Annotated in this window: 63 protein-coding genes and 1 tRNA gene (1 of these 64 cut by a window edge); 61 read left to right on the forward strand and 3 right to left on the reverse strand. The window is 44.5% G+C overall.

Features of this window, described 5'->3' with window-relative positions; all coding sequences use genetic code 11:
* From G5B00_RS07610 to G5B00_RS07695, 18 genes are all read left to right on the forward strand, one after another.
* Window positions 1–1318, forward strand: partial view of an endo-1,4-beta-xylanase gene (locus G5B00_RS07610; protein ID WP_163872959.1) — the 3' portion only. The gene continues 764 nt to the left of window position 1, outside the view; the window shows 1318 of its 2082 coding nt (coding positions 765–2082); its start codon lies beyond the left edge, outside the window; its stop codon occupies window positions 1316–1318.
* Window positions 1319–1344: 26 nt separating this feature from the next.
* Entirely contained in the window at window positions 1345–2469 is a 1125-nt protein-coding gene (locus tag G5B00_RS07615; RefSeq protein ID WP_163872962.1) for a glycosyl hydrolase family 18 protein, read from the forward strand.
* 149 nt (window positions 2470–2618) lie between these two features.
* Window positions 2619–2765: a hypothetical protein gene (locus G5B00_RS07620; protein ID WP_163872965.1), complete on the forward strand. Its 147-nt coding sequence runs from the start codon at window positions 2619–2621 to the stop codon at window positions 2763–2765.
* 108 nt (window positions 2766–2873) lie between these two features.
* Complete coding sequence (locus tag G5B00_RS07625) at window positions 2874–3449, forward strand: RNA polymerase sigma factor (RefSeq protein ID WP_163872967.1); 576 nt, start codon at window positions 2874–2876, stop codon at window positions 3447–3449.
* Between the two features lie 68 nt (window positions 3450–3517).
* Window positions 3518–4651 (forward strand): FecR family protein, encoded by a 1134-nt coding sequence (locus G5B00_RS07630; protein WP_205966344.1) that lies wholly within the window; start codon window positions 3518–3520, stop codon window positions 4649–4651.
* 280 nt (window positions 4652–4931) lie between these two features.
* Entirely contained in the window at window positions 4932–8354 is a 3423-nt protein-coding gene (locus tag G5B00_RS07635; RefSeq protein WP_205966345.1) for a TonB-dependent receptor, read from the forward strand.
* A gap of 18 nt (window positions 8355–8372) precedes the next feature.
* On the forward strand, window positions 8373–9980 hold the full coding sequence (locus G5B00_RS07640; RefSeq protein WP_163872977.1) for a RagB/SusD family nutrient uptake outer membrane protein: 1608 nt from the start codon (window positions 8373–8375) through the stop codon (window positions 9978–9980).
* A 24-nt stretch (window positions 9981–10004) separates the two neighbouring features.
* Window positions 10005–10985, forward strand: coding sequence for a DUF5017 domain-containing protein (locus tag G5B00_RS07645; protein WP_163872980.1), 981 nt, complete (start codon window positions 10005–10007; stop codon window positions 10983–10985).
* A gap of 41 nt (window positions 10986–11026) precedes the next feature.
* On the forward strand, window positions 11027–12040 hold the full coding sequence (locus tag G5B00_RS07650; RefSeq protein WP_163872985.1) for a DUF5017 domain-containing protein: 1014 nt from the start codon (window positions 11027–11029) through the stop codon (window positions 12038–12040).
* Window positions 12041–12074: 34 nt separating this feature from the next.
* Window positions 12075–12764 carry a DUF5017 domain-containing protein gene (locus G5B00_RS07655; RefSeq protein ID WP_205966346.1) on the forward strand — a complete coding sequence of 230 codons (690 nt, stop codon included), beginning with the start codon at window positions 12075–12077 and terminating at the stop codon, window positions 12762–12764.
* 21 nt (window positions 12765–12785) lie between these two features.
* The gene (locus G5B00_RS07660; protein WP_163872991.1) at window positions 12786–13964 is read left to right on the forward strand and encodes a hypothetical protein; all 1179 of its coding nucleotides are present in this window, start codon (window positions 12786–12788) and stop codon (window positions 13962–13964) included.
* A gap of 9 nt (window positions 13965–13973) precedes the next feature.
* Window positions 13974–15260: a hypothetical protein gene (locus G5B00_RS07665; protein WP_163872994.1), complete on the forward strand. Its 1287-nt coding sequence runs from the start codon at window positions 13974–13976 to the stop codon at window positions 15258–15260.
* Window positions 15261–15285: 25 nt separating this feature from the next.
* Window positions 15286–17541, forward strand: a complete 2256-nt coding sequence (locus tag G5B00_RS18330) for a heparinase II/III family protein (RefSeq protein WP_163872997.1) — start codon at window positions 15286–15288, stop codon at window positions 17539–17541.
* A 12-nt stretch (window positions 17542–17553) separates the two neighbouring features.
* On the forward strand, window positions 17554–18960 hold the full coding sequence (locus G5B00_RS07675) for an amidohydrolase (protein WP_163873000.1): 1407 nt from the start codon (window positions 17554–17556) through the stop codon (window positions 18958–18960).
* Between the two features lie 30 nt (window positions 18961–18990).
* Complete coding sequence (locus G5B00_RS07680) at window positions 18991–19893, forward strand: Gfo/Idh/MocA family protein (RefSeq protein WP_163873003.1); 903 nt, start codon at window positions 18991–18993, stop codon at window positions 19891–19893.
* Window positions 19894–19898: 5 nt separating this feature from the next.
* Window positions 19899–21425 (forward strand): PQQ-dependent sugar dehydrogenase, encoded by a 1527-nt coding sequence (locus G5B00_RS07685; protein WP_163873006.1) that lies wholly within the window; start codon window positions 19899–19901, stop codon window positions 21423–21425.
* Window positions 21426–21952: 527 nt separating this feature from the next.
* A complete protein-coding gene (locus G5B00_RS07690; RefSeq protein WP_163873009.1) occupies window positions 21953–23617 on the forward strand; it encodes a S9 family peptidase in 1665 nt (554 codons plus the stop codon).
* 89 nt (window positions 23618–23706) lie between these two features.
* Window positions 23707–24456: a hypothetical protein gene (locus G5B00_RS07695; RefSeq protein ID WP_163873012.1), complete on the forward strand. Its 750-nt coding sequence runs from the start codon at window positions 23707–23709 to the stop codon at window positions 24454–24456.
* Window positions 24457–24618: 162 nt separating this feature from the next.
* On the opposite strand, the gene G5B00_RS07700 is transcribed toward G5B00_RS07695, so the two are convergent.
* Window positions 24619–25779: an alpha-hydroxy acid oxidase gene (locus G5B00_RS07700; RefSeq protein ID WP_163873015.1), complete on the reverse strand. Its 1161-nt coding sequence runs from the start codon at window positions 25777–25779 to the stop codon at window positions 24619–24621.
* Between the two features lie 39 nt (window positions 25780–25818).
* Complete coding sequence (locus G5B00_RS07705; protein ID WP_163873018.1) at window positions 25819–26778, reverse strand: 2-dehydro-3-deoxygalactonokinase; 960 nt, start codon at window positions 26776–26778, stop codon at window positions 25819–25821.
* 117 nt (window positions 26779–26895) lie between these two features.
* Here G5B00_RS07705 and G5B00_RS07710 point away from each other — a divergent pair, with 117 nt between their 5' ends.
* The 37 genes from G5B00_RS07710 (at window position 26896) to G5B00_RS07890 (ending at window position 85285) form a co-directional block, all read left to right on the forward strand.
* Entirely contained in the window at window positions 26896–27597 is a 702-nt protein-coding gene (locus tag G5B00_RS07710; protein ID WP_163873020.1) for a GntR family transcriptional regulator, read from the forward strand.
* A gap of 155 nt (window positions 27598–27752) precedes the next feature.
* On the forward strand, window positions 27753–29003 hold the full coding sequence (locus tag G5B00_RS07715) for an MFS transporter (RefSeq protein ID WP_163873025.1): 1251 nt from the start codon (window positions 27753–27755) through the stop codon (window positions 29001–29003).
* Entirely contained in the window at window positions 28987–29736 is a 750-nt protein-coding gene (locus tag G5B00_RS07720) for an SDR family NAD(P)-dependent oxidoreductase (RefSeq protein WP_163873028.1), read from the forward strand. Before G5B00_RS07715 ends, G5B00_RS07720 begins: the two co-directional genes overlap by 17 nt.
* A 43-nt stretch (window positions 29737–29779) precedes the next feature.
* Window positions 29780–30970 (forward strand): galactonate dehydratase, encoded by a 1191-nt coding sequence (gene dgoD, locus G5B00_RS07725; RefSeq protein ID WP_163873031.1) that lies wholly within the window; start codon window positions 29780–29782, stop codon window positions 30968–30970.
* Window positions 30957–31604, forward strand: coding sequence for a bifunctional 4-hydroxy-2-oxoglutarate aldolase/2-dehydro-3-deoxy-phosphogluconate aldolase (locus tag G5B00_RS07730; RefSeq protein ID WP_205966347.1), 648 nt, complete (start codon window positions 30957–30959; stop codon window positions 31602–31604). The genes dgoD and G5B00_RS07730 overlap by 14 nt, the downstream gene beginning before the upstream one ends.
* Before the next feature lie 38 nt (window positions 31605–31642).
* A complete protein-coding gene (locus tag G5B00_RS07735; protein ID WP_163873034.1) occupies window positions 31643–33202 on the forward strand; it encodes a fimbrillin family protein in 1560 nt (519 codons plus the stop codon).
* A gap of 79 nt (window positions 33203–33281) precedes the next feature.
* Window positions 33282–36539 (forward strand): SusC/RagA family TonB-linked outer membrane protein, encoded by a 3258-nt coding sequence (locus G5B00_RS07740; RefSeq protein ID WP_205966348.1) that lies wholly within the window; start codon window positions 33282–33284, stop codon window positions 36537–36539.
* Between the two features lie 11 nt (window positions 36540–36550).
* A complete protein-coding gene (locus G5B00_RS07745; RefSeq protein WP_163873036.1) occupies window positions 36551–38317 on the forward strand; it encodes a RagB/SusD family nutrient uptake outer membrane protein in 1767 nt (588 codons plus the stop codon).
* Window positions 38318–38371: 54 nt separating this feature from the next.
* Window positions 38372–40195: a sugar-binding protein gene (locus G5B00_RS07750; RefSeq protein WP_163873038.1), complete on the forward strand. Its 1824-nt coding sequence runs from the start codon at window positions 38372–38374 to the stop codon at window positions 40193–40195.
* A 33-nt stretch (window positions 40196–40228) separates the two neighbouring features.
* A complete protein-coding gene (locus G5B00_RS07755) occupies window positions 40229–41620 on the forward strand; it encodes a sulfatase (protein WP_163873041.1) in 1392 nt (463 codons plus the stop codon).
* A gap of 5 nt (window positions 41621–41625) precedes the next feature.
* Window positions 41626–43707, forward strand: a complete 2082-nt coding sequence (locus G5B00_RS07760; protein WP_163873044.1) for a hypothetical protein — start codon at window positions 41626–41628, stop codon at window positions 43705–43707.
* A gap of 50 nt (window positions 43708–43757) precedes the next feature.
* On the forward strand, window positions 43758–44912 hold the full coding sequence (locus tag G5B00_RS07765; protein ID WP_163873047.1) for an SGNH/GDSL hydrolase family protein: 1155 nt from the start codon (window positions 43758–43760) through the stop codon (window positions 44910–44912).
* A gap of 30 nt (window positions 44913–44942) precedes the next feature.
* Window positions 44943–46088, forward strand: coding sequence for a cellulase family glycosylhydrolase (locus tag G5B00_RS07770; RefSeq protein ID WP_205966349.1), 1146 nt, complete (start codon window positions 44943–44945; stop codon window positions 46086–46088).
* Between the two features lies 1 nt (window position 46089).
* Window positions 46090–46986 (forward strand): SMP-30/gluconolactonase/LRE family protein, encoded by an 897-nt coding sequence (locus G5B00_RS07775; RefSeq protein ID WP_163873050.1) that lies wholly within the window; start codon window positions 46090–46092, stop codon window positions 46984–46986.
* Between the two features lie 64 nt (window positions 46987–47050).
* A complete protein-coding gene (locus tag G5B00_RS07780; RefSeq protein WP_205966350.1) occupies window positions 47051–48877 on the forward strand; it encodes a sialidase family protein in 1827 nt (608 codons plus the stop codon).
* Between the two features lie 412 nt (window positions 48878–49289).
* Window positions 49290–49871: an RNA polymerase sigma factor gene (locus tag G5B00_RS07785; protein WP_163873053.1), complete on the forward strand. Its 582-nt coding sequence runs from the start codon at window positions 49290–49292 to the stop codon at window positions 49869–49871.
* 136 nt (window positions 49872–50007) lie between these two features.
* Complete coding sequence (locus G5B00_RS07790; RefSeq protein WP_205966351.1) at window positions 50008–51213, forward strand: FecR family protein; 1206 nt, start codon at window positions 50008–50010, stop codon at window positions 51211–51213.
* Between the two features lie 234 nt (window positions 51214–51447).
* Window positions 51448–53196, forward strand: coding sequence for a PL29 family lyase N-terminal domain-containing protein (locus G5B00_RS07795; RefSeq protein WP_163873059.1), 1749 nt, complete (start codon window positions 51448–51450; stop codon window positions 53194–53196).
* A 170-nt stretch (window positions 53197–53366) separates the two neighbouring features.
* Window positions 53367–56777, forward strand: a complete 3411-nt coding sequence (locus tag G5B00_RS07800; protein ID WP_163873062.1) for a TonB-dependent receptor — start codon at window positions 53367–53369, stop codon at window positions 56775–56777.
* 11 nt (window positions 56778–56788) lie between these two features.
* Window positions 56789–58420: a RagB/SusD family nutrient uptake outer membrane protein gene (locus tag G5B00_RS07805; protein WP_163873065.1), complete on the forward strand. Its 1632-nt coding sequence runs from the start codon at window positions 56789–56791 to the stop codon at window positions 58418–58420.
* Window positions 58421–58422: 2 nt separating this feature from the next.
* Window positions 58423–58812, forward strand: coding sequence for a DUF5018 domain-containing protein (locus tag G5B00_RS07810; protein ID WP_163873068.1), 390 nt, complete (start codon window positions 58423–58425; stop codon window positions 58810–58812).
* A 192-nt stretch (window positions 58813–59004) separates the two neighbouring features.
* Window positions 59005–60675 carry a DUF5018 domain-containing protein gene (locus G5B00_RS07815; RefSeq protein ID WP_163873070.1) on the forward strand — a complete coding sequence of 557 codons (1671 nt, stop codon included), beginning with the start codon at window positions 59005–59007 and terminating at the stop codon, window positions 60673–60675.
* 277 nt (window positions 60676–60952) lie between these two features.
* On the forward strand, window positions 60953–61501 hold the full coding sequence (locus tag G5B00_RS07820; RefSeq protein ID WP_163873073.1) for a sigma-70 family RNA polymerase sigma factor: 549 nt from the start codon (window positions 60953–60955) through the stop codon (window positions 61499–61501).
* Window positions 61502–61653: 152 nt separating this feature from the next.
* Window positions 61654–62814, forward strand: a complete 1161-nt coding sequence (locus G5B00_RS07825) for a FecR domain-containing protein (protein ID WP_163873076.1) — start codon at window positions 61654–61656, stop codon at window positions 62812–62814.
* A gap of 325 nt (window positions 62815–63139) precedes the next feature.
* A complete protein-coding gene (locus G5B00_RS07830) occupies window positions 63140–66532 on the forward strand; it encodes a TonB-dependent receptor (RefSeq protein ID WP_240894421.1) in 3393 nt (1130 codons plus the stop codon).
* Window positions 66533–66561: 29 nt separating this feature from the next.
* Window positions 66562–68394: a RagB/SusD family nutrient uptake outer membrane protein gene (locus tag G5B00_RS07835; protein ID WP_163873083.1), complete on the forward strand. Its 1833-nt coding sequence runs from the start codon at window positions 66562–66564 to the stop codon at window positions 68392–68394.
* Between the two features lie 32 nt (window positions 68395–68426).
* Window positions 68427–69374, forward strand: a complete 948-nt coding sequence (locus G5B00_RS07840) for a DUF5017 domain-containing protein (protein WP_163873087.1) — start codon at window positions 68427–68429, stop codon at window positions 69372–69374.
* Window positions 69375–69386: 12 nt separating this feature from the next.
* On the forward strand, window positions 69387–70763 hold the full coding sequence (locus G5B00_RS07845) for a polysaccharide lyase 6 family protein (protein ID WP_163873090.1): 1377 nt from the start codon (window positions 69387–69389) through the stop codon (window positions 70761–70763).
* 127 nt (window positions 70764–70890) lie between these two features.
* On the forward strand, window positions 70891–72051 hold the full coding sequence (locus G5B00_RS07850; RefSeq protein ID WP_163873093.1) for a hypothetical protein: 1161 nt from the start codon (window positions 70891–70893) through the stop codon (window positions 72049–72051).
* A 27-nt stretch (window positions 72052–72078) separates the two neighbouring features.
* Entirely contained in the window at window positions 72079–73983 is a 1905-nt protein-coding gene (locus G5B00_RS07855) for a PQQ-like beta-propeller repeat protein (RefSeq protein WP_163873096.1), read from the forward strand.
* Between the two features lie 25 nt (window positions 73984–74008).
* Window positions 74009–75727, forward strand: coding sequence for an FAD-dependent oxidoreductase (locus G5B00_RS07860; RefSeq protein WP_163873099.1), 1719 nt, complete (start codon window positions 74009–74011; stop codon window positions 75725–75727).
* A gap of 36 nt (window positions 75728–75763) precedes the next feature.
* Window positions 75764–77650: a hypothetical protein gene (locus tag G5B00_RS07865; RefSeq protein WP_163873102.1), complete on the forward strand. Its 1887-nt coding sequence runs from the start codon at window positions 75764–75766 to the stop codon at window positions 77648–77650.
* Between the two features lie 37 nt (window positions 77651–77687).
* Window positions 77688–79352 (forward strand): FAD-dependent oxidoreductase, encoded by a 1665-nt coding sequence (locus G5B00_RS07870; protein WP_163873104.1) that lies wholly within the window; start codon window positions 77688–77690, stop codon window positions 79350–79352.
* An 83-nt stretch (window positions 79353–79435) separates the two neighbouring features.
* Window positions 79436–79996: a gluconate 2-dehydrogenase subunit 3 family protein gene (locus G5B00_RS07875; RefSeq protein WP_163873107.1), complete on the forward strand. Its 561-nt coding sequence runs from the start codon at window positions 79436–79438 to the stop codon at window positions 79994–79996.
* 8 nt (window positions 79997–80004) lie between these two features.
* Window positions 80005–81720, forward strand: a complete 1716-nt coding sequence (locus G5B00_RS07880; RefSeq protein WP_163873109.1) for a GMC oxidoreductase — start codon at window positions 80005–80007, stop codon at window positions 81718–81720.
* A 104-nt stretch (window positions 81721–81824) separates the two neighbouring features.
* Window positions 81825–83666 carry a carbon starvation protein A gene (locus G5B00_RS07885; RefSeq protein WP_205966352.1) on the forward strand — a complete coding sequence of 614 codons (1842 nt, stop codon included), beginning with the start codon at window positions 81825–81827 and terminating at the stop codon, window positions 83664–83666.
* Between the two features lie 107 nt (window positions 83667–83773).
* Window positions 83774–85285, forward strand: a complete 1512-nt coding sequence (locus tag G5B00_RS07890) for a PQQ-dependent sugar dehydrogenase (RefSeq protein ID WP_163873112.1) — start codon at window positions 83774–83776, stop codon at window positions 85283–85285.
* Between the two features lie 22 nt (window positions 85286–85307).
* Here G5B00_RS07890 and G5B00_RS07895 read toward each other — a convergent pair whose 3' ends face one another.
* Window positions 85308–85892: an RNA polymerase sigma-70 factor gene (locus tag G5B00_RS07895; RefSeq protein ID WP_163873115.1), complete on the reverse strand. Its 585-nt coding sequence runs from the start codon at window positions 85890–85892 to the stop codon at window positions 85308–85310.
* 330 nt (window positions 85893–86222) lie between these two features.
* Here G5B00_RS07895 and G5B00_RS07900 point away from each other — a divergent pair, with 330 nt between their 5' ends.
* From G5B00_RS07900 to G5B00_RS07925, 6 genes are all read left to right on the forward strand, one after another.
* On the forward strand, window positions 86223–87389 hold the full coding sequence (locus G5B00_RS07900) for a FecR family protein (RefSeq protein ID WP_163873117.1): 1167 nt from the start codon (window positions 86223–86225) through the stop codon (window positions 87387–87389).
* Window positions 87390–87545: 156 nt separating this feature from the next.
* The gene (locus G5B00_RS07905; protein WP_163873120.1) at window positions 87546–91142 is read left to right on the forward strand and encodes a TonB-dependent receptor; all 3597 of its coding nucleotides are present in this window, start codon (window positions 87546–87548) and stop codon (window positions 91140–91142) included.
* A 9-nt stretch (window positions 91143–91151) separates the two neighbouring features.
* On the forward strand, window positions 91152–92846 hold the full coding sequence (locus G5B00_RS07910) for a RagB/SusD family nutrient uptake outer membrane protein (RefSeq protein ID WP_163873122.1): 1695 nt from the start codon (window positions 91152–91154) through the stop codon (window positions 92844–92846).
* Window positions 92847–92861: 15 nt separating this feature from the next.
* The gene (locus G5B00_RS07915; protein WP_163873124.1) at window positions 92862–94556 is read left to right on the forward strand and encodes a DUF5018 domain-containing protein; all 1695 of its coding nucleotides are present in this window, start codon (window positions 92862–92864) and stop codon (window positions 94554–94556) included.
* A 28-nt stretch (window positions 94557–94584) separates the two neighbouring features.
* Window positions 94585–95979, forward strand: coding sequence for an alpha amylase family protein (locus G5B00_RS07920; protein WP_163873127.1), 1395 nt, complete (start codon window positions 94585–94587; stop codon window positions 95977–95979).
* 116 nt (window positions 95980–96095) lie between these two features.
* Window positions 96096–96169, forward strand: a tRNA-Pro gene (locus G5B00_RS07925).
* Window positions 96170–96276: the final 107 nt, after the last annotated feature.

Raw genomic sequence — 96276 nt, forward strand, 5'->3', positions numbered from 1 at the left:
CAAAGAAGGGTACCCGAAGCTCTCGGTACGGCTGGGATATTATATCCAACATGTTGAGATCGGCGGATACGAGGTAATCAATTTTAGGCAACAAGTAGCTTTAAAAGATCTGCCGTCAAGCAGAATGCCCGAGGGATTTTCTAAGCATGCAAAATGGAGAAAAGAAGCACTGGAGCGGATAGAACAGGTCCGAAAAGGAAATTTTTCTGTCAACGTACAAGATAGGAATGGCAAACCGATACCCTATGCCAAAGTACGATTGGATATGATCGAGCATGATTTTGAATTCGGCTCTGCCATTGCTCAACACCGTGGAATATTGGATGATGGAGACCCAAGGTATAAAGCGACTGTACGACGCTTGTTCAATGCAGCCGTTTTAGAAAACAATCACAAATGGGGCGTGTATGATGCTCAACCAGAGCATGCAAGGGCAATGGTGGATACGATTAAAAAAATTGGCCTGAAATATATGCGGGGGCATGTCTTGATGTGGGATCGCCCCTATAAACCAGGCATTAGCTCTGCCCCAATAGATATATTGGCAACATTCAACAATAAACAGGATATCGATGCCTATGTCAAAAATCATATTTTTGGGATAACACAAGATTTTAACAATAACATCAACGATTGGGAGGTGCTCAATGAGTTTGTGACAAATACAGCGATTGCTGATGTGTATGGAAAACAGGTTGTGATCGATTGGTTCAAGTGGGCTAGAGAAGCTACGCAAAATGAAAACGTAACATTGTATTACAATGATTATATCACCGATAATCGATTATTCCAACTACTTGACTGGATGCAGGATAGCAAGGTTGATTTCGACGGAATAGGAATCCAATCACACTTTATTACAGCACAGGATCCGGTCGAAATACAGGATTTTTTCCAAAAGTTTGAAAAATACGGAAAGCAGTTGAAGATTACGGAATACGACTTTACGACAGATGACGATATGCTGCAAGCCCAATTGACGAGAGATCTGCTTATCCTCGCGTTTAGTACCCAAGCCATGGAGGGATTTTATTTTTGGGGATTCTTTAATAATAGCGGTGGAACCCGATATCCATTTTATGACCAGAATTGGAAAGAAAAACCGGCTTTAGATCAATATATAGATCTTGTATATAATAAATGGTGGACGAAGGAAGAAGGGAATACCGATAATGAGGGGATATTTAAACTGAGAGGCTTTTATGGTGACTATGATATTACAGTCGAAGCCAATGGAAAGTCAGAAACCATGAGTACCTCTCTGTCGAATTCGACAAATAACGATATCATCATCACGCTGGATACGGTGGTAGATTAAACCCTTGATATTAAAGAATATTACAAATGAAAAATAAAAAAGAAGCAGTTGGCGTACAAGCAGTACGCAGTACTGTGAAAAACCGCAAGGGCGGGCCTATTGAGGAGTTAAGGCACTATATCGCCATCTTATGTTTGAAGAAAAATAGTGTACGATGGAATTTCAATCTCTTACTGCTTGTATTGTTCTTTGGAACAGCCAACTGCCTCGGGCACGAAACGCTTGTTGAAAAGTCCGGAAAGGATAAGAACGATCAATTTAGAGTAGTCGGATATTTTCAGGGAGATTTGGTCAAGGAGATATCAATGGTCAACTTCTCAGTGCTCACACATGTCAACATCGCATTTACTAATCCGGATTCAACGGGTGCTTTACCAGAGATTTCCGGATTGAAAAACTTTGTGACCCAGGCACATCGCCACAAGGTGAAAGTTCTGATTTCAATTGGTGGTGGTCGTGCGCCTAAATACTACAAGACACTGATCAACGAAGAAAACAGGTCGAGGTTCACGCAAGAGATCAATAGGTTTTTGGACATGTACCAATTGGATGGTGTAGATGTGGATTTGGAGGGGGAACTCATCACATCAGACTATGAAGGCTTCATAGCCGATCTGTCTGCCTCCTTGAAAAAAGGAATTTTGTTGACCGCTGCTGTGGCTACAGAATACGGAAAGAATGTACCCGTGGGTGCATTGGAAAAGATGGACTTTGTGAATATCATGAGCTATGATAAAACAGGGCCTTGGCGTCCGCACAAACCAGGACAGCATGCACCATACGAGATGGCTGTGGATGACATCGCTTTTTGGCACGGAGTAAAAGGCGTGCCGAAACATAAGCTTAATCTGGGATTGCCATTCTATGGACATAGCTTTTATGAAGATGGAAAACAGGGAACAAGTTATACCTACAACAGACTAGTGACCGATTATCCCGGTGCCGAGTCAAAGGACGAACTACAAATGAAAGATGGTGCTACTGTATATTATAACGGTGAGTCGACTATTCGCAGGAAAACGGCATTTGCCCTGAGCGAATTGGGAGGGATCATGGTCTGGCAGCTGAAACAGGATGCGACAGGTGATAAATCACTGCTGTCCTTTGTCAAGGAGATACTTGATACAGCGGCAAAGTACACTAAAAAATGATGGAAGATAAGGCATAAATATGTGGAGGATGATAAAAAAAATCCTCTTAAAGATTCCGAATTTTACTACGTTTAGTTTCTGTGATCTGCCGACAACCGTTACAAATCCAACACGGGAAAAACGATGGAATCGCCTATTGACCCGATGTGGTGAAAGGGTTTGAAAAGGCAAAAATCCATTACGACAAATTTGGAATGGGCGACTGGTTTGAGTTTATCCTACATGAGAGCAGGCACGAAGCCAAGATAGAAGAGGCTGTACGATTCTTGAAAAAATTTTTGATGATGATACATTAACAGTGCCACATAGGGCACAACGTGTGCCAATCCCTCTTATTGCAGATAAAAGCTAATTTATCTATGTTTGTATACTTGGATAGAAAAGAAACTAGGGGTAGGGGCAACATGAAAGCTATAGAAAACCAAGAGTATAGAAACCTACTGGAACAGATTGCCAAGGGGGATACCACTTCCTTTGCAAAGCTCTACGATATTTTTTGGCCCGGTTTATTACAGCATATATCCACGAAGATCACCAATGTTCAGGTAGCGGAAGATATCGTCCATGACCTGTTCATATCCCTGTGGAACAGAAGGACGACTATCCTGGATATTGAATCTATTCCAGCCTATCTGTATTCGGCCTGTCGTTATATGATATTAAGCTATTATCGCAAAAATGCCCTCACCAATCATTCCGGTTACGAACTGGAGGAAGAGATCGCGGACAGGGAGCAACCTTTGGAGGAACGGTTGTACTATCGTTACCTCCTGGATATGCTGGACATAGAAATTGAAAAGCTTCCGGAAAAATGCCGGCAGATTTTTAAGCTGAGCCGTTATTCTTACCTGACCAACAGGGAGATTTCGGAGAAACTGTCAATTTCTGAATCGACGGTAGAAAACCATATCAATAAGGCCATCAGGAGATTACGTGCTGTTTCCAAAAAACATTACATTTTTTTCCAACTTTTTTACTAAACCGAGTAGGTGCTGGTATCGTTTTCGGACACCTATCTATACGAAGGGGTAATTCCCGGTACAATTATATGCACAAATTGAACAATTTTATTGAACGTATTAAGCGGTATCTGCTGGGAGAAGAAACGGCTTCAGAGCGTAGGGATCTGTACGAAATGTATGATCGCATCGACGAGTCGGACACCTTGAATGAAGAGCAGCGGGCAAAGGTGGCTATGCGAGTCAGGCGGCGCATTCTCCAGACTATTCGCGTGGAACAGCATGTCAGCAAACCGTTTCCATTTTTGCGGTGGATCAGTGCAGCTGCAGTTATTCTTGCCATAGTTGGGGGGGGCTATTGGTTAACACGACAGCAGCAACGTCCCGCAACGGTAGAGGAGCTGGCAAATTTTGAACCCGATAAAGGATATGCTGTCATCATCTTACCAACCGGAGAAGAGGTCAACCTGGATAGTATCCCTGTGGCGCAAAGTATACAGGTCGGCAATACCATCATCGCCAGGGACGCCTCTGGCGAAATCACATATAAAAGTATCCAAGCCGGAGACAATCCAATATATGCTTTACAGACACCCCACTCATCGATATCGGAAATCAGGTTGTCGGACGGGACTAAAGTACTTTTGAATGCGGCGTCTAAACTGTACTATCCCGCGCAATTTGGAGAAGGTGATCGGATTGTAAGACTCGAAGGAGAAGCGTATTTTCAGGTTACCAAAACGTCTAGCCGCAGTCGCTTTATCGTGGAATCAAAGGATCAGCGTACGATTGTTTTAGGTACAAAATTTAACGTTAAAGCTTATGATCACGACTGGGCGATATGGACGACATTGGAAGAAGGGTCTGTTCGGGTTGTGACAAATCAAAATAACGATCGGAATGTCGTATTGTCCTCAGGTCAACAAGCTGTATATGAATCGGCCGAACTTCGTAAACAGACTGTAGATCTGGAAAGTGCATTGGGATGGACGAAGGGGCTATTTTATTTTGACGGAACCAATACAGCCGATGTGCTTCGGCAGATAGAACGTTGGTATGATATCGATATCACGTACAAAGAAGACAAAACGGACGCGCAATATAGCGGCAAGATACCTCGTAATCTTCCGTTGAACAAATTGATAGATCTGCTTATATATGCAGATTTTAAAGTGGACCCCCGTATCAATGCGGAAAATAGGATTAACTTAATTATAAACTAAATTTAAGATCAGACTTATGAATAGAAAAATTTATCCGACTTAAATAGAAAAAGCAGATATAAAAAAAATCCGGAAAATGTTCGCGCATAATCCGGACTAAAGGTATCTGGCTATCAGCAAATTACTTTTTCGTGTAGAATTTACAACGTAATAACCAAAACTAAACAAAAGTATGAAAATAAATTTAAATCTGCTCTTGCAGAAGGAGAGATGTTGTCGTGTCAGTCATCATTTTTTTAAGCCCTTAGCTCCTTCCGCAAGAACACTATCTCAAGTATGGATGAGAATTCAAGTTATTGTACTATTATCGGTGCTCTGCCTGACACAGGTGAATGCATTTACCTTTGGCCAAAAGATAACCCTAAAAACAGATAAAGGAAGCCTTGAAAGTATTCTCAAAGAACTGGAAAGACAGAGCGGTTATACTTTTTTCTACAAAAAGAATGAGGTAATACCCGTTAAAAATATGTCTGTCGATATGCAGAATGTTCCTTTTGAGGAGGCCCTGAATATTGTATTGAAAAAGACAGATTTTAATTTTGATTTTTTTGGAAAAACAGTCGTTCTAAAAAAGACGCCGATATCTACCGGGCAGCTAAAGACGGAGACGGAAACTTTGAAAGAAGTACAGCCCGCTATAACCATAAAAGGAATGGTAACCGACACTGATGGAAATCCCTTATCCGGGACTTCCGTTAACGTTAAAGGTGGCCAACTGAGGAAGACAACAAATGCGAATGGGGAATACGATATTAGCGTTCCAAGCCCAGAAGCTATACTTGTTTTTTCTTACGTAGGCTTTGAAAGCAGGGAAATCAAGGTCGGTAATCAGCGAAATATAAACGTCAGGCTGTCCATGACCAATCAGGACCTGGAACAGATTGTTGTTTTGGGTTATGGGCAGGAAGTCCGTAAGATCGATCTGACAGGATCGGTGTCCCAGGTCAATATGGATGACGTGGGGAAGGCTCCTGTGGGCAATCTGGATGAAGCTATACAGGGACGGATAGCCGGCGTTAACATATCGGCGATTGATGGTCAGCCCGGCGAAGAGATGAATATTGTCATCCGGGGAGGAAATTCCATCACGCAGGACAACTCGCCCTTATATGTTGTCGATGGCTTTCCCATGGAAGAATTCGAGAGCTCAAGCATCAACCCGGAAGATATTGAATCGATAACGGTCCTAAAAGATGCGTCATCGACGAGTATATACGGGGCACGCGGCGCCAACGGTGTCATTCTGATCGAAACGAAACAAGGAAAGGTGGGCGCACCTGTTATCACATTCAATAATATGGTCGGGATCCAGCAGGTTCAGAAGATGATGGAGCTGATGAGTCCTTATGAATTTGTGAAATATCAGCAGGAACTGAATGCTTCGCTGACTAATAACAGATACTTAAGTGGTTATGGCCGGGAGCTTGAAGATTATAAAAGTGTAAAAGGCATTAGCTGGCAAGATCAGATTTTCAGGAAATCGATAAACAGAAGGCATAACCTTTCAGTAAGAGGGGGGAATGCCAACACCAGGTATGCAATATCCGGATCGGTATTCGATCAGAGTGGTGTTATTCTGAATACGGGATACAAGCGATACTCGGGAAGGCTCACGCTCAACCAGAAAATAAGTGAAAAGATTGACGCTAACCTGAACGTCGCTGTTACCGGACGGGAAAAATATGGAGGAACCGTACGGGAAGAAGACGGAGCTACGATTACAGCTGGGTTGCTAACCCGGGTTTGGGGGTACAGGCCCATAACCGGTACGTTGATTGAAGAGGATTTACTGGAAGCCGATATGGATGAAGAAGAAGTCGATCAATACGATAATCGGCTTAATCCGCTTGTTACTCAGTCCAATCTGTATAATCCGAGGTATAATACCGATGTGTCGGCAAATGGTTATGTCCAATACAAAATAGCACCCTCCTGGACACTAAAAAGTACGGGAAGTTTATTCACCGGCATGACGCGAAACGAAGCCTTTTACAATTCAAAAACCGGACGGGGTTCTTTGAACAGTATATTTAATACGAAAGGTATAAATGCGAGTGTCAGCCATGGCCAGCGTATTACCTGGTCGAATAATACGACATTGCGTTTTAACAAAACATACAACAGAAGACATCGGTTAACCGGACTCGGGGGATTGGAAGTGCAATCTTCATCCTACAAATATTACCGCTTTGAGACCCAGCAGATACCCAACGAATCGTTGGGTATGGCCGGGATGGGACAAGGGATACCATTGGGCAAGGAGTCGGAATGGCGTGAGTATGGGTTGCTCTCCTTTTTCGGACGTGTGGATTATAGTTACCGGTCCAAGTATATTTTGACCGGAACGCTACGGGCGGACGCTTCGTCCAAATTCTCGAAAAGCAACAGATGGGGCCATTTTCCGGCTGTCGCGGCAGCATGGAATATGCATCGGGAAAATTGGTTCAAAAAGCAAAATGTAGTTACTTCGTCAAAACTCAGGCTGAGCTATGGACTGAATGGTAATAACCGGATCGGTGAATATGTGCGGTTTCCGACTGTTTCGTTTTCGGAAGACGTGGCATACTCTTGGGGAAATGGTACGCCACTGTTGGCTGCAGTGCCTGATTTGCCTACCCCGAATATAAAGTGGGAAACCACGGAGAATATTGACTTGGGGTGGGAACTCAGTTTTCTCAAAGGCAAATTGGATCTGGAGATCGATCTGTATCGGAAAAATACGAGAGACCTGCTGCTGAATTCGCTGATTCCGACAAGCCAGGGGTTCACCCACGCCATGAAAAATGTGGGATCGGTGCGGAATGAAGGCTTGGAATTCACATTGAATACGGTTAATATCGATAAAAAAACGTTCTCTTGGAATTCAAGCTTTAACATCAGTTTCAACAGAGGTAAGATATTGGAGCTAAACGGAGCGCAGGATAAAATGTACGCTACTCCAAGATTTATCAGCCAGTACGCCACTAATCCGCTTTATATCGCAGAAGTAGGCAGTCCTGTCGGTATGTTTTATGGATACATCTGGGACGGGACATACAAATACGAAGATTTCACCAGTCAGGGAGAAGGAAATTATATATTGAGTCCCGATGTCACGAGCAACGGAGATGAGTTAGTCGTGCCCGGTGATATCAAATACAGGGATTTAAACGGCGACTTGACGATTGATAACAATGATCTGACCGTAATAGGCAGAGGTGTGCCGATACACACCGGCGGTTTTAACAACAACCTGGTGTATAAGAATTTCTCGCTCAATATATTCCTCCAGTGGAATTATGGCAACGACATCTATAATGCGAACAGATTGCTTTTTGACGGGAATGGGAATGTCAGGAATAATCTGAATCAATTCGCATCGTATGCAGATCGGTGGACACCGGAGAATCCCAATTCGGATATTTTTAGGACACAAGGGCAAGGTGTCATCGGCTGGCATTCGTCCCGGGTGTTGGAAGATGGTTCTTATTTGCGCTTAAAAACGGTGTCGTTGGATTATTCGCTTCCTCAGAAGCTGATTAAACAGGCGTATGTGAAAAAACTGACTCTTGGAGTAGCGGGACAGAACCTGCTGACCTGGACCAATTATTCCGGAATGGATCCGGAGGTTTCGACCAGGGCGGGGAACCTGACACCGGGATTCGATTATATCGCTTATCCTTTGCCAAGGACAGTGGTATTTACGTTAAATGCGACATTTTAATATTTGATGTTTAATGCTATGGAAAAAATTCTAAAATATATAATAGTAAGCTGTGGTGTCCTCCTGATGACATCCTGTGAGAAATTTTTGGAGCGATATCCCCATGATATCATGCCGTCAGATTATTACGAAAACGAAGCGGAATTAACGTCGGCGATTATAGGGGTTTATGATAAGCTTGGGGGTGTTTACGGAACAATCTGGCTTTACCGGATGGGACATGAAGCGGATGAAGGCTTTCATTCGAGTTCTAGCCTGGTAATAGGCCCCCAGAATTTTAATTTTTCGGCGTCACATAATTATATTGCTACGGCATGGCGGAATTTGTACGAGGGGATATACCGGGCGAATTTTGTCTTGAAATATGTGGATAAGAATACACAGATTCCCCGAATAGTCAGAAACAGGATAAGGGGCGAGGCACTATGTCTCCGGGGGCATTTCTACTCGGTACTGGTGCATCTCTATGGGGGTGTCCCATTGATCCTGGAACCGACGACAGATGGAGCGGCAAACATGAACATACCGCGGAACTCGGTGAAGGAGGTGTACGAACAAGTGCTGGAAGATCTTGAAGCTGCCGAAAAATTAGTGCCCGCTATTACCGAGATCGGTCACGGTGGCCGGGTCAGTAAATCTGCTGTGAGAGGGATGTTGGCTCGGGTTTGTTTGTATATGGCAGGCTATCCACTGCGGGATGTGTCTAAATATGAAGACGCCCGGCACTGGGCTAAAAAAGTTATCGATGATCCAGAAGCCGGACATGAACTGAACCCTGATTTTTCGGATATTTTTATCAAGTATGCCCGGGATGAGTATGATATTAAGGAGAGTATATGGGAGGTGGAATTTTGGGGAAACAGGCGGGATAGCTATACCGAAACCGGTTATGTAGGTTTTGCAAATGGTCCCAATACCTCCAATCCGGAGACCGGTAATGGGTATGGGGGACTCAAGGTTACTGCAAAATTGTACCTGAAGTACAACGATAGCGATCTCCGAAGAGATTGGACGATTGCCAATTTTACCTACAACAGTACAGGTCCAAGTGGTTCGAAAACTATGATTACAAACACGGATGAAGGATCACTTTACGATAGGAGAGTGGCCAAGTGGAGACGGGAATACGAGACGCTTCTTCCAAAAGCAACTGGACAGACGCCGCAGAACTTTCCTTTGTTGCGGTTTTCGGATGTTCTTCTCATGTATGCTGAAGCTGATTTTTATGCTTCCGGTGAACAGATAAACCCTTTAGCGTTGGAATATATCAACCTTGTGCGGAGACGTGGGTTTGGAAAGCTACTCCCCGGAGCCACAGATATCGATGCGTATGATCTGCCCGCTTCCATAGATCCGGCAACTTTTGAAAGAGAGATAAGAGATGAAAGAATGCGGGAGCTGGCTTTTGAACAGATGCGGAAGTTTGATCTGATCCGGTGGGGTGTTTTTATGACCGAAATGAGAGAGGTCGTAGACATGGTCAATGTCATGTCCCCTTCTTCATCCACAAGTCAACATGTACGTGAGCGATTTGAGAATGCATTGTACAGCAGGCATTTGATCTGGCCTATTCCGGCCGTAGAGATCATGATGAACAGGGCTATGAAGCAGAATCCAAATTGGTAATGATGAAAATTAAACGAAATAAATATGAAAAAGATTGTAAATCTGATCTTGGGAATTGTTTTTCTCGTGTCGGCTTGTGATACGACGCTGGACGTTGGAGAAGCACCTCAACTGGAAGTGACCACCGCGAAAACAACGTATAAAGTGGGGGAAGAAGTGATTTTTAATATAGCGGGTGATCCCAGAATATTGAACTTTTATTCGGGCGAGTATGGTAATGATTATGATTACCATGAAGGGCGTTTGCTCTCGGGACCCGACAAAATCCAAGTGGAGTTTAGGTTGCGGGAGCAATATCAAGGGGATCGGACAGGTTCGATCCTCAGTATACTGGTTTCTTCAGATTTTGTTGGCGACAGATCCTCTTTTGAGGAGGTAGACGCGGCCAACTGGACGGATATCACAGATAGATTTGTGATTATCGGACACGCTCAGGGAAGTACAGGTAAGGTCGATGTAACCGAATTTCGGGAACCGGGTAAGCCTTTGTCCTTTGCTATTAAGTATGTTTTTGATCCCGATCTTGGGAATGGTCAAGGTACATGGCCACAGATTTCCTCGATAACGGTAGAAGCGCTAACACAAACGGATAATTTTCTTTTGAGCGGACCTTTAACCAGTGATTTTCCAAAATATGGTGCGTGTAGTAGCCTCAAGAATCCGATACAAAGCCTGAACAGATACTATGAATCAACGCTATCATCAAACCTCTTGGTTATAGCGCGAAATCAAAATGTAACCGTAGATGATGTGACATACAGTAGTAGCGACTACACAGAGGAGTACTTTGTGACGGTTCCCTATAATGTATCTGCAGTTATAAATGCAGGTCCCGATAAACCCAAAACCATAAAGGGCTACTCGGACTCTAAGGTGAACTCCTATGTGCACGTATTCTCCGAGCCGGGTGTATATAAGGTAAGGTTCGTCGGAATAAATCACTCGATCAAAGAGACAAAAGAAACCGTTAAGGAACTGGAGATTACGGTGGTAGCGGACGAATAAATCGTAACAAAGAAATATCAGTTAAATAATGCATAATGATTATGAGACTTTTCAAAAATAAATGGAATACTAGACGCGCACTATGTGCTGTCGCAGGAATGTTGTTTTTCTTATCCTGCAATAAGGAAGATGCAGTGGAAGAGGTTCAGAAAGTTGACCAGGGGCCACCTCAATTTGAGGTGACTACGGCAAAAACGACCTATAAAGTGGGCGAACAAGTAACGTTTAATATCAGTGGAGATGCAGGGATATTGGACTTTTGGTCAGGGAAGTATGGTAATGATTATGATTACCGTGACGGACGTTTGCTCCCAGGTCCGGCCGAAATCATGTTGGAGTTTAGAATGCGTGAGCAATATCAGGGCGAAAGGACAGGCTCGATCTTTAGTATATTGGTTTCTTCGGATTTCGATGGCGACAGAACGGTGTTCGAGGATGTGGACGCAGCAACCTGGACGGATATCACCGACAGATTTTTGATTGCCGGAAGCGCGCAGACAAACACGGGTAAAGTTAATATAGGCGAATTTCGGGATGGGAGCAAACCTTTGTACGTTGCCCTTAGGTATATTGTTGATCCTGACCTCGGAAATGGTGAGGGTACTTGGCCACAGATCACCTGGATGACGGTAGAGAGCATAGAAGGAGGGGAGACCGTTCTTTTGAGCGGACCTTTAACCAGCGATTTTCCAAAGTATAGTGCAGCCAGTAGCAATAAAGATCCAATGGCAAGTCTGAACAGGTACCATGATTCAGATCTGGCGTCAAACCTCTTGGTTATACAGCGGAATACGTCTACATCGGCAAGTTGCACGTATTGCAAAAGTGCTTACACGAAAGAATATTTCGTGTCTACACCCTATCAGGTAGGAGAAACCGAATTGGGACCCGATAAGCCGGTGACCTTGACTAACATTTCGGAGCCTATCGTCCGATCACATAGCGTAACGTATACCCAACCTGGTGTGTATAAGGTTAAATTCATAGGGACAGATCCTGCGCTTGCGGAAGGCGGCCAGGTAATAAAAGAACTCGAAATCACCGTGGTCGAATAGATAATTGGAAACGAGAAATAATAGGATGATAAAAATGATGAAAATGACGAAAATGACGAGTTTTTTATGTTTGTTGGCCGTGTTCGGTTTATGGATAACAGGAAAAGGGGTGGAAATCCCACATAAACCGCATGCGGGCGCAGCGATTACGACACCGACGAAGGTGCAACTCTCTTTTAATCTACGCTATAACTATCCGACGCGGACGAGCGCGAAGATCAGTGTACTGGTCTCTACGGATTTTAACGGTAAGAGAGAATCGTTTGAAGACATACAGGCGGCGACCTGGACGGATATTACAGATCGATGCCATATCGACTATGAATCGAACAAATTTACCCCGTCGGGGAAGGTGGATATAACGGACCTGCATAGGGAAGGTAAGCCCATATATCTCGCTTTCAAATATGTTTTTGACCCGGCGGAGGGCAACCGTCAAGGGGCGACCATATGGATTGGTAAAGTCTTGGTCGAGGCGATAACGGACGGGAAGACGACAGTCTTAAGTTCTGATCTAGCGACCGATTTTTTAAAACATGCAACGGGAGATGCCCATAAAAATCCGACACGGAGTGAAAACAGGGATGCGTTAGGAACGGGGAAAAGCCTTATTATGCAGGCGAATTTCCATCGCAGCGCGACCGTAGAGGGGGTGACGTATACGAATAGAACCCGTACCGAGGAATATTTTGTGAGCGTTCCTTATTATGTGAATAAGAAATAATAGCAGGTAGAGAAGAAGAAGATGAGAAAAAGTTTTTTACTATTAGCGGTATTCGTTTTTGTAAACGTAGCCGGTATCGCACAGGTTTCCCGTTTTGTGGCTCCTCATGGAGTGGGAAAAGCCGATGGAAGTACACCGAAGGATGCGGCGGATTTTTTGGATGACAAGTTTTGGGCCGGCGTGCAGCAGGCCTTGCAAAAGCAACCTGTCACGGTGAATTTTGCCGATGGTGATTATCAGCGGGCATACACGGAGAGAACCTTCGTCTTACAAGATATCGGACATCCCACACACCGGCTCATATTGGAGGGAACACCAAAGACCATTTTTGCCGTGCCGGCGGGACACCCGTATAAACCGCTGATGGTGTCGATCAAAGATGCGGTGAATATGACGATCCGGAATTTTCATTTCACCGGCGAAGGCGCTGTCCGGTATGTACTGCGGGTCAGCTCGACTAAAAAGAAAGGGACAAAGAATATTTTGCTCGAGAATTGTTCCTGGACAGATATGCCGGGGGTGATCGCCGGCGCTGCAGGTACGTTGCACGAGACGACATCGCACATTACGTTCAAGAACTGTACGTTCAAGCGGATTGGTTCAAAGTCGGGCTTAATGATATATAACGCGCATCACTCACATCACCTTAGCGTCATCGACTCCTATTTTGAAGATTGCCCCGGAGATTTTGTACGGTTTAGGGATAAGGTGGATTATGTACTGGTCAGCGGATCGACATTTGTACGTACTAAATTACCACGCCGGCTAAGAGCCTTTATCTCCATGCCTACTTTCACCAATGTGAAGGGTCGTGTCGAAACTTTTGGGACAAACTATGCTTTTGTCAACAATACATTTGTGGACCATAACACAATAAGAAGCGCGATCGCCTTTCACCATTATGGCCACAACAGAAACCCGGGATTCAATTATTTACTGACCGAAGAAGAAGGAAAGGTTTTGACGGGTGGAACGGCGGCGGAAAAGAAAGCGCTGTTATTGAAAAATTTCGGTATAAATATGGATTCCGTCCGGATACGGGGCAACAATTTCCCGTCACACCTTGACAACAAGGTAGTCGTCGGGAGTTTTGCTCGCCTTGGGGCGGAGTCTAAAGGATGGGAAGGGTTTGCGGATATTTTGGATACTGTCAATGACAGCAGCGAACCTTTCGATTGGGAAGTACAGGCCACAAATTAATTTTTTCTTATGAAAGCTGTTCAAATCTTACTGCTTATCCTATGTATATCGATCTGCTCGTCTTGTAGTAAGACGAACGGCGATATTGATATTAATACTGGTAGCGAAGGAGAGGACAAGGGTACGGTGGATGAGGATGTCGATGCTGACGGAAGCCGCATCTATTATGTTTCCTCACTAGCCCGGGGAAGAGGAGACGGAGAAGAGGCCTTGCACGCCGCCGATTTTTTAGATGATAAATTTTGGGTGAAAGTGCAACAGGAGCTACAAACCCGATCTGTCACGGTGAAATTTGCTGTAGGGAATTATCAAAGGGCATACACGGAGAAGACCTTTACGCTAAAGGGTATGGGGCATGATACGCATCACCTTATATTGGAAGGTTCGGATACACAGCAGACCATTTTTACAGCACCTAAGATAGGTGATAGCGAAACCGTGGTGCCGTTGATGGTGTCGATTATGGATTGTCAAAATATAACGATCCGTGATTTTCACTTTAGGGGAGAAGGGAGTGTTCGATATGTGCTCCGAGTGAGCTCCACGCCTGAGGGGGGAACCAAGAATATTTCGATCGAGGATTGTTCGTGGGTAGATATGCCGGGCGTTGTCGCTGGGCCGACAGGGACGATAAACCCTACGACGTCCCATATTACGTTTAAAAACTGTACGTTTAAACGAATTGGTACAGAGTCTGGTCATATGATCTATAATGCGCACGGTGTGCAGCATGTACACGTTATAGATTCCCATTTCGAAGATATGTATGGGTATGGAGATTACGTGCGGTTTAGGGATAATTGTGATTATGCGCTGGTCAGTGGATGTACCTTTGTACATAACGCTAATGCCGGTAGAGCCAGGCTTTTTATTTCGGTACCGAATTTTAACAGTTCGGTTGACGGGCGTATCGAAACTTTTGGTACCCACTATGTTTTTGTTAATAATACATTCGTGGACCACAGCAATACACTAGAGCGTGCTATCGCTTTTCATCATTATGGTTATAACCGGCCTGGATTCAGCTATTTGTTAACGTCAGAAGAAGGAGCGATTTTGGAGTCAGGAACCGTTGCTGAAAAGAAACAGCTTTTACTAGAAAATTTTGCGGTAAATATGGATTTGATTCGGATATACAACAATCATTATCCTTCACATATCGACAGTGAAGTGGCGTTCGGTAGTTTTGCTAGTTCTGGAGCAGAATCTAAAGGCTGGGAAGGATTTGTCGGGGTTTTCGAAACGGTGAATAGCAGTAGTGAGCCTTTTGATTGGGAAATGGAAGATCCGCAATAAATCAGGATGAATTAAAATGAGAAATGTGTTAAAAAAAATTATTTATTGTACAGCCCTGATGCTGTATGCTCTACTGGTCAGTTCCTTTGGGAGTGCTGCGGACAAAAACAGGAGCCAGGAAGTCATTCCATGGGCTGATATTCGAAAGGATCATCCCCGGATTTTCCTCAACAGGGATATGCTTCCCGAGATCCGTTCACGGGCTCAGGGCGTTCTCGCGCAGGATTTTGCCCGGCTAAAAAAGGAAGTGGACGCATTGCCTTTAGATGCGCCGGTCATCCTGGATCATAGCTTGTTTTCGGAAACTAAAGATGGAAAGATAAAATTCAAAAAGCAGAGTGTCCACGGGAATAAGTTATTCAAGTATAATGGCGGAGAAGAAGCTGTTAAAGCAGCTCTCGTCTACTTGATTACGGGGGAGCGCGTGTATTTAGAGAAGGCAGTTAATTACATCAGGTTGGCGAATTATGTCTTTCAATGGACGGCACAAAGGGGGCTCTGGGTGGATTCGATCGGTCAGGTGAGGATCAACGCGCTGACGGCTTATGATTGGGTGTGTTCAGAGCTGGATACGGCCCAGCGCAAAGAATTGTTAATGCCGATGTTAGATTACATTGCCAAATCACAACCCGATGGTGAATATACGTTCCGGAGAAGTAAAGGCGGGCCCCAAAGTGGAGGATATGGGGAGCGGCCGCTAGAATGGTTTGCCGGATTGGCCGGTTATGGTGATGGCGTGGATGATGCACGTGCGGAGGGCATGTTGAAAAGAGGGGGTAAGCTGTATACCGATATGATGAATTACAGAGAAAATATATCAGCCGGATCCGGACTGCTTGCAGCCTCTACGGTAACTTATTCATTCTCGACCTATCCATACGGTACGTTCCATTTTCTCCATACACTGCATTCTGCCTTCAACCAGGATGTCACCGGCCGGTGGAAACAGATGTTGGATTATCCGAACTGGTTCGATTGGGCGGCGCTGAAATTATATCCCGACGGGGATATGTTGTTCCATGGGATTGGCGATATATTCCATACCGATAACCGGGCCCGGACCACATATATGTACACGCACATGGCCCAGGTCATTCACTTTTACAGTGATAAGTATCCAAAGCGGATGGATGCGGTTTATGCCCTGCAGAACAGATTGCCGGACAATCAGAAGAAGATCCAGGTGAGCCTCTATCCCTTTCTCCCTTATATATTGACCAAATTCAATCTAGACAAGGTAGTAAATACCACAGCTCATATAGACTATGGCAGGTATTTTTATAATTCCAGTTTTGGGCTGTTGCTGATGAGGTCGGGCAAAGGGGACGATGATACTTATGCAAGTTTTCGGTTTGGAGCCAGGCAGATCAATCACCAGCAATACGATGACCTGAGCTTCATTATTTATAAGAAAAACTTTTTGGCGTTGGATGGAGGAAGCCGGACAGAGACCTATCACCACCACAACTTTGCGCCACAGAGTGTCGCACATAATACGATCCTGATTCACGAACCTCAGGAAGCGATGCCACATTTTTGGAAAGCCTGGGGGTATAAGCCGGATGGGAAGACTTATTATAATCACGGGGGGCAATATAAAAAAGATCGGGGCGTGGCCCTGGCGTTACACAGTACGGATGATTTCATCTATGCGGCAGGAGATGGCACGAAGAATTATTCCGAAGTAAAGAGTAAAGAAGTCGTTCGGCAGTTCGTCTATCTCAAACCCAACCTCTTCGTGATCTATGATCGGGTAACCTCGGTTCGGAAAGACCAAAAGAAAGAATTTTTGATCCGTTTTCAGGAAGAACCGGTATTGCTTGGAAACAACCAATGGAAGGCGACTCATGACGGAACTCTTCTGGTCTCTACGCTACTTCCGCGATCTCCGAGCTATAATCTTGTAGGTGGACCGGGTCGGGAATTTGAGGCGTCCGGTCAGAACTGGGAACTACCCGGCGGAGCGAATTGGGCGGATCAATTTAAAACTACCGGAAAGTGGCGACTGGAAATCAGCGATTCGGAAGAACAGGTCAACAGCACATTTTTAAATGTATTGCAGGCCGCGGCTTCCTCTACTGCCACTCCGGTTAACAAGGAGTTGCGGCAAACCGCACAACATGATATCGTGACGATTGTCGATGAGGCAGGTAACAAATGGGAACTGTCCTTCAACAAAAAAGAGGAGATAGGCCTTCACATCAGAATAGAAGATAAGAATGGGCGGATAAAGCATGATAAATACCTGGATAATACGATTGAAACAAACGGCAGAAAATGATAACTTAGTGATATGAAAACTACCCTTAATTTTATCTTATCGCTGCAGCTTATATTTGTGCTCAGCCTGGTTCCCTTTATATCACCTGCTCAGCAGCACGCGACAGACGGAGAAGTAACCGGAATAATAGAAAAAGAATCGCCGGATTTACTCAAGCTATATCAGCATCTGCACGCTAATCCGGAGCTGTCGTTCCAGGAGAAGGAAACCGCGAAGCTGATGGCCGGTGAGCTGCGAAAGGCCGGGTTTGAAGTTAGCGAGAATATCGGTGGCTATGGTGTCGTTGGCCTGCTCAGAAACGGCGAGGGCCCCACTGTGATGATACGGACGGATATGGACGCGCTTCCCATTAAGGAAGACACGGGTCTTCCGTACGCCAGTCAGGTGACGGCTACGGATGCTAGTGGCAAGGTCGTACCGGTCATGCACGCCTGTGGGCATGATCTGCACATGACGACCTGGGTCGGCGTCGCCCGGGTATTCAGTCAGATGAGATCAAACTGGAAAGGTACGCTGGTCTTCATCGCACAGCCTGCGGAAGAAAAACTGACCGGTGCAAGGGCGATGATCGCAGATGGGTTATTTACGAAATTTCCCCGACCGGATTATGGACTTGCCCTGCATGTCAACCCGGCGTTAGAAGTCGGTAAAGTAGGTTATAAATCGGGATATGCCCTGGCTAATTCGGAGAGCCTGACGATCACGGTTAAGGGAAAAGGTGGTCATGGGGCTACGCCACATACGAGTATTGACCCTATTGTCATGGCGTCCAAAATAGTTCTCGGACTGCAGACGATCGTCAGCCGGGAGCTTTCTCCGCTTGAATCGCCCTCGGTAATCTCCGTGGGTTCTATACACGGCGGAACGACGGGAAATATTATACCGAACGAAGTAGAAATGAAACTTACCGTACGTTCTTTCAGCGACGAAAGCCGGGAGGCTATCATCGGTAAGATCGGGCGTATATGCCGGGGTGTTGCATTAGCGGCTGGATTAGAAGAAAAGGATTACCCGGTAATCGAGTCTACCACATTATATACACCGGCACAGGTTCGGGAACTCACAAAAAATAAGCCTTCGGGGGCAACGGCGGACAATTATAACCCTTCGGTCTATAACGACCCGGTACTCACCGGCAAGGTGGCCACTGCTTTCAGAGCGACATTCGGCGAAGGGAATGTGGTCGAACTTCCGCCGGAAATGTTCGGTGAGGATTTCAGCAACTACACCCGGGTATCGCCCCGGATCCCCACATTGATCTATTCATTAGGTACTTCTGCTCCTTTTACGGATAATGTACGGAGCTACCATCCGACGCATTCTAGCAAGTTCAGTCCGGTGATCGGGCTTGGCCTTACTACGGGTATACGGAGCATGAGTGCGGCCATCTTCAGCTTGCTGAACAGTTCGCCGGATTAACAGAAACACTTTATTATTTGAGAAATTACAATGAATTTTTTTGACGGTAAAAGAATCGGAGTTATAGGGCTTGATGCCATGCACGCTGTTGCACTTACAAAATTCATCAATACCAATACATTGCCCCGGTATGCCGGTTACCGTGTCGTGGCGGCATACCCGCACGCCGGCACTATCCCGGAGGACCGAAAGGAGCGTGTGGCCGGATATATCCAAACGGTGCAGGGATTGGGGGTGAAGATGGTGGATTCGATTGGGGAGCTGCTTCGACAGGTCGACTTTGTCATCCTCACCAGCAATAATGGGTACGTACACTTAGAGCAGGCAGCCCCTGTTCTGGAGGCACGGAAATTACTGTTTATAGACAAGCCTATCGCGGCAACGCTGGAAGATACAAGAGCTATATTCCGCCTGTCGGAACAGTATAACACGCCTGTTTTTTCTTCCTCGGCGCTACGTTTTATAGATAGCCTGCGCGATTTAAAAAATGAAAATATCGGAGACATACTGGGCGCACAGACTTTTAGCCCGGCAAGTACAAAACCGGACCTGCCCGATCTCCTCTGGTACGGTATACACGGTATAGAGATGTTGTATGCCGTTATGGGCACGGGCTGTGCTACGGTTACGAGAACCGCGACACCGGATTTCGACTATGTGGTCGGCGTCTGGGAGGATGGACGTATCGGATCGTACCGGGGCATGCGCAAGGGACGTACCGGATTTGGCGGAACCGTATATGGCAGCCGGAAAAACAGTGTATTGGGTGGATTTGGTGGGTACGAACCTTTGGCAGCAGCGGTCCTAGACTTTTTTCAGACGGGCCGGCCACCGGTATCGCCCCGGGAGACCATAGAAATGATAACATTTATTATGGCTGCCGAGGAAAGTAAACAGCATAACGGACGGACAATCCATATAAAAAATATATGATCACGATGGCTTATAGAAAACATATAACGGTAGGCGTACTATGCTGTACTTTATTGATATCCTTGCTGTTTGCAGGCTGTAACCCGCGTGTTCCGCACCATTTCGATCAGGAAACTGAAGAGAACATCAAGCTGGATTCGACCGTTCTCGGGGTGAGTGTCGTGGCAGACAGCCTGATTGTTCCCTGGGAACTTGTATGGGGGCCGGATGACCGGATCTGGGTGGTCGAAGAAAGAGGCCATATCATGCGTATCAATCCTTCGACCGGAGAAAAACGTATTATTTTAAAATTGCCGATCGGCGCACGCCCCGAGGGAGCACAGGCGCTCCTGGTCCATCCGGACCAAAAACGATATCCCTATGTGTATGTCCATTATAAAAAGATCAAGGAAGACGGAAAAAGATACCATATTCTGGAGCGGTATGAATACCGGAGAGATACCCTTCTTCGTCCGAAGGTAATTATGGAACAGCTGGCCGGTAAGTCACATAGCGGCTCCAGGTTGGCCTTTCATACCCCGCGGCGTATTTTATGGGCTACCGGCGACCAGGCGATCAAGGGTGCTACCCAGGATCCAAACAGTTTCCACGGAAAAGTGTTACGCATGGATCTGGACGGGAATATCCCTGACGATAATCCTACTCCGGGCTCCTATGTCTATGCCCTGGGATTCAGGAATATGCAGGGCCTGGTGGTCACACCGAAGGGACAGATCTATACTTCTGAACACGGGGATGCGAGTGACGATGAGATCAATCGTATTGTCGGCAACGGAAACTACGGTTTCCCTGCAATCGAGGGAACGGTAGACAATGACATCGAACGTGAATTTGCCCTGGAGCACAACACAATCGCTCCTCTTATCGCATGGACTCCCACAATCGCTCCGGCGGGACTGGATTATTATTCATCGATGAAAATCCCGGAGTGGAATAATGCCCTGCTCCTGGTTATGCTGAAGGGACAGGGGCTCCGGGTGCTGAACCTGAACGAGGAGGGAGACAGAATAGAGAAGGAGGAAGTCTTTCTGGAGAAGATGTATGGAAGGATCAGGGCGATCTGTGTTTCGCCTGATGGTGATGTGTATATCTCGACTTCCAATCACGACTGGAATCCCATGACTTCCCCGGACCGGCGGGATGACCGTATTCTGCGTATTGCGAAGGTCAAAGAGGCGGTTAAAGCTCCGATATACGGGAAGAATGCTGCTGATATTTCCGCACAACCGAAAACCGGCGAGGTGCTTTATCAACAGTATTGTATGTCCTGTCATAAGAATAAGGGAAAGGGACTGAAGGGTATTTATCCCGCACTGGCCTCATCAGAAGTGGTGAAAGACAGTGAAGAGCTGATAAGAACGTTGGTAAACGGCAAAAAAAGCGGGGATTATGCGATGCCTTCCTTTACCTTCCTGGCAGACGAAGACATGGTGCGGGTTGTCAATTATGTCCGTACAAATTTCGGCAATGATTATAAAGAGATAGACAGGACAGCGGTGCAGGAGATACGTGAGAAAGTGCAGAAGAAATAGGATACGCTAAGCAGTTAGGGAATAAATTTTACATAAAATCACTAAATAATATAATAATGGACCATATTCATATCTCGTTTCATCATTTTATTCATCGGAGTTTTCAATCCCGGTTATCTGTGGCAGAGTTTTTCGGTCGATCGGGAGTGGTGATCCGGTTTATATGTGCTGTCTACTGTACTGTTTTCAGTGTGATTGTGACGGGGCAGGAAAAGTATTCGCTGGACGATATTTTCGCCACGCCGTACCTCTCGCAGCTGAACGCCGCGGGAAATACCGGAGACCTGGTCTTTTCGGTGAACGAGCGTGGGCACCGGAATGTATATATCGCCCGTTCTCCCGGTTACCGGCCTGAGAACCTGACGAAATGGAATGCGGACCTGGGGCAGGAGATTACCAGCCTGTGCGTCAGCGCTGACGGGCAGTGGGCCGTTTTCGTACGCGGGGGCGACCATGCGGGCAATTTTGCATTACGGGCCGTCAACCCGGCCTCTCTGGTCGAGCCGCAGCAGATCCTGCTTTACAGTGTGCACCTGCCCTCGGGCAAGGTCACGCGGATCGGTGCGGGTGATTTTCCCGAGATCCATCCCGACTCTAAACGCGTTTCGTTCCGGAAAGATGACCAGGTATGGATCGCATCGCTGGACGGCAGTAACGACCCGGAGCCGCTTTTCCATGTTTCGGGCCAGGTCACGGCTATGCAGTGGTCCCCCGACGGAGACCGGTTGCTTTTCGAGTCGAAGTACGGTTCGTATTCCTTCATCGGGATATTCCGGCAGGACGGGGAAAGGATCCGTTGGATCGATCCGTCCTATCGCCGGGACCGGTTTCCGGTATGGTCGCCCGATGGACAGTCGGTGACGTTTGTCCGTGCCTTAGCCACCGTAGGCGGCCTGATCAAACCACCTGTGCCCTGGTCCATTATGACCGTCAACCTGGATACCGATAAGGTGGAAGAGATCTGGACCTCGCCGGCAACGGAGCGGGGGGCTTCACCGCGGTGGCCGGGTACTTTCAATCTGAGATGGCTTCAGGAGGATGTGATCACCTTTCTGTCCTATCAGGACGGATGGCCACATCTTTACAAGATCAACCCCCGTACCCGCCGGGTAGAGCAGCTGACCACAGGTGATTTTACGGTGGAGCAGATGAGCTATAGCCGTGATGGGAGCAGGATTCTGGTCGCCGCCAATACGGGTGACCGGCCGGATGACATTGACCGGAAGCATATCGGCATGGTGGACGTCGCTACGGGAGGATTTGAGCTGTTGACCAAAGGCGAGGGCATAGAAACATCCCCGGTCTTCGTGCGCGGGACGGACAGGATTGCTTTTTTCAGCAGTGTGCCCCATCGTCCCACCCTGCCGGCGCTGATGGATGTAAATAAGCCCGGTTCGCAGAGAACCGTTGCTTCGTCGCTGCTTCCGGATTTTGATTATCAGCAGCTGGTTACCCCCGAACATGTCGCTTTCAAGGCCGAGGACGGCCATCCGGTATACGGTCAGGTGTTCCGGCCCAAAGGGCAGGTGAAAGATGCCCCTGCGATCGTCTATATCCACGGTGGTCCGCCAAGGCAGATGCTGTTGGGCTGGCATCACAGTGATTATTATTTCAACGATTACATGCTTAACCAATATCTGGTAAGCCAGGGTTATGTTGTCCTGTCGGTGAATTATCGGTTGGGTACGGGATATGGGTTTGACTTTCAATATGCGAAGAGGACAGGTGGGAAAAATGGGGTTGAGGAATATCGGGACATTCTTGCCGCGGGCAAATGGCTTGCAGCGCAACCTTTTGTGGACGCTGGGCGGATAGGTGTGTGGGGTGGTTCTTACGGGGGCTTCCTGACGGCAATGGCTTTATCAAAAAACTCGGATATCTTCAAGGTTGGGGTGAATATCCATGGTGCGAATTATCGGATGCTTGGCGGGGCGGGCCCGACTTCCGCCAGAGCGGACAGCATTACCGCAGCCTGGACATCGCCGGTGCTGATTATTCATGGAAGCGATGACTTCAATGTCCGGTTTACGGAGAGTATAGATCTGGCCAACCGGCTTTTGGGTAAAGGTGTAGAGGTAGAGTATCTGGTATTCCCCGATGACAACCATCATTGGATGCTGTTTGATAACCTTATGAAGAGGAGTAAGGCTACGGCACGGTTTATTATGGAGAAAATGCCCGTTAAACATTAAATAATAACAGATCGGAGGCTACTGCGATCCATGTATATGGCGACGATGTATATACGACCGGATACCAACACAATGGAGACACAAGAAGAGTGGTATATTGGAAAAACAACGAGATCAGGCGACTAGGGGATGCATCTCCCTACAATGGCGGAACGGCTATCTTTGCTGATGGCAGTGGTGTCTATGTAGCGGGTACGGTGTACGAGATGGTTGAAGGCAGAACTCTTCCTTACCAGCATGTGTGGGTAAATGATGCATTCTTGCAGAAATCGGGTGCTTTGGCGCTTTCGGGTATTCAAGCCTTATTTCCGTATCAAGACACGTTGTACATGGCAGGAGACTTTGGACAACAGGCTCAGCTATGGACGGGTCGTAGCATGCGGGGACTGGCCGGTAGTGGTTCGGGAGCGCGTGCGCTGAATGTGGTCAATGGAGAGGTATATGTCTTGGGCTTTGAGGTTGTGAATTCGAATACCGATGCGATATCCGTATGGAAGTATCGGCGGAATGGTGTCCGGCCGGAGAAAGTATTTAGCCATGAATTGGGCAAACGGATTACTAAGATGGATGCTGCGATGTATGGCAATGACTATTATTTCGTAGTCAATTCGAGCAATGGCAATAGTTCGGTGCATAAGAATAATCAATTGCTATATAGTCTATCCGAAACAGGGAATGTAGAGGCACAAGCTATACAGGTGTATCAAGGAAAAGTATATGTCCTGGGACAGCAGATCGATGGTACGGCTGCTACCCCAACCCTCTGGATAGATGGTGAGCCACAAACCTTGTTTGATGCCGATCAGAAAATCTATCTACACGACTTCTTTATTAAATAGTTTTTGCAGGGATTTTCGGAGTTTTTAATATAAAGGTGTCTAAAAGGTATGAATGTCGGCCACAGTCATCCTTCAGGATGACTGTGAGCCTGTAGAATTGTGAAGTAATTTGCTATAAAACTGCTTAGAAATCCCTTCTTTTTATAATTAAAGAAATTCTTTTTAGTCAGTAATCAATGTCGTACAAAAGTCGTTTGTTTTTTCGCAACACAGTTGTTCCATAGTCTGATGCAGTTGTGCTTTAAACATGGCTATTGTATGTTCGCCACCTTGCCTTCCTAAGGCAGCTACGCCGTACATGAAAGGTCTACCCATGAAGGTAAAATCGGCACCACAGGCAAGCGCACGCCCAATATCAGGTCCTGACCGGAGGCCGCTATCTATCATGATTTTATATTTGCTTTTGAAATTGTCCGATAACCTTTGCAATGACTTTATCGTGGATTCACCGGCATCAATTTGGCGACCTCCATGATTGGAAATAATGATTCCGTCCACACCTATATTAGCACAAAGCTCTGCATCTTGTTCGCTCACCACACCTTTTACAACAAGTTTACCTTTCCATTTATGTCTTATTGCCCTCAATTTTTCGACATCTACCCGCCCCGTAAACGTGGCATCCATAAATTTGCCTAGCTGTTTCATGTTCATGTTTTTTTGCATATACGGTTTCAGTGTGGCAAAGGAAGGGATACCTGCTTTCAATGTTTCGATACTCCAAGTAGGGTGTTGTGCGGCTTGGACAAAATTGAGGATCGTGTTTTTAGGTGGCATGGATAGCCCGGCCTTGATTTCCCGATAACGCAACCCAAAGGAAGGTACGTCTATCAGAACTACCAGCACCTGACATCGAATCGCTTCCAGTCTGTATAGGATATCGTTAAGCATCTTTTCCTGTGTAGGGTGATACAGTTGAAACCAGAATTTACTCTCGGTTATCTCAGCGATACGTTCGATACTGCTCGTCGATACCGTGCTTAGGACAAATGGAATGTTGTGGTTTAAAGCGGCTTTTGCTAATATTTCCGGTGAATTTGGCCACATTAAACCTTGTAGGCCGATTGGTGAGATACCGAATGGTGCGTCATATATGTGGCCAAACAGCTCTGTACGCATATCGACACCGTTGTGTTTTCTCAAGTATTGCGGCATCAGAAGCACTTGTTTCAAATCTTCTTTATTCCTCCAGACATTCAGCTCATCGTTGCATCCGCCTTCTAGGTAGTCGAAGGCAAATTTGGGAATACGCTTTTTTGCTTTCCTTTTCAGGTCCGCAACTGATGGATACTTGGTGTTGTATTTTAATAGATTTGTGTTCATATCTTTTTTATGTCATAGAAGTTTTTGTTCCTTCCCACACTACGCTAGATCGTTCCATATTCGTTCGGCCATTGTTTTTTGACCGTAAATGACAGATTCATCCACGTGTTGTGAAGGAATAATGGTGCATCGGTTCTTTATGGACAGCTCTTGGAAAGCTAATGCATAGCTGTCGCTTAGGTTTCCGTGTGCACATAAGTAAATAGGGATATCCAAATGCGTGAGATCCCGTAGCTCGGTACCGATAAGTAGGCCACTTAATAAACTATAGTTTGCGCTGTTTTCTGTATTTTGCAAGAGTTTGGACGCCCGTATGGTGAAGACATCGTGTAAAATATTTCCGCCACTGAGTTTTAAGCCTGTTCGGAATGCTTCCTGATCTATGGAAGAGGGTTTTGTTATACTGTTTTTTAGTAAACTATGTGTGGATAGTACCTGAAACATTTCTCCGGTGATATAAGTCTTGAAGGCAATGGCGTTATTGTCTTTTACCCAGATATGTTTGGAGTGTGTGCCGGGCAAAATATAGAGTGCTTCGGAACTGTGGCCATGCTGTTGTAGTCCTAGTAGTTGTACCTCTTCGCCTCTCATGACATCGTTGGTACTGCATACACCTGAAAGCAACAGCACATCGTGATCGAAGGCAGGTGTGGAGGGTATCCTTTCATAGCGGAGGTTGTTGCCGTCCAAGGCAAAAGGCAAGGTGGAATAGGAGATTTCCCGCATTCCGATGGAGGAGGAGGCCATACCCGAAATGACCACGGGGATGGATTCTTCCATCGAAATAGAAGGAGGAAGGATTAAATAAGGGCGTAGGTGCTGCAAAAAATATTCTTCCCGGGAACAAGCCTCTTTTTCGTTTTTAAAGGCTTCGTATACATAGCCGCAACCCTGTTGGTTAGTGGTTTCATGCAGTATAACAATGGAATTGTCCTGTACGCCTACAAAGCGAACCCGTAGGGAAGATGTGCCCCAATCTACGCTAAAAAAATACTTCATGGTAAGTGAATCTGGAAAACAAAGATATGGATTGTATATAATATACAAAATGAATTTTGTAAAATTGCCTATATAATTGTAATTTACCGAAGAAATAACACGATATAAATTGAGCACATGAAATACTCAAAGCAAGAAAATATATCTTCGCTTTCGAATACGACGTATTCGAAGGTGAGGGAACGTTTGCGAAATGATATACTGTCCAATTATTTTGCGCCTGGCACGCGGCTCAAGATCATGGATCTTGTCAAATTGTATAACGTCAGCCAAATGCCTATCCGGGAGGCTTTGCAGCAATTGCAAGGAGAGGGGTTGGTCGTCATCGAGCAGCACAAAGGGGCCTATGTGCGCCACATAGACAAAAAATTCGTTTCGAATATATATGATGTACGGCGTGTGATCGAAGTGTTTATGACACTCGAAAGTATGCGTTCGACCACGGATGATATCTTAAAAAAGCTGTGGAAGATACAGGCGGGTTGTGAAAAGGCGGCCAGAAAAGGAAACCTTGAACAATTATTGAAATACAACACGGATTTTCACGGGACACTGTATAAGTTGGCTGACAATGAGGAAGCATTTCATCTAGTGGAGGGACATTGGCAATTGATCAATAGCTTGCGGACGTCTTTTGGCTATGGTGTGAGGCGGGCAGATGAAATTATACACGAACACGAACAGATACTAAAAGCTCTTGAAAAGCGGGATGAAAAGGCACTCGAAGAGGCGGCTAGTATCCACTGTATCAATGCGAAGAAAGATGTGTTGTTGCAGATGGATATGATGGAGCAAAAGAAATTGTCTGTGACTAAGTAGGTGAGAAAGAGGGACGCAGGCTAACACCGATTAGGTCGTTAGGGGGGGTAATCATACACTTAGGGAACTAGAGATTGTAAAAAAGTGAATTTTATTTTGTATATTGTATATAATATATTATTTTTGACTCGTAAACGATTGTAAACTATCACTTCATGTCTAGCTTAGGGAAGAAATTTAATTGGGAATTTATTGTTTTATTATGGTTTGCTTTTTTCTTCAATCAAGCTGATCGGCAGGTATTTAATATCGCCTTGCCCGCTGTGCGTGAAGATCTGGGATTGAATGATGTACAATTGGGATTGATTGCCTCGGCTTTTATATTGGCTATTGGTATCTTTGTTCCAATAGCTGGGTATGTAGGCGATCGTTTCAGTAAGAAAACGGTTATCTTGTTGAGTTTGTTGATATGGACCTGTGCGACTTTTTTTACCGGCTTTTCGGCTGGCTTTCTGTTGCTTATTATCTTACGTTCCATAGTTGGAGGGGCAGAGGCTTTTTATGCGCCCGCTGCAAATGCACTGATAGGAGAGAAGTTTAAGTCAAATCTGGGACAGGCAATGGCTATCCACCAGACGGCTCTGTATGTGGGAATTATAGGCAGTGGTGTCATAGGTGGCTACCTTACAGAGCATTACGGCTGGCGAATGGTGTTTTATATTTTTGGGGGGATAGGTATTGTGCTTTTCATCCTGATGTTTTTGAGGCTTGAAGATGGTGTGGCACGGAGTAAGGAGCAAAAAGTTACGATGTTGGACGGGATTAAAAATTTGGTTGCCAATAGGACAGCTGTTTTATTGACGTCAGCGTTTACCTGTATGGTGTTTGTAAATGTAGGGTATCTCACCTGGACTTCGACTTTTCTGCACGAGAAGTTTGGTCTTAGCCTGACAGAGGCAGGGTTTTCTTCTATGTTTTACCATCATGCTTTTGCATTCGTAGGGGTCATGTTAGCCGGTAAATTGTCGGATAAGCTTGCTATTAAGAATGCCGGAGGACGTTTGAAAATACAGGCTTTTGCCTTATTGTTGGGCGCGCCGTTTATCTTTTTAATGGGCTTGGGGACATCCTTGCCTATTGTGTATGTGGCTTTGAGTATATTTGGTTTATTTAGGGGGATGTACGATTCGAATATTTATGCTTCGCTTTTTTCTGTGGTCGACGAAAGGATACGAGCCTCGGTATCTTCAGCTATGATCATGTGTTCGTATATCATAGCTTCATTGGCACCGGTTGCATTGGGCTATTTTAAGACTGTATTTGGTTTGACTAACGGGTTGGCATCTCTTGCCCTGTTTTATATATTAGGAGGTGTACTGCTATTTATTGCTTTGAAATTTACTTTCGCAAAGGATAGAGCTATCGTTTTAGAAATAACGGAGGAACGTCATGAACTTGAAAAATAGAGTTGCACTTGTCACGGGCGCAGGTAAAGGCCTTGGAAAGGGTATTGCTATCGAATTGGCAACCCAAGGGGCAGATATTGTGATCAACGATCTGCAATATGGTGAGGATGTCGAAACTGTAGAGCATCAGATTCGAGCGCTGGGTCGCCAATCTTGGTTTGTGGCTGCCGATATTACGCAAGAAGATGCTGTAAAAGAGATGTTTAGCTTTGTACGGAATGAGATAGGGAAGCTTGATATTCTGGTCAATAATGCAGGGGTCGATAGGCCAGCTGATATTTTTTCGACTTCGTTGGAGGATTGGAACTTTGTCATACAGACCAATTTGACAGGTGGTTTTCTGTGCGCAAAATATGCCTTGGAATTGATGAGGAATCAGCAACAGGGTAAGATCGTGAATGTGAGTTCTGTCGTCGGCCATCAGGGCGCTTTAAAAGGGCATGTGCATTATGCATCTTCAAAAAGCGGCCTATTCGGATTGACCAAGACACTGGCCCGTACTGCGGCGGCTTTTGGTGTCAATGTGAATGCCGTAGCGCCTGGAGTGATAGAGACGGAGCTTTCCTTGAAGACACATGGTGAGGCGGGTATGGAGACATTGCGGAAAGGCATCCCGTTGGGATTAGGTAATGTAAAAGACGTGGGTATGGCCGTGGCATTCCTGTGTAGCGATGCCGCCAGATATATCACAGGGGTGACATTGGATGTCAATGGAGGACTGTACTTCCGGTAGGTTTTTTTGAATAATTAAAAATTATATACAATATATTATATATATGAAAGTTACAAAGATAGAGACATTTATTAGTGATGTGTATAGGACCAATTGGGTTTTTGTCAAAGTGCATACCGATTCAGGGTTATACGGTGTAGGGGAGGCTACGTTGGAGCATCAGGAGTTGACCGTAGAGGCTGCTGTGAAGGAACTGAACCGTCATTTGGTCGGGAAAGACCCGCATGATATTGAGGCCTTTTTTCACGATACGTTGCGAAACTCATATTGGCGGGGCGGTCCGGTACTGATGAGTGCTATGGCGGGTGTGGAGATGGCTCTGTGGGATATTAAGGGGAAAGACCTAGGGGTACCCGTTTACCAATTGTTGGGAGGTAAGGTGCGTGATAAAGTTCCTTGTTATGCCAACGGTTGGTTTGCACCGGCCAAAACACCGGAAGAATTTGCTGCCAAAGCCAAAGAGACCGTAAAAAAAGGATACAAGGGACTAAAATGGGATCCTTTTGGTTCCGCCTATCTGACATTGACAAAAGAAGAGTTTAACCTGGCTATCGATTGTATCGCGGCAGTCAAAGATGCTGTGGGCAATGAAATGGAAATTCTGATCGAAGGACACGGAAGGTTCAATTTGCCTACAGCACTGAAAGTTGCTCATGCCATTGAAGATTTCGGTGTGCTGTGGTTTGAAGAACCGCTTCCACCTGAAAACCTGGAAGGATTGGCCCAACTAAAGAAAAGAACAAAGGTGTCTATTGCGGCAGGTGAGCGGTTGTACGGTCGTATGGACTACAAGACATTTTTCAATCTGCAATGTGCCGACTTTGCCCAGCCGGATGTAAGTCACTCGGGCGGTATCATGGAGACACGCAAGATCGCTGCTATGGCAGAGTGCCACCATATCCCGGTCTGCCCGCACAATCCGATCGGGCCGATAGCTAATGCGGCTACATTGCAGCTGGCTGCCTGTACGCCAAATTTCTACCTATTGGAAACTATGAGTGCCGATGTGCCGTATCGTCATGAGTTGACAACAGAGCAAGTCAATTTCAAAGACGGTTTTATGGAAATCGGCAATGCGCCCGGGCTCGGTATAGACATCAAAACAGAAAATTGCAAGAAGTATCCTTATCAGCCACATGACTTACGCCATTACAATGGCAAACTTACAGAAATCAGACCGGCAGATGCGAAGGACTCCTTTCAACAAAATACATACGCAAATGAGCATCAATAAGAATAGTTTCAATGCGGAGTTGTTCGATCAACTTCCGGTAGTAGGAATCTTGAGGGATGTCAGTATGGAAGATGCAGCCAGGATATTGCCCTTGTACGTTGAGGCCGGGTTTACGACCATTGAGGTGCCTATCAATTGTGACAATGCCGAACAGCTGATACAGTACATCGTGTCGAACTGCGGGGATAGGCTGAATGTCGGAGCCGGATCGGTGATAGATGTGTCGGATCTGGACAAGGCTTTGGGAGCCGGTGCATGCTTTATCGTCACTCCTGTAGTCGACGAAGAGGTGATAAGCAGTTGTGTAGGTCAGGGCATTCCGGTTTTTCCCGGGGCATTCAGCCCTACCGAGATCGCTAAGGCCTGGAAGCTAGGGGCGACGATGGTCAAGGTCTTTCCGGCCGATGAACTTGGTATTGGCTATATCAAGGCATTGAAAGCTCCGCTGAAAGGTATAAAACTACTTCCTACAGGAGGCATCTCTATCGATAATGCCCGATCTTACTTTAAGGCAGGAGCACAGGGTGTGGGGGTGTCGACAGGATTATTTAAATCCGAACTGATCCGAAACAAGGATTGGGATAGATTGCGCGCACATTTTGTAGCGTTTTATCAAGCGGTTCAAAACAGATAAATAAAACACAATTATAAACATATATTAAATTATTTATTATGAGGGGGGAAATAATTACTACATTGTTTATTGTTGCTTTGTCAATGATAGGTTGCCAAAAGAATCTGGACAATAACAGTGGTCTCGAATTTGATGCGCTCCAAGTCAATTTTGGAGCTACATCGGTAGGCAGAACATGGGCGGAGGGCAATGAAATCGGTATTTATGGTTTCTGTACACGCAATGGTGAGCAGGATGTACGTATGAGTACCAACACAAATGCAAGGTATGTGGCAAAGTCTGATGGAGGGGCCTTTCATTTTGCCAAGGTGTCTGATGGTGATCAGATCATCGCGAACAAAGACGACCACAATTTTAGGTTTCACGCATACTTTCCATATTCTGCGTCCAATAGTGATATGTCCGCTCTAAGTGTACAGGTACCAGCTAGGCAGCTCCACGCTACCGGTGTCGACAATTATGGGTTGTATGTTGCCAGCACGCAGGTGAGTACTGTTGTACCTACGATCAACCTGGATTTCAAAAGTGTGTTTAGTACAGTAGAGCTTTATTTGCCAAATGACATTATCGATGAGGACGGCAATTCTGTTGTCCGTTCATTGACATTGAAACCAGCTGTCCCGGATAATTTCAGTGGTGTATTGGCCGATGGAGGTACATACAATCTGGAGACAGGGACCTTTTCAAGTAACCCAAGTCTACAGTCTGACGAGATAGAGCTGGATTTTGGAACGGCGGGTATTGTCCTGACCAGTGCATTTACAAAAGTTTCATTGGCTGTGGCTCCCTTTACTATTCCGGAAGGAGGAATGGACGTTGTGCTGAGTGATCTATCCGGAAATGAAACGATTATAACTATTCTTGACGGAGAGGAGGGTACTGTACTAGCTGCTGGACAAGTGCTTACGGAGTATCTGAGCAGAGACAATGATGGGATTATTCCTGTGAATTTCCCTGTAGTTTTTTCGCTTGGTTTGACCAATGGTGACCGCAATTTTACGGCTGTCACACAACCTAGATGGGTGTCCGATGGAATATGGACCTGTCCTTCCCAAACACAGGCTTATGCGCAGTGGTATAAGGTTTCCGATCCTGCACCATCACCGCTTCAGTTCAAACAATTTGTTAATACCGGAGCGATCAGCAGCCCTGAGATCAGAGGTATCTGGACAGGAGATTATTTGGAATTTACCTTACCAGTGAAGAGGTTTGCAGCCGGAACTGCAGTGACAATCAAGTTTCCTATGTACACACGGCAGGGACCTGTGTTTTGGAATATTGAGTACTTTGATGAGGGTGTGTGGAAGTCTAATAAGACCAATGTGACGAGCTATGATCCGGCTTATACCCGGCAGGCTACGTTTTCTTTGATCCGGGGAGGAAAAATCATTGAGCATACGATGATCTTTGCCGAAGCGATCCAAAGTGGGCATGTCAAGATCCGGATCACGTGTGCTGATGGTTCGATTCAGGCCGATACAGATACAAAAGTTGCAGTCCGTACCACACCATGGGTAAGTTCAGGAACCTACGGAGCACCATTTTATCTTTATTTGGCCGATTCGGATGTCACGAGTATCACATTCTCGACCAATTGATAAGGATTTAATAAGGACAAAAACATGTTGACAGGTGTCCGGTCGCAGGGCACGATTAAACAATATAAACTAAGTTTTTATGAATAGATATAATTATCCATTATTGTTGTTGCTATGTCTGCTGTCGTGGCAGATGGTATGGGGGCAGCAAACTAATAGGGTCAGTGGAAAAGTCCTCGGTGAAGACAGGGCTCCTCTTAGCGGGGCTTCGGTCAAGATTTTGGACAAGGTACAAAGTGTGAATACAGGCTCTTCCGGCGAATTTGAGATCGTATGTGGTCCAGAAGATGTCCTTGTATTTACCTACTTAGGGTACGAACCACAGCAAGTTGCTGTCAGGGGACGTAACTATTTGGAAGTCGTGTTGGCTATGCAATCCAGTGTATTGGAAGATGTGGTCGTAGTGGGATACGGCATACAAAAACGAGTCAACGTGACCGGTGCTGTGACATCGGTCAACTATAGCGAACAAGCACAATCCAGACCGGCAACAACTACAGCTGGTATCTTGGCTGGGCTTAGTCCGGGTTTAGCGATACAGCAACCTTCGGGCAGACCGGGGCAAGAGGGAGTCATGATCAGGGTAAGGGGAGTAGGGACACTCAATAATGCTGCTCCGCTCGTGATCGTGGATGGGTTTGAGACCACGATAGGGAATGTCAATCCAGATGACATAGCGAGTATGTCTATACTAAAAGATGCGGCTTCCAGTGCCATTTATGGAAATAGGGCTGCAAACGGTGTCATATTGATCACCACAAAGACCGGCACTTCAAAGCCTACGGTTTCTTTCAACAGTATTGTTTCTTTGAATAAACCTCAGAATTATGTGGATATAATCTCTAATTATGCCGACTACATGTCGATAATAAACGAGTCGGCAGAGAATATTGACGTTGCTTTGCCGTTTTCGCAAGCGATGATCGATCTCTGGCGAGAAAAGGAAAATGATCCAAACGGTATCGCAGACTCGGGATACCCAAATTACGTGGCTTATCCAAATACAGATTGGATGGATGCCTTTTTTAATGATGAGATTTATCAAAGACATGCTCTTTCCATATCCGGAGCGTCCAATAGTACGAATTACCTCATGTCTATGTCCTATATGGACAACCCCGGAATCATGATAAATTCGGGAATGAAGAAAGTTATGTTGCGTGCCAATGTCGCCTCCAAGGTCAACAGTTGGCTGGAAGTAGGCACCAAACTGTGGGGGTATGAAAACTCTTTGCAGATGAATGGCCTGGACAATGCTTTTAGTTTTATGACACGGGCTGTTCCGGGTATTTATCCCTACCATGATGGAAAGTATGGTTGGAGAGAAAACCCCGAACAGAGTTCTAATTCGCGTAATAATCTTTATTTTGCGGATCGGGTAAATGGAATGGATAGAACATTCTATACCAATTCTACTCTATTTGCTGACGTAACACTGCCTTATTCATTGAAGTATAATATATCATTAAACTATATTAGGCAGAACGGTGGTTATAAATTTAATGAACGTACCCTAAATGCTTTCTCATTCCGAACAGGAAATTGGGACTATTATTATGAGGATCTGGAGAAATTATTTCTTCGGGTGCGAAACGATAATTCCCGTCGTTGGACGGCGCAGAGTACACTATCCTGGAATCGTACCTTTGCACATAAGCATGATATCGCAGCTTTACTGGGTTTTGAGGCCCTGTACAACAATAGCGATAATTCTTTTGTAGAAAAAAATGGTTTTCTGAGTGATAAACTTGTTGAACTCAATACTGTCAGTAACATGGTGGCTATCACAGGAACACAGACGGATTTTGCCACACAATCGGTTTTTGGACGGATGCAATATGCTTACGACAATCGCTATCTCTTGGAGATGAATCTTCGCTACGATGGATCCTCACGTTTTGCCCGTCAGTCTCGTTGGGGAGTATTCCCATCGGTATCTGCCGGATGGCGTATAGATCAGGAAGCATTTATGGCTAATACAAAAATCGACAACCTCAAACTTCGTGGATCATGGGGGAAATTGGGAAATCATAGTATTGGAAACTATGACTATCAGGCTACTTATGCCTCGGGATCTACCTATTCTTTTGGGGGGAGTTTGGCTCCGGGAATGGTTGCTTCTTTGTCAAACAATTTGTTGGAATGGGAAACCACAACGATGTCCAATATCGGTGTCGAACTCGGGATCCTGAAGAATAGGTTGACCTTTGAAACAGATCTATATAATAAGGTGACGGACGGGATCCTATTTAGGGCGCCGGTGTATGCTACTGTAGGGGTCAAATCGCCTCCTTATCAAAATATTGCAGAAGTCACAAACAAAGGGATGGAGTTTACCCTCGGATGGCGTGACAAGGTAAAAGATTTCAGCTATGGAGTGTCAGCCAATTTTACCAGAAATTGGAATCAGGTCACTAAATACAGAGGACGCTTGAATGCGGGTTGGGTAACTGACGAGAATGGCCTACGAAAATACGAAACCAATATAGGTGATGTGGCTACGGTAGTGGGCAACGAACGCCGTACGATGGAAGGTAAGCTTATTAATGAATATTTTCTATTAAATACATACTCAGGGGATGGAAACTACTTCTTCAATGATGGCTCTGTCAATCCAAAAGGAGGGCCGCAGGACGGTATGATCCGCACCGAGGACGATATGCAGTGGTTGCAAGCGATGGTGGATGCTGGAAATGAATTTTTGCCAAACAAGACCATTGGTAAGAAAGGAATTTGGTATGGTGATTATATTTATGATGATACCAATGGTGATGGTGTCTATGGAGATCCGAATGACTATACATTCCAGAATGTGGCCATGACACCTAAATATACCTACGGTTTCCAGCTAAACCTCGGGTGGAAGGATATCAGCCTTTCGACGCTGTGGGCTGGTGCGGGTGGACATTCGGTTTATTATAGATTTCCCGGTATTAATGCCTATTCGACCAGAGCAGATTTGACCATACCCAAAGAGATTGCCTATGATCACTATTTTTACGATCCGATCAATCCTGACGACCCCCGTACGAATGTGACATCAAAACATGGTCGTCTGACCATGAACTATGGCTCGGAGCAAAATGGCGGTTCAAATTATTCCAATCTATGGCTTTACAAGGCAGACTATCTCAAGCTGAAGAATCTGACGCTTGGATACACCGTGCCAAGAAAATGGATTGGAAAGATCGGTTTCCAAGATGTGCGCTTGTATGTTAGTGGTGAGAATTTGTTCACATTTACCAAGTTTCCTGGAATGGATCCTGAGTTTACGGAAACATTACAGTTCTATTCTAACTTGAGTCAATACTCCATAGGCCTTAATATCAAACTATAAAATATTTTGTTATGAAAAAAATCGTTAAAATATATTGGCTTTATCCTCTATTTTGCCTAATGATAGGATGTAGTGGTTTTTTGGATAGAAGTCCTTATGATGAGGTTTCCTCTGAAAATGTGTTTACCTCAGCAGCTTTGGCAGAATCGGTGGTCAATGGAACATATAGCAACCTTAGATATGATTACAGCAACTTTGGAACGGAAATCATCAATTGGGATGCGCTATCCTCGGTGTTGGATCCTGCGGACGCTAATGTTTCGCTCAATTATTCCTACCTCCTTGGAACGATCCAACCTAATAACCCCATGTTTTTAAGGTACTGGCAGCGTTTGTATGAGGGGGTAAACCGTGCGAATGATGTGATCAATAATATTAGTCGCGTACCCGACATGAGTGACGAGGTCAAGGCGCGTCGTATTGCAGAATGTAAGTTTCTTAGAGCTTACCATTATTATCGGCTTAACAGCCTTTGGCGAGGGGTTCCGATCTATTTGGAAAACCTAGCCAATGCAGAATATACACGTTCACGGGCATCAGAAGAGGATGTTTGGAATCAGATCATTCAAGATTTGACAGATTGTATCAATACAGCTGAATTGCCTGGAAAATATGCATCCAACAGCAGTGACTATGGGCGTGTCAGTAAGGGAGCAGCATACACGCTTCGTGGCAAAACCTATATGTGGCTCAAGAAATGGGATCTGGCAGAGGCAGATTTTAGGGAAGTCGGCAATCAAGGCTATACGCTTTACACCGGAAGTTACGCCAATCTATTCAAGCTGCCACAAGAGCGGAGTGATGAAATGATCTTCAGTGTGCAGATGGAAGAACAGGCAAATATGGGCAATGTTTTCAGCCGTACCTACGGTAATCGCTTGACAACGGGAAGTGGTAATTCATCCTTTTTTATGAATACCCAATTTGTGGACTCTTATGAATGGGCTAATGGCAAGCCTTTCGATTGGGAAGATGTTATTCCCGGTTATCATGCGAAAGCTCCCAAAGCTAGAAGTGTTTATTTTCTTCGGGACAACATCAATTCGTCCGAACAGACGAATATGCAGACCTATGGTGCCGATATGAGCGAATATCTGGCGACAGGCAACGAAGCCCGTATCAGACAGGCCTATATAGGACGTGATGCACGGTTGGAAGCTACGGTGATTACACCCTATTCCGTCTATTTGGGTGGTTTTTCTGGTGCAGAGATCAATTATTCATCTAGATGGCCATTTCGTAGCAGTGCTTCCGCACCGTACGATCTACAGACCAACACCAATAGTTATATGCTATATTCGATTCGCAAATTTGTGACTGAGGGACGACAATTCCTCAATGTGAGCTTCAATCCTATCGATGTTCCGATATTCCGCTACGCGGATGTGCTCCTCGGTCTCGCAGAAGCACTGAATGAGCAGGGAAGGTATCAAGATGCCATCGTATATGTCAATCAGGTGCGCAACCGAGCAAATGTAGCTCCACTGAATGAACCGGGAAACCCTTACGTAGCCGTAAGCAGCTCGAATGACCTGCGTCCTCGTATCCGAAATGAACGCAAATGGGAATTTGCCGGCGAAATGCAGCTTTACTACGATGAACTCCGCTGGGGTACGTGGCAGGAAAGTAAATTTGCGACAGGCAACGGTTTGTTGGAAGTGTGGGGTGCTCCGGTATATACCTATAATTGGGGAGGATCGGCCTATCTCAAGTGGGCTATACCGCAGGCCGAAAGAGAGCGGAACACAAGTCTCGTCCAGAATGAAGGTTGGCGGTAAAAGAAAGAGGGAATTAGTTATTTTGTGGGAGTAGATAATATAGTTTTAGAGAAAATGAGAAGAAGAATCACGAATTTAATTTTATTGATTTCATGCTGCGTGGTCGGGTCATGTGGCAAGTCGGATAATAGTCCTGGCGATCGCTTAAATCCAGGAGGTACGGGACAACAGAAATCATTGAGCCTGACACCGATCGGAAACTTGAATCAGGGAGCGGCTACGATCAATTCCCATGCGGCGATTACTTCGCATTCCTCGCTCATGATGGACTTTCGTAGCTATGTTGACATTGGACAGTCCATCACAGGAGTCCAGTGGCCTAACTATACACGCATCAAGAAGTTGGCCGACGGAACATATATCCTGTTCTGTCAACAGTCCACCTCATCAAACCCCAATGGCAATGACACCTACTATGCTACATCACCGGATCTGATCAATTGGACCGGAAAGGGGTATCTCTTCCAGAGCAAAAGTGGGTATACGAACGCCCGAGGCCAGGCTGCGACACGCCTGTTTACGAATGCCAATGGTTTCGTTTTGTCGAATGGCGATTTATTGGCTTTTGCCTCTTATCGTGTACAACCGGGTTATTCGGATGCGGCGTGTCACAATGACAATGGTATCATGATGATGCGCAGCACAGATCATGGAAAGACATGGAGTGAACCACAGGAGATCTACCATGGTCCGAACTGGGAAGCGATGATGCTGCAACTCCCCTCTGGAGAACTCCATTGCTACTTTTCAGAAAGCCGACCTTCCATATCGGGAGGTCACTCCGGAACATCTATGGTCGTATCTAACGATAACGGAAGTACTTGGTCTCCTGCCCTTGATCAGGCACCTTACCGTGTCATCCGTCAGCAATGGTACAATCAGGATAAGAATGCTACTTATTTTACCGACCAAATGACCAGTGTCATCAAGCTGAACAATAGCAACAAATTGGCTGCTATTATGGAGTCTTCGCTCTCCATTTCCAATGGAAACACCACGTACGGCATTACGTTTGCCTATTCGGACAATACCGGTGTATGGAAGCATCTGCAAGATGATGAAGTAGGGCCTGTAGATCGTCAGAATAATTTGTTCAGTGGTGCTGCTCCCTCGTTAATTCAATTTCCGTCCGGTGAAAGTATCGTGTCTTATGGGGCTTCTAGTCGGCTGAACATACGTATGGGTGATGCCGAGGCACGCGTATTTGGAGATCCATTTATAGCACTGGGTCGCGGATCCTGGGGGACGGTAGAATCGGACGGTACCCACTCTTTTATTGCGGCAATGCGAAACAGCGAGGATGCGAACAATGTTGTCATATCACTGGCAAAATATTTCTTGAATCACCGTATCAAGGCGACAAACAGAACAGCGAATGTCGACGGAGATAACGCAGAATGGGCCAATACAGATGAAGCACTTTTTGTAGGGCAAAAATCCCAAGCTCAGGCTACCTTACGCTGCTCGGCAGACGATCAGAACGTTTATTTTCTGGTCGAAGTATTGGATAAGGATATCTCCAAGGACGATTACGTCAGTATTTTCCTTACACCAGCCGGAGGCAATGGTCAGATCAATGCGAGTTCTCGTCGGATCAGGGTCTCACATAGTGGCTTGAAGAGTACGGATAACTATGGTGGAGGTTGGAGAGTGTTGGACATGAACGTGTCTGTTAGCAGTTCTTATGACGGTACACTATCCAACAATAGCGATGTAGACAATGGCTATTTGGTAGAGATTGCAGTTCCGAAATCACAGCTTAATCTTTCGGGAGATCTACTTGTCAACTTTGCCCTCTTTGATGCGCAGGGAGGCGAAGATGCTATAGCCAATACAGCAGACAGGAATACGGTAAATTGGATGCCAATATCCTTTTGATAAAAAAAGGAAAGAAGTCCTTGTTAAGTAAAGATGATAAATTTTAGAGATATGTTGAGGTCTGTTTTTACCATATTGGTCTTATGCTTTTTTACCCGATGCGGTTATGCACAAAAAAAGCCGAACATCATCGTGATCTTTGCCGATGATATGGGCTATATGGATGCAGGTTACACGGGCAGTCAGATCTTTGAGACCCCGGTCATCGATGGTTTGGCAAAAAAGGGAATGGTTTTTACACATGCCTATTCGGGCGGTGCCAACTGTGCCCCTTCACGTGCTGCACTGATGAGTGGTCAGTACAGTCCACGGCATGGTGTATTTGCCGTAGGCAGTATGACCCGCGGACCCGCAGAACACAGACGCTTGACGGCGGTGGAAAATAATACCAGTCTTCCGGGGAGGATTGTCACTGTGGCCGAGGCACTCAAGGGACAAGGTTATGCAACGGGACTTTTTGGAAAATGGCATTTGGGCTATGACAACGAATCACATCCTATGGCACAGGGTTTTGATGTTTGGGAAGATCCCCGTCACCCCAACCCCAATACGAAACGCGATGATCCTACGGATCCAAAAGCTATTTTCACCATCACGAACTCGGCCATTGACTTTATGAAGTCAAATCGGGATAAGCCGTTTTTTACATTTATTTCACATCATGCCGTGCATACCGCTCTTGAAGCCCGTCCCGAAACGATCGAGAAGTTTAAGACAAAAAAACTGAACAGGGTACAGACAGAATACGGTGCAATGATCTATGATTTGGACGAAAGTGTTGGACTGGTGACCACATTTTTGGAGAAGGCTGGCCTTGCTGACAATACATTGGTGATTTTTACCAGTGACAATGGAGGGGCGAGCTTCACTTCGCAGGAACCACTGCGGGGAAATAAGGGAGCTTTCTATGAGGGAGGGGTTCGTGTACCGTTTATCGCCTGTTGGCCGAAGAAGATCAAACCATCGATACAGCGGGAGCCTACGATCAATCTTGACTTGTACCCTACTTTCCTGGCGTTGGCGGGAGGACAAGTGCGACCGGATCTGGATGGGGAGAACCTTTTACCAATCTTACAGGACAAACAGAAAACCACGAAAAGGGACAAGATTTTCTGGCATTTTCCGGGCTATTTGCACAATCCCGTGATCCGTGGACGAGATACCATCTTTCGTACACGTCCGGTCAGCGTCATCCGCAAAGGTGATTGGAAATTGCTCCTGTATCACGAAGAGTGGATCCTGGATGGTGGGCAGCGCAAAATCGATGAAAATAATGCAGTTGAACTCTACAACCTAAAGAATGACGAAGGAGAACGGATCAATTTGGCAACGAGCAATAAAGAGAAACGGGATGAATTGCTGAATGACTTACTTGAATGGCTTAGAGAGACCAAAGCACCGATGCCGCGTCCTTTGACTGAATGAAAAAAATGAAAAAGATTATAACCGCTATACTTTCTCTGTTGATGTTTTCAGCCTGTTCTACAGGAGTGAAAGACCGTCTATACATCTTTGATGCCGGAGCTGATAGTACATTTACGGTCATCGGTCATCAGGAGACAGGTGATGGTATCATCTGGATCACGGATACCAGCGATGTACATACACCACCTGTATTTCAGTTGATGGGTCATTGGGATCTGTCTGGCTACAGTCATATCAAAGTTGTATTAGTGAGTGGAAATGCGACAGAAAACATCAATGCTACTTTTCGGATGGAAGGCAGTGGTGCCAAGACAGAAGAAGGAAGCTTGAATACTAAAATAAGTGTCAGGGCCGGGGATACGCTCGAATGGCTCATTCCTATTGCCCCTTCACCCGAACAGCCAGAGATCTTGGGCAGTCTAAAGGGGCTGCGGGCTACACCATTCAGCATAGATGGGGTGACCTCTACAATAGACCCTACACAGGTGACCAAAATCCTGATCTCATTTGATAAATGGTTGAAAGGGACAAAATTAGGCCTCAGGGAGGTATTGGCCGTACAGGGGAAAGCGGTGCCCACACCTTCGTGGTTTGCGCTATCACAACGAGACTTTTTCCCATTTATCGATCAATATGGACAGTTTATCCATAAAGATTGGCCCGGCAAAACCAAAAGTGATGAAGACCTTCGTGCAGACCTTCAAAAGGAACTGGACGAAATGGCAAGTATACCTGCTTCAGATGACAGGAGTCGATACGGAGGTTGGCTAAAAGGAAAAAAACAGGAGGCCACCGGAAACTTTCAGGTACAAAAAGTCGATGGAAAATGGTGGATGGTCGATCCTGACGGACATTTATTCTGGTCGAATGGTGTGGTGCGGGTGACGCCATCGTCGGCGGTGACGATTATAGATGACCGGGAAAATTATTTTTCTTCTCTTCCGGAAGCGGGGTCGCCTTATACAGCGTTCTATACAACACGGGACGAATTTCTGTATACCTACTACCGATCTTGGGGGGTAAAAACGTTTGACTTTTCGGCAGCAAACATACGGAAAAAATACGGTGAAGGCTGGCGTACAGCATATCGTAATATGACGTTCAAAAGGTTGAAACATTGGGGGATGAATACCATATCTGCCGGATCAGCAAAGGAAATCTACCGGGAGGATAGGGTTCCCTATTGTGATCGGATCGAGCTTAAAACGGCGAGGATTGATGGCGCACCGGACCGGTTGAACGTCATCCGTGACCCTTTTCATCTGGATTTCAGCAAGCAGTTTGCCGAGCAGCTCAGGGACAGAAAAGAAGAGCTGGCAAGTACCTGGTGTTACGGATATTTTGTGGACAATAAATTGGTATGGGGTGCAGATCATGATTTAGGACGTTGGGTATTGAAGTCCTCGGCCGATCAGCCTGCCAAAAAAGTTTTTGTAAGTGATCTACAGCATAAGTACGGTGTTATCACCGCATTGAATGTCGCTTGGAAGTCAACTTATGACAGTTGGGAAGAGCTATTGACTTCACGAGCAGAACCTTCTGAGGCCTCATTAAACGACTGTGCGGATTTTTCAGCCAGCTTGATAGACCAATATTTTAAAAGTGTAGCCGAGGTGATGCAACAGGTAGCACCAGGCAAGCTGTATTTGGGCTGTCGCTATGTGACGGTCAATGCTAGGGTACTAGAGATTGCAGCAAGATATTGTGATGTGTTGACGTTTGATCTCTTTTGGGATTCGCTGTCCGATTTTAAGTTGCCGCAGGGTGTAGACAAGCCTGTTTTGATCGGAGAGTTTCATTTCGGGGCATTGGACAGAGGACTGTTTCATCCCGGTTTGAATCAAAAAGGCAATCAAGATGAGCGGGCTTTGGCTTATGAAAAATACATGTATTCGGCTTTGCTCAATCCTTTTGTGGTAGGGACAGCTTGGCATCAGTTTTCCGATCAGGCCACAACGGGAAGATTTGACGGGGAAAACTTTCAGGATGGTCTCACGGATGTCTGCGATAGGGTATATCCGGAGACTATTGCCAAGGTGAGAGAGATAGGAAGTAAACTTTATCAGATCAGAACAGGTCACCTATAAAGGACAAAAATGATGAAAAAGCAAAAAATGTAGACAAGAACTTGATGTATATGGAAAAAATAAAAACAAGAAACCGAGGTGTCTTTTATAGAAATACGATAATGTTTCTCATGGCTGTAGCATTGGTGCTTCCTTTGATCTCCGGATGCAAAGAGGACAGCACTGTAGCTCCGCGACCCAGGGTTGAACCGAAAGAGGAGACAGGTAAGATTGCCTTGAATAATGCCAATATCCACGTTATGGGTGTACAATATGTTTACCGTACGCCCGAAAAGCTGTCTTTCAAACGATTTTCTGACGCGACTCTCGGCCTGCCAAGTGATACCCGAAGGTTCAGTACAACGTATGCGCTGGCTACAACGGGTATTTCCATACAGTTCAAGACGCGAAGTTCGTCTATCCACATGATGTTCACACCAGAAACCGGAATGAGTGATGGAGGTTCATTTAAGATATTGAAAGATGGCGTGGATTTTAAGACGGTTTCGTTTGCAGGTCCAGTTACTCAACCTATACAGGTTGAACTGAGTTCTCTACCTACAGACAAGGAATATGTATATGAGATCATTTTACCTTGCTATACGAATGTATCCTTGACCAAATTGGAATTGGATGCCGAAAGCAGTCTAGCGACCTATGTTCCGGCATCCAAAGGAGGTGTATACATCAGTTTTGGGGACAGTATCACGCACGGGGCACGGCAAGAAGGGGCCACTTATCTCACGTACCCGTATTTGCTGGCCCAAAAACTCGGCATGAGCCTGTATAACCTTGCAGTCAGCGGAGCAAAGATCTCGATGCCCATGGCACAAACGGCTAAAGATATGCCTAAGGCAGACATTATTACGATACTGATTGGGTATAACGATTTTTCATCAGGCAATCGTACAACTCTGCAAATTGAGAACGATTACAGGTCTTTTTTAACAGAGGTAAGAAATAACCAGCCTGCAGCAGAAATATATTGTATTACGCTATTGTATACGACCAATACATTGAATACCACAACAGGTTTGGTACCCGATGACGTTCGGAATATCATCAAAGACATCGTGACAGAATATAAAACTACAGACAATAAACTGCACCTCATCGAAGGGGATAAGATCATTACTTCTTCGTCCCAATTGGCCGATCAGGTGCATCTGAACGTAGCAGGTGCCAGCCAGTTAGCGGATGGGCTTTATGAAAGTATAAGGGAGTAGAGGATCTTCGTAAAAGATAAAACAAAAGAAATGAATCGTATTAGAAGAAAAAGACATCAAATTGGAAAAGGAATTTTCCTGTTATGGGCTGTAGCTTTAGTCATGAGTCATCTCGCCTGTGACAGTCGTCAAACCAATAATAGAGTCGCTAATAATTCAACCGAAAGATGGTCCGAAGAAAAAGCGAATGAATGGTACAAAAAACAACCTTGGATCGTGGGGTGCAACTTTGTCCCCTCGACAGCCATCAATCAGATTGAAATATGGCAAGAAGACACATTTGATCCCGAGACGATAGACAGAGAGCTGGGATGGGCACAGGACATCGGCTTCAATACTGTACGGATCTTTTTACACAATCTGGTGTGGGAAGAACATCCCGAAGCGTTTAAAGACAGACTGAACCAAGTCCTATCCATAGCGGATAAACACAATATTAAGGTGATCGTTACCTTTTTGACCAACGGGACTTTTGATGATTCCAAGATTCCCCAGTTAGGTAAACAAGATCCGCCTATACCGGGGGTACACAATTCGGGTTGGGTACAATCTCCGGGAGCAGAAGTGGTCAATGATTCATCTAAATGGGAACCAATAGAGCGGTATATAAAAGATATAGTTGGAAGATTTAAAGACGATGAGCGGATACGGTTTTGGTCTTTGTACAATGAGCCGGAGAACCCAAGGCGTGGGGCTTATAGCTTGCCTTTGTTGAGAAAAGTTTTTGAATGGGCGAGGAGTATGAACCCATCACAACCTTTGACATCTCCGATCTGGAAAATACCCGGGGATGACCGGACAGCACTTGATATCGTCAGCTTCTTGGGCGAAAACTGTGATATCATCACTTTTCATTCGTATCACGATCCAGAAACGACCAAGAAGTTTATTCACATGCTAAGGGCTTTCCGGAGACCACTAGTGTGTACGGAGTATATGGGCCGTACCCGTGGATCCACCTTTGAGAATAGCATGCCTATATTCAAAAGTGAACATGTCGGAGCAATTAGCTTTGGTTTGGTTGCCGGAAAAGCCAATTTCTATTACCCATGGGGAAGTAAGGCAGGAGCCCCTGAACCGGAGGTTTGGTTTCATGATATTTTCCGAAAAGATGGTAGTCCTTATGGTGAAGAGGAAATCGAATTTATCAAGAGTTTAACAATTACAACTCCATAATATGCATCTGGAACTGTCCTTTGAATTAGTCTCTGATCACATCTGTTTATGTGGAGAAGGGCCCTTGTGGGATGCCCAAAACAAACAGTTTTATTGGATCGATATTGTGAGCGGTCAGATTAATTGTTTGTCAGATGATAAGAGACTGAAACACGTTGAGACTGGCCAGAAGATAGGCACGATAGGCTTGACCGAATCGGGAGCAATTATCGCCGCATTGAAAGATGGTATTTATAAAGTGGATTCTGCCAATGCGGAACTTGTAAAGCTATTGGATCCCGAGGCTGATAAGCCCGACAACAGATTCAATGACGGGAAATGTGACCCTGCGGGAAGGTTTTGGGTAGGTAGCATGAGCGATATAGGTGTAGCCGGGCAAGGTAGTCTTTACACATTGGAACAGGATGGGGTCATTTCAAAAAAGCTGGATGGACTTTCCATCTCGAATGGCTTGGCGTGGGATTTAGGACGTAAAAAGTTTTATCATATTGATACACCTACTAGACAAATCGTTTCTTACAATTACTGCAACGGAACAGGAGGGATAAGTAACGGAAAGCCTGTCGTCAGCATACCCGAGACGGAGGGTACACCAGATGGTATGACTGTAGACGAGGAGGGGATGTTGTGGATAGCACATTGGAACGGAGCACGGGTTTCCAGATGGAATCCAGATACAGGGAGTAAGCTACAGGAAATTTTCCTGCCTGTGTCCAAAGTAACCTCTTGTACGTTTGGTGGGGATAATTTGGATGATTTGTACGTCACTACGGCAAAGGTGGGATTGGGCGAGAAAGAGCTGGATGAGCAGCCTCTTGCCGGAGCAACTTTTGTGTTCAGACAGGTCGGTGTGCGAGGCGCGGCAAATACCTTGATTAAGGATAGAAATATCCTGTAGTGGAGTGATAGGAACATATACTAGAGTAAAACAGATTTTTTATAATTTTTTAGATCAAAAGCAGATGAAATTAACGACTATTTATCCGGTTGTAAAGATGAAAACAGTAATGAAAGTGTCTTTGCTATTTTGTGTTTTATCCTTTTTTGCACTTTATGCAAAAGGACAAAAAGCCGAAAGCAATGTTCGGATCTCTTGGGACTACAATACGTATCAAGAGATGACAAGCGTAAATGTGGCAAATAAAGGTTTTGTCGAGGGGGAACTTCACTATCCGAGGGTCAAGCGATTGTCGGACGGTTCGCTCTTGATGACCTTTAACAATGACCACTACGGTTGGAATATCTATGCGAGGCGCAGTGAGGACAATGGCAAGACATGGAGTGATGCGCAGATGTTGCGGGAGAAATACAAGGAAAGCTCTACTGCGGGAGACGATGAAGTTGTATTTGTCAATCCTGAATTTATCGAACTGCAGGATGGGCGTATTATGTTGGCGTACCAGTGGCGTTACAAAAAAGGCTATCACGATATTCCCAATACAAACGAGAACTGTGGCGTAGAGATCATGTTTAGCAACGATAAGGGAAAGACCTTTTCTTCTCCGAGAAGAATGTACAGAGGCCGTTGCTGGGAGCCTGCCATGCTGCAGCTTCCGAGTGGAGAAATCCAGATGTACATCACATCCAGTCAGGAAGTAGTGGATAAGGTGTCTAATCCACGTACGATTGTAATCCGTTCATTGGACGGAGGAAAAACCTGGCAGGGCAAAAAAGTAGCGACCTACAAGGATGCCGAACCCGTATCACGTTCGTTTGATGAGCGTTCATCCTATGATGGTATGCCTACTGCTGTCTGGCTGGATGACAACAAGGGTATCGCTATGCCTATCGAGGTATGGAGCGGTAGGTTTGTAGTAGACCAAACTCCGATGGTTGTCAAAACGGATGCCGATGTTAATTGGCGTGGGGATCAGAAAAAAATTGCCAATGAAGGAGGCCCGGAATACCCTTATAAAAAACAGTTGAACAAAGATTTTGTCGGATATGGACCGTATTCAACAAAGCTAAAGACAGGGGAAGTAGTCGTGATAAGTAACGGACAGTATAAAGGCGAGCAGGGGATATGGGCCTTTATCGGAGATAAAAAAGCGGATAACTTCCGTTTTGCAACTTCTCCTTTTGTCGGGCATTGGGGTTCGATAGACGATATCGGGGGCAATAAAGTCATCGTGTCCGGAACAGCGAATTACAAGGATGCCAGCAATAAAGAACGTGCGAAAGTACTGGTCATGACCGGACGGCTCAACTATTCGAAAGATATTGCAAAGGGAGACCTGAGCATGCCTGCAGTAGCACAATTTGATAAGGACAACAATGACTATTGGTTTCTTGGCAAGAAAACACAGGCTTCTACGTTTACCAACTTTGGTTATACCAATGAAAGCTTGATCATAGGCACGTATTATTTTGATCGTAATATCGTTGCATTTACACCTGAAAATTCGGACGCTTCAATTTTGCTGTTGAGCAGGAAGAATAAAAAAGGTGGTTACGATAACTACAAGATTGCCGTAAATGCACAAGGCAAATACACGGTTTACCATGAAGAAAACTATTCGTGGAGATTGATACACAAGGGGGTGACTTCGGATGTAGAAGTTGTTGGAACCATCAATAACGGAAAAGATAAGGATTTGGGGTATTCCGCAAAATTAAAAATCGATTGGGCTTTGCTTGGCGGTGCTCCGACAGCAGATGACGTGTTTAGAGCACATTTAAGGCTGCATTATAAAGACAGGGTTGCAGAAAAACCTTTGGCACTACAGGAAAGTATGGCCGGTGAAAATAGTGATTATCCAGAAGAGTGGTTGCCTTTAATATTTAGGTAATATTGCAAGAGTCAAAATAGGAAAAATCCCAGAACGGGAAATTCTGGGATTTTTCCTGATGTAAAACTAAGACTACTCTTTTGTAACCTTTGTTCTCTTTTAAAACTTTATCTGTACAAAGAAGAATTATGGTCTATGTGAAGCACATATTATCATATATATCCCAAAGCTGTCAGCTTTTTATGTCAAACATTTTATCATTCCTAACTTTGTACTAGGATTTCTCAGAATTATCTGTAACTTCGTGTACGTACCCCAATATTGTGGAGCCTAATTGATGATTAAAAAACGTGAAGACACTGGTTATAAACAATGTAGGTTGAGGTTGCTTTTTTTTTAAAATTATTTTTCAAGGAATAGGGTGCAAGAGGTTGATATTGAACCGTGAAAAGCGGTAAAATGTTCGGATGGTATGCATAAAGATATAGGACATTCTACTATTGTAGGTGCATTGAAAGTCGGTCAGGAGGCGGCTTTGCGGCAGCTTTTTGACCTCTATGCAGATGCTGTTTACGGTATTGCCTATAGCGTATTGAAGGATTCTTTTGAAAGTGAAGAAGTTGTTCAGGAAGTCTTTATCCGGGTATGGAATTCTAGAGACAGACTGGATGAGGACGGAAATATCTGGGCGTTTGTGTATGTTGTGGCGAAAAGGTTATCTCTCAATAGGCTTCGCGATTTACGAGGCAAAATCAAAAATCAAGTTGCATTGCCCGAAGTTGATCTTGTACATACGACAGGCTGTGATCATCCTATCCTCGTCGGAGAAATATTGGCATTGGAACATGAAGTCCTTGAAAAATTGCCCGAACAACAGAAAACGGCTTACCTGCTGAGTAGACTAGAAGGGTTGACCTATAAGGAAATAGCTAGTCAAATGGATATAGCCCCCAATACCGTCAAAAACCATATCATTCAAGCCCTCAAAACCTTTAGAAAACATTTCCAACGTTTTGGTTATCCGCTATTGTTGGTGTTTTTGAATAATATGTAGAGACGTAAGGTCTTATGTCTCTACGGACATGGGCAAATAATTATTTGCCCCTACAGCATAATATTTTTTTTCAATTTCCACTAGTCCTACCTTTTGTTTTTTGGGTTCTATATATAAACAATACCCATAAACCTAGATGGACAACGTTAGACTAAGATATTTACTGGCAAAGCGTGTGACTGATACAATTTCTCCGGAGGAATTGGACGAACTGTTTGCACTTCTGGAGAAAACAGACCTTGAAACGCAAGAAGAGGTATTGACCGATATTCTCAAAGGGAAAGAGCTTGAACATAGGCTGCCTTTGGAAAACAAAGAGTTGCTCTATGAAAGCATACGCCAAGCGGTTTTGAAAGACCAAGCCAATACCCGGCCCAATAGATCAGTTACATTCAAGAAATATATTTCCATCGCTGCAGCTTTGGTGGTAGGTTTGTCTACATTGCTCTGGCTTTGGAAAAAGTCGGAATTTGACGGTCGGCATACTACAGAAAATGTCGATCTCGAGGTGGCAAATGTAACTGACGATATTTACATTGCTCCAGATAGTGTACCATTTTTACGCCTTCCCAATGGCGAAATACAGGTATTGGAGGACGATCAACCGAATGCTTTGGCCGAAACGGGTGTAAAGATTTTACAGGGAAAAGATGGTGAAATCATATACGAAGTGCAACATGCTCCCCTCGGTTTATTCGAAGAGGAAAATATTGTGTTTACCACGCCAAAGGGACAATCCAGCAAGATATTGTTGATAGATGGGACAGAAGTTTGGTTGAACAGCGGGTCTTCGTTGACCTATCCAAGAGTTTTTTCAAGTAAAGAGCGTCGGGTAAAATTGGTAGGCGAAGGGTATTTTGATGTAGCTCACAATACCGAAAAACCATTTTATGTAGAGACGACTAATGGCCCTTTGATTCGGGTATTGGGAACTGCGTTCAATGTCTATGCATATCAAGAGGATAGGACGACTACCACCACGCTGGTCAAAGGTACCGTACAGTTGGAAGGAAAACATCACAAAGTCGTATTGAAGCCCTCTGAACAGGTAACCGCCAATGAAAATGATGCTGTATTGCATAAAAAAAGTGTACAGGTGGATGATTTTACCACTTGGAAAGACGGTTATTTCAATTTCAATGAACAGTCTATACCACAAATATTGGCTAAAGTACAGCGATGGTACAATATTGAGGAAATCTCGTATGACTATATGTCCGATGAGAAGTTTACGGGAACATTCAAAAGAACCAAATCACTCAAGAGTCTACTCTTAAAATTGGAGAAAATAAGTAATGTGAAATTTCAGATAAAAGAAAGGAGGGTTGTCGTTACAAAATAAAGTTTACATCTCATCAAAGACTAAAAACCAAGAACGTTGCTACCGTTCCTGGCCACTACAGGTTAGTCTGGATCAAAATCAATGCAACATGATTTCTGTAAGATAAGGTGATGAAGGTTATAATGGTTGCGATGGTTAAGTAGGATTAGAACCTCCATAATTTTCATAACCTCTATAACTACCATAACCCTGAAGTAAATAACTAATATTAAACAACTAATCAATTGATGGATTATGCAAAAACAAAAATTGTTTTTTGGGTTGGTGTGTATAGGGATATTTTTCCTGTTCAGCCAATGTAAAAAAGAAACGGAGAATAACGAGCCGTTACCTCCTTTGGGAGATGCGGAGACTTGGGTAACGTTGGCCAATGAAGATATACAGTCATTGGGCCACATCGTTCGGGCTATCCAATCGGAAGATGCCGTAGAGCATATACGTATAGAGGACGAACTTGTACACCTAGAGATGCACAACGGGAGCAAGGCTCAGGTACGACTGGATTATGCTAACTATCCCAGCCCTTTGGTGGGCGCGCATTTGATCGATGATGATTATTATTGGACGATCATCAATGGTACAGGTACTTCGGCTACCCGGCTCATCAAGGATAAAGACCGAAAAAATCAAAATATAGAAGACGAAGCTGTGCCTAAAATGTTGGTAAACAATACAGGCAATTGGGTTGTAGAGATGAAAGGGTTACAGGAAGAAATTGCAGATGCAGACGGCAAACCTTTTCGTGCCATCGGCCGAAAATCATTATTCAACAGTGTGTCATTTGATATAGACAGCAACGTGACGATTGTGACGAACGAATCGCCCAATAGATCGTATGTATTGCCAAAGTACAGGCCTTTTACGCTTGTTTTTGATCGTGCAGAAACGGATGTGCTTACCATCGCTTCCGGGTTTGCCATAGCAGTAGATTTCAGACAGGTTGGCGTAGAAGAACTCGAATTTGATCTTCCGGCAGCTTGGTCCGTAACATATGAATTGAATGTAGCACAAAAGTCAGGTGTCCTGCAAATCACTTCACCTACGGGTATGGAGACCGAATTTGACGAAGAAGGTGTCATTACCATTAGGGCAAAAGACCAATACGGGCGTCAGCTTGAAAGAAAAATCCCTGTAAAAGTGGAAGTAGGCGTTGTGAATTATGCCAGCGTGACCTTTACGGATATTGTGGCAGGTGTAGAACTTACAGGAGCTATATTTACCTTTGCGGAAAATCTGACGTCAACCAATGTGAGAGACGTGACAGCGATCAAGGCAGGAGATACTTTCCGTCTGATGATTCCCGAGGGATTCCCCGATCTCCGGAAGGTGACATTCACCACGGCCGCAGGTAATTTTGACTATTATTTCAAACCGAATACCTATTTGTCTATCGGAGAGCAAAATCTTTCGATTGCACCTCCTGTGCTCACATCGTACTGGCAGGGCGGCATCATTGTACATATCCATGAAACATTGCCTCTATCCGGTATTGCGAGTTATAAGATAACCGGAAAAGTGGTACATGTACAATCCCCGGAAGCAAATATCAATTGGTTTCCAAATGGAAATGTAAACGTGACTGCCGCTAGTAGTGATACAGACGGTGCCGCCAATACAGCTGCTATTATTTCAGCTTTGGGTGGTCCGGGTACATCGGCAAATTATATTGCACGTTGGGCCATACGTGTACGCGACGGGGGATATTCGGATTGGTATCTAGGAGCGTTGCGCGACTATGAATATTTTCATCAAGCTTGGGCACCGTTGGTCCCGAACAATGCCAGCCATGTGGCTACAATAAACCAGAAAATTTCAGGTTTTGGCGGCAATATCAAGCTTCAGGATACACACAATCTATTCTGGACTTCGACGAATATTAGCACGACCCATGCTAAAGCGTATGATGTCAGGTATAACCCACCTTATACCACAGGACAGAAGGTCTATGGAGCTAGAGGTTTGGCATTTAGGGATTTTCAATGATACAACTAAAAAAGCCAGGAACGTTGCTACCGTTCCTGGCCACTAAAAGTTAGCTGTAGTTAAAAAAATCAATGCAACATGAGCTTTTTACTAAAACAACTTAACAAATGTATAAAAAAACAGACGAAATATACCGCCTGCATAGGCGGTTCTTATGGAAAATATGTGTTATGATGAAGCTTACACTCATATTGATCGCATTTCTATCGCTGAATGTTCATGCGTCGGCATTGGCACAACGGCTTTCGTTGCAGGCCAGACAAAAGCCTATCAAGGACGTACTGTTGGAGATCAAAAGCAAAACAGGATATGATTTCCTTTTCAACAATAATATCCTGACAGGAGCAAGGCCTGTGACCGTAGATTTGAAAAATGCTTCGCTTCGGGAAGTATTGGACGCTTGTCTGGAAGGGCAGCCTTTGGATTACGAGATTGAAGAATCGACGGTTTTGATCAAAAGAAAACCTGCTGTACAGACTGTCCAGATGGAGGTAAAGCAGAACCGTAGTTTAAGAGGCCGGATCAGAAGCAATACAGGAGAGGTTCTAGCCGATGTCACGATCCGAAATCTCACCTCAGGATATACCACTGCCAGCAATTCAGACGGATGGTTTGAAGTACCGAATGTGAATATCAATGATCAATTGTCTTTTTCGAGGATAGGCTATACAGCCTACAGGCTGACTGTCATCAACTATAATGAACAAAATATCGTACTCTCTACGGAAGATCAGGACCTGGACGAAGTGGTAGTCGTCGGATATGGTACACAGCGGCGTGAATCGGTTACGGGGTCGGTTGCACAGATCAGTTCCAAAGAGATCATGCAATCTCCTGTAGGAAATATTACAAACATGATCACGGGAAAGTTGCCAGGATTGATATCCCGGCAGGGAGGAGGAGAGCCGGGGAGTGACCAGTCTACCATGCGTATCCGAGGCAACAGTAGTTTTGCGCCTGTGGTGGATGATGTCAATCCCAATACACCTGTGATTATTGTAGATGGAGTACGACGTTCGATGACACAGTTGGATCCTGAAGAAGTAGAGACAATCACGGTACTTAAAGATGCCTCTGCGGCGGCTGTATATGGATTGCAGGCCGCGGCGGGAGTAATCCTGGTTACGACCAAGAAAGGAAAATCCCAAAAACCCTCCGTCCGGTTTAACCATTCTTCCCAATTGAGTGAAAATACCATGTTTCCAGAATTTCTGAATGGCCCCGAATATGCCTATTGGTACAATAAAGCACGGATGATCAATGGAAAAGAACCACTGTTCAGCAATGCTGATATCCGTAAAATGGTAGAGGGCGACCCAGAAGGAAAATGGGGGAATACCAATTGGGTAAACGAATTGTTTAAGACTGGTAAAACTTCTCACAGTGGTGTATCTGTAGAGGGTAGAAATGACAAGATCAGCTACTATTTCTATGGTGGATATTTCAAACAGGACGGAAATGTCAAAAATATTGACTTTGATCGGTATAATCTGCGTAGTAATATAGAAGTTACGGCCACCGAAAACCTCAAAGTACAGATTGGTGTAGGAGGAAGGAAAAGCCAAAAGAATGCGCCTACATTCAGTACCGAAAAGAATACGTGGAACAATGTATTTCAGCAGGCCATGCGTGCGCATCCCTATTTGCCCAAGGAATATGACGGATATCCAACTGGCAATAGAACCAATGGTCCGCTCGTAAGTCCTATTTCGGCATTGGAGCAATCTGGATTTCGAAAGAACTATACGGACAATTTTCAGAGTAATCTAAGGTTAGATTTGGCTATGCCCTTTGTCACGGAAGGACTTTCTTCTTTTGTGATGGGGAGCTATGATTATAACGGAGCTTTTGCAAAATCTTTTCAGACACCTTATCAACTGGCACAAGGGATTGTAGGACCTACAGGAATTAATTATCAGATTGTCGATTCGTCTATAGGAAGCCTTGCAAAATTGGCCGAAAATATGTCACGATCTGGTTTTTTGACCTTGCAGGCAGCATTGAATTACAACAAGAGCTTTGGTCAGCATAACGTGGCCGGACTTGTATTGTACGAACAATTCCGGACGCTGTCGAATAAGTTTTCGGTGTCGACTCAAGGATTAGACTTTGAAGAACTTCCCGAGCTAGGTTTTGCAAGCGAGCTGATTGCCGGACCAGGAGGGTTTAATGGAGGAAGTAGTATTGTACCGAGCGCTGGCTTTGTAGGAAGGCTCAATTATGATTTTGCAAGCAAATACTTATTGGAGTTATCGGGCCGATACGATGCGTCTTACAAATTTGCCAAAGACAGGCGATGGGCATTGTTTCCTGCAGTATCGTTGGGATGGAGAATGTCCAATGAGGACTTTTTCCATGAAGCACTACCTTTTGTCAATGATCTAAAACTGAGAGGATCGGTCGGCAAACTTGGAAATGATACAGGTGTCCGCAATTATACTTTCCTCAGTACGATGGCCATGCTCACCCGGGAAGGTGATCCGAATATTAAAGAACCTGCTGTAGTCATTGGAAATACACCACAAAATGCCTATGTCACGAGTGCATTGAGCAATCCTGATCTATCTTGGGAAACGGTCAATATCTATAATGTTGGACTGGAAGCCAGTTTATGGAACAACAAGTTGGGTTTTGAAATAGATGCGTTCTACAAAGTCACGGACAATATTCTCGAAAACCAAGGGGGGACATTTGCACCATCAATGGGAGGATATTTCCCTTCGGTAGTGAATACCGGCAAAACAGACAGTAGAGGATTTGAGGTTGGTGTGAATCATCAACATCGAATCGGAGCACTGAATTATGGAGCAAGATTTACGCTCAGTTATTACAAAAACCGTTACCTCAGTATTCGAGAAAGTGCCAATACACCCGATCACTTGAAGCGAAATGGACGTGCATTGGACGAAAAACACGGCCTGATCGCCTTAGGGATCTTTCAGACTGATGAAGAAGCACAAAACTGGCCAAGTATCTTTGGCGGCAATCAAGCTGGGGACATCAAGTATATGGATGTCAATGGTGATGGAAAGCTGACGTATAACGAAGATAGGGCATGGATTGCAGGCAGCAACATACCGAATCTGATCTCTGGCCTGTCACTGTTTGCCGATTACAAGGGCTTTGATTTTTCGGTCATGTTGCAGGGAGCGGCCAACCTATCGTATGCACTTAGCGGATACTATCCGGATATAGGATATGATAATACAGAGTTTACCACACCCTTCTTTCAGGAAGGTAATGCACCACGTTATTTGGTCGAGAATATGTGGACTCCCGATAATCCCAATGCAAAATATCCAAGGCTTTCGGATATTAAGGTGCAGAATAATAAATGGGCTTCGACCATGTGGATTGTAAATGGTGATTATCTGCGTCTCAAAACAGCTCAGATAGGCTATACGATTCCGAAGAATATCGTCAAAAAATTGGGAATGGAAAGCTTGAGACTGAATGTCTCAGGAGGCAATCTCTTTACATGGACAGAATTCAAATATCTGGATCCCGAAGCACCTGACGTGTCCAACGGTTTTTACCCACAACAGCGAGTGTATTCATTTGGTATAGATGTGAAATTCTAAATTTTAGTATTATGAAACGAATTCTTTATATATTTTTCATCATCCCATTTGTGACGGGTTGTGGTGATTTTTTGGATCCGGATCCGACGGATCGTTTGAGTGATAAATTATTTTGGGTCAAGGAGAGCTCTACGGATCTGTACCTCAATTCTTTGTACACCTATATTCCTTCTTATGGCAATTTTGGAACAGCACAGTTCAACGACGGTTTGTTGACAGAGGGTATGACGGGTATGTTGAAATATGGTTCTTATTCTGCAGGTGGAGGCAATGCCAATAGGATCGTATTGGATCCCTATTTCGTGACGGCAGATCAATCACAGGGTCTTGTGATCTGGACGAAATCCTATGAACGTATTCGCCGGGTCAATGAATTCATCAGCAGTATGAAAAAGTATGCCACCTATGCAGATGATATAAAAAATCGTTATGAGGCACAAGCTCGGTTTTTGAGGGCATTTTTGTACTATCAACTATTGCTACGTACCAATACAGTGGTCTTGTACGATGATCTCCCTACATCCAATAATAAACCGTTGAGTTCAGAAGCGGAGTGTTGGGATTTTGTCGAGAACGACTTAAATTTTGCGGCGCAGCACCTGCCCGTAAAATGGAGTGCAGATCAAAATGGACGTATTACCAAGGGAGCTGCTTTTGCGTTGAAATCACGTGCCATGTTAGTGGCCAAACGTTGGGAAAAAGCACGGAACGCCGCAAAGGAAGTGATCAATCTGACCGATAATGGTGCAAAGGTTTATGATCTGAATCCATCCTATAAAGATGCGTTTAGATCCTATTTTAACGGTAATCCCGAATCTATCCTCGAATTCAGGTATCAATTGCCGGCACCAACCCATACGTTTGACCGGAAGTTTGCACCGGCAGGAGATTGGGCAAATAATGGTGGAGCTGCTTGTCCTACACAAGAGATGGTGGAAGAATACGAATTGGCTATAGGTGGTAAGGCCGATTGGTCAGCTTGGCGAGGTCGAACGACCGAAACACCACCTTACGATCAACTGGAACCTCGTTTTCATGCATCTATCTTGTACAATGGCGCAAGCTGGAAAGGAAGACAGATCGAAAGTTTTGTAGATGGAAGGGACGGTTTTATGGAATACGGATTTCAGCCCAATACGTTTGGCAAGACCACGACAGGATATTACTTACGCAAATATCTCAATGAAGGGATCGCGGATATATCGACGACTTACAGTGATCAGCCATGGATAGAGATCAGACTAGCCGAAGTGTATCTTAATCTTGCAGAAGCCTGTTATCGTATCGGTGAGACCGGTGATGCCAATGATGCTATAGAAAAGATCCGGGGACGTGTCAATCTGCCCTATTCGGACAAGACGGGCGATGACCTGTTTGAAGCGATCCGCCATGAACGAAAAGTGGAACTGGCCTTTGAGGGATTCCATTATTGGGACCTCCGCAGATGGCGGGTGGCGCATGAGGAATTGCACAACGTGCGTTTCCATGGCCTCAAAATCACAAAATCGGGTACTATACTCACCTACGAATATGTGGACGTAGACAAGGCAGATCGTAAATTCCTTGAAAGATTTTACAATTTTCCGATTCCTGTCGCTGAAATCGCAAATAATACATCCTTAAGTCAAATAAATCTATGGTAACGATGAATAAATACAATATAGTTTTCCTCCTCGTAGCGACCTTATTATTTGCTTGCGAGAAACCCGAAGAGAATATTTCTGCACCGCGCTTTGGCCTGACCAATATTTATGCACAGTTTGCAGATGAGTCCATTTCTACGGAACAGTTTACGACATCTCAGGAAGCACCTTTCGGAGAGGTCATTCGAATACAGTTTCCGAAGTATTATCCACGCAACACCTTAAATCCGATTGACATCACACGGATGCGTATGACGGCTACTTTGCCCGTGAATGTCAAGATAGAACCTAAACTAAATGTGATGGATTTGACAAAACCCAATACTATTGAAGTGATCAATAGTAATGGGACAGTTGATAAACATGTTATTATAGGGGAGATTGTGGAGTGAGTTGAGGGTACCCGAAAGGCCAGATAAAACCGCCTAATTTGTCATCCTGAACGTAGTGAAGGATCTAAATGCTTGATTGATTGTAACGTTTATAGATTCCTCCTATCGTCGGAATGACAAAAAGAGGATAATACCTGCTTTTGGGACAGTCCCATAAGAAAACTTTCCAGAAAAAACTAAAAAAGTAAAGTAATGAAACAAAAAACAAAATATTTGTTAACGATAGTGGTACTGTTGTTAACGGGCTTTGTCTCTTGCAAAGAAGACAAAGGTATTACAAATTACTATCATAGGGTAAACCCGGTCATCGGTCTGACGGCTACATTGGATGGTTCCAGCAAAGAATTTTATCCGACCGAAGCCAGTCTCAAATCGAACGATATTCTTGTTGATTTTCCGTATTATTTTCCGGAAGAATCAAACGATCAGATTGATGTTTCGAAAGTAAAACTAGACATCGAATTTAATGAAGAGATCACGGTGCTGTCTCCGATCCCGGATCTTGTCGATTTGCGCAACCCTTTTGTCATCCAAATCGAAAATGCAGATGGTAAGAAAGAAGATGTCAAGATCATAGCCGATGTAAAGAAAAGCAACCGGGCACAGATATTGAGTTTTTCGCTTCCCTCGGTGGGTTTGAATGGAACTATTGTCGAATCCATAGGAATGATCGGTATAGATCGGGGAAACCATGATCTGTCCAATGTGGTACCTCAGATTACCATTTCGGGGGGAGCGACTATTTCTCCCGATCCGAATATTGCCCAAAATTTTAATAATAGGCTAACCTACACGGTCACTGCGCAGGATGGCACACAAAGGATTTACTCTATTGAGGATCTCGCCGGTATTAATAATTTTGAAATATCCAAAGGAGTAAATGTCGCTTCGTGGTTATCTACACCCAAGTACGATGGTGCGCAACGTGTTGCTTTTTTTACGGAAGAGGATGTGGAGTTGCTTGCTGCCCAAGGATTTGATCATATCCGGCTGTGTATAGATGAAGTATACCTGTGGGATGAATCTGGTCAAAAGATCCGGCCGTATGCCTTTGACCTGTTGCACGATGCTATTGGCTGGTGTATCAAGCATAATATGCGGGTACTGGTCGATATGCACATCACGAGAAACCATAGGTTTACCAATACGGAAAATACTTTATTTACCAATCCGGCTGAACCGGCCAAATTTGTGAAATTGTGGGAAGATCTCTCAGATGAATTGAAGCATTATCCAAATGCTCTGGTGGCTTATGAACTGCTTAACGAGCCTGTGTCTGGCAATGCTGCAAATTGGAACAATGTGGCAGCTTTGGCCATCAATGCTATCCGGGCAAGGGAACCCGATCGGACGATTGTCGTGGGGGTATGTACGACAAATGGTTCAGTGAGATACGCCGAATTGAATTTGCCATCTAACCATCAGATTTTGCTCACTTATCACTTTTATGGGCCTTTTCTGCTCACAGCCTATGGCTTACAATCTACTACCGGAGGACGTACGGATATCCCCATCCAATATCCGGGACAGCTCGTGCCCAATGAATGGATTAGTCAGTTGCCTGCAAACTGGCAGTCCACCGGAGCAAGGCACTACGACAGGGATGTGTTGGAGACCAGTTTATTGTCCGGTATAAATATGGCAAAGAGGTTGAATGCACCTGTCTTTGTCGGTGAATTTGGGACTTTGAATACTGTTCCGGAGCCAAGCAGGGCCAACTGGTATAGGGATGTAGTCTATATATTGGATAAGCATAACGTGCCTTATACCTCTTTCGATTACAAAGGAGCTGGATACAGCGTGGTTAATGAGAATCGTACCTTACGTTATCCTCATATCATAGATATTTTGACCGGAAAGTAGTATTTTATCGATACCTCATCGTTATTGTCCGTAGAGTTCCGTAAGGTCTCTACGGACTTTATCCATTTTGACTTTTGAACATAGTAAGGTGGCCGTCAGGCTGCCTTTTTTCATTACTCCCATCTCTGGTAGTAGTCGGAGAGGCTTCGTGGCAAAGTTGTTTTCACTTCGGATCAGATATTGGGTGTTTTCACCTATTCCTATTGTGAATCTACTTTGTAATACTTACTTTTGAGTAGTATTGGACTAACCGTAGGCAATTATAGATTTTTCTTAGATGAAAAACATCCTCACCGAAATGCATGTAAAAGCCCTTTTTGAGCAATATTATATTGCTCTGGTAGAGTTTTCGTGGCATATCGTAAAATGTCGGGACACAGCATCGGACATTGTACAGGACACCTTTGTCAAGGTTCTGGAAAGATTGGAAGAGTTGCCGTCACAAGAAAAAGCCCTAAAAAGTTATTTATATTCTTCTGTTCGGAACATTTCCCTCAATCATATCCGACATCAGAAGATTGCTGACGGCTATCAGAAGTCCAACGAATGGAACGAAATGGATGAAACCTATATCCTTGATGCAATGATCTATGCGGAGACGGTCAATAATTTGCATAAGGCTATCAAAACCTTACCAAAATCCTGCCAAGAGGTTTGCAAACTGACCTATCTGGAAGGTAAGTCCAACAGTGAGGCTGCTGAATTGTGCGGCGTCTCCATCAATACCATAAAAACACAGAAAAGACGCTCCGTCGAACTACTCCGTCATCGGCTTGCTCCGATTTTCCATTCTTTAAAAGCATTTGTTTTATTCTTTTTCGGGTAGAGGCACAATGTATTGTGTCGCTATGAAACAAGGGTGTGAAAAGGACGAAAAAAATATTTTTTTCAGCCTTTTCACCCTTTTCCTTTTCACAAGTGTCTCATTAGGGAAGCAAGGGCAAAGAAGGTTGATCGCAAAGTTATATCTCAGAAACTATGATACCAAAAGACGAACACTATATAAGAGCAGCGGAACTTGTCGCACGATATCTAGAGGGGGATATTTCGGATGAGGAGCTCCGGGAGCTGATGGATACAGTCGAAAGATATCCATCATTGCGCTCGTGGGTGGAAAGCAAAGATATTTCTTTGGAGAAAATAAGGGAACGCCTTACTGAATATCAATCTTTTGATCTAGAAAAAGAGTGGCAGTCTGTTTTGGCTAGACGTGATACTATCCGAACACCGATGTACAAGAAGTGGTGGGCAATAGCTGCATCCATCATAGCGGTATGTCTGGTAGGTGGAGCTTTGTTGTTAAACAATAAAGAGTCTACAAATAAAATTGCCGATACTTCATCACCGCAGATCGAAATCGTTCCGGGCCGGGAAATAGCAACCTTAACACTTTCTGATGGTTCGACCGTCCAGTTGGGAGAAGCTGGAAGGAATATGGTAGTGGATGGAAATACCACATTGGATGTCACGGGTGATATGTTGGATTACCGACAGGCCAAAGATGCAGAAGCACATATTCACAAACTCCGCGTTCCGTTGGGCGGTACCTATCATATACAGTTGGCAGACGGTACCAAAGTTTGGTTGAATGCAGACTCTGAACTGGAATTTCCGGCGTCCTTTGTCGGCAACGAAAGACCTGTAAAGGTACGGGGGGAAGCCTATTTTGAAATTGCCAAGGATCCATCCAGACCGTTTAAGGTAGAGGTAGGAGATACGGAAGTAGAGGCTTTGGGTACAGCATTCAATATCAATACACACTTGTATCAAGGAAAAATTAAAACTATACTGACAGAAGGAAAGATCAAGGTAAGTACCAATGGGGAGTATAAGGTCATCGAACACGGTTATGAAACGATCAGTGGCCAAGGAAATATTACTATAGGGAAAGCTGATCTAGAGGAAGCCTTGGCTTGGAAAGATGGTTATTTCTATTTTAATAGCAAAAGTCTGAAAGAAGTGCTGGAAGATGTTGCCCGTTGGTACAAAGTGGATGTAGACATACGTCCTGTACTTTCAGACAAGCGATATGTCGGGGGTATCAAAAAAAGTGAATCAATCGCTGCGGTATGCTCAGTATTGAGTGACCTGACTTCCTACAATATTGCTTTGGAAAATAAAAAGTTGGTGGTGAGGTAACATTTATCGGGAGACGTTTGTGTCCAAGCTCAAAAGTAATAACTGGCCTATGCCTAAGCTGTGTACCTTAGGGATAAAATAAAAAGTATTAAACAATAAAAAACCAATAAAATTATGAGAAAAATGGAAAAACGAGAATGAAGAGAAGATAAAAGGGTGGAAACTGGGAGTACGGCCATACTCCCAGTAAAAAGACCAAGAATATAAACTAACTGTGTTAATTAATTTACGTATAAATCTTAATCTATACAAAGATATGTATAATATCCGTATGAGACAACGGTATAAGGATCGTTGTATTTATCTATCCAAAATATTCCTTGCTATGAAATTGACCATTGTTTTTGTGTTGATTGCTACATTGAATGCTATGTCAACAGGTCTGGCCCAGACAGTGTCATTACGATTGAGAAACACCTCGTTGGAAGAAGCTTTTTCTTCTATCCGGAAACAGACGGGCTATCGTTTTATCTATCAAGCTGAGGTGTTGAAAAATACCGAAAAGGTGAATGTAGAGCTATCAAATGTACCGTTGAAGACTGCTTTGGACAAACTTGTAGAAAACAAACCGCTAACTTATCAACTGCATGATGGCACCATTGTAATCAAAGCTGCACAAAAGCATATAGAAAAATCAACTTCAGATATCTTGCAACAAGTTTTTTCGGGAACGATAACGGACAGGCTTGGAGAAAAACTTTCAGGTGTTACGATTCGAAATCAACGTACGGGCAATTCGGCTGTGAGTAGGGAAAATGGCTATTTTGAATTGACCAATGTGCAGCTCAATGATGAGTTGGTGTTTTCGTTGATCGGACACAAGTCTTATAAACTAAGAGTTGTGGACTACAAAGTGCAGAATATTGTGCTTTTGCAAGAAGACCAGGGTTTGGATGAGGTTGTGGTTGTCGGTTACGGCTCTGTGGCTAAGGAGGAGCTGACTGGTTCAGTCGCGCAGGTCAATATGAGCGAAGTAACAAAAGCGCCTGTGGCCTCCTTTATGGAGGCTTTGGCCGGAAGGGTTGCCGGCGTACAGGTATCTGCCATGGACGGCCAACCCGGCGAGGAGCTGAATATTGTGATCAGAGGTGCAGGCTCGCTTACGCAAAATACCGAACCATTATACGTGATCGACGGCTTCCCTATGGAAGAATTCCTTGCAAGTTCGCTGAATCCCGAAGAGATAGAGTCTATCAATGTGTTGAAGGATGCATCTGCAACAGCAATTTATGGCGCTCGTGCATCGAACGGTGTAGTGATGATCCAGACGAAAAAGGGTAAGGAAGGCCGCCCTGTTGTTACGTTGAATAGTTCCCTGGGATATCAGGAGGTAGGGAATCGAATGGAGATGATGTCTCCTTATGAGTTTGTGAAATACCATGCCGAGCGAAACCCTACGGTAACCCAGGGCCGCTATTTCCAAAACGGCAGAACATTGGAAACATACAGAGATATGGCCGGCATAGATTGGCAAGGCCAATTATTTCAGCGTAAGCCTACTATCATAAATAATCTTGCGATACGCGGCGGGACTGCTAATACCAAATATTCGATATCCGGCTCAACATACAATCAGGAAGGCGTCGTACTCAATACAGGTTTTAAAAGATACCAAGGGAGAGTTTCGGTAGACCAGGTTATATCTAATAAACTAGATGTCGGTATCAATGTAAACAAGAGCCTGCTTGATGCCTACGGTGTACAGGCTGCAACTGGGTCTGAAAGCAATCCGACCAATTTCCTGTTCTATAATGCCTGGGGATACAGGCCTATTAGCGGAAGGGATGACTTAGACCTGGAAGATGAGGATTTTGATCCCGACAATATTACGACTTCTGAAGAACGGATGAATCCTATTGTTACAGCAGAAAATACCAATCGCAATTATGCCACGGATGCGTTCAGTGCTGTTGCGTTTATCAATTATGAGATCATAAAAGGACTGAAATGGCGGACAACAGGAAACTACAGCAACCGTAAATTCGTAGGAGACGTATTTTATAACTCCAGGACGCCTCAAGGAAACCCACACAATCAGAATAACAGGAGAGGTATCAATGGAAGTGTACGCTACGATGAACGCAGCACCTGGTCCAGTGAAAGTACTTTGACATATGACAAACAATTCAAGCGCGGGAACCGTCTCAACGCGATGGCCGGATTTTCCGCAGTATCCATGGATCAACGGATATTTGGAGTAGCTGTACAGAACATACCGAATGAAGAACTTGATCTATCGGGATTTGACGAGGGTACACCATATTCCAGTCCTGCATCTATAACCAATTATACGTTGGCGTCATTTTTTGGCCGTTTACGTTATAGTTTTCGCTATTCTAAATATGTCGTAGAAGCGGTGTTTAGAAGTGATGGATCTTCAAAGTTTGCCCCGGGGAATAAATGGGGATTTTTCCCTTCCGGTTCTTTTGCCTGGAATATGAAAAGAGAATCTTTCCTGAAGGATTTTGCACCTATTACAGTATCCAAGCTTCGCGTTAGCTATGGTCATACCGGTAATAACCGTGTGAGCAACTTTGCATATTTGTCCAGTCTTTCGTTCCCGCTGACCAATTCCTATTCTTTTAATAATGCCTATCCTACGAAAGGAATGATCCCCAACGATTTGGGGAATTATGATCTTCGATGGGAAAATACGGAACAGATCGATATCGGGTACGATGTCGGATTATGGAAAGACAGGGTGAAATTTACGGTGGATCTTTATCAGCGGAACGCCAGGAACCTGTTGCTGGATGCCAAACTGCCCTTAACAACGGGTTTTGAATCGGCCTTCCGAAACATAGGCAGGTTAAGAAACCGTGGTTTGGAGATGAGCTTGAATGTCCAGCATATCCAGACAAAAGATTTTCAGTGGTCAAGCAGTGTCAACATCAGCTTTAATGACAATAGAGTCGTGGAATTGACAGACAACCAGACCAATTTGTTTTCTTATACAAAATTTGTGAACCAGTACGACAGTTCTCCCTTGTATGTAGCTCAGATAGGGCAGCCGGCAGCCATGTTTTATGGATATATCTTTGATGGGGTGTATCAGTATACAGACTTTGACAGCCCCGCTCCCGATGTGTATACATTAAAAAGCCATATTCCGGACAATGGGGATCCGAATGTACAACCTGGGGATATCAAATACCGGGATCTGAATGGAGATGGAACGGTGAACGGATTTGACCAGACGATTATCGGGAGGGGAATGCCTGTTCATGTAGGAGGATTTAACAATAATCTCACCTACAAAGGGTTTGATCTGAATGTGTTTTTTCAGTGGTCATACGGAAACGATATCTTCAATGCCAATCGCTTGTTTTTAGAAGGCAACGGGCTATTGCGGACCGATCTGAACCAGTTTGCCTCTTATATAGATCGTTGGTCACCTGAAAACCCTACCAATAGCAATTACAGGGCCAATGGCCAAGGGCCTCTGGGGAGGTTTTCCTCACGTACCGTAGAGGATGGCTCCTATCTGCGGCTCAAGACGGTTTCGTTGGGCTATGAGCTGCCCAAACATATAGTGAACAGGGCCCGCATTTCGCGTTTGAGACTGAATCTGTCTGCCCAAAATGTCCTCACCTGGACGAAATATTCCGGGATGGATCCGGAAGTGTCTGTACGCAATTCCATACTGACACCGGGCTTTGATTATTCGGCGTATCCGGCAGCGAGAACACTGGTTTTTGGCTTGAATGCAACATTTTAGATAAGTATTGACTTTAAAGATATAAAGACATGAAAAAAATAGCTTATTGTTTATTGGTAGTGATGCTTACAGGATTTGTTTCCTGCAAGAAGTTTCTCGATACTACTCCCAGAGACTTTGTTTCACCCGTAACGTATTACGAGACAGAAGAGCATCTGACCTTTGCTCTGGCTGGAGTATACGACATATTGGGTACGAGTTACCTATACCGTACCTGGTATATTTCCCGCTTGGGGTTGGAGGCGGATGAAGGATGTTACAATCCTGCTACGGTCACCTCCGGCCCCCAAGTGTACAATTTTTCGGCCGGAGATGCAGCAATTGAAGGTTTTTGGCAAGCTCTTTATATGGGCATCTACCGAGCCAATGCATTGCTGGCAAATGTCGATAAAAACGAAGCCATAGATGTAGCTGTCCGCAACCGGGTACGTGGAGAAGCGTTGTTTCTCAGAGCGTATTATTATTTTTTGTTGGTACAGAATTTTGGTGGTGTCCCTCTCATCTTAGAACCAACGATGAGTGCAAGTGGGAATGAGGTACCGCGTACTCCTGCAGTACAGGTTTATAACCAGATCATCGCTGATATGGAAACAGCGGAAGAGCTTGTTCTACCTATACAGGAGTTGGGGTACGGAGGTCAGGTTAACAAATCTGCCGTGCGTGGCATATTGGCCCGGGTTTGCTTATACATGGCAGGCAACCCGGTCAAAGACGTATCAAAATATGAACGGGTGAAATATTGGGCAAGTAAAGTGATGGATGATACAGAGGCTAACCATAAACTCAATCCGGATTATGCGGATGTTTTTATCAAATACGCACGTGATGAATACGATATCGGAGAAAGTCTGTTTGAAGTTGAGTTTTGGGGCAATAACTCCGGAGCGGAGCTGGAGACGGGGCAGGTAGGAGCCTGGATCGGTATTACCGTATCTGCAGCAGCAGCCGAGGCCAATCCTGCTTTGGGTGTGGCGGCAGGGTATGTAAATAGTACCAAAAAATTATATGATCTATACGATGACGGGGACGTGAGACGTGATTGGGCGATTTCCAACTTTACCTATGCAAGTAATGGAACCAAAGCTCCTATAACAAGCACAACAGCGGCATCTTACTATAACCGAAAAGCGGCAAAATACCGAAGAGAGTATGAATTGGTATCGCCAAAAACGAATAATGCTACACCGATCAATTGGCCCATTCTACGTTTTTCGGACGTCTTACTGATGTATGCCGAGGCAGAAAACGAAATAAATAATGGGCCTACTCAATCTGCAATAGATGCGGTAAATCTGGTGAGACAAAGGGCTTGGTCATCTGGAATTAAAACCATTACCGTAACCTCTGGCGGAAATGATTATACTGCTGCTCCTACGGTAAGCTTTGTTGGAGGAGGTGGAGAAGGAGCGCAAGCGATAGCATCCATCTCCAATGGACAGGTTCAATCCGTGACGTTAGGATTTGATGCAGTGACGGGGTTAAAGGCAGGGAAAGGATATAGCAGCGAGCCTACGGTTGTTTTCTCTGGAGGAGGTGGTTCCGGGGCAACTGCAACTGCTTCTATACATAGAATCACTGATGCTGACATCTCTCCTTCATTGGACAAAAATGACTTTCTGGAGTTGATTCGGGAGGAGCGTTCGCGAGAACTGTGTTTTGAGGCATTACGCAAGCCGGATCTGATTCGGTGGGGGATTTTTGAGTTTGTGATGACGAATATGAAGAACCAGATGGCGACAGACATTCCCGGAAGCCACTTGTCCCTTGCTTTTCGGAATGTGACAAGCAGGCATGTGATTTTTCCTATTCCTTCCAAAGATATGACATTGAACAGGGCCCTGGAACAGAACCCAGGTTGGTAATATTGGCAATATAAACCTTAAAACGAAATAAAATGAAAAATATTTGGTTATATACTTGTATGGTAAGCTTCCTTTTCATAGCTTGTAAAAAGGAAGTAGAACGATCTGCTCCCCATTTTGAAGTGACTACAGAATCGTCCATCTATGCGGTCAATGAGGAGGTCGAATTCAAATTCAGCGGAGATGCTGATCTGATCAGTTTCTATTCCGGTGAAGTATTGAGTGATTATGCTTTTAAGGATGGAAGAATCGTGGAACAAGGGGAGTTGGCTCTATCCTTTCAGACAAATGTACAATTCGGTACCCAAGAAAATCAGTTGAGCCTTTTGGCCTCCACAGATTTTAACGGCAAATACCAGTTTGTCGGAGGTATTGATGATGCCACCTGGATAGATCTTACTCCACTGATTACACTGGCAACGGGCACCACCTATGTGAAATCGAGCGATCCACCTATTGACTTATCAGAAATAGTGGTGGATGGTAAACCTCTTTATCTGGCATTTAAGTACACCGTAAAAGATCAGAGAACAACAGGAAACGGCGGGTATGGTGTTGGACGGACTTGGCGGGTACAAGATTTTTTGTTGACTTCAGAAACGTCTCTTGGCCTGCTTACGCTTGGGAATCTTCTGACCTCAGGATTTCAATTGGTGGACATGAAACCAGACATTGCTCCGGCGCGTTCGGTTCTATCGCCTACGACGTTAAGCATGGTGGCACATGATCGGACATTGAACAACAGCGAAACCGTTGAATCGGAAAACTGGGCTATCACGAAAGGCTTTGAAGTGGGTACACAGGATTTAGGTCCGGATAGACCTGTTCCGATCAAGGGAGTTATCGATGCACCGATGAAAAGCTATACATATACCTATACCAAGCCAGGAAAATATCGGGTCTACTTCGTTGCGTCCAATACGAATATCTACAATAGCTATGAGATTGTGAGAAGTGTGGATATCGAAATCGTAGAATAATCTATATACTATATGCGTAATTTATCTGTAATATTCCTAACACTCTGGATATCTGTTGCTGTCGGCAGAACGGACTACCGCGTCCGCACAGCAAGCCAGTTGGCAACACTAACCCTGAAAGCCGGTGACCGGGTCATATTAGAGCCGGGAGATTGGATCGACCAGGAACTCGTATTCAGGGGAAAAGGTACCCAAGCAGAACCTATACGGCTAACGGTCGATATACCGGGAAACGTGGTGCTGACAGGCAATTCATCGCTGGTGATTGATGGCAACTGGTTGGTCGTGGACGGTCTGAGTTTCAAAGGAGAGAATACTTTATCGCACCATGGCATTCGGTTTTCCGAAGCATCCTCCAACTGCCGGCTGACCAATACGGCAGTGATCGATTATAGCAACAGTGACCGCAGGATACGGAACAGTTGGATCGTGGTGCTTGGCAAGAAAAATAGGGTAGACCATTGCTATACCGAAGGCAAGACCAATAATGGGCCGACTCTGCATGTGGGGCCCACAGCAGACGAAAAAGTGTATAACGGCCCACATGAACACCGTATCGATCATAATTACTTTGCCCATAGACCACCGTTTGGCCGTAACGGCGCAGAAAGTATAGTGGTCGGCAGTGGCAATTGGTACGAAAAATCGTTTCATACTTTGGTGGAGTTCAACGTATTTGAGCGCTGTGACGGAGAGAGCGAAGTGATATCGGTCAAAGCAACGAACAATACTATTCGGCACAATCTGTTTTACGAATCAAAAGGAATGCTGTATCTCCGCCACGGAGATGCGAATGTGGTATACGGCAATTATTTTATCGGTAATAACATTAAAGGTTCGGGTGGTGTACATATCATAGGAAAGCATCAGCGGGTTTATGACAATTATTTTTATGGCCTCACGAACGGGGTTATCGTCCGGAATGGATGGGAGAAGTCCTGGATATACATACAGGTCGATGATCTGCAGCTTGCCAACAATACATTTATAAGCTGTGAACAGACATTGGTATTGGGATGGGACAAAGATGCACGTGCCACGCTTCCAGCCGTCAATAGCCTAGTATCTTCCAATTTATTTGTCTCGAAAGAAGAACCTATCGTATGGACAAATGAAAATGACCAAAAGGATAACCGCACATTGGTATTCGAAAGCAATGCATCCATCCCTTTAGAAAATGGTGATGCTGCTGTGCTTAAAGCAAGAAACGGAGCTACGTGGACAAAAAATGAAATTGGAATTTACGGATATGATCGTGTTGACAGTGCGCAAGCAGCCGGTGCGCCTCCTATGTCCGATTCATTGAAAGATCTTTTTAAGGCTATTAAAGTCGGCCCTGCATGGATGAAGTTGGAAAAACACTTTTCCATCAAACAGCCTGAAATGTAGGCTCAGAACGGAGATATATTAAATTAAGTTTTTAACTGTTTATAATATTTTAACGATGAAAAAATTAGGTTTAATGGGATTGTGCGCAATATTTGCGTGGATCTCATGTAAGAAACAAGAAGTGTTTATGACGGAAGTAATGAGGGCTGGCGGATCGGATACCTCTATTCGTTACGTTGCTCCTGATCCGTTGGGTACGGGTGATGGGATGTCTGCTGCCAATGCGGCTGATTTTCTGGATTATGACTTTTGGGATGATGTTCAGGACTCTCTGCAAGACCATCCTGTGGTTGTGAAATTTATTGGCGGAAATTATGAACGTGCCTACAGTAATAACTCCTTACGTATTGAAAACCGAGGGCACGCAGTCAACAGGCTGACATTGGAAGGTGATTCTTCGGGCAATACGATATTCACCGCTGTGGTGACAGCGGGCGTGACCAAGTCGCAATTGGTAAAGGTCATGGACTCACAGAATATTGTCATTCGGAATTTTAATTTTACAGGTGATGGAAGCATTAATTATGCGCTGTCTATTACGTCGGGACCGGGACAAAATACGGAACGTATCCGTATCGAAAACTGCACATGGAAAGATATGAGAGGGATTGTATATGGAGCTACCGGAGCGACACAAGAAGGAACCCATCACGTGACGTTTATCAACTGTGACTTTCGACGTATAGGGCTTAGTGCGGGTTCACACATGATTTATAATGCATACGGAGCAAAATATGTCAGTGTAGTAGATTCTTATTTTGAAGACTGTCCGGGCGACTATGTCCGTTTTAGGGATAAGTGTGATTACGGATTGGTGAAAGGGTGCACATTCTATCACCCACAATACATCCCCGGTATAAAGTATATCAATCTGCCACTCTATAATGATGGTACACCTTTTCCCGGTAATGAAGAGTTTGCGACCAATTATGCCTTTTTCAATAATTCTTTTTCCAGTGTTTATTTGAATACACACGGCATCGGCTTTATGAACCGGGGGTATAGCCCTCCCCACTTGAGCTATTTGTTGACACCTGCTGAAGGGGCGATTCTGGAAACTGGAACTACGGCACAAAAGACCGCATTGATGGAAAATAATTTTATGTTGCTTGCGGACAGTATCCGGGTGCACAACAACGTATATAGTAAAGTTTATACTGATATACTGCTACGGAGTCTTCCCGATTATGGCGCAACTTCTCTCGGGTATAGCGGTGGAGGGGATATTGCGGGTACACTACACAATAGCGCTGTACCTTTTTCCTGGGAAAATGAATATAACTTTTAACCAAGATAGGAGATCAAAACCGCTATAATGAAACACTATGTGACAGTAGGGAAGAAGTGGAGGTTCTTTCTGACGATAATGTTATTTGGAGTACTTCGGATAGGGATTGTTTTTGGACAACTTCAAATAGAGAATCTAGGGGAGCCTGTACGTATTGAGGTCCCGATTGAGTTTGTTACGCGTGATACCCGTACAGGAGCTATCGCTTGGGCAGGTTTTGCGGGGGCAGACCGTTATGGAGTTGTCGGTGTACATATCGCGACCGGTGCCGTAATAGAAGTGGATTTGAGCAAATATGGAAAGACAATCAGACCTGTTCAGTTGTTTAAATATAGCGATCAACAGCTATTTATGTTTGCCGGCAATCCGGGAAGATTTTTCAAATACGATGTGCCGCAGAAGAAACTTACTCTAATCGGCGAAGCTACCAAAGCTACTTTCTGGTATAAAAAAGGGTCGGTAATGGGGTGTTCGGGGAATATCTATGTGGGAACATATCCGCATGCTACTGTAGCAGTTTTAAATCCAGCATCCAGTACGGTTAGCCTTATAGAACATGTTGGGGATGATGCTTCACTTAATCATGTGGGACAGCCCGCCTGTTCGGATGATGGAATACTGTATTTCCCTGTTGGAATGCGGGAAGGAAAACTATGGTCGTATAATCCGGCTACTGGCGAAATGCACCAGATTCTTCCTGAGCATCTGCAGACCTATGGGCTGGTGACACTTTGGAAAAGCGCTGACGGCAAGGTATATGGTAAAAAAGATACTTCCATATTTGTTTGTCATGTATCAGGGATACAACTTGTCGAAAACACAAAACCTGTGTCTGCACCGCTCGATAATGAAGTGAATGGAAAGATTGCACTACGGATCGATAAAAATGGACGGTTGATATTGAAGGAGAAAGATACCCGAAAAGAAACCTATATATCTACATCATTTCGAATGCCGGCAGCAGCCGGATTATTCCGATTAGGGGATGCCCACCAGGGCAAACTCTTTGGAAGTAGTTATCGGCCGGGTATCACGTTTACATACGATCTCCAGACAGGTCAGTTTGAGGATCTTGGCGTGCTTGCCAATGGGAAGATTCAGGTGTATGACTTTTTATCGCATGAGCTCGGTCTTTTCATGGCCAGTTATACAGGCGGGCATATTGATTTCTACCCTGCCGGTAAGGAGTTGGTACCTGGAAATAGAAAGCATGTCGTCGGTCTGCATGCTACAGAAAACCAGGAACGTAATCGTCAGCTGATGTTGGGGCCGGATGGAATGGTTTACTGTCCGACAGCTCCGATAAAAGGAATGTTGGGCGGGAGATTGACACGCATTGATCCGAAAACCTTAGCGGTTAAATCTTACAAGGATACTGAGTTGATTGAACACCAAAGTTACGTCTCGGCAACTGCTGTTCCAGAAACGAATGAACTCTTTATTACTTCATCTATCAGGGGAGGAACGGATGCCAAACCAATAGCAAAAGAAGCATTTGTTTTTCTTTGGAATACAAAAACTGAATCCGTTAGTTTTCGTACACAACCCCTTCCGGGGGTGTCTTCTTATGGGCGATCATCCCGGGCGAACAATGGTATCATTTATGGATTTTCCGGTAGTCGTTATTATGCCTTTGACCCCAGAAAACGTAAGACAGTGTTCACAGGAGTGGTGAAAAGGAAAATAGGAGATGTAAATAGGCATGATGTGCTGTTGTGTGAGAATCCAGCGGCTAATGGGCTTATATATGGCGTAGATCCGGTATCAGGAAGTGTCATCACTATCGATCCTAAAGATCATCGGATCAATATTGTTGGAAGTGATCCTTCACTCATAGGTACACGGTTTGTCGAGATTTATCCCGATGGTTACTTGTATTATGGTCACAATGCTTCGTTGATGCGTCTGCGTGTATCAGATGATATCAACTGAAAGAAATAATTAACGAATACAGAAAATGAAAAGAAGAAATTTTATTGGACTTGCCGGTACTGTAGGTGGCTTACTTTCGACTTTCCCAAATACATTGTTTGGTAACGATAAGCTTATTTACGATAAATATGGAAAACGAAGTGATCGGCAGGAACTTACAGCGGATGTAGTGATTGCCGGAGGAGGCTTAGGGGGTGTTGCTGCGGCATTGTCTGCCCTTCGGAATGGATTGCGAGTCATCCTTGCTGAAGAAACGGATTGGATTGGGGGGCAGCTTACGCAGCAGGGAGTCCCTCCGGATGAGCATCGGTGGATTGAATCCCATGGCGCTACAAAATCATACCGGGATTTCCGGGACGGTATCAGGACATATTATAAAAAGTATTATCCACTGACGGAAGCCTCTGCCAAGAATCCTCTTCTCAATCCGGGAAATGGATCAGTCTCAAAGTTATGTCATGAGCCACGGGTAGCTTTGGCCGTCATGTACGAAATGCTCAGCCCGTACATAAGTAATGGTAAGCTACTTGTCTTGTTGGAACATAAAACTATAGCCGCGGAGGTCACGGGCAATAAAGTTAATGCCCTGAAAGTCCATAACAGAAGAGAAGGACAGGTATATATGCTACATGCACCTTATTTTGTAGATGCTACAGAGCTTGGCGACCTTCTACCAATGACAGGAACAGAGCATGTGCGTGGAGCAGAATCAAAGTCTCAGACTCGTGAAATTCACGCTGCAGATATAGCTGACCCTGAAAATCAACAGGCATTTACGGTTTGTTTTGCTATGGATTATGTAAAGGGAAAAGATTTTGTGATCGAAAAACCCGAAATGTATGATTTTTGGAAGAATCATGTACCGCCACTCACGCCATCGTGGTCTGGAAAATTATTGGACCTGAAATATTCAAAACCGGCAACATTGGTACCTGCTGAACTGGGTTTTCATCCAGAAGGACATGTCGGCAAGACGCTGAATTTATGGAATTACAGACGTATTATAGACAAAAATAATTTTGAACCCGGCTTTTACGATGGCGATATTACGATTGTAAATTGGCCCCAAAATGACTACATGTTGGGTAATCTCGATGGTTCCGAAGAAGAGTTTAATTTCCATGTCTACCGTGCCAAACAGCTTAGTCTTTCCTTGCTATACTGGTTGCAGACTGAGGCTCCCAGGCCTGAAGGTGGGTATGGATGGCCCGGTTTGCGCTTGAGGGGTGATATCATGGGTACGGAAGATGGTATGGCCAAATACCCATACGTACGGGAATCGAGACGTATTGAAGCCTTATTTACTGTATTGGAGGAACATGTCGGAAAAGAGAACCGTGGTTTGGTGCTAGGGAAGAAGTCTGGTTACGAAGCCGCTGATTTCTATGATAGTGTGGGGATTGGATCGTATCATATCGATCTTCACCCAAGTAGTAAAGGCAATAATTACATTGACTTTCCTTCTTTGCCTTTTCAGATACCTCTGGGGGCATTGATACCCAAAAGGATGGAAAATCTTTTGCCTGCTAATAAAAATATTGGTACGACCCATGTGACGAATGGCTGTTATCGCCTCCACCCGGTGGAATGGAGCATTGGTGAAGCAGTAGGTCTGCTTGTATTCCAGGCGTTGAAAAAAGGTATTCTTCCGCGAGATATACGGGAGGGTAGATCAGAACTCGCTACTTTTCAAGAATTGGTTCGCAAGCAGGGGATTGATACTAAATGGCCCACTAATCAATAAATGAACAACAGATATAGCGTGATAAAATTGGAAACGATGAAAGAGAAATTGAGATTGTGCCTCACCCTGTTAGTCTTTGGTATATTACAGGTCAGTATTGCTTTGGGGCAGCTTCAGACAGAACATCTCGGTAAGCCGGTACGTACGGCTGTCCCGATTGAATTTGTGACCAGGGATAGTCAGACAGGAACCATCGCCTGGGCAGGTTTTGTCGGAGCAGAACGCTACGGTGTAGTCGGTATACATACGGAGACTGGTGATGTGACAGAGATTGATCTTAGGAGCTACGGAGAGACCAGTACAGCGGTGCTCATATTCAAACATAGTGATCGGCAGCTCTTTATATTTGCCGGTCATCCCGGAAGGTTTTTTCGATACGATATCCCCTTAAAAAAACTGACTCCTATAGGTGAAGCGACAAAGGCGACTTTCTGGCATAAGAACAGTATTACCTCGGGAAAAGATGATCATATCTATGTGGGCACCTATCCCGATGCCACTGTCGTGTCACTAAATCCACAAACCGGAGTGGTTAAAACAATTGAGGAGGTTGCTGTAGACCGTACGCTTCAGCACGTCGGTCGGCCCCAATGTGCTGATGATGGAATACTTTACATTCCGATAGGTATGAAAAAAGGACAATTGTGGTCTTATAATTTGGTCAGTGGAGAGAAGCGGCAGATCCTTCCAGAATCTTTACAGACATATGGTTATCCGGTATTGTGGAAAGGTGAAGATGGAAAGGTATATGGTAAGAAAGATACGACAGTGTTTGTGTGCAGTGTATCCGGTGTACAGCCCGTTCACCGAGTCCAGCCCGTTGCCGAAATTCCGGATAATGAAGCGAACGGTAAAGTTGCTTCGCAGATAGATAGATACGGAAGATTGATCTTAAGGGATAAACAGACCAGGAAACGGATCGAAATCCAAACTTCTTTTCAAAATCCGGAAGCAGGACTTTACAAGTTAGGAGATGTTCGGGATGGCAAATTGTATGGAAGCAGTTACAAACCAGGGAATACGTTTACGTTCGACCTTCGGACAGGAAAATTTGAAGATCTTGGCATTTTAACATCCGGTAGAATTCAGGTATACGACTATCTCTCTCACGAAAGTGGGATTTTTATGAGCAGCTATACAGGTGGTCATATTGATCTATATCCAGCAGGTCAGGAACTGATTGCGAAAAATCGCAAACATATTGTTAACCTTCACGCAACAGAAAACCAAGAGCGCCCACGTCAAATGGTCACAGGTCCTGATGGTATGGTCTATTGTATCAGTATTCCGTTGAAAGGCATGCTGGGAGGATGCTTGACGCGTGTTGATCCGAAAACTCTCGCAGTGACTTCCTATAAGGATACGGAACTGATTCCACATCAAAGTTATACTTCGGTCATACCCGTGCCAGAAAAAGGAGAACTCTTTATTACTTCTTCTGTAGGAGGAGGTACTGGTGCCAAGCCTCTTGCGAAGGAAGCTTATGTGTTTCTCTGGGATACAAAAGCGCACTCGATAAGCTTTCGTGCCCAACCACTGCCCGGTGTTAGTTCTTATGGAAATGCCACCAAGGCATCCAATGGGGTTATATACGGGTTTGCTAAAAATCAATATTATGCGTTTGATACGCAACAACGCAAGACTATTTTTACGGGAACATTGCCAAATGCGGAGGCAACTACAGATATACATGTTATTTTTTGTAAGTATCCCGCGCCGAATGGTATGTTGTATGGTGTAGACGTAAAATCGGGCCGTATTTTTTTCATAAACCCTGCAGATCATAGTATTCATATAGTTGGTAGGGATGCCACCCTTAAGGATACCAGATTCGCGCGGGTTTATCAAGACGGCTACCTTTACTATGGTTATCATGCCGCTTTAATGCGTGTAAAAGTTTCTGATCCTGGAATCATAAATTAAAGAGAAATACCTATCATAACATAAATTATATAAACAAATGAAGAAAAAGATAATGCAATTATGCACTGTCATGTCACTGATCGTGTATTCCTGCTCGAATGCAAAAAATGAGAATAATCATTATGAGGCGGATATCGTCATATATGGTGGTACCTCTTCAGCGATCATAGCGGCTGTGGAGGCTGTACAGTCCCAAAAATCGGTTGTGATCGTATCTCCCGACAAACACGTGGGCGGATTATCAGCTGGTGGTCTTGGATTTACCGATACAGGCAATAAAAGTGTCATCGGTGGTTTGGCAAGGGAATTCTATCATCGTATTTACCGGCATTATGAACAAGATAGTGTCTGGAAATGGCAAAGTAGGAATGAATATGGAAATAAAGGACAAGGTACACCGGCTATCGACGGAGATGCACGTACTATGTGGATTTTCGAACCCCATGCCGCTGAGCAGGTTTTTGAGGATTTTATCAAGGAAAATAATATCACCATATTTCGAGATGAATGGTTGGACCGTGGAGAAAAAGGTGTGATAGAGGAGAACGGCCGTATTCAGGCATTCCGTACGTTGAGTGGGAAGATGTTCTCCGGCAAAATGTTTATTGATGCAACGTATGAGGGTGATTTGATGGCAGCAGCAGGCGTAAGCTATCACGTAGGTAGAGAAGCTAATGCTACCTATGGTGAAAAATGGAATGGGGTACAAGTAGGTGTACTGCATCACAGGCATTGGTTTATGAAAGACATCAGTCCCTATAAGGTTCCCGGTGATTCTAGCAGCGGACTATTGTACGGTGTCTCATCGGATCATCCGGGCGAATATGGGGAGGGAGATAAGCGTCTTCAAGCCTATTGTTTCAGGATGTGTCTCAGCAATCATCCGGACAATCGGGTTGCTTTTCCTAAGCCAGATAATTACAATCCCGAAAAATACGAATTGTTGGCACGTGTGTTTGCATCCGGATGGCGGGAGACTTTTCAGAAATTTGATCCTATCCCAAATAGAAAGACAGATACAAACAACCATGGTCCTTTCAGTACAGACTATATCGGAATGAATTACGATTATCCTGAAGCTTCGTATGAAGAGCGGGCAAAAATTGTCCAGGCACACGAGGATTATCAAAAAGGTTTGATGTATTTTCTGGCAAACGATCTCAAAGTACCAGAGGACGTGCGACTCAGAATGGGGGAGTGGGGATTGGCAAAAGATGAATTCGTAGACAATGGAAACTGGCCACATCAGTTGTATATCCGGGAAGCCCGTCGTATGATTGGTCAATATGTGATGACGGAGCATGATACATTCAGCGACCGACCGATTAGCGATCCGGTTGGTATGGGATCTTACACCCTGGATTCGCACAACGTGCAACGTTATGTCAAAGATGATGGCTATGTGCAAAATGAGGGTGATATAGGGGTAAATCCAAAGCAACCCTATCAAATTTCGTACGGCTCACTGGTACCCAAGAAAGAAGAGTGTCAGAATCTGCTTGTACCCGTGTGTATATCTAGTTCGCATATTGCTTTTGGTTCCATTCGAATGGAACCCGTGTTTATGATATTGGGACAAAGTGCTGCCGCTGCTGCGGTATTAGCTATTGATAAAGATCTTGCCGTACAGGATGTCGATTATACGTCTTTGGAAAAAGTCCTTATTGCACGAAAGCAGGTCTTGAATACTCCGTCACTGTGACAATAAATTGATATACAGCATTGTAATTATTTCGGTTACGTTTAGAATAAGAAAAAAAGGCAGGTATACAGAAGATAAACTTTATGAAACGGAGAGACGTATTGCGCACGTTGGTGTTTTTTGGCGTAGGGAGTTTGATCAACCCTGCTCACATTTGGATGAGCTGTTCGCCTAAGGTGGATCGGGATATAATGGATGAGGGGCAAATTGTGTTGCTGGGCGAAATAGCCGAAACGATTTTGCCCAGACACAAGGGATTGCCAGGGGCTAAAGATGCACGTGTGGCACAATTTATTGACCAGCATATAACAGATTGTTATACCGGACAGGAGCGGCTGGATTTGATCCAGTGCATTATCACGATAGATGAAACAGCAAAGGCACGATTTAAGAAGTCTTTTGTTCGGTTGGGAGCAAAACAAAGGTTTGAACTTCTACAGGCTTTTGACCGGGCAGCCAAAGCAAACAAGGATAAGGAGAACATTGCTTACACCAATTACAGTAAGCTCAGAAGTCTGATCGTTTTTGGCTTTTTTACTTCCGAGCCCGGCATGAAAAAATGTTTGCGTTATGCTGCAATTCCGGGAAAATATAGCGGACAGATCGCTTATAAAAAAGGAGACAAGATTTGGGAATTTAATTAGAAAAAGATATGGTCAATCTAAATATAAAAGGGAAAAAGGATAATACTTACGATGCCATCGTCATTGGTTCGGGTATTAGTGGTGGTTGGGCCGCCAAGGAGTTCTGTGACAAAGGCCTGCGCACCTTGGTACTTGAAAGGGGAAAGAATGTTGTACATGTGCAGGATTATACAACTGCCATGAAGAGTCCATGGGAATTTCCTAACCGGGGAAAATTGCCACTGAAAATAAAAGAAGACAACCCCATTCTATCTCGGTGCTATGCCTATGGAGAAGATACTAAAGACCTCTTTTCGGACGATAAAAATCATCCCTATCTTCAGGACAAACCTTTTGATTGGATCAGAAGCTATCAGGTAGGCGGTAAATCACTGACCTGGGCCAGACAGACACAGCGATGGAGTACGTATGATTTTGAAGGTCCGCTGAGAGATGGATATGCGGTGGATTGGCCGATCAGGTACGAGGATCTGGCACCATGGTACAGTTATGTAGAGCGTTTTGCGGGCATTAGCGGCAACAAGGACGGGTTGGATACTCTTCCGGATGGAGAGTTTTTACAACCCTGGGAAATGAATGTTGTAGAGAAATCGATACAGCAAAGAATTATGTCCCATTATAAGGATAGAAACGTGATCATTGGGCGTTGTGCACACCTTACCAAGCCAGATGCTATACATCTGCAGCAGGGTCGTAGTCAATGTATGGCGCGAAGATTGTGCCGGAGAGGTTGTCCTTTTGGTGCTTATTTCAGTTCCAATGCCTCGACCCTGCCCTGGGCTGCGCGGACGGGAAATCTGACGATCCGCCCCGATGCAGTTGTACATTCGATAATATACGATGAAGAGACGGGGCGTGCGACTGGTGTACGGATTATAGATAGATTGACAAAAGAAGCTACAGAATATTTTGCCCATGTCATTTTTGTCAATGCCTCTGCATTAAACTCCAACCAAATATTGTTGAATTCCACCAGTTCCCGATTTCCGAATGGCTTAGGCAATGACAACGGCTTACTGGGTAAATATGTGGCTTTTCACAATTATTTGGGCACTATATCTGCAAAGATAGATGGATTTCAGGATAGCTACTATTATGGCAGGAGACCTACCTCGATCGTAATGCCCAATTTCAGAAACGTACATAAACAAGAAACCGATTTTTTGAGGGGATATATGGTATTTTATTCTGCAAAAAGGGGAGGCTGGACGCGTACGGTCGAAGGTGAGCAGCTAGGTAGCGATTATAAGGAGGCTTTGAGTGAACCTGGGGACTGGAGCGTATTTATGATGATGCAGGGAGAGACTATTCCTAAAGAGCAGAGCAAGGTACATCTGAGCAAAGACCAAACAGATCAATGGGGAATTCCCTTGTTGAGGATAGATGTGGATTACGACGATAATGACACAAAGATGAGGGACGATTTCTTTAGTGAAGGGACGGCTATGCTCGAAAAAGCGGGATGCAGGGATATCAAGACAAGGGATAGAAAACAGAATCCGGGATTGGATATCCATGAAATGGGCGGTGTGAGGATGGGAAAAGATCCAAAAACATCTTTGCTGAATGGTTTTAACCAAATGCACGAATGTCCAAATGTCTTTGTGACGGATGGTGCATGCATGACATCTACCAGTACACAAAATCCGTCGCTTACATTTATGGCCTTGACGGCAAGAGCCGTTGATCATGCTGTAAAGGAAATGAAAAAAGGCAATTTATGAAAACAGTGTAAGTCGTCATTGACAAATTTGGAAATAACGAAACTATGTTTGGCCGGTCTTTGGTGTTTTGAAAAAAATATCACCCGGGTTTAAAATTATGAAAAATGGATTTTATCAATGAAATGAGTGCTTTGACCCTGGTATTTGCTGCTTTACTGATCTTTGCAATAGCGTATCGCTTTTATGGGGTCTTTATGGCACAACGGGTGATTAGACTGAATGCTAAAAATATTACTCCTGCCGTAGCCTATGCAGATGGTCAGGACTATGTCGTGACGAACAAAAATGTACTGTTTGGTCATCATTTTGCCGCTATTGCGGCGGCGGGGCCGTTAGTAGGTCCGGTATTGGCCGCTCAGTTTGGTTATTTACCCGGTGCGCTTTGGATTTTGATCGGTTGTGTGTTAGGAGGAGGTGTTCACGATATGATCGTTCTTTTTGCTTCTGTACGTCATAAAGGACAAAGTTTAGCGACCATTGCGTCCAAAGAAATAGGTTCGACGATTGGAACGGTTACAGGATTGTCTGTATTGTTTATTTTGGTGCTTACTCTGGCAGGTCTGTCGCTAGCCTGTATCAGCGCCATGCATGAGGCTCCTTGGTCACTATTTACCGTCATTATTACGATGCCGATAGCGATTATCATGGGTCTGATCATGCGCTATCGCAAAAACAGTATCACCTTTGCCAGTATTTTGGGAGGGATCCTATTGTTCATCGGAATCATCGGTGGACACGATCTGATGCAGCACGAACATATCAGTAATTTGTTCCATTGGAATGTATCGACCATTTCCGTTGCTATTGCTGTCTACGGTTTTCTTGCGTCTGTGCTGCCGGTTTGGTTATTGCTGGTACCGAGGGACTATCTGTCGACTTATCTCAAGATAGGTACTATTTTGATGTTGACCGTAGGGATTATTTTTGTGAATCCAACCATCGAAATGCCGGCACTGACCCAATTTATCAAGGGAGGAGGTCCGGTCATCGGAGGTGCAGTATGGCCTTTCATCTTTATCGTGATCGCCTGTGGGGCTATTTCAGGTTTCCATGCGATCATCGCTACAGGCACAACACCGAAGATGCTTGGAAATGAAAAAGAGATCCTGTTCGTAGGATACGGTGCAATGTTGGTTGAAGGCTTCGTTGCATTGATGGCATTGATTGCGGCCTGTACATTGATGCCGGGAGACTATTTTGCTATCAATGTACCTGCCGCTGTATATGATAGTTTCCTGGCTAATCATCCGAATCTTCATCAGGTAGAGCTGCAGAGCTATGTGGACAAGATTGGGGTGGAGTTGCAGGGGCGGACGGGAGGGGCGGTATCTTTGGCTGTAGGTATGGCGCATATTTTCCATAATATTCCGTTCATGGACGATTTGATGGCCTATTGGTACAATTTTGCGATTATGTTTGAGGCCGTATTCATATTGACAGCGATCGATGCCGGAACTCGTGTCGGACGTTTTTTTCTACAGGAGATGTTGGGTATGGTCATGCCCAGATTTAGCGATAAGAACTGGTTGCCGGGTGTGATGATCAGCAGTTTTGTGTTTACGTTTGCATGGGGCTATTTGGTTTTTACGGGCAATGTAAGTAGTATTTGGCCATTGTTTGGTATCAGCAACCAACTTTTGGCAGCTTGTGGTCTGATTGTCTGTACGACAATGTTGCTTAGGTTGAATCGTGGTAAATATGCGCTTTGTTCGGCGATTCCGGGGGTATTCATGTCCATCATCACATATTGGGCCGGGTATATCCAGGTGGTGGATATTTATATTCCGAATGGGCAGTACATGTTGGCCTCCTTGGCAATACTCGCCATGGTGCTGATGTCCATTGTTTTTGTTGCGGCGTTCAGAAAATGGTTTCAACTCAGGGGAATGCCTGCGGATAAAGTAGATGAATATGGTGAAGTCGTGAAAGTATGGGTCGATAAATAACAATTAGAATGGTGGATTATTGGCATCTTTCGAAGATTATGAGGCATTGGTCAGCGCTGTTTTTCGTTGATATCCCACAGGTATAAAAGATGTATAGCACTTAAGATATGGATATAAGGGTGAGTTTATTTTTATTACGGATACTTATAGCTTCTTTTTTGCTGGGAAGCTGTCAATTTAAAGCTCAGCAAATATTTAATCAAGAAATTGAAGAAAACATCAAATTAGAATCAACCTTATTGGGCGTAAGTGTCGTCGCGGATAGTTTGAGCGTACCGTGGGAACTCGTATGGGGACCGGATGATTGGATATGGGTGACGGAGGAACGAGGGTATGTGACACGCATCAACCCTGTAAATGGAGAAAAAAAAGTAATTCTTCGGTTACCAATTGGAAAAAGACCAGAAGGTGCACAGGCGATGATCGTCCATCCCGACCAAAAACAGTATCCTTATGTTTATATTCATTATAAGCGTGTAAAGTCGGATGGAATCAGGTACAATATATTGGAGCGATATACGTATCAGAACGATACCCTTGTCCATCCCAAGTTGCTTTTAGAATATGTGGCGGGAAGAGGTCATACCGGTTCGAGGTTGGCTTTTCAAGGAAAGGAGCGGATACTGTGGGCCACAGGTGATCAGGCCATCAAAGAAGATACACAGGACCTCAGCAGTGCTAACGGCAAAATACTCCGTATGGATTTGGAGGGAAATATCCCGGATGACAATCCTTTTCCGCGATCTTATGTATATGCCTTCGGTTTTCGGAATATGCAGGGCATGGTCGTCACACCCCAAGGAGCAATATATACGTCAGAGCACGGCGATGCAACGGATGACGAGGTCAACCTGATCGTACCAAAGGGCAACTACGGCTATCCTTCCATAGAAGGAATGGTCGATAACGATATCGAACGGGAATTTGCTTTAAAAAATAATACTATCGAACCTTTGGTCGCATGGACACCGACGATTGCTCCGGCAGGATTGGATTATTATTCTTCGGAGAAGATACCTGAGTGGACAAACAGTTTACTGCTGACTATGCTGAAAGGGCAGGGACTCAGAGTCTTGACTTTGGACAAAACCGGAAAACGTATAGAAAGAGAAGAAGTATTTTTAGAAAAATTGTACGGTCGAATCCGTGATCTGTGTATTTCACCTGCTGGCGACATATATATTGCGACTTCTAACCACGACTGGAATCCCATGACCAGCCCAAGTGAGCGAGATGATCGTATACTAAGGATCGCCCGGGTAAATTCGGCTGTAAAAACACCATTGACGGCAAAGAGCAGGGCAGAAGAAACTATAAGTGAAAACAGTGGCGAAATTATATACCAAAAATTCTGTTTTTCCTGTCATAAGGCAAAAGGAGCCGGATTGGAAGGTATCTATCCCGCTTTGGCCGACTCAAAAGTGGTCAGGGACAAAGAGAAACTGCTCCATATTTTATTGGAAGGATCGTCCGCAGGAGACTATGCGATGCCTTCGTTTAAGTTTTTAAAGGACGAAGAGCTTTTCGAAATCATCAATTATGTGAGAACATCTTTTGGAAACAAAGCGGATAGCCTTTCCAATAGTGAGATTGTTTCGTACAGAAACCAAAAAAGATAAAATTAATCTCTGTACAGGTGTATTATAAGCGGGAGGACAAATAGATCAATACCATCGTCCACTGATATTGCGAGAGGTTTTTGCGGAGGTGCTTGAGTGCCTGCGTGATGTAATTCTCTACGGTGCGGCTGGATATCCCCATGAGCTGTGCCGTCTCTTTGATGGATTTGTGCATAAAGCGACTGAGACGAAAAGCTTCCTGACACTTAGGAGGCAACTGTGCGATATGTTGGTCGATCACAGCTTTTAGATCCGTCATGTCCATCATCTGCTCTACATGGCTGTCGTATTCCTGTACAAAGTAGAGGGCGAGGTGCTCAGCATAGCGATGTCTCACTTTTTCCGAACGTACGTAGTTCAATATTTGGTATTTAGAAGCCTTGAAAAGATAAGCTTCCAAAGCTGAAAAGGATTCAAAAGAAGCTTTGCTCAACCACAGGGAAACGAAGATTTCCTGTATGATCTCTTCGCTGACCGCACGATCATGTACACGGCTATTGACAAAGTTTAATAACCTGTTTGCCATCTGATGATAAATCGTCTCGAACGCAACGGTGCTTCCGTTTTGCAAAGCTGTCAATAAATCCCTTGTCTCCAGGTTGTCCATCGGTTACACTTTATTCTAACACACTTATAGTTGTTGACACAATGATATAAAAATTTTTTCAAACAGTATCGTTGAGAAGACAACAAAAGTAGTTTTCAATTTTTAACCCTTTACCAGAACAGCATCCTTTGGTGTCAAGTTAACTGGTAACAATAATGCACCGTGGGTGAAAAATATTTATTTTTTTCAAAAAGGGCTATGTGTACCGTGCCGTTAGTGTTATCTATGTATTGAAAGAGCCTGTCAAAAAAGCTTAAGAAATTGCTTTTTAATTTTTAGTGTGTATCGCTATGGCTCTTTAGATGTTTTGTGAAACAACTAACACGATTTATGAATCACGACAGATTTGATATACTTATCCGTAAGTACCAGAACGATGAACTAGAGGGTGCTGAAAAAGAGCTGATGGATCAGTGGTTTGATAGCCTTGATACCAACCAGGACCACCGCTGGACAACAACAGAGATCGAATCCCTTAAAAGAAAGATCATGGCGAAGATCGAACAAAAAGATCAGCCTGTATCCTCTCGTTCCGCTGTATTCAAAGAGTGGGTGCCCTATGCAGCAGCTATTCTGCTGTTCGCAACGTTAGGAAGCGTCTACTACTTATACTACCGTACGAATGAGGTTCACGTACCCTCATTATCAGATGTACAGATATTGATTGATCAGGGCGATGTTGAACCTGGCAAAAATAAGGCTACCCTAACCATGGCCGATGGTACAACTATAGATTTGAGTGAAACGCACTCGGGCATCATCATGGACGAAGGGAAGATCAGGTACGAAAATGGGAAGACGGTCCTGGATGTTGACAACAACAGGGTTGAAGAAGAAATACCGTACGCAACCCTTTCCGTTCCGCGAGGTGGGCAATATCAGGTTCTATTGCCAGATGGCAGTAAGGTGTGGCTCAATTCGGCAAGTTCCCTCAGATATCCTTTGCGGTTTAGCGAAAGTGAACGGGTCGTTGAATTGGAAGGAGAAGCCTATTTTGAAGTCGCTGGTCAACAAAACCTTGCGGGCAAAAGAATTCCTTTTAAAGTATTATCGACCAATCAGGTCATCGATGTCTTAGGTACGAAATTCAATGTTTTGGCGTATACCGACGAGGCCGACACCAGAACAGTCCTGGTCAGTGGCAGTGTACGTGTAGCAAAGCCTGATCGCAAAGGGGCCAAGGTACTTTTGCCTGGAGAGGAATCCCTTGTGGGGAACTCGTCCGATATAAAGGTAAGGCCGGTAAATGTGGAAGCTGCCATTGCCTGGAAGTCGGGTATATTTCATTTTGACGAAACACCTTTCCCACAAATGCTGAAGCAAATCGCACGTTGGTACGATATAGATGTGGTGTATGAAGGTGTACAGCCAAAAGATGTCTTCTCCGGCAAGATGAGCCGTAATGTCAATCTGCAGGTATTGGTGAAATTCCTGAGAGACTCGGGCATCAAGCTGCAGATAGAAGGCAAGAAACTGATCGTAAAAAATAAAAATTAACCAAAATAAACCAAAGGAGGAAAGTATGGAACCAATATAAAAAGGGAAAAACGAACAGGGAAGTGATTCCGGCACCTCCCTGCACATGTTCGGATATCTTAATTCTGATTAGTTCAATAAACCAAGATTATAAATTATCCAAATCATTCAAAGTTAATGAAAAAAGATCAATTGCGTGTTCGGGAAGAAATTCCTGTGCCTAAAAATAAATTATGTACTTACGAACCACCAAACGGATTTTGGTTATCGGGTTCGGCCACAAAACAAATCCTTATGCGCATCAATATTACGACCATCTTGTTGCTCATTGGATGTATGCAGATCAGTGCTACGTCACTCTCGCAGACCATCAGTTTGAAAGCAAATTCACAACCGCTCGCCAAAGTATTCTCATCTATTGAGAAGCAGACGGGCTATTACGTTATGTATAGCGAACAAGCTCTTCGCTCTGCTAATCGTGTTTCAATTGCGGTGAATAATATGCCGTTGAAAGAGTTTTTGGATAAGGTTTTGGAGCCTCAGTCGCTTACTTATACGATTGATGACAAAACTATTTTGGTGACCAGAACGAATAGAGCTACCAACAATCTTTCGGGGTCTTCCAGAGAAACCTTACAACAGGTACTTACGGGTACGGTAACGAATACTTTGGGGGAAACACTGTCTGGTGTCACTATTCGAAATCAGCGAACAGGAAATTCTACGGCCAGTAGCGAAGACGGGCGCTTTGAATTGAAAGATGTACAGATGAATGACGAGTTGATATTTTCGTTGATTGGACATACTTCGTATAGGCTGCTTGTCAAAGATTTTGCTTTACAGCATATCGTTATGACTGTTGAAGACCAGCATCTGGACGAAATTATTGTAGTAGGATATGGTGAACAGAAGCGAAGAAATGTGGTCGGTTCAGTCAGCCAGATCGGAGGTGAAGAGCTGCAAAAAGCTCCTGCGATGAATATCACAAACACACTGGCCGGTCGGTTGCCGGGTTTGACCACATTGCAACAATCGGGTAGACCCGGAGCAGACAATGCGACTTTGCGTATAAGGGGGGTGAGCACGTATGGAAATAACCAGGCGCCGTTGATCATGATCGATGGCGTACAGCGTCCGTCTTTTGCTTATCTGGATCCTTCAGAAATTGAGACGGTTTCTATTTTGAAGGATGCTGTATCCACAGCTGTATACGGTCTTCAGGCCTCAAGCGGTATTATTCTTATTACGACCAAAAAAGGAAGGGCCAATGATACTAAAATCAGTTACGAAGGATCCTTTCAGATTGGACAGAACACTAGGTTTCCTAAGTTTTTGGATGCTATTGATTATATGCTGTGGTACAATAAAGGGGTAGATATGGACAATGATTACCTCATCCATCAAAATAGTGATCCAGTACCGTATGTGTATGGCCCTAAACTGATACGTTCCATATACGACGGTACGAATACGAATCCTTTGTTTGGTCAGACAGATTGGGTAGGCGAATTGTTGGCCAACAACAGTAAATCCCAACACCACTCCGTTTCTATTTCGGGAGGTAATGAAAAGTCCCGGTATTTCTCGTCCCTCTCGCACCTGGATCAAGGAGGTGTAATCAAGAATACGAACTTCAAGCGGTACAATGTCCGTACCAATGTGTCGTCAAAATTGACGAATCTGCTATCGGCGGACCTCAATCTGGCTTATCGGGTCGAGGTGGGGAAGACACCGGGTATTTCCCCGGACAATACGTCTTATCTCAATCCGTTTTATCAGGCGGCTATGATGCTACCCAATCTACCCATGTATGCGGAGAACGGGATATATACGGCTTACAACAGTTCGCCCGGCTGGATCAATCCATTGGCTTCCGTTGAGCATTCGGGATACCAACATCGCAATAATTACGTATTTCAAGGGGATATAAATCTTAAATTTTCCGTACCGGGTATTGAAGGCTTGGATTTACAGTTGCTGACCGCTTACGATAAGGCCAGTCTGGAAGCTAAGACCTGGTTACAGCCTTATAAACTGATGGGTAGGGCGAGGGATCAAAAGACGGGGACATTTGTGGAACTGAGTACGGTTCCCGGTATTACGAGGACTGCACTAACGCAGTCCCATAACCAAAACAACAGAATGACATTCAGGCCTTATATCAACTATAATCGGTCTTTTGGATTGCATGATATTTCTGTATTGGGCCTATATGAATGGTCAAAGTATCAGATGGGCGTTTTGTCTGGCGGTGCTCGGAATTTTCCGCTAGATGGCCTGCACGAATTGGAGTTTGGAAGTGCAGATCCGGATGATATCGTGTTGCCGGGGGGGTACAGTGCGCAGGATGCGCGGGCAGGTTATGTAGCTCGGATAAACTATGCTTTTGAATCTAAATATTTGTTGGAAGTGGCTTCCCGATGGGATGCATCCGTCAACTTTGCCAAACAATACAGGTGGGACATGTTTCCCGGATTAGGCTTGGGATGGGTTGTTTCGCAAGAAAACTTTTTTAGAGAAAATCTGCCGATCGTGAATTTCTTCAAATTGAAGTATTCGGTAGGGAGGACTGGTAATGACAGGCTTCCGTCACGGGCAGATGGTCGGCCATCACTGCTTTCTTTCCCTTATTTGCGGACGTATGAAATGTCGAAAGATCCGGTGTATGTCATTGGAGGATCTCCTGTAAATTCTATCTATACCAGCAGCCAACCAAATCCGGAATTGAAGTGGGAGACCAGTACAACACATAATATAGGGTTCGAATCACAATGGTGGGAAAACAAATTCGGTTTTGACCTGGAATTCTTTCATCGCTTTACGACCGATATTCTGAACCCGGCTTCGGGTATATTTCCGCCAACGATGGGTGGATATTACCCCAGTGTATTCAATGACGGTGAAATGCTGAATCGGGGAATAGATGCGCAGTTGCGTTACAATGATCAGATCAACGACTTCAAATATACTATTACCGGAAATTTTAACTGGGCAAAAAACAAAATCATAGCAATGAGAGAAAGTGAAAACCTGCCCGAATGGCAACGTAGGGTAGGACGCTCGTATGGTGAGAAGCTAGGCTTTGTCGTAGATGGTATATACCAAACATGGGAAGAGACCAAAGATGCTGTTTCCCCTTCGGGTGGAGTAGTCGCCCCCGGCTTTTATAAATACCGCGATCTGAATAACGATGGACGTCTTACGAGAGCGGACGACATGACATTCATCGGTCGAAGCAATATGCCCGAGATCATGTACGGATTGAACATCGATCTGCAATATAAGGGATTTGATCTCTCGACTTTGTTTCAGGGAGCGGCACTTTCCAGTGTATTACTGTCAGGGCCATACGAAGGATCGTCCGGTACGACGGACATCGATGCCTTTACGGTCATGTCCAGAACATTCTATCAAAATGGTAATGCACCCTATTTCTTGGTAGAAAATTCATGGACACCGGACAATCCCAATGCAGAGTTTCCTAGATTGACTGCCGGCAAGGCTGCTTTGGGTGCACATAATGCCCATGCCAATTCAGGTTATCTGCGCAATGGTGCATACCTACGGCTAAAATCGCTGCAGATCGGTTATACGATTCCGACAGATGTAGTGCAAAAAGCAAGATTGGGTGGCGTGAGATTGCATGCCACAGCCTCCAATCTATTTACCTGGGACTATCTGAAATATTTTGATCCTGAGATGCCGAACGTGAACAACGGGTTTTATCCACAGCAAAAACTGTTTGCCTTTGGGGTTTCTGTAACATTTAAATAAGGACAAATTATGAAAACGAAAATAATTATATATCTATTATCCCTGTCGTTTTTCGCTGGCTCGTGTTCCATTGACTTGGTACCAACGGACAGGTACACCGAGGAAGTCATTTGGGATAGCGAAAATAGCATAGAACTTTACCTGAATGGACTTTACGAGGAATTTAGAAAATTTGAATTCGGTCGACTTTCTTTCGTAGGCACGGACAATGCTACGGATGGATTGACAGATATCATGAAATACACGTCCGAAGCTTCCGGTAATGGTACGGTCAATATATTAGCTTCCGATGCTTCGAGGTATTCTGCCGCATCACCAGGTATCAGCTATTGGGCTAATGCCTATACACGTATACGCCGCATCAATGAATTTTTGTATGGTTTGAAAAACTATTCGAAAACAACTGAAACACAACAATTGGCTTATGAGGCAGAGGCTAGATTCATACGTGGCTACGTCTATTTTTGGCTAGCTCGTATACACGGAAGTTTTGTGATCATTGATCATATTGATGGTCATGCCTCGCTGACAAACGATCGCTCCTCCGAAGATGATTGTTTGAATTTTATCGCGCAAGATTTTGCCTTCGCGGCCGAACATTTGCCAAAAAAGCAAACAGAAGCTTTCGTAGGCAAGGCTACAAAAGGGGCGGCCTTAGCGATGTTGGCCAGAACGTGGATTCAAGCTGCTTCCATTGCTGAATTTGATAAAAAACTCTATAACAACGATTCGAAGACGGGCATTGATCACGGCAAGGCAAAAACATACTACGAAAATGCCATCGCTGCCGCACAAGGTGTCGTAGGTCTGGCCAATGAAGGCTATTATGACCTGGAAAGTGACTTTGCAAAAATCTTTAACACCGCTGATAACAAAGAGTCTATTTTTAGAATAGACTATGTGCCCCAATTTGTTACTCACTTGTATGACTTGGGTTTTGTCCCTCCTGGTGATGCGCCGGGACAAGTATTGGTCTATGGTGTGCCTACGGCCGAGCTGGTCGATGAGTTTGAAATGGCGGATGGAAGCAGATTCAACTGGGCCAATCCTTCCCATGCTGCCGATCCGTATATTAACCGTGAACCACGGTTTTACGCGACGATACTTTACAATGGCTCGACATGGAAAGGCCGTACATTGAATACTACCGTAGATGGTACCACAGATGGTTTTGTACAAATGGGATCTATCTCCGAGCCCAGAAAAACCGTAACGGGATACTATGCAAAAAAGATGTTGGATCCTACCAACACTAATTTTATACAGAACCGGAGTACGCAAAGCTGGCACGAAATACGCTATGCCGAAGTATTGCTGATATTGAGTGAGGCGCAGATTCTTTCGGATAGACTGACCGATGGAAAAAATACACTGAACAAACTGCGGAATAAGCGAGGGCTGCCCGATGTGGTCGCCAATACCAAAGAACAACTGTTCGAAGCACTGCAACATGAACGTATCGTAGAATTGGCCTTTGAAGGGCATCGTTATTGGGATCTGCGCAGATGGCGCCAGGCTCATATCAAACTCAACAATATCCGGTTTACCGGACATAAGATCAGTAATCCGGGCAGCGGGTATATATACGAGACGGTGGTCTGTGATACCAGGGATAGGGAATTTGTGGGGAGAATGTACTATTTGCCTATTCCTATTGCAGAGACACAGAGAAACAAAGGTATAACTCCAATACAAGGTTGGTAATTAAATTTTAAAATTATGAAAAGAAAAGTTTTATATGTATTGCTGTTCTTTTTGGCCATACTTTACTCATGTGATAAGGAGGTAGCCATTGAAAGAGGATCAGAAGCGCTTATATCGGACATTTTTGCCAATATAGAAGGGTCGGGACCAGACAGATTGTTTGAACCCCGATATAGCAACGACACGATTTATTTTGATATTCCTTATTATTATCCGGTCGATAGCGATTTTGAGACAGATCTCTCCAAAATCATTGTGCGGGCAACGATTTCATCGGATGCAAAGCTATCGGTCAAATTTGGAGAGCCTATGGACTTGACCAAGCCTCTGGATTTCTATGTGATTTCGGGTACAGGTGTCGAAAAAAAATATGTGATCAAGGCTAAGAAAGTGGGGGATACGAGCATTTCTGATTCCAAGATCAGCTTTGAGATGGATGGTGCCACGCAAGAGGTGGAAGGTATTCTGATCAATGACGAGTTACGTTTCTTCGTGCTATCGGGATTGGATATGTCACAGACCACCCTTACGTTTACGATCAATAAGCATGCAACATCATCAATACAATCGGGAACCGTCCTTGACCTGAATACACCACAGACCCTGACTATATCGGCTCCGGGAAATGTAGAAAAGGAGTATAAAATCGTTCTGATGGAACCGATCAGACTACCTTATGGTTTCGGAATACATCGGAGCCTGTGGGTAAAAGAAGGGGCAGAATGGGACTTTACAGGTGATCTGGAGTCGTGTATTGCGGTTAGCGGTGATTATTTGATTATTACGACAACCGGTACGACGGGTAATTCCAGGTATAGGGTATTCAATAGATTCACCGGAGAATATGTCCGGGATATGTATATGCCATTTACGGCAAGTAGCGGAGCATTGAGCCAATCCAACCAATTGGTAGCCGATGAAACAGGTAAGTTGCTGGCCGTAAACAGAGCAGCTTATGGACAGAATATCCGTATTTATAAATATACAGATGTATTTGATGATGATCCGGAACTGTTGATTAATACAACGAATGCAAATACGGCGCTTCCGACTACAGCAGATCGTAGTACGGGAAGACGTTTGAATATCACGGGGAATCTAGACGGTGATGCCGTCATTACTTCACCGGCTTCCGTGACAAAGGCCTTTTATCGTTGGGAAGTCAAGAATGGCGTACTCGTGTCCCAAACACCTGCCGTGGTGACCATGTCCGGTATTGCAGGAAACCATATAGGTTATTATCCCGAAATCCAATACATAAATCCTTCTGTCACATCAAATTATTTGTTGGGCCAACAAAATGATTTTTCTTATATGGATGCTACGACGAATAATCAGATCAATGCCGTCAGTTTACAAAGCCGGGGAAATACGACTTTCATGAATGCGTTGGCGATAGGTCGATTTAATAATGCTACTTATGCGTTTTTAGGTCGGTATTTTGCCAATTATACGTTGAGAAGAATGGGATTGTCTATGTTTGATATTACCAATCCACAGATGTTGGGCACACAGACATCGTCATCACTATATCCTTCATTCAATGTATTCAATTCCGAAACATTGGTTTCGCCACTTTCGACTACGGGACCAGGAACTGGGGATATAGCTGTTGGTTATTCACATGATGGAGATCGTATGCAGGTCTATATGTTACACACGGGATATGGTATATGGGCGTATGAGTTTACCGTTTATTCCGCCAATTAAGAATGTTATGAAAAGAAAAAATATAAAAATGTTAGCTATATCGTCAGCTTTAATACTTTTCACCTCCTTGAGTGGACTCTTTCAAGGCTGTAAGAAAGAAGCCAAAACTGTGCTTCCACCCGTAGAGGACGAAATCATCGAAACATGGACGCCAGGACACAATGCTTTTGTATGGGTAGATGCTCAGGCCAATGTTTTCCAGGGGCCGGGTAGGTTTAGGGACAAAGACGATATCAAATTGATTTTGGATAGCTTGAAGCATGTAGGTATCAATGGTTTGGTCCTTGATATCAAGCACAACACGGGTTTTACTTTATATGAGTCGGCCTATACACAAAAGTTGTCTTCTTACAATGGCTTTACCATGCTTCCGGACTATGTAGAATTCATGGTAAATGAAGCCCGAAGCCGACAGATGAAAATCTATTTTGGTATAAATACTTTTGTGTACGGAAATTCCGGTACAGGCACAGGCTATGTATATGGCAATCCTGACTTTAGGCAATATGAATCCATTGTGGTCAATGCTTCTGGAAATAGGGTGCCGATTTCTACGACTGGGGGCAATTTCTTTCTCAATCCGGCAGCCGAAGAGGTACAGGAGTTGACGATAGGTATCATCAAAGAAATGGCAACCAAGTTCCAACCGGATGGTATAGTGTTAGATTATTGTCGATACCGGGGAATTGATGCTGATTTTTCGGATTTGAGCAAGGAACTATTCATCCGGTTTTTAGAAGAAAAATACAACGATAATCAGGCAAAGTTCATGGACTTTCCAAAAGATATCGTCAGTTCATGGAAAGTGGTAGGGAGCAATGCCGAACCGAATGCAACAGGCAAATACTACAAAAAATGGCTCTATTTTCGGGCAAAAGTATTGCGGGACTTCTTTGCCAGAACGCGTCAGGAGCTCAAAGCTGTAGCACCAAGTGTGGAGCTGGGAGCCTATTCGGGCGCATGGTACAATACCTATTATCAGCAAGGGAATAACTATGCCAGTGAAACGTATGATCCGTTTTATGATGAAGAACTGACATTTTCATTTGCTATACCGGGATATAAAGAAACGGGCTATGCGGAGCAATTGGACCTGTTCTTTTCGGGAAATTATTATAAGCAATTGTATCTAAAAGACAATCCTGCAACAGCTAATCTGAAGTACCATTGGTGGAGCATAGAAGGATCCATGAATGGAGTAGAGTATATTACTCGAAATAAGACAAAAGTATATTCGGGTATTGACGTGGGAAATGTGACTTTTGATTCTGAAGCGGATATCAGTGAGGCTATCAAATATATGTACAACCGATCGAATGGGGGAGTGTTGGTCTTTGATGTGTGCCACGTGACCGTGCCACGTTACAATCCATTGCGGAAAGGGTTGTGGGATGCGTTGGAGAATGGGCTGAAGAAGGAATAAGGTTATCAAGACTTGATGGGTTTGCTTCTAACACAGACCCATGAAGTCTTGCAAGTAAAAAATCCTTATTTGTATTTTTTAGATTCACGATAAATTTGTATTTTTGTCTTCCTTTTCGGGATGTAGCGTAGCCCGGTATCGCGCCAGCATGGGGTGCTGGAGGTCGTCGGTTCAAATCCGGCCATCCCGACAGACTAAAAGCCTTCACGGAAGTGAGGGCTTTTCTTATTTTGGGGTAAGCCAAGATGAATAGGTTCCTTAGCGTAATAGTATAGTCTTTCTAAGATAAAGATGAAG

This window comes from Parapedobacter sp. SGR-10, from assembly GCF_011030405.1.
GTDB lineage: Bacteria > Bacteroidota > Bacteroidia > Sphingobacteriales > Sphingobacteriaceae > Sphingobacterium.

Coding starts and splice junctions, on each gene's coding strand:
- G5B00_RS07680 (WP_163873003.1), top strand. CDS start 18,991: ATGAATTTTTTTGACGGTAAAAGAATCGGAGTTATAGGGCTTGATGCC.
- G5B00_RS07630 (WP_205966344.1), top strand. CDS start 3,518: ATGCACAAATTGAACAATTTTATTGAACGTATTAAGCGGTATCTGCTG.
- G5B00_RS07885 (WP_205966352.1), top strand. CDS start 81,825: ATGGATTTTATCAATGAAATGAGTGCTTTGACCCTGGTATTTGCTGCT.
- G5B00_RS07730 (WP_205966347.1), top strand. CDS start 30,957: ATGAGCATCAATAAGAATAGTTTCAATGCGGAGTTGTTCGATCAACTT.
- G5B00_RS07900 (WP_163873117.1), top strand. CDS start 86,223: ATGAATCACGACAGATTTGATATACTTATCCGTAAGTACCAGAACGAT.
- G5B00_RS07615 (WP_163872962.1), top strand. CDS start 1,345: ATGAAAAATAAAAAAGAAGCAGTTGGCGTACAAGCAGTACGCAGTACT.
- G5B00_RS07830 (WP_240894421.1), top strand. CDS start 63,140: ATGAAATTGACCATTGTTTTTGTGTTGATTGCTACATTGAATGCTATG.
- G5B00_RS07825 (WP_163873076.1), top strand. CDS start 61,654: ATGATACCAAAAGACGAACACTATATAAGAGCAGCGGAACTTGTCGCA.
- G5B00_RS07890 (WP_163873112.1), top strand. CDS start 83,774: ATGGATATAAGGGTGAGTTTATTTTTATTACGGATACTTATAGCTTCT.
- G5B00_RS07665 (WP_163872994.1), top strand. CDS start 13,974: ATGAAAGCTGTTCAAATCTTACTGCTTATCCTATGTATATCGATCTGC.
- G5B00_RS07880 (WP_163873109.1), top strand. CDS start 80,005: ATGGTCAATCTAAATATAAAAGGGAAAAAGGATAATACTTACGATGCC.
- dgoD (WP_163873031.1), top strand. CDS start 29,780: ATGAAAGTTACAAAGATAGAGACATTTATTAGTGATGTGTATAGGACC.
- G5B00_RS07705 (WP_163873018.1), bottom strand. CDS start 26,778: ATGAAGTATTTTTTTAGCGTAGATTGGGGCACATCTTCCCTACGGGTT.
- G5B00_RS07770 (WP_205966349.1), top strand. CDS start 44,943: ATGAATCGTATTAGAAGAAAAAGACATCAAATTGGAAAAGGAATTTTC.
- G5B00_RS07815 (WP_163873070.1), top strand. CDS start 59,005: ATGAAACAAAAAACAAAATATTTGTTAACGATAGTGGTACTGTTGTTA.
- G5B00_RS07790 (WP_205966351.1), top strand. CDS start 50,008: ATGGACAACGTTAGACTAAGATATTTACTGGCAAAGCGTGTGACTGAT.
- G5B00_RS07780 (WP_205966350.1), top strand. CDS start 47,051: ATGAAATTAACGACTATTTATCCGGTTGTAAAGATGAAAACAGTAATG.
- G5B00_RS07660 (WP_163872991.1), top strand. CDS start 12,786: ATGAGAAAAAGTTTTTTACTATTAGCGGTATTCGTTTTTGTAAACGTA.
- G5B00_RS07645 (WP_163872980.1), top strand. CDS start 10,005: ATGAAAAAGATTGTAAATCTGATCTTGGGAATTGTTTTTCTCGTGTCG.
- G5B00_RS07895 (WP_163873115.1), bottom strand. CDS start 85,892: ATGGACAACCTGGAGACAAGGGATTTATTGACAGCTTTGCAAAACGGA.
- G5B00_RS07655 (WP_205966346.1), top strand. CDS start 12,075: ATGATGAAAATGACGAAAATGACGAGTTTTTTATGTTTGTTGGCCGTG.
- G5B00_RS07640 (WP_163872977.1), top strand. CDS start 8,373: ATGGAAAAAATTCTAAAATATATAATAGTAAGCTGTGGTGTCCTCCTG.
- G5B00_RS07860 (WP_163873099.1), top strand. CDS start 74,009: ATGAAAAGAAGAAATTTTATTGGACTTGCCGGTACTGTAGGTGGCTTA.
- G5B00_RS07760 (WP_163873044.1), top strand. CDS start 41,626: ATGAAAAAGATTATAACCGCTATACTTTCTCTGTTGATGTTTTCAGCC.
- G5B00_RS07800 (WP_163873062.1), top strand. CDS start 53,367: ATGATGAAGCTTACACTCATATTGATCGCATTTCTATCGCTGAATGTT.
- G5B00_RS07685 (WP_163873006.1), top strand. CDS start 19,899: ATGGCTTATAGAAAACATATAACGGTAGGCGTACTATGCTGTACTTTA.
- G5B00_RS07870 (WP_163873104.1), top strand. CDS start 77,688: ATGAAGAAAAAGATAATGCAATTATGCACTGTCATGTCACTGATCGTG.
- G5B00_RS07845 (WP_163873090.1), top strand. CDS start 69,387: ATGCGTAATTTATCTGTAATATTCCTAACACTCTGGATATCTGTTGCT.
- G5B00_RS07650 (WP_163872985.1), top strand. CDS start 11,027: ATGAGACTTTTCAAAAATAAATGGAATACTAGACGCGCACTATGTGCT.
- G5B00_RS07735 (WP_163873034.1), top strand. CDS start 31,643: ATGAGGGGGGAAATAATTACTACATTGTTTATTGTTGCTTTGTCAATG.
- G5B00_RS07795 (WP_163873059.1), top strand. CDS start 51,448: ATGCAAAAACAAAAATTGTTTTTTGGGTTGGTGTGTATAGGGATATTT.
- G5B00_RS07915 (WP_163873124.1), top strand. CDS start 92,862: ATGAAAAGAAAAGTTTTATATGTATTGCTGTTCTTTTTGGCCATACTT.
- G5B00_RS07810 (WP_163873068.1), top strand. CDS start 58,423: ATGAATAAATACAATATAGTTTTCCTCCTCGTAGCGACCTTATTATTT.
- G5B00_RS07635 (WP_205966345.1), top strand. CDS start 4,932: ATGAGAATTCAAGTTATTGTACTATTATCGGTGCTCTGCCTGACACAG.
- G5B00_RS07855 (WP_163873096.1), top strand. CDS start 72,079: ATGAAACACTATGTGACAGTAGGGAAGAAGTGGAGGTTCTTTCTGACG.
- G5B00_RS07700 (WP_163873015.1), bottom strand. CDS start 25,779: ATGAACACAAATCTATTAAAATACAACACCAAGTATCCATCAGTTGCG.
- G5B00_RS07865 (WP_163873102.1), top strand. CDS start 75,764: ATGAAAGAGAAATTGAGATTGTGCCTCACCCTGTTAGTCTTTGGTATA.
- G5B00_RS07785 (WP_163873053.1), top strand. CDS start 49,290: ATGCATAAAGATATAGGACATTCTACTATTGTAGGTGCATTGAAAGTC.
- G5B00_RS07820 (WP_163873073.1), top strand. CDS start 60,953: ATGAAAAACATCCTCACCGAAATGCATGTAAAAGCCCTTTTTGAGCAA.
- G5B00_RS07910 (WP_163873122.1), top strand. CDS start 91,152: ATGAAAACGAAAATAATTATATATCTATTATCCCTGTCGTTTTTCGCT.
- G5B00_RS07675 (WP_163873000.1), top strand. CDS start 17,554: ATGAAAACTACCCTTAATTTTATCTTATCGCTGCAGCTTATATTTGTG.
- G5B00_RS07835 (WP_163873083.1), top strand. CDS start 66,562: ATGAAAAAAATAGCTTATTGTTTATTGGTAGTGATGCTTACAGGATTT.
- G5B00_RS07745 (WP_163873036.1), top strand. CDS start 36,551: ATGAAAAAAATCGTTAAAATATATTGGCTTTATCCTCTATTTTGCCTA.
- G5B00_RS07715 (WP_163873025.1), top strand. CDS start 27,753: ATGTCTAGCTTAGGGAAGAAATTTAATTGGGAATTTATTGTTTTATTA.
- G5B00_RS07875 (WP_163873107.1), top strand. CDS start 79,436: ATGAAACGGAGAGACGTATTGCGCACGTTGGTGTTTTTTGGCGTAGGG.
- G5B00_RS07710 (WP_163873020.1), top strand. CDS start 26,896: ATGAAATACTCAAAGCAAGAAAATATATCTTCGCTTTCGAATACGACG.
- G5B00_RS07750 (WP_163873038.1), top strand. CDS start 38,372: ATGAGAAGAAGAATCACGAATTTAATTTTATTGATTTCATGCTGCGTG.
- G5B00_RS07720 (WP_163873028.1), top strand. CDS start 28,987: ATGAACTTGAAAAATAGAGTTGCACTTGTCACGGGCGCAGGTAAAGGC.
- G5B00_RS07850 (WP_163873093.1), top strand. CDS start 70,891: ATGACGGAAGTAATGAGGGCTGGCGGATCGGATACCTCTATTCGTTAC.
- G5B00_RS07625 (WP_163872967.1), top strand. CDS start 2,874: ATGAAAGCTATAGAAAACCAAGAGTATAGAAACCTACTGGAACAGATT.
- G5B00_RS07765 (WP_163873047.1), top strand. CDS start 43,758: ATGGAAAAAATAAAAACAAGAAACCGAGGTGTCTTTTATAGAAATACG.
- G5B00_RS07920 (WP_163873127.1), top strand. CDS start 94,585: ATGTTAGCTATATCGTCAGCTTTAATACTTTTCACCTCCTTGAGTGGA.
- G5B00_RS07905 (WP_163873120.1), top strand. CDS start 87,546: ATGAAAAAAGATCAATTGCGTGTTCGGGAAGAAATTCCTGTGCCTAAA.
- G5B00_RS07740 (WP_205966348.1), top strand. CDS start 33,282: ATGAATAGATATAATTATCCATTATTGTTGTTGCTATGTCTGCTGTCG.
- G5B00_RS07775 (WP_163873050.1), top strand. CDS start 46,090: ATGCATCTGGAACTGTCCTTTGAATTAGTCTCTGATCACATCTGTTTA.
- G5B00_RS07805 (WP_163873065.1), top strand. CDS start 56,789: ATGAAACGAATTCTTTATATATTTTTCATCATCCCATTTGTGACGGGT.
- G5B00_RS07755 (WP_163873041.1), top strand. CDS start 40,229: ATGATAAATTTTAGAGATATGTTGAGGTCTGTTTTTACCATATTGGTC.
- G5B00_RS07840 (WP_163873087.1), top strand. CDS start 68,427: ATGAAAAATATTTGGTTATATACTTGTATGGTAAGCTTCCTTTTCATA.